We start from the raw sequence: 115,343 nt of genomic DNA, 5'->3' as shown, positions 1-115,343 counted from the left end.
CGGCCCCGGTCTCCCACTGACACGTCCGATCCATTCCGGGGAGTTTCGTCATGAGCCAGGAACCGTCGAAGCAGATCTTCAGCAGTCTCATCCAAGGCACCGTTCGTGGCCGCAGCGAGCAGGGGCACACCAACAGCGGCGGACGGGCCTTCGTCAAGTTCCGCATCGTGCACCGCACCGGCTACTTCAGTAGCGGCAAGTGGGTGGCCACCCAGCCGATGGAGTTCGAGGTGACCTGCTGGGACGAACAGCAGATGCTGCTCGCCCGCTCCCTGCGCCCCGGCACCGAGGTCCTCGTCACGGTCAAGAAGATGACTCCGTACCTCGACCAGGGCGAGGAACCCATCATCAACATCACGCCGGCCAACATCACGCCTCTGCCCGGCAGCAACGCGCCCACCCCAAGCGCACCGCGGCGGCAGCGCAGTGGCGACCTGGTCGTCAGCCCGCACGGCGAGAAGATCGCCGCGGACGCCTGGCCGGACACCGTCACCGACCCGCAGGTCGTGCACCACCGCTGAGCCCATCCACGCCAAGGCCGGCCCGCACATGCGGGCCGGCCTTTCGTCGTTCAGGAGGTCTACCCGCATGACCTCGAAGCTCCCACCCGCCATGCACCGAGGCCTCGCTCGTGGAGCCGGCGCCGGCCGGGCCCCCCGACCGCCGACCGCTGCCACGGGCAAGCTCACTCCGGTCCATGTGCGAGTGGTGACCTGTTGCCGCGGCTGGTACTTCAAACACAGCGCCGAGTGCAGTACGCCCCACAGTGCACGGCCGTGCAGCGACTGCTACGCCGACCCTGGCGGCTCCCACATCTACCCGTGCTGCTCCTGGTTCGATGTCGAACCGGTCGAGAGCCCGGATGAGGCGGCGCTGTGGCCCGATGCTGCCCGCTGGCCGGGGCACGCCATCGTCGAGTAGCCCGCCCTACGTCGTTGACGGGCGGCCTGTTCAGCTTCGCCACTCAGCGAAGCACGTCAGGGTGGGGCGCGATTCTCCCGCGACTACACCCGATACCTCCTGGAGCCAGGCGTCCTACTGACAGGCCCCACGGCATCTGCGCGTCACCACGATCGACCCACCGGATAAGAGTCCGCGCCGCCCACAACACCGCGATGAGGCTGAGGCCCGTGCCGGACCCGGCGCCGCGCGATGCAGCCGCACTTGTGCTCACCGGGTGTGTCAGCTCGGCGAGCCGACCGGCACAGCCGGCCCGGCGAACGCGGTGGCTACACCCGGCCGCCGCGTTCGCCAGTCCTCAGTGATGACCGACCCGGCGACGGTCAGGCAAGCCGGCAAAACATCTTGGAAGCGCAGCACCAACCCTCACTAGCGCCTCCCGTGCTGCGCTTCCAAGATCTTTTGACCTGAGTGCTGGCTTGCCAGCCGCCGCCGTGCCGTTCCCCCCAATGGCCTGTCAGCGCGGCAACCCCGGTGCTAACCGGCAGACGCCGCACCCTCCGCTAACCGGAAGGCAGCGCCATGAACGACAACACCGAGGTCACCACCACCGAGCCGACCACCACCACCGACCGCCGGTCGCTGCGCGCGACCACCCGTCACCTGACCCACCCGGTGGTGCACGTCGCCGGCCTTCTCACCGCCCACGTCGCCGCGCTGGCGGTGCTGGAGAAGACGCCGCTGCTAGCCCTGCTCTCACTGCACTGATCTCCCCGCGGGTCCTGGTGGGGGTGCCGCATCAGCAGCACCCCCACCAGGACCTACGCGCGTGCACGCAGCGCATCAGCAAGCGGCGCCCAGCGCGCAATCTCCGCAGCGCTGCTACGCCGCGTCGCCGACATCACCACCAGACCGCCGTCACGCAGACCCAGCAAGGAAGAGACGATGGACAACGCCATATCCGTGACCGGCCCCTACCCCGCATCACCCACCGTGCGGCACTGCGACGCCGGTGGACACCGGCTCGGCCCCGGCCAGCCATGGTGGCTGATCACCGACCCCAGCCGCGGCTGGCACCACAACACGGGCGCGTCGTGCGCAGCCCATCTCCCCTCCCAAGGCGCCGTGGGCGAAGGTCACCTCTACCGCGTCGGTGACTTGTTCGACGCCGACCGCACCAGTTGGCCGCAAGGCTCACACCTGTGGTTGGACTCCGACGGTGACACCCGGCTGGCCCTTTTCCTGAACAACCCGAGTCGGCGTGAGATATCCGCCGTCGAGTCCGGCACACCACGCTTCGCCTGGAGCGAGAAGGACGTCAACGGGTTCCTGTTGTTCAAGTACGGCGACTCGCCGTGGAACGACGCCCCGTTCAACCCGCACCGGCTCAGCGAGCCATTCACTGCTCAGCAGATACCGCGCGGCACCCACAGCCGCACCTTCACGTTCCTGGTGCACGCCGACACCGGGCGCATCGCCGCGATGCGGATGTTCACCTGGCCTGCCTACTTCCTCAATCACGTCGTCGGCTCCGTGCACCGGCTCGCCGCCCGCGACTACAGCGACATCGCAGCGCACACAGAGTTGCAGGACTTCTACCGCCGCTACCCCGACGGCCCGTCGCTGTACCGCCTCGTCCGCACCCTGCCACCCGGCGCCACGTGCACGGGCGGACAACGCGAGGACCGTCCTCACTGACCTACGACCGGTTGCTGGCTGTCTCACCTCGACACCGGCGAGCAGCAAGGTCGGCTGACGCCCGCGCCTCTTACACCCAGCCGGTAGCAGCCTCGACGCCTGTACGTCGCGCACGCCCGCACCGAGCAACCCCGGACGCCTAGAGCCGCTTGCTGAGGAACCCGAGGTCAGCCCACCCAGGCCAGGGGTGCAAGCCCCGGCAGAACATCTTGGCCCACCCCGTCTCGCTCCGCTCGACGCCAAGATCTTCTGACCCGGGCGGGGCTTGCGCCCCTTGGCCCACGTGCGGGCTCTGACCGGTCCCGTCAGCGCGGCACCCCCGGCGCCGGGATCACCCGGTCCCGCAGGGCGGGCCGCATCAGATACAGCCTGATGGAGGCACCCAGCATGACGGAGAACGTCATCGACCAGACCACGTCCGCCACCCCGGCCAAGCAGACCTCCGCCGGTGACGGCCGGCCGGCCGCCCCGCAGGGCTCGGTCTACCTGTCCGACGTCCTGGCCAGCATCCGCCGACACGCCGGCGACCACGGCTGGTGCTCCACCGCCGAGAACATCACCATGCAGGCCTTGAACGACGGGCTGTCATTCAAGCCGGTCCGTTCCACGTCCGACGACGGATGCAGCGATCCTTCCTGCGACCTCTGGAGCCCCCAGGACGCCGTCCCCGAGCGGTTCACCGCGTCCGAGGGCGTCGACCCGTTCGTCACGAAAGCCCGCCTGAAGAAGGCGATCAAGAAGGCCTGCGAGCTCGGTTACGACTGGGACGAGTACCGCCGCCTGTACCGCGAGCTCATCGACGCCTACGACCTGGACGAGGTCCCGCTGCCGGTCCTGAAGCACACGGTCACCTTCACCGTCACTGACGAGCACCTGAACGGACAGACGGCCCACGAGGACGGCATGGCCTATGCCCTACGCGCCGGGGTCACGGCCGACTTCATCGTCACGACCGAAACCACCGAGCGGGCCACCCCCACGCTGCGGCCGTAGTCATCACCGGTTGCCCGGCCGGTTCATACCCGGCCGGGCAACGCCCCGGTGACCTACCGCCGTCCCGGCGCCGAAACCCGCAGGCCACCACGTCTCGTGCGCTGCGCCCGCGAAGACGTATCTCGCGGTCATCGAGCCGCGCCCCACCCCCGAACGAAGGGATTACCGATGAGCGCCTGGATCGTCAGCCGTGACCACCTCGACCTGCTGCTGACCGCCGCCCTGGCGTGGGAGATCACCCCACCAGGTGAGGCCGACGAGACCGGTCGGATGCTGTGGAAGGAGAACCTCGTCAGCGTCGCCTACCCCTACCCGTACGACCGCGATGGCGACCGGCCCGGGCCGATTGACTTCCGCGACCGGCACGTCGGCACCTACCGCTTCCAGCCCTACCCCGGCCCGGTCGACCCGGAAGTCGTCGCCGCGGCCGGGGCGTCGCTGGCCTACCAATCCTGCGAACACCCCGGCTGGACGTCCAGCACCGCGTACCGGTGGACCACCCATCTCCGCGCGCAGGCCACCGCTCGAGTCGCGGCCTACCTCGACGAGCACGGGCCGGTGAACCCCAAGCGTCAGACCCGCGGCGAGCAAGGGTGGTACGTCCTGGTCGACCTGCACGGCCAGGAGCAAGTGCGGTGCGGCGACGGCTGGAGCGTGCCCGATCGCGGCGTCTTCACTCGCGCCTTTGGGCTGCTCACCCTCGCCGCGGTCAGGCCATGACCGAGACGACGCCGCCCGCCGCTGACGGACACGGTGAGCGCTCCGCCCACATCAACCCGACCGCTGGCGGCGAACCGTCCGCGACCCCGCGCCGGGCACCGAACCCGGCAGACACCCTGCACGTCGTGCAGTTCTCCGGCGGCATCGGCAGCTGGGCCGCCGCCATGCGCGTCGCCGAAGAACACGGCACCGACAATCTCATCCTGCTCGCCGCCGACACCAAAGCCGAAGACCCCGATCTGTGGCGCTTCGTCGCCGACGCCCGCTTCGACGTCAACCCGGTGATCGTCGCTGATGGTCGTACCCCGTGGCAGGTGTTCGCCGATCAGCGCTTCGTCGGAAATTCCCGCATCGCACCCTGCTCAGTGCACCTGAAGCAGAAGCCCTGTCGGCGATGGCTGACCGAGCACGCCGACCCGGACCGCACCGTGCTGTACGTCGGGATCGACTGGAGCGAGCAGCGCCGGGTGCCTGCCATCGTGCGGGGCTGGTCGCCGTGGACCGTTCGCTTCCCGATGTGCGAGCCGCCCTTTCTCAGTAAGGACCAGATGCTCCAGTGGACGACGGCTGTTGGCCTGAGGCCACCGCGGCTGTATCAGCAGGGCTTCGCCCACAACAACTTTTACTGGACTACGACTGAGGCAGGGCAGCAGCCGTTCTCGTAACGCCATTCACGGCTTTCAAGGAAGCGTCAACAAGCCTAGTGCATCGTGATTCTGTTGCCTTTACGTGACGTTGACGTGGTTGTCCGTCCGATCAGGATGCGGTGGGGCGGTGGTCGCGGAGACGGAACTGACCGGGAAGGTCACAGCAGCCGTCGGCGTGGAGATCGCGGGTGAGGGTGCTGAGAGTCGACGGTATGAAGAAGGACGGGTCGAGGCCGTAGATCAGTTTGGTGCCGGTGCCACGTGGTGCGTCGAGATCGTGGGCTGGTCCGGTGGGGCGTAATCCGGCGAGGTTCTGGTGGAGGGCGCGGCCTGCGTGCCAAGTCTCGATGGTGGTGTGGGTGCTCACGGCGGCGGCTGCGGCGTGGACCCAGCGGTAAGGAGTGAGGAGGGAGCCGTAGTAGCCGGTGGTTGAGGCGTCCGGCCAGGTTGTCCAGTTGTCGGTTATTGAGAAGGCAAGGTCGTCGAGGATCTCTGCGGTGACGTCGGGTGGATAGATGGGCGCGGCTTTCGGGCCCGGGTGCAGGGACGCGATAACGACGGCGGTCAGGACACTGGTTGCCAGGTGCGGATCGGCCCCGAAGTACATGCCCGGCCGGAGACGGACCGACTTGTCGAACTCCAGGACCGTGAGATCCGCTGCGGTGTACTCCCTCACGGGCATACGGTGCCTGAACTCGTGGGGAAAGAAAAGTTCGAGCCGGTGTTCGTGGTGATGGTCGATTTACTTCGAGTTGTTCGCGACGAGCTTCTTGATGCTGAGCTGGGTGAGTCGGACCTTGGCTAGGATCTCGTCGGCCGTTGCGGTCCAGGTGAAAGGTCGCGGTTCGATGTTCCAGGAGTTGATGTAGGCGCGGATAGTGCGGATCAGGACCTGGACGGATGCGAAGGTGCCGCGGCGGATGGCTTGGCGGGTGATGATGCCGAACCAGGTCTCGATCTGGTTCAGCCAGCTGGAGCCGGTCGGGGTGAAATGGAAGTGGACGTTCGGGTGGGCTTGCCGCCAGGTCATCACCTCGGGGGTGGTGTGGGTGGACAGGTTGTCCAGCACAACATGGATTTCGCGGCCGGCGTGCGGGGCGACGGCCTTCTTCAGGAACGCCAGGAACGCGGCGCCGTTGCGGTTCGGCACGCAGTCGCCGATCACCTCGCCGGTGCCGACGTTCAGCGCGGCGAACAGGTTGGTGGTGCCGTGCCGGACGTAGTCGTGGGTGCGCTGCTCACTGCGGTCGAACTCGATCGGCAGCAGCGGCTGGGTGCGGTCGAGGGCCTGAATCTGAGTCTTCTCGTCCAGACTGAGCACGACCGCCCCGCCCGGCGGGTCGAGATAGAGCCCAACGATGTCGGCGACCTTGTCGGCGAACGCGGGGTCCTTTGACAGCTTGAAGGTGCCCTGCTTCTGCGGTTTCAGGCCGTGTTCACGCCACAGGTTCGCCACCCAGTGATGCGAGACCGGCATCTTGTGTACGCGGGTCACGTAGTCGGCCATCGTTCGGGTCGACCAGTGTGACAAGCCGGTCTCCGCCGGAGGCGTCGCTCGGGTCAGGGCCAGCACGCGTGATCGCACGTCGGGGCTGACCTGTACCCGGGGACCGCCGGGCTGCTGTGCGAGCAGGCCGACCACGCCGTCAGCGGCATACCGGCCCAGCCACAGATCAACCGTCGGCCGCGACATCCCAGCAAGAACCGCAATGTCCTTCTTCATCCGTCCTTCGGCATGCCACAACACGATCCGCGCCCTCGTACCGACCGCCGCCGATATCTCAGAACTGGTCGTCAGTGCACGAAGTTCGTCACGCTGCCCGGCCGTCAGATCCACCTCGACAGCCAACCACACCGGCATCACGTAAAGACAACAGAATCACGATGCACTAGTAGTTTCTAGCCAAGATCCGCTTGCGTGGGTGGACCCGGCGCCTGCACTTCGTTGACAGCTGCATCCTGGCGATGACCAGCCCGCTCCTGCCCGCCCCGCAGTTCGGTGCCGCGAGGAGCAATCCTGCACTCGCTATTCGGCCGAATACCGCGCGCGAGCAGCAGCGAGTCGGCCGCCTGAGCCAGGTCCGCCGCACCACCGCTCTTGTAGACCCGCCACAGAAAGCGAAGCCCGAGCCAGAACATCACAACGCCGCTCAACGGCGCGGCCACCAATGCGGCGAGGACGGCGATGTCAGTCACGGTCGGCTCCTTTGAAGAGAGGCTGCGACTCGCAGCCGACATCACCAGAGTCAGGGAGGAAAAACTGACCAAAGACGATCTCGTACGGTACCGAGCCAAATCCGTCAGAATTTGATCACTATTCGTACGATTGTGTACGCCTACGTACGGGCGGAACGTTAGGCCATGGCCAAGCTACCCATGCCGGATCTGGAAAAGGGACCGCTACGTGACCTGATCGTTGAGCTGCACCGCCTGCACGCCCGCGCCGGCTGGCCAGGCGTACGCACGATCGCCGAAGGCACGGACTCCAAGTTTGCACCGATGACCGTGCATGCAGTCTTCACCAAGGGGACACTGCCGAGCTCGCCGCAGGTACTCCAGATCGGCCGGTTTCTCATCGGCCGCGATGTCCGCAAGCCTGATCAGAACGAACTGCTGGATCACTTGGATCACCTGTGGACCGCCGCCGAGCGCAGAAGTGACTCGGCTGTGATGCAGCCTCCCAGCACCTACCAGAGCGAGCCGTTCACACTCGGCTCCATCAAGTCGACCCTACTCATCGTCGAGGGCGATGGCGGACACCCAATCGCCCGGCGGGACGTGCGGCTCGTCATCGACAGCAAGACCGTCGAGGTACCGGACGAGGTGGCCGAATGGCGTGAGGCAATCATCCAGGAGCAGGCACGGATCGAAGCATCCGGCCGCGAGCCGATGTGGAACGGCTCGAGCTACGCCGTGGACTACGTCTCGGTGTCCCGCGTGCCCGACGTCGAGGACTCGCGGATCTCTATAGGGCTGCAAAGGTCCGACTATTTCACCTTCCTGGCCGCGCAGCAGCTCGACCGCCCAATGCGGGACGGACAGACGCTCCGCTCCAGGTACCTCGACGGAAAACACTGGTCGTCAGTGCCCCCGTTCATCTCCAGCAGCTTCGGCATCAACGTTGCGGTGAGCACGGCTGACGACCAGATCATCTTTTCGAAGCGATCCAGCCAGGTCGGCACCCAGCCGAACGTCTGGAACTCGTCAGCCAACGAGGGTCTGTCACGGGAACTCGACTCAACGGGCACTCAGCCGCCGGACCTATTCCGGGTCGCCGAACGTGGGCTCGACGAGGAGTTGGGCATCTCTCCCGGAGACTGCGAACTCCAGTTGCTGGGCATAACTCTCGATGTGAAACGGCACCAATGGGGGTGCATCTTCTGGGGCCGATTACAAGAGCACACCGCTGACGACTGGTTCATGCGTACGTCGCGGGGCGTACGAGACCGGTTCGAGCACGACAGCCACGAACTGGTGCCGTTCACTCCCGAGGCTGTGATCCAGAAGCTTTTGGAGATCAACGATGAAGACGCCTGGGCTCCGGTGGTCCCCGCCTTGTACTACCTGACACTGGTCCGCAGGTTCGGCCGCGCCACCGTGGAACGAGTCGCAGCCCAACTGCTTTAGCTAACGGCAGGAGCCGACCGGAGCGCGGAGTGCCCGACTATTCGCCGCCGACTGGATCCGCGGCCAGCGACACTGCGCAAGATGTAACGTGCTGCTCATATTCGCGGTGGCGGGGACGAGCCCTGCCAGGACGTGTCCCCGCCACTGCCTCACGTGCTCATGGCATCAGCACGAACGGTCGTACGAACTCAGCTCGAGTCGGCCAGCTTCTTCGCGGGCCCGGCGGGGAGCCCGAGCAGGGTCGGTCCCGCTGCGGTTGCTGCCGTCATTCGGTCGAGCGCTGCTAGTTTGGCTTTCGCCGCGTCGAGGCTGATCTGTAGCCCTTGGACCTCGCCGAGCCAACGACGCTCCTGGGCTTCGGTGATGCGGTGCTGGAGGTTGTCGATGATCTCCGTTAGGCGCTGCCGCTGCGCGGGCTCGATGCGCAGCATCGGACAGCGAACGCAGGCGTGTTCGTGCTGGCAGGGGGTGCCGTAGGGGCGCCCGCAGGTGCCGAGTTCGAGCTTGCGGAGCTGGAAGTGCTGCTGGAATTCGGTCCATTCCTCGTCGGTGGGTTCGCGGTATTCGGCCTCGGGTCGGGTGGCGCGGCGTTGGTCGACGAACGCGCGGTAGCTGCGGATCAGCTCGTCCTGGAAGACCGCGAGGTACGTCTGGGTGGTGCTCAGGCTGGTGTGTCCGAGGATGCGGGCGGCGATGTGCACCGGCAGTCCGCCGGTCACGGCTTCGGTGGCGAACATACGCCGGAAGTCGTGCGGTGTGTAGCGCAGCGGCTTTCCGGTTCGGTCGACCAGCCCGGCCCGGGTGATGGTGGCGGAGATCAGCTTCTGCACGGTAGTCGTACTGATGACCGCGTCGCGCCACACGTATTTGCGCTGGAACAGGTGCGGCAGGGCCGGTCCGAGCACGCGCTCGTGCTCGTCCCAGCGCGCGACCAGCGGCACTCGGCCGTCGGCGCCGCGGATGCGGGTGATGATGCTGGCCAGCACGCTCGCGAGTTCCGGGGTGACCAACAGCAGCCGCTCCTGGTCGGTCTTCGACGGCACGATCTGCAACAGCGGCACCACCTCGCCGGTGTCCGGCAAGGGGTAGGAGATCAGCGCCAGGTGGGTGATCTCCAGCAGCTCCTCCATGCGCACGCCGGTGTGCCGCAGGGTCTCGATCACCGCCCAGGCCCAGAAGGCGTCGTCCTCGGTGCGGTTCAGGTCGAGTAGCTCGCCGCCGTCCAAGTCCTCGACCACGACGGTCTCCGGCGCCGGTCTGGCCCCTGGCCCGGTGTAGGCCTTGTGGACCGTCCGCCGGTAGGTGCGGCCGGCGTGCTCGAAGGTCTCGCCGATCGGCGTGGCGCCGGCGAAAGCGAGCAGCGCGGTGTGCTCGCGCCGGTGGCGTTCCGCGGTGTCGACCAGGACCGGTAGGTTCGGCAGGCGGTCCCGCACCCGTTGGTGCATCTCGGCGATCACCTTGCGGCGGGTCTTGATAAGGCCGGCGGTGTCGCCCTTGCGGATCGGGCTCGGCACCGCCCAGGGCGCCCACGACGGGTCGTGCAGCGCCCATTCCTGCAGGTCGAGGTAGAACCCTCGGATCCGGATCAGCACGTCGATGTAGTTGCGGCGCTCCCGTGTGGTCCCGTCCGTGCCGGTCCACACGCGCAGACGTTCCTTCCACGCGTCGACGACCTCCGGCGGCAGGTGCAGCGTGTCGATGCCGGGATGGTGGGCCTCGATGTCGGTCCAGAAGTTGCTGACCAGCATGACCGACAACGAGAGGAACGCGCCGTAGTCCATGCTCGGCCGCCGCTCGCCGAGGTAGCGGACCAGCAGATCCCGAATCGGACGGTTGGCAATGCCGTGCCGGTCGACCAGCTCCGCAGTGCTCAGCTGCCCCAGCCGCGTCGTGCGACGCAGCGTCGACCCGACCGGCAGCACCCCGATTGCCACCAGCACATCCCAGGCGCCATGCAGGCCGTACTTGGTCCGGCCGGTCCGCTGCCGATACCAGTCCCGGTAGGCCAGCACGTCCTCGCTGGTGAGCTGATCGAGTGTCTTGCCCGAGTGCAACACAATCTTCGTCAGGCTCACCATCGCCTCGCCCAGGTGCCGGGCACCGATGCCCGCCTCTGCGCCCGCCTTCTCGACACGCTCGAAGACCTCCGGGCTGATCACCGCGCGGATCATGGCGTAAACCGTCTGCGGCCGGTACCGGGCCAAGAACGGGTAGCCGGGCCGCACGACCCGGCAGGCCAGCAAGAAAGACAGGCCGTTGTAGGTCTCGCGGATCCGATGCCCGCGGGTGCGCCCGTCTTCGGGGCAGACCGCATCCAGCCACCCCTCGTCGTTCTCCGCGCCAGAGTTCAACCACCGCTGCTGCCATCCGTCACCGGGGAACGATCCCAGCCACGCCAGGATCCGGCGGGCGCCGGGCCGCGCCATCGAGCGCACGTGGCGGCCGACCTGGTCCCAACATCGCAGGCCGGGGAACAGGGCGAGGATCTCTTCGGCGTCCAGGTGGTCCATGGGGCCGACCGGTAGTGGATTCTGCCCGCTCGAGACAGGTGCCGAGGAAGCGCCGGGCGCCGGGGCGAGCCGGCGCTGTCGTAGTCGTAGACATCGGCGATCACCCGGCCCCGAAGAGCACGGCCAGGTCACCGGCGTCATATCCTGGCGCGGTCGCCGCAGAACGCTTCGCCGGCTGCTGTTCGCGGTCGGCGAGATGGTCTAGGACCCGGTCGATGACTTCCTGGTCGTCCTCGACCAGGTAGACCTCGGTGGACGTGAGGTGCCCGTGGCCGAGGATCACCTGCACGTCGCGCAGCGACAGCCGCTGGTCGCGAACCATCCTGATCGCGCAGGTGTGCCTCATGTCATGGGTCGACCAGTTCGTACCCAGCGCCGCGTTGGCCCGGCGTAGCACCGCCCGCCACGCGTCGTAGCTCAGCGGCTGCCGCTCCAGCTCGCCGGCCCCGCGGCGGCGCTGGCGAAGGGTCTGCCACACCGGATCGTCCGGGCCGAGTTCGCCGAGTTCCGCGAGGTAGAGCCGCAGCCACACGAACGCGTCCGGGCTCGCCGGCAGCCACTGCGACGCCTTTGTGCCCTTGCGTCGCACACAGATCAGCTGGCCGCCCCAGTCGATATCCGCGCCGCGCATCCCAAGCAGCTCGGCCGCCCGTGCGCCGGTGCTAACGTCCAGCGCCAGGATCGCTCGGTCCCGGTTCGAGCGCATTGCGCCGAACAGCTGCACCCACAACGCGTCCGGGATCGCCCGCGGCCGCCGTTTCGGCTTGCGCGGGTTGTACCGCATCCGGCCCTGCGCACGGTATGGCTCCATCGGATTGTGGTGCGCCTGCGGCCGGCCACCGCGAGCCCGCTCGTGCGGGACTGGGTTGACTACCGGCCCGGCGCCCCGCTCGATCCAAAACTCGTAGAAGCCGTGCACGACCGCGTTGCTGTGCACGATCGTCGACGTCTGGTATTCGTCGCCCGGGTACCGCTTGCGCGTGATCGGATTGACCGTCCCCGCGGTCGCCGCCGACGCCTTCCTGAGCGTCGCGCCCGGCTTCGCCGTGTGCCGCAGCCACAGCACGTAGTCCCGGACTTCCGCCGACGTCGCCCGGTCCCATGCCACACCTACGGCGATCAGGAACCGCCACCACCGCTGCAGGACGTACGCGTACGTGCGCACCGTCCCCAACGACTTGCCCTGCGCGACGAGATCACGCAGGTACCGATATACCGGCTCCACCGGGCGACCCGCCTGGTCGACCAGTTGCCACGGCACCACATCGTCGACCTCGCGGACCCGACCCCACCTCGGCGGCCGAAGCTCCGCTATGTCGCGGATCGGCCCGTCGAACACACCCATGCAGCACCTCATCCTCGGGGCTGCTGCACTTCTACAGGAAGGTGATCATGATTCTAGATCAACACTCCGTAGTCCGGTTAAGAGGATGCTTCGGCACCTGTGTGCGTGCCGGCCAGCGCCAGTGGCGGCACCTGCTCGCCGTCGCACCCGAGCGGTACCTGGCCGCCGAAGCCGAGGAGGAGAAGCTGCGCGCGCAACTCGGCGATGTCGCGATCCTCAAAGAACGTCGTGCCGGTGTCAGCCGTCCGCTGCCGCTGCGCGAGCTGCGCCGCCGCGTCCAGCACGTCGACGCCGCCGCCTGACTCGGCGGTGCAGTGCCGCCCACCCCCGGGCGGGCCGGGCCCGGTGCCGAAACCTCAGCGCACCAGGCGTCGCTGCCGCGCCGTCCGCCGCGATGACGCCCACCGGCGACACGCCTGGACGACAAAGCCCGGCGAAGGCGGCGGCCATCACCCGGCCGCCGCGTTCGCCGATCCCGTTGTGATGACCGACCCGGCGGCGGCCCGCAAGCCCGGCAAAACATCTTGGAAGCGCAGCACCGACCACCACCACCGCCCCACCGCGCTGCGCTTCCAAGATCTTTTGACCTCAAACCCTGGGCTTGCCAGCCACCCGCCGCGCCGCTCCCCCCGTGGCCTCGTCAACGCGGCAGCGCCGGCGCAAACCGGCGCGGGTCGCACGGTTCGCGCCCCGGAGGTCACCCATGAGCAGCCACACCGCCACGCCCCGCAACCGCGACGGGCTACGCGTCGCCGTCGTCGGAGGATCTCTCACAGGCCCCACCGCAGCCCTGCTGCTACACCACGCCGGGTTCACCGACGTCACCCTCTACGAAGCCGTCCCGGCCAGCGCCCCGCTCGGCGGCGGCCTCATCGGCCTCGAACACTCCTCGCTCGACATCCTCGACCAGCTCGGCGTGCCCCAGCACGAGTTCGTCCGCTACGACTCCGAAGCCGTCATGGACATCACCGTCTGCCGCCGCCGGCCCGAAGCCGAACACCGCCACCTGTTCGCCGGGCGCAACACCACCTGGACACTGCTGCACCAAGCCCTGACCCGCCGCCTGCCCGCCGGCCTGGCACACACCGGCAAACGAGTTACCGGCCTGACCGGCGAGTACGGACGGCCGCTGCTGCACTTCGCCGACGGCGACAGCGCGCAGGCCGACCTCGTGGTCTTCGCCGACGGCCGCGCCTCGATCGGCCGGCGGCTGCTCGACCCGGACCGCCGACTGCACTACGCCGGCTACGTCGCCCACCGGGGACAAACCAGCACCAGCCAGCCCGGCCTGCGCGACTTCCTGCGCTTCGAGCCCGACCCGCACAACGGGATGCAATTCAACCTCGCGCCCATCCCCGGCGGCTGCGACTGGACCTTCTACCTCAGCGCCACCCCGGCCCAGTACCTCGACTACTTCGGCGCCACCCCGGCCCGCCGCGTCTTCGTCTTGCCCCAGCACATCACCGAAGCGGCCCGCGCCGCTGTCGACGCCAGCGCCCGCCAGTACCTGCCCGACGAGCAGGCCGCCTTGGTCCACGACACCAGCACCCGGATGGCCGCCGCGGTCATGGACATCGACCCGCCCACTCGGATGGTCTGGGCCATCGGCACCGGCCACGCCGTTCTGCTTGGTGACGCCCTCGCTCCCGTCCGGCCGCACACCGCCCGCGGCGCCAACAACGGCATTGAACAAGCCGCCGGTCTGGCCGCCGCTCTGAGCCAGCACCGCAAGTACGGCGCCGATCTCGCGACCGCCCTCGACGGGTGGCAGCACCGCCAGCTTCCCGCCGCTGTCGCCGCCGTGCAACTGGGCCCGAAGCTCGCCCACCGGTACGGACTCGGCGCCTGAACGGCATTCCGGCCCTGGCCAACCCCGGTCAGGGCCGGAGCATTGAGTCTCATCGGCGGACCCAAGGGCTGCACCGGGGCGCGCGGCGCAGCTGCACAGCCTTGCGCTTACCCCGGCCCTTGACGGGCCGGCCAGACCGGAGCGGCCTGCGGCCGCACTGCCAGACCCTTTTCCGGCCGCCGGCTGCGCCGACAGGATAGGTTGCGCGGCAGCCTCCACCAAATCCGCAGCGGGCGGGGAAAACATCATGCACAAACCACATGATCTTTTCCCCGAAACCCCCCGCCACGAATTTGGCTCCAGCCACCGCGCAACCTGGCGAGCAAGCTCGCCCCCACCGGCCGAAAAAGCGCCTCAAAACCGAACCCCGCGCCCCCTAGCTGCGCCGATGCGCTTCTATTCGCACTTGCGCCCAAATTCAATTCGATTCTTTTCCGATTCACTATTGATGCGCGCCATTGCAATTGATAGAGTCTATTTGTTCGGGAGCGGCAACTCCCGACAACACCGAAACATCACAAGCAAAGGACGGCTCATCATGAGTGCGCACGAAATCTACGATCTGGTCGACGGTATCGCGCTGGTGATCGCCGGATGGGACCCCGGGCACGGCTCGTACTACGTCCACATCTATGAAGACGGCGACGCCTGGCCCTGCCCGAGCATCGAACTCGGGGACGACGCCACCCCGATCACGGAGCCGGAATGGGTACTCGACATCCTCGACGGCTACGCCACCGCCCCCGAAGGCTTCGTGGAGACCCTGCGCGCCGATGCCGAGAAGGAAGGTGTCAGCGACATGCAAGCGATGCTCGCTGTCGCGCAGCCGCTCTCGGCTGCCTACCAGCTCAGCGAGACCGAAGTCCCGTTCTAGCGATCGTCACGGCCGGGGGACCCTTGGTCTCCCGGCCGTCCGCGCGTCCAGCGACCGCGTCGACGCGCATCGAGCGCGCCGCCCCGGGCTGCCGCGCCCATCGCTCACGGCCGTACCTGGCAGGGCGCAGGGCATGAGGAAGGCCGACGGCCTCCCGAAGGAGGACACCCCGCGAAGGGTGTACCCGGCAAGGTCCGTCGGCCTAAACACCGACAACATCCGGCACCCGAAGGTGCCATAGGACGGTCGCCAGCCAGCCTAGCGCGACTACTCTCACAGCGGCACCCCGAGGAGCCCAGTGCCGTTGATCAACAACGACCGGATCGGCCGCATCGTCGCCCGGATCGGCTTCACCGCCGCACTACTCGGTTGCGTCGCCGCCGTGCTGTGCGTCGCCGCGCTGATCACGGTCGCGGTCTGACTCTGGCTCGGTACGCGTTAACACCGTCCGCGCGTCGCCTGCTCCGCGGCTGGCCACCGCGCGAGGCGCGCGAGACCGCCGCCCCTCGCTGCCCGTCAGCAGTTGCGCGGCTTGCGCGTCCACGTCTGCTTTCGGCGCGCGTTGCACCGCCCGCCGAACCTCCGCCACCGACGGACCCACCAACTCAGCAGCGCGCTCGACCGACGGACTCAGCCTCGCCAGCACCGCCACCGCCAGATCGAAGCCCGCATGCGCGTCCACAACCGCCGCATTCAACCGGGCCGTGACCGTGTCCCGCTCCCGCTCGGCCGCCGTCACCGCCGCCTGTCGCGCCTCCACCGCTGCCAGCGCCCGTTTCCGCGCCGCCTGCCGCTGCCGTAGCTCACGCTGCTCCGCGTCGTCCTGCTCCCGCAGCCGCGCCACCGCCGCATTCGTCTCTTTGCTAGCCATAGCATCGAACCTACCTATTACGAAGCCTCGCCCTCCACATCCGGCAATCGTTGAATGTTAGTTGAAAATGGTCACCCAAATCGTTCAACATTGCTCACACCATCTCTGACCAGGTCAGTTATTTGGCCACCCTTTAACCCCTTCCCTGAACTAGCACACCCCCTGGCATTCCAATGTCGCAAAGGCGCCTGGCGGGTGCCTACGCTCGGCGGCATGCTCTCGGTAACCCGCATTTCCCCGGGGGCCGGGATCGCCTACCTGACGCAGCAGGTGGCCACCGGCAGACACGACTTCCGGCCCGCCGCGCCCAGCGCAGCAGTGGCCTACCACGCGGATCCGGCCGCGCACGGCGAGGCGCCCGGCTGGTGGGCCGGCCAAAGCCAGGCGCTGTTCGGCGTGCACGCGCAGGTCACCCAGAAGCAGTTGCAAAACCTCATCGGCGAAGGGCGGCACCCGAATACCGGCGAACAGCTCGGCCGCCTGTGGCGCAAATTCGAGGCGCTCGACGACGACGCCCGGCAAGCCGCCGTGGAAAAGGCGTGGAAAGCGCTACCCGAGGATGCCACCTATGAGCAAGTCGCCCAGGTCTGGCTGCGAATATGGACCGCCCCAGAACGTCATCCCGTAGCCGGGTTCGACGTCACGGTCTCACCGGTCAAGAGCGTCAGCTTGCTGTGGGCCTTCGGCGACGAGCGGGTCAAACGCGAGGTGATGGCGTCGCACCACGACGGCGTGCGCGCCGCCCTGGAACACCTGCGAGCGCACGGGGCGTTCACCCGGCTGGGCACCAACGGCATCGTGCAGGTCGACACCGACGGGCTCGCCGCTGCGGTCTTCGACCACCGCATGTCCCGGGAAAAAGACCCGCAGCTGCACTCCCACATCATCGTCAGCTCGAAAGTCCGCGTCGTCCGCGACGGCCGCGAGACGTGGCTCGCTCTCGACAGCAAAGCCTTCTACCAAGCCACCATCGGCGCCCGCATCGCCTACGAACGCGCCGTCGAACACCAACTCGGCCGCCGCCTCGGCGTCCGCTTCGCCGCCCGCGCCGGCTCCCCGATCCGGGAAATCGTTGGGTTCGACCCCCGCGCGATCATGCACTACTCCAAGCGGCGTGCCTCCGTGGAGAACGAGCTCGACGGCCGCCACAGCGACCCGAGCACCGGCCGCGAATGGATTCCCACCGGGCGGTGGCGCCGTTCCGCGCAGGACGCCACGCTGCGCACCCGACGTCCCAAAGACGGCCCTGAATCGACCGATGAAGCCGTTGCTCGGTGGCGGCGCGAAGACCGCCAAGCGGGCTTCGACACGACCGCCGACGTCCGCCGGATCGCCGCAGGCCGCGCGGTCGACCCCGTCGACCAGCAGGCACGGCAGGTCATCCGTCTCGCGCAACGTCACCGTGCCGGCCAGCACCTACGGGTGCAGGACCTGGACGCCGCAGCGCTACGGCTCGGTATCGAGCGCGAGGAGCAGCGGACGCCGGTCATCACGGCCGCGATCCGGCGGCTGCCGCACCTGGCCGTCGAACGCGCTGTTGATGAGCTCAGCGCCGAACGCGCCGTGTTCAGCCTCGACCACCTCGAACTCGCCATCGGTCGCCAACTGCACGTCAACCCGACCGCCGACCGGCGCTCGGACTGGCAGCAAGTGCAGCGCTACGCCGCCCAAGCCATCCGCGCCCGGGCCGGCGGCCTGCGGGTCTTGACCCCGCCCGCGTTGCTCGAATGGGGCGACACCCTGGTCCGCGGCTCCGATCGACAGAGCATCTACAGCCGCCACCGCGACCTGAAACTCTCCACCGAACCCGTCCTGGCCGCTGAGAAGGAACTCCTCGCCTACGCCACCCGATACGGCGCCACCGCCGCATCCCGGACGTTGCTCGATGCGGTCGCTGACCGGCTCGACCTGTCGGATGAGAAAAGCGCCGCGCTGCACTTCGCCGTCGGCGATACCCGCCGCGTCACCGGCATCGTCGGCCCGGCCGGCACCGGCAAAACCTATCTGCAGCGAGCCGTCGGGATTGCAGCCCGGCAGGCCGGCGTGCCAGTGCTCGGCCTGACGGTCGGGCAGAACGCCGCGTTCGTCCTCGCCGACGCGACCCGCGACGGGGATCAGCCCGGCATCCGTACCGAAAACATCGCCATGTGGCTGCACGCCCAATCGATGCCACCCGAAGGCACCACCCCGGCCGACTGGGCCTTCCAACCGGGCCAGTGGGTGATCATCGACGAGGCGTCGCAAGCCTCCACGCTCGACCTGGTCCGCCTCACCCAACTCCTCGAACCCATCGGCGGGAAGCTGATCCTGGTCGGTGACCCCGAGCAGATCTCCGCGATCGGCCCGGGCGGAATGTTCCGCTACCTCGCCTCCCTCGGCACCACCACCCAGCTACGCGAGGTCCGCCGATTCACCGACCCGTGGGAAGGCCCCGCCTCCCTGCGGCTGCGCGAGGGCGACACCACCGTGCTCGCCGAGTACGACCGCCGCGGCCGGATCATCGCCGGACACCGCACCGAACTCATCAACCACGTCCTCGACGGGTGGGCCGCCGACGTCCTGCAAGGCCGCACCAGCCTCATCCTCGTCGAAACCCAGGCCGAAGCCGCCGACATCGCCACCCAAGCTCGGCGCCTGCTCATCCGCGCCGGACTCGTGCAAGCCGGGCCGGCTGTCACCCTCGGCGACGGCACCCACGCCGGCGTCGGGGACCTGATCGTCACCCGCCGCAACAACCGCACTCTGCAAGCGGGCGACGCGTTCGTCGCCAACCGCACCCAATGGCGCATCCTGCAACTTGGTCCAGACGGTGCCCTCCTGGTCGAAAACGCGGCCAGCCACGCCACCACCGCGCTGCCCGCCGAGTACGTCGCCGAACACGTCCAGCTCGCCTACGCCGCCACCGTCGACTCCGCCCAAGGCCGCACCGTCGACGCCGCCCGCGCCATCATCGACGCTGCGACCACCCGCGCCCGGCTCTACGTCATGGCCACCCGCGGCCGACTCCTCAACCAGCTCGCGGTCGTCACCGCCGACGAACCACCCGAAGCCCATCCACCCGCACCGGCCACCGCTGGCATCACCGTGCTCGCCGCAATCCTGCGCGACGACGGCACCGACCGCTCCGCCACCGAAACCGAACAAACCCTGTGGGCCGACGCCGACACGCTGCGGCACTGGGGCCCCATCTACGACGACCTCACCGCCCGCGCCGGCACCGCCCGATACACCGCTGTCATCCGCGGTGTGGCCGGAGCGGCGGTTGCCGACAACGTGGCCGCTGACCCGGCTATGCCCGCCCTCGCCGGCCGCCTGCACGCGCTGGCCGCCGCCGGATACGACCCCGATCAAGTCCTCGCCGCCGTCGCTTCCGAGCGGGAATTGAACAGCGCTCGCGACACCGCTGCGGTGCTCGCCTGGCGCATCGATCAGGCATACCACGACCTGCAACCTGACCCCGCCGTCGCGCTCAGCCCCGCCCAGGCCGGCACCTACACCCAGCGCGTACCTGCCATCGACGGCGACATCGGCGACGCCCTGCGCCAGGTCGCCGCCATCTGCGACACCCGCATCGACGCCCTCGCCCACCAGGCCGCCGCAGAACGACCCGCCTGGACCGCGGCGCTGGGAGCGGTGCCCGCCGATCAGGCCGGGCGCCGGCAATGGACCAGCCGCGCCGCCGTGGTCGCTGCCTACCGCGACCGCTACAGCCTCAGCGGCGACGACCCGATCGGTCCCGAACCATCGCCCCGCGACGTCGGTAAGTGGGGGGGATGGCAGCGCGCGCAGACCGTGCTCGGCGTCGCCACCCTCGCCGGGCAGATCCACTCCGCCACCGACGGCCAGCTCCGCGCGCTCATCACGGCGCAACGCGACGCCGACCAGAACGCCCCCGCCTACGTCGCCGGGCAGCTCCGCGCGGCCCACACCCAGCTCGTCGGCGCCGAGAACCAGCTGCGCGACGCCCGCGTCGACCTGGCCACCGCCCAGACCGCCGCGGCCTCCGCGACCCGGCACGCCGACGCGACCAAGCCCCGGTGGTGGCACGCCGGGCCCCTGCACACCCGGGCCGCGATCCGCCACCAGCACGCCCGAACCGATGCGCTGCGGGCCAGCACCACCGTCGACGAACTACAAGACCGGCTCACCTCCGCGCGCGGACGCATCGACGTCATCCGCGAACGGGTGCACGACCTCGAAGGCCGCCACCAAGGCTGGGCCGACTGGTACGCCGAGGCGCTACCCACCCGCTACGCCGGCCTTGCTGCCGCGGCCGAGGCCGCCCGGCGCGCGCAGAACCTTGCCGAGGACGCCAGCAGCCTCGCGGACGCGGTCCGCGCCACCGCGGCGCGGGTGCGTGCCGTCGATGCCACCCGCCCGCAACCCCACGCCCGGCCTGTGCCCGACCACCTCACCGCACACGCCGAAACCGCACAGCAGCGCGTCCTCGAGGACCCCGACCTCGACACGCCGCCCGACCACTCCGAGCCGGAGGCGGATCATGCCTGACACCCCGACGCTCGACCATGAAAACTGCCCTACCTGGGCTCAGGCCAGCCGGCACGATCAGATGCGGTCATGAGCACGCACCCCGTCGCGTTCGTCGACGAAGCGTTCATCCGGCTGCACCAGCATCCCGGGGCGTACCTGTTCGCCGCCGTGCTCGTCGACGCCGACGACCTGTCCGACGTCATCGACGCCGCCCGCCAAGCCGCCGGCCCACACGAAGAGTTCCACGCCAGCGACCTCTACCGGCGCGGCCACATCCAGCCCATCGAAGACATGCTCGACACCACCGAGGCCCACGCCGGCTGGACCCTGATGATCGCCCAAGCACCTCTCGGCGAACACCAGGAAGCCGCCCGGCAGGCAGCGCTCACCCAGCTGCTGCACCAGCTCAACGACCAGAAGGTCCGCGACGTCGTCCTCGACACCCGCGCCAGCCCACGCGAACAACTCGACACCCAGCTCCAAGGCCGCAAGATCAACCCGAGCGACCTGCCCGACGTCACCACCTACCGGCGCCTCGTCCGCAGCCAGCAGATCAACGCCCGGATGCGGCTGCAACACGTCGACGACCGCAACCAACCCGCCCTGTGGCTTCCCGACGTCACCGCGTGGGCGTTCCAGCGCGCCCTGGTCTTCGACGAACCGCAGTGGTGGAGTCGCGTCGCCAGCGTCGCCACTATCCACGACGCCGCGACCGGCAGAGAACTGTCCCTGACTGACGACAGGACCGCTCCACCCACAGGCGAACGCGGTCCCCAAATCCAAAGCCCAAGTGCTCAGAACTCGTTGTCGTCGACCTCATTCTATACGCTCAACGGCGGCACCACGAACCGCGCACAAGGACCCGGCTACCTCTACAACGCCCTGCTCACCCAGGCGATGGACGCACGTTCCGCGTCTTCGGCAGTCGCGCTCCAGGCCAGCATCGCCGCCCTCTCGGCGAACGTCGATCGACTGACCACCGCGATCTCCGCCACTACCCAGGACTACGCCCTGCCGGATCGTTCTCCCGCGGGCGACGCCGACGTCAGGAGCATCGCTGCGGAGGGCGGGGCCGAAGGGCTCGGCACGCACAGAGAGCCGGCCGAGCCCGAACTCGGCTAACGTCGTCGTCCGCCTCAAACCCAGACCGCAGCGGCCACTCCTTGTGTTGACCGGTGATGTCCGCGGACGTCGGAGGCAGGAGCGACATAGCCGGCATCCCGTCCGGCAAGACGATGTCGATCGTGACGTTGAACGGACGGCGGGTCTGCTGGTTCCCGTGCCTGCTTGCCGAGCTGCCCGAACTGCTTACTGGGGCCTAAGTTCATGTTTCCGGGCGTCTGCGACGGCCTGGACCAGCTGGGCGACGGTCTGGCCGGGATGGCTGGATGTCGCTGTCGCAGGTCGGGCTACCCCGGGGGCACCAGCGCGGCGCGGCTGTTGTCGGTGTTGCCGGTAAGGATGGCGAAGTCGTAGTCCTCCTCGACGTCGGGCGTGATCGCGTAGCCGGTGAAGGAGCCGGTGAGGGCGGGCGGGTTCGTCGTCTTGGTGTGGCGGGTCAGGTAGTTCCAGGCGTTGTCGACCAGGCGGACGCAGGCAATGCCGTGCATTTCGGCGAATTCGAGGGCGCCGCGCTGGAACCCGGCGGCGGACACCACGACGCCTTTGTGCGCGCCGATGGACTGGAGTTTGGTGTGCAGGACTTGCACGTCGGAGCGTTTGACGCGGGTCTTGTGCCGTTTGCACTCGAACAGGATGAGGAAGTCCATGCCCGCCAGCTGGAAGCGGGCGGTGACGTCCATGATGTAGACGCCGTCAGGGGCCTCGATCGACTCAAGGTGCTGGACCTGCCAACCGACGATGTCCAAATTCATCGACTTGGCGATCGCGGCGACCGCTTCCTCGTACGCCTTCGGGGTGATGTCGAAGGCCGGCCAGTGGTCTTCGTCATCGGCGATGGTTTCCCCGGCCGGGGCGTCGTTGCTCATGATGGGGTGCTCGCTCTCGGTCGGAACCTAGTCGGTGGCTGCGGGCATCATGTCGGCGAAGTCGGTGTCGTCATCGCCGTCTCGGGCTTCCCGAGCGGCCTTGCGTAGTTGGCGGAGTTTGCTCTGGTTGCCGTTGAGGCAGGCCAGCAGGGTGTCGTCCTCGGCGTCTAGCACGGTCTCCGGGTCGGTGAGCGAGGCTGCGGCGAGGCGCAGGTAGTCGGGCCGGTCGAGGGCGGCGCCGGCGTGTTGGGCCAGCGGGACGAGTTCGGGCGGGATGCCGAATTCGAGCTGGATGGGCAGGAGCCGGGCGAGGTCGTCGAGATTCGCGTCAGGGTGCAGGCAGCGCGCGATGTCGATGACGACGCCGACGACGCTTTGGGTGCGGTCGGCTGCTGCCCGCGCGACTCCGGCGGCGTCCTTGCGCGGCATGTGCACCATGAGCTGCCGCTCGATCTGGCCGACCGGGACACCGGACATCCACCACATGCAGGCCACCGCGCGTTTGGCGCGCTCGGCGGCCGTCTTGCGTTCGTGGCCGGGCATCGCTTCCATCACCGGCTGGGCCAGTCCATGGCGGCGTAGCTCGCCGAGGTAGGTGCCCTGCTCCCGCTGCCATCCCTTCGCGTTGACTTGGGGGCGGGCGCTGGTGACCTCGTCGGTCAGCTGCGCGGCGGCGATGATGGTGACGCGGTTGAGCGCGGCGGGCGGCACCGCTCGGAGGGCGCGGGCGACCCGGACGGCGGAGGCGACCTTCAGGCCGCTCTGCGAGACGTAGGTCCCGAGCTCGGTCAGCTCGATCCCGGACGTGCCGGAGGAGAGCAGGCCGGCCGCGACCAGCTCGGCGAGCACGGCGGAGACGGTGGCTGCGGGGAACGGGTCTGCCGCGCCGGAGAGCCGTTGCTGGTGGGCGGCGAAGCTGTTGGACAGGAACGCGATGATGTCGGTTTCGCTCAGGCCCGTCGAGCCTTCGCGGCGGGAGGCGACAGCGACCACGCGCAGCAACAGCGTCGCGATGTCCTGTTGCGGATCGAGTAGTTGAGACCGCAGGTCCTCAGGGCTTCCGTGGACGTAGTCGCGCCAGCGGCGTTCGGTGTCGACGCCGCCGCTGACGATCAGCACGGCGCGGCCCCCGTCGGTCAGCCCGAGCCGCCCGGCGCGGCCGGCGATGTTTTTGTACTCGGCGACCGTGTATGGGGCGGTCGAGGTGGGCCCGGTCGGGTGGTCCAACTCGACGATGATCACGGTCTCGGCGGGCAGGTTGACGCCCTGGGCGAGCGTCGTGGTGGAGACCAGGACGCGGATGCCGCTGTCCGGGGCTCGGAATTCGTCCTCGATGGCGATCTTCTCATCGCGGGCGAGGTCGGAGATGTGGAAGGCGACGCCACCGGCCAGGCACTGCCGCAGATCCGTCAGGACCGCGCTCGGGTCCCCGCCAGCCACCGCCTCCAGCGCGGCGTTCGCCGGCGGTAGCCCAAGGGAGCGCGCGAGGTAGTTCGCGCAGCCGCGGGCCGCGCCGCGGGTGCTGCGGAAGATGATGACCTGCTGGCCTTCGCCCACCAGTTTGCGCACCAGCGGAATGATCACGTCCTGGCTGCTGCGCATCCACCCGATCGGTGCGATGAGCTGCTCGGAGGCGTTCTCACCGTCGGCGTCGGCGTACCGGTAGACGCCGTCGGGGCCGAGGACTCCTTCGAGCAGCGGCACGGGCCGTTCGGTACGCGCGATGACATTGGCGTCGAGCCAGCTGTCCAGACCGCCGAGGTCTCCGAGCACGGCGGACAGCGCGACGACCTGCGGCGTGACGCCTTCGGGGCGGCGGGCTTTGAGCACGGTCAGCAGGAATTCGAGGTAGGCGCCTCGGCCGGGGTCGACGATCGTCTGGACCTCGTCGATGACGATGACCGACAGCAGCTTGAGCAGGTGCGGGTTGCCCAGCGCGAGGCCGGCGAACTTCTCGTAGGTCAAGACGGCCAGGTCGAATTGCCCTCGCAGCAGTGCGGGCACGTCGTCTGCGGTCTCTCCGGTGGCGCGGATCGTCTGCAGCCCGATCGGTCCGTACGTGCGGGAGAACCTCGCGTACTGCTCGTTGACCAGTGCGCGGGTGGGCAGCAGGAACACCGACCGGCCGCCCATTTGCGCGGCGCGGATCGCGGCGAGTTCACCGATCATGGTCTTGCCGGAGGACGTGGGGGCTGTCACCAGGACGTTCTCCCCGGCGAGCAGCCGGCCCTGATTGATGGTGTCGACCTGGAGGTCGTTGAGCGCGTCGATGCGCGCCGCCCACGCGTCTAGAACCGGCTGGGGGATCCCGTGATCACGCAGGCTTGCGAGGTCCTGGGTGACCGGGGCGAGGACCGATGACGGGAATTGCGCAGAGTAGAGCGGGCCGGTGTCGATGAAGATCGGCCACGTCAGCTCTCCGTTGACCTGGCCGCGCAGGCTGGGATCCTGCTCCGCGGCGACGGTGCCGGACGCCTTGGCCTTGACCTCTCGGGTCACGAACGCCAGCAGGTCGTAGAGGCGTACGTGCTCGCCGCTGCCTGCTGCGGCTTCGCCGAGCAGGGCCCGCAGCAGGTGGTAGGTGAGTAGGCCGTGGCCCAGGTGCGGGTCCTCCCATGCCTCCTGCTCGCCGGTCGCGGCGGCGAGGATGAGCCGGCCGGTGCCCGCCATCCGCTCCAGCCGTGCGTCGGTGGATTCGGGCACGCCGTGCAGGGCGCCGCGCGGCACGAGAGGAGCGTTGAGGACCTTCGCGCCCGCGCCGCCGGCGAAGCAGCAGTCCAGGATCACGATCAGTTGGCGGGCCGGGATCGCGCTGACCAGGTCGATGAACTCATCGAGCGGAAGCGCGGTCGAGGGCAGGTTGTTCGGGTCGGCGTCGTGGGTGACCAACTCGTGGGTGGTGCTGCCGTGGCCGGAGAACGAGATGACCACGATGTCGTCGGCGGTGCTGCGGGTACGCAGGTTTGTGAGCGCGGTGACGATGGCGGTGCGGGTTGCGTCCCGGTCCAACAGCAGCGTGGTGTCGTCGTCGCCGAGGTTGTCGGAGAAGACGGCGTGCAGGGCCTTGGCGTCGCGGGCCGCTGATGCGAGCCGGCGCACGGTCTTGAAGCGATATTTGTTGATGCCTACGAAGAGACCATGGAACTGCCGGGCCGAAGCCGCAGCCGGTGTGCCCGACATTCACGCCTCACGAGTGAAAGTAGTTCGTATTCAATTCGGGCGAACGCAGCGCCATCCGCCGCTTCACTGCCGCGCCGCCACAGTGTTCTCGAACGGGACGGCGGCCCACGCTACCAGGCGACACGGCCACCGCCATGTGACGGTGCGGGGCAGCGCAATGGGGGTCGGATTTCGTGAAATTGCCTCGGAATCCCGATGGCGGAGGACCGAATAGAGTCGAGAATCCGATGGCGAACCGCGAAGATTCCGGCATGGTCCAGAAGCGACGCGGTGGTCGGCGGCACCACCGAGCGCGGCAGCAGATCCGCTGGTCGGTCATCGATGCCGCCTTGGCCCCGTTCACCGCAGCCTCGGTGCGCGCGGTCCTTGCCGCGGCGATGGATGCCCCCGGCGGCGCACCGTGGGCCGCGCACCTTGCCCCGCTGTGGCTGCGGAGCCTGCGCCGGCCACCTCGTGGTGACGTCGTCGCCGCGGCCGAGCATGTGGATGAACTCGCCGCGGCCGCGGTACATGCCGCATCGGAACGGCCGGTCATCGCGTCACGGTCGCCGAACGATCCTCGCCTCGGCGTCGGTTTCAGCGTCGGTGCTCGCCGGTGGCGCATCCACCCCGGCGATCACGAGCACCCCACGATGACGCTGCGACGTATGGCGGCGGCCGCCCGCGCAGTCGACGAGGACGCCCTTCACATCTTTGGGTTCAGTTTCACCGACGCCATAGAGGTCATCCTCGCCCACGGCCATCGATCGATGATGGCCCTCGCGGCGTCGTGGCCGGAGCCCGAGCAGGAGCCGGGACCCGTGCCGGTGATCAGTGCTGCGCAGATCGAAGTAGCCGCCGAGGTGCAGGCGATGACGCCCGCGGAGCTGACGCAGCTGTGCAGTAACCCGCAACGCGCTGCGGCGGCGCTCGCGTGGTTGACCTGTGGCGCCCACGACGTGGAGATGTCGGCGTTCACACCGGCGCTGGGAGCGGTGTTGTTCGTCCGTAGCGCGAAGACCGCAGTCGGGGTCCCGGCGAGTCTGACACTGGATGCGCTGGTCGCCGCCGGCGAGGCGATCCTGCGCCGCGTCGGCGGTCAAGCTCTGGCACGGCGGCGGATTCAGGCGCTGACGCTGGCTCATGCCACCCGCCTCTACTCGAAGACGGTTGTGGACCGGTTCGCGGAACTCCCGGAGTTGGAGGCGCCCTTCGTAGCCGGTCCACGGACGTTGATCACGGTCACCAGCGCGCTGACCCCGCGCACCCTGAGCGCGGCTCTTGACCAGGCGGCTGACCGGCTCCGCGAGTACGCAGACGGTCGCCGCGACGCGACCCGCGCGGATGCGGTGAAGGTGGTGGTGTTCGGCGGGCCGCTGGCGCTAGCGTTCCAGGCCGTGACCGATGTGGTCCTCGTCCATGTCGACGAGCTGGTGGAGATCCTTGCTGACACCGGCGGAGACTGGATCGCAGTGGAGCATTTTCTCGAGGACCTCGGCCGTCATCACGGCTTCGAGCGGGTCGAGTTCCTCGACCTGCTCGACGTGTGGGCGGCGTGGCGGCGGTACGGCCGGCTCGGTCCTGTCCCGGACGAGCAGGGCGCGGTCCTCCGGGTGGCTCCCGACGATGAAGATTTCACCTGGGACAACGCCGCCGCTTGGGACCCGGTTGACGCGGTGCTGACCGCGGCCAGGATGCCCCCGCACCACGATTGGCCGGTAGGCCGCCTCGTGCCGGGGGTCGGGGCGGACCTGTTCACCAGAGCGGACGCCGACATGGCCATCGTCGGGCTGGATCCGCCGGTCGTCATCCAGCTCGACGCCTCCGAAGGGCAGGCGTTCGGCGTGGACCCGGACACGATGGTCGGGCTGGCCGACGGCATCCGCCACAGCCTGTCCGGTCATCCGGATACCGCTGGTCACACACGCCTGGCCGGCGGTGCCCCGCTGCGGATCGTCTTGCGGCTCATCGGCGACGGCCCCAGCGGCAGCGAGAACGACCCGTGGGTCCGCGTCGCTGTCGCACCCGAGCATGCCGTCGTAGAGGTCGGGTTCGGCGTGGGCGTGCTGGAGCAGTTCCTCGGCGACGGCATGACCGGACACCACACCGTGGGAGCCGCCCTGCACGAGATCATTCGCCAAGTTCGGGCCGAACGAGACGAAAGCCCGGGTCCGTCAGCGGAGGTCTTCCTGCGCGGATGGCAGACGACCGGCCCGATCACCACGTTTATCACCCGCGTCGAAAGCCTGCCGCGGATGGCTCCCGTCGACACACTGCCCCGCACTGAGGCCGTTCGGGCGCGCGCCCTGCACCGGGTTTTTGACCTCATCCACCATCAGAGCATCGCGGGGACCTTCATGGGTGAAGAGGCTCACGCGCTGTGCCAGCAGCAGCTGATTCCTGCCATCGAACAACAGCTGAGCGACCAGCTGACCAGCGCCGAACCTGGCCTGCTGCGCCAGCTGGCTGTCCGGCTCAACGCGGTGCACGCCAGCCACTTCCGGCGCACTCGGCAGGTCGCGGACGCGCTGACCCGCCCATGGGCAGCCAACTGGCATCACCTGGCCCGCGACAACGAGGCCATGATGAACGTCCGCGCAGCGGAGACCCTCTTCGAGTTCGCACTGGCGCAGCCGCCCTGCGGCGAACGTCGCGCCGACGCGATGGCCGCCGCCGAACTCACCGCCTTGACTGAATTCCTACTCACCGTGACCAACCTCGACTACGGCTACGAACTCGAGTTGCACGACTTGCGCATCGACGTGCTGGCAGACGGAACGTTCGCCGTCGAGGCGACAGATCCCGAAGGCGATCGGCAACTACCGGGCGTCGACGTCGAGGCGTACCACCAGGCGCTGCGAGACGAGGAAATCGCCGCTGCTGCCCGCACCCCGGCTCCCGCCCCCTCCGGGATGTCGGACGAGAACGGGCGGTCACCCTTTCGAGACACCGGCCGCATGCCTGTCGACTACCGCCCGACCCGTGATGACCTGCCGTCCTCCCTGCGCACTGTCGACGATCACCTCGCCGCCGGCATGGACGCTGTCCATGCCGTACTCGGTGTCGCCGTGGACTGGCCGGCCGACGAGGACGGCATCGCGGTCATCAGCGTCACGGAGCTCATTGCTGAAGCGATCTCCTGGTCGGGACTCGCCGAGGAGCAGATCCGGGCCGCACTCGGCACTCTCACGCTCAGCCCGGACGTTCTGCCGGCGTTACGCGAACGCAAGTACCTAGAGGTCGAGCGCCGCGAACACCGGATCCCACTGCGGCCACTACCTGTCATCAGCCAGCAGGTATGGATCATGCCTTGGGTCGCCCTCGCAACACAGCGACTGCATGCCGCCTACTTCAGCAGTTCCCGGCTTCCCTACCCCGACGCCTCGATCGCCCCGCAAGCAACGCAAGCGATGGGGATACACCGCAAGGCGTCCAACATCGCCCTGGAGCACAAGGTTCGAGAAATCGTCGAGTCCCTGGGGTTGCCGCATCGCTTCCAGTTCACCCAGAACCAACTAGCTGAGGCGGGCATCGCGAACCCGGTTGGCGAGATCGACCTGCTGATCGCGGATCCGGCCACGCGGCGGCTGTGGGTCTGCGAGGTCAAGGACCCGATCGCCGCTTTCAGCCCGGTGACCCTGCGCGTGCACGTCGGCAAGTTCTTGCGGCCCCGCCAGGGCCATGTCGCGAAGCTACTCAAGAAGGCCGAGCAGCTCAGGCAGTATCCGAGTGCGGCCGCAGCAGCATGCGGAGTGGACGGTGGCGGAGCCTGGCGTGTCGTTCCGCTGATGGTCACCAGACGCGTCGAGCCCGCCGCCTACGCCACCGCGCCGCAAGTCGCCTTCGCTCTGCCGCACCAGCTCGCAACGACGCTCACCGATACCGGCGAACCCGCACCCGGACCGCGAGGTTGAGCAGGCTTGCCGGACCGCGAGGTCCGGCAAGCCTGCTCCGTGTCCGCCGCTGCTGCGCTGACACCTCCGGTCACGCAGGCCCTCTTGTGTTGTACGTGATCATGCGTTGCCGCGGCCGGCAGGAGTCATCAGTGGTAGGCGGTGATGAGGTGTCGCAGGACGTCAATCTCGTGCCTACCGGTGCCGGCCTGGGCATCGAGCAGGGTGGTCAGCTCGGCGATGAGCTGGCCACGCAGCTGCTGGTTCAGCGCCCATCCCGCCGCGGTGGGCGCGAGCAGGGATCGGCGGCGGTCCTCGGCGGGGACGCTGCGGCGCAGCAGTCCGCGTCTGATCAGAGCGGCGGCCGAGCGGGTGACGGAGCCTTTGGAGATGTGGGCCAGGGCAGCGACCACGCCGGTGTCGACAGGGCGGTGCATCACGGTCAGGTGCAGCACGTCGTAACTGGTCCAGGTCAGGTTGGCGTCGTAGAGGACGACGGTCTCGAGGTGGCGGCGGGCGAAGTTCGCAGTGCGGCACAACTGGGCGAGGCGATCCAGCTGTCCCGGCCCGGCCTCTTCGCCTGCATTGCCCGGTGCCGTCGACATCGCCAGTCCGGCGATGCCGACGGCACTCGACGGCTTCTCGCTCATCAGCGGGCCCTGGTGCCCAGCTCGACGGGTCCTGCCGGATAGGGCTGGGCCCGTGTCTTGCCGTGGCGGTGGTGATCGCCGCTGGTCCAGTTTGCCAGCGGGCGTATGGGCCAGAACTCGTGCGTGCTGTCGATGCCGCCTGCCGTGCTGGGCAGGCGTCGCGTGTGTCGGTCGGGCCGGTGGCGTGGCGTCGCGAGGTGCATGGTCGTGGTCCTCTCCCGTGCGGTTGCCTGTCGAAGCGGGTCGCGCAGCTCGATGCCGGTCATGCCCGGCACGACGACACCGGCGGGGTAGCCGGCGCGCTGCGCAGGTGGTGGAGCCAGGCGGTGATGGCCGTGAACGCGAGCGCTGCGGTGCGGTGCAGGTTGATGGAATGGCCCGTGACGGGGACGGTCACCGCAGCAAGTGGTGTGCCGTTCGGGAAGGCAGTGCGTTCGCGCTGGCATATGTCGGCCGGGGTGGTGCAGGGCTGGCCGGTGCCGCAGAACAGGGCGTCGGTGGCGCCCATGACGACCAGGACGGGCACGGTGATGGCGCGGCTGTAGGTCAGTTCGTCGTCGGGGGTGAAGGTCAGTTCGCCGCTGGTGGCCGTTGTCTTGGTCTGCTCGTCCCAGCTTGCGGCGCCGCGTACGGCGGTGTTTGGGTCCAGGAAGTAGCCAGGTCGGCTGCCGGGTCGGGTGGTCAGGTAGCCGTCCGGCGGTGCGGAGCTGGCGAACTTCGTGTCGGCGGCGGCCGGGTACAGGTCGGTGACGAAGCGGTTCATCTCGTCGGGGCGGATGTCGTGCAGCAGGCCGGTGAGCACGAGCGCGTCGACATCCTGGTATGTCGCCGCCTCGGCCATCCAGATAACTGAGCCGAATGAGTGCCCCACGCCGGTGACGCGAGTGAACCGGCCGACGGTGCCGTTACGCAGCGCCCCGATCACCTGGTGGGTGACGGTTGCTTCGGTCGTGGTGGTGACTTCGTCGGCGGGTGGCCGGTCGCTGGCGCCGGTGCCGATGCGGTCGACGAGGTAGACGGCGTCGCCGCTGTCCAACGCCGCGGCGGTGTAGTTCGAGCGCTCGTCGGGGCCGGTCCAGTAGCGGTGGGTGTAGGTGAGGCCGGGCATCAGCAGTTGCACGGTCGTGGTGGTGCGGGCCGGCCGGCACAGCCATCCGGCAAGTCGGTACTGCGGTGCGCCGGGACTGGTGGTCAGCGTGACGGCCAGGTCGTGCCGTACGCATCCCGGCCGCGCCACCGATGGCGGTTGAGCATGCGCGGCAGGCGCGGCGAGCGCCAAGCCAGCCAGAATCAGCGCCACCGCCACCGCGAGCGGCATGAAGAGGCGGGTACGAGGTTCCTGCGATACTCGGGTCGCGGCCCGGGTCGGGTTCGACTGCATGCGCTGCTCCTTCGGTGGGTGTGGAGACGATCGAGTGACGGCGGTGCCTGGGAAGTGTGGATATTCCAACGCCGCGAATGGGTAGGGTTGGGTGGCCGACCTCTCGCCGGACCGAGCTCTCTGCGGGCTCAAGCGAACTTTGTGTAGCCGCGGTGCGATTGCAGCCTCTGTCCGGCCGACTGGCTCCGCGCTCGCCGAGAGCCGCTACACCAACGACCCTGCCGGTAGGGCCCACGTCGGTCTAGCTGTCTCCGGCTGTCTCCAGCTGTCGCCTCCGGCCCGAAAGCTGGCGGCGTTTGGGGTCTGGCCTTCCGCTAGCACTGGCCAGCGTGGCGCCGCATGACACCTCACCGCCCGCAGCCCCGCGCGCTCGAAGGCATGTCAAGGCACTGGGGAGCGGTCGGACCTCGTACCGTTGCCCCGCCGACGGGCGTTGTTCCCGCAACCGCCCGTCGGCTCCCTTCACGAGGCGCGACGATAGTCGTGGGCGCGCTTATCGGCGGCAGATCCGGATATCCGATCATGAAAAATCTAGGTCAACGGTAGATTTCGACTATCCCGCACCGTCGTATTACACGCACAGCGGGCTCAAGCCTTTGTGTGACCCTAACCTAGAGCACTAGGATTGTTCTAGGTGCACGACTGGCGAGTCCGGAGGAGACATGCGACCGATTTTGCTGGCCCGGTGGAACGCCCTCGCCGCCTTTTGTCGAAAGCCGATGGCGGCTGCCATTTCGCAGGAGATCGCTTGGTTCGAGGCTGGCGATGAGCGTGTCATCGCTACGCTGATCCTCGACACGGACGAGGAATTCTCAGGAATCATTCTGGCCCGCGATCTCGTGGAGCGGTTCAGGTTCGTCGGGATCACCGGCTACTTCGCAACGCCGGAGGAAGCTCTCGTCGACCTGAACGGCAAGATTTTAAGCTTGCTCCCCAGCCTCGAGGAGGCGCGGGAACAGGGGGACGAACCTGGCCGCACGGTGGACTTTTTCTCACCGGTCGTGGGTGAGTCGAAGCTGCATCCTAGCTTCCGCACCCTTTCGGCTGGCGATGAATTTTCGGCTGCACGCGAGATCATTACTGTGATGATGCGCTGGCACGAAGATGTGGACGGGAATTTCGTCCAGCAGTTTCAGACGACGGGCTTCGACGCTCGTTTGTGGGAGCTATACCTCTTTGCCGCTTTGGTCGAATCTGGTCTAGAGGTGTCCCACCCGAAACCGGCTCCAGACTTCTTGGCTCGTGGTCTCAATGGCGAGTTCACACTTGAGGCTACAACAATCAATCCAAGTGCAGGTGGCAGTGTAGTTGCACCTAGCCCGGCGGATCTAGAAACGGCTGACGGACGTGAGCGATACAACCTGCACTACCTGCCGATTAGATACGCCGGTCCTCTGACGGCGAAGTTGGCCAAGGAATACTGGAAGCACCCAGCCTCGGCCGGCAAGCCACTTGTCATCGCCATTCAAGATTTTCACGCAGAGATGTCGATGACTTACAGCGGGTCGGCGCTGCCGACCTACCTTTACGGAATCACGTACAGCGCCGAACGTGACGCCGACGGACGGCTGGAGGTTAAGCCCTCAATCGTCACCGACCATAGGTGGGGCAGCAAGGTAGTTCCGTCCGGATTTTTCTCACTGCCCAACGCGGAGAACATCAGCGCCGTGATGTTCAACAGCACTGGGACTATCTCGAAATTTAATCGCATGGGCGTGTGCGCCGGATTCGGTGCGGAGAACGTTGTGCTCATCCGACACGGGCACGCCTGGGATCCCGACCCAGACGCTGACGTCCCATTGCCGTTCATGCAGGTTGTCTCCAAGGAGAACCCAGAGACCTGGATCGAGGGCATGGACGTCTTTCACAACCCGAATGCGCTACATCCGCTCGATCCCGACCTTCTGCCGGGGGCGGCACACCACCGGCTGCTGGACGATGGGCGAATGGAGACCACTTCGACGGCATGGAAGCCCATGGACTCGGCTACGACGATCCTGGCGCTCCCGAATTGACAGTCGGCATTTGCCATTGCCTTACAGAGCGCTGCCGTTCTCTGGCTGGAAACGGTTTGAACGAATTCTTCTTCCAGCGATGATTTGCACTCTCATCGGCTAAATCAGTGCATTCATCTGTTGCTGGTTTGCCGGGGAAGTGGGGATATTCCAACGCTCTGAATGAGTCGGGCCGGCTGGCGCCTCTCGGTGGATCGGACTTCTAGTAGCCGCAAACAAGCTTTCTGTAGTCGCGGTGCGATTGCGGGCGGTTGCCGACGGACAAAGCTCCGCACCCTCCGAGGCAACAAAGGCTGCGTCGGTGCCGTGAACCGGCGCTACTGGGCAGGTCCCGCGTTCCTACGCGTCTGGGACCAAGGGGATGCGAAGCGTCAGTCTGAGCCGCCACAGCAACGACCCTGCCGGCAAGACCCCACGTCGGTGTAGCTGTCCGCAGCTGTCTGGAGGTCGGCAGGTTGAGCGTGAGCGGCGGGCAGGGACGTGATCAGGTAGGCGGTCTGCGAGGCCGCAGGCGTACGGACGCGGCTGGCGATCAAGGTCCTCAAGCGGACATAGTGCTGGGTGTGAAGGCGTTGCCGTGCGCCTTGCTGGACGCGTTGTAACGATCAGGAAGGCGGCAATGGCCGAGTACGACTTCAGGACACTCTCGCCTAGCGATTTCGAGCAGTTGGTCAGAGACCTACTCCTAGCGGAGAATGGATGGACTCTTGAGACCTTCGGGCATGGGCGAGACGGCGGCGTCGACCTCAGAGGCGTCGTCGATGGCAAAAAGTTGGTTGTGCAATGTAAGCACTATGCCGGCTCCACTTTTAGCGATCTGCGTAAGTCAGCGCGCAAAGAAGTTCCTAAGATGAAGAAAGAGAAACCGGATCGGTACCTCTTCGTCACGTCGCAAGCTTTGGGTCGCACCCAGAAGGATACGTTAGCTGAGGACCTTGACGGCCTTCTCCTAAGCACAGCAGACATTCATATTCAACCTGACTTAAATGAGATGATCGGCCGCCATCCTGAAGTTGAACGAGCCAACTTCAAGCTGTGGCTCGCCTCAGCAAGTATCCTGGACATGGTTATGCGAAGTGGCCTCTGGGCACGTAGCGAATCATTGCTTGAGGATGTCAGCGATCGGGTCAAGTACTACGTCAGCAACCCCGGCTACATACGGGCGGATCGAAGGCTTCACGACTCTGGCGTGGTCATTCTTTCTGGGGTGCCGGGTGTCGGAAAAAGTATGCTTGCCGAGATGCTCCTACTCAACCACTGGCATCAGGGATGGCAAGTAGTTGCCGTCTCTTCCGACATAGACGAGGCATGGGAGTCAATCAAGCCGTCGGTGAAGCAGATCTTTCTGTACGACGATTTTCTTGGGCAAACCGATATCAGTGAGCGAAACAAAAACGAAGACTCTCGGCTGATTCGCTTCATGCACAAGGTCTATAAAGACCCTGCCAAGCGTTTGGTTATGACGACTAGGTCGCAGATCCTAAATCAGGCGGCGTTGGTACGCGAGCCAATCGCGAGGGGCGACTTCCGCGTCCGTGAATGCGTCGTCATGTTGTCCGACTATGGTCCAGTAGAGCGTGCAAGAATTCTTTACAATCACCTATATTTCTCAGAGCTTCCAAGGTTTGCTGTACGCGAATATGCCCAGAGTGGTCACTATTGGGAAGTAATCCGCCACCCAAATTTCTCACCTAGGATCATCGAACAAGTCCTCCGCAGGGAAGCACCTGATGCAAAATCGCTTGCTCAGAATTTGGGGAACGCGCTCGACCGGCCAGTCGACCTTTGGCGCACGATGTTTGCCACCGTGCTTTCCGATGTCGCACAAAGAATTGTGATTTCCCTCGTGATCTTCCCTGTTGAAGGCACATCGCCCGAGGAACTGCGTTCCGTTGCACGGCAGGACGCCAGCCCCGTCGCCTACACAAACGCCCTCAAAGCACTTGAGGGAACGTTCATCTCAATAGGCACCAGTCCCTCGGCTCGCCTCTCGAGGACGACAGATAAGTCTTTGGTATCTTTTGCCAACCCGAGTGTGCGCGACTTCGTTCTCGCGTTCTTAGACGAAGAGCCCGACTACGTTGAGGCTTTAATACGGTCCGCGACGAGCATCCGCCAACTTGTAAACTTGTTGCAATACGCTGCATCGGAATCAGGGGATCGCCTCAAGTTTCCAGAGACGGCGGCATCGATTGCGACAAACAGTGGACTTATCCTGGATCACATCCAGGCTCTGATTGCAGGCGCTTCCGAGATTGGCAGTACCTGGCAGGTGGCACGCCTGGTACTAGACCCGCTGTCGGAATTGCTGGCGCCGGCCGCAGCCATCTTTCCCGCCGACAAATTGGATGCTCTTATTGACGAAACGCGTGCGCTGATAAATGACCGTGACCTTACGATGGCAGACGGAGGCGTCTGGGAACGCTTCGTCAGAGCTGAGGTCAAGCGCCGCGATCAACACACGGGATTGCAGGATTTGCTAGTCGGATGGGGCCAAGCTTTAGAGACCGTCGATGACGTCGAAAATTTCGGCAGGTTTCTTGAAGAACTCCCGCTATCGGGTGAAGCCACTTATTCCAGGAAGGACTTCGCCACGCTCGTCGAGGCCGCGCTAGAGAATGACATCGACAACATCTCCGATAATCGCCGAGACGAGGATGACGACCTTTCCTGGCTTAGCCAAATCGAGGAAGCCGCCTCAGACTTTGGCATCCTTGAGCAGATGTCGTACCGGATCGAGTCCGAACGTGATTCAATCGTTGGCCACTACGCCGACAAGGAAAATGAATTCGATGGCTCGATGCCGACCTCAGGGGGAGGCTACTTCGGATCGGCCGCGTCATCGGCGGCCAGCTCACAGGCCGAGATCGAAGGCATGTTTAGCGAGCTGTCGTGATCGACCGGACGATGCACGCCTTGAGACCACTTCGCGACATGTAGAACCCGGGTCGCTCACGTGAGGGGGACGCTGGACACCCGTTCATCGGCAAATCAGTGCATGCGAATTGTTGCTGGTTGCCGGGCGGTATAGGTATTCGAGTGGTGTAATCGGATGGACTCACCGGCTGTGTTCCCCCGCGTAAACAGTCCAGTTGCCGCTCGATTCGTGGACAAGTGGAGACCCGGATAGTCCATCGATCAGGGCCACAACAGTAAGATCTCCTCGCGGGCGAAGTTGCCGCTGGTGACAGCTTCGTTGACCGTTGGCCAACGGCGCGAATCCATCATCAGATGAAACTTTCAATCTTTTCACTCGAGGCTGATGTGGACGTGGTTGGTGTGCCATCCACTCGGGTCATCGCCGCCGAAGGGGTTGTTGTAGGCGTGCCAGCCTTCGGAGCGGGTCCAGATGCGGCGGAACCAGATGACGTACTTGATGCCGAGGCGGTCGGCGTTGGCGACGGCCCATACGGCCATCGCGTCGCCGCAGGCTTTCTGGGCTCCGGACGCTTCGCCGCCGGAGGTCATCATGAAGTCGCAGGCGCGGCCCTGGGGGTGCTCGCCGTGATCGTCGACGCGGTAGCAGCCGGGCTTCGGGAAGCCGGCTGCTTCGGCCTGTTGCACGAGGTGCAACGTCCTCGGCGTCAGGCAGCCGGAGCCGGTGGTCGGATCGGGCCGGATGCTGCACGGCTCTTTCGGCCAGGAGCCGTCGGGGTTGCGTTCAACCGGGTCTGCCATGGCGGCGGTGGTGGTCGAGCAGTCCGCTGCATTGCCAGTGCCGGCTCCGAGTTGTTGGCCGAGTGCGGTGGCGTCGTCTTCCCACTTCGCGTAGGCGTTGGGCAGGGAGGAGCCTTGGACGGCTTGCGCGGCTTCGGTCAGCGGCATGGTCTGCCAGCCGCGGATGGTGGCGAGTTTGTCGTAGAACTTGCCGGCGGCGTAGACAGGATCGGCGATCTGGGCTGGGGTTCCCCAGCCTTGGCTGGGCCGCTGCTGGAACAAGCCGACCGAATCTCGGTCGCCGCCGGCGAGGTTGTGCAGCCCGGACTCCTGCATGGCGGTCGCGAGCGCGATGATCTGGCCGCGTGCCGGGATTCGCCGGTCGGTGCCGACATTGACGATCGTGCGAGCGTTGGCCAGTTGCTCGGCGTCCCACTGACCTACGGTGGGCGGGCTGCCGGCCATTGAGGTCACCGGCGCGGGGACGCACTCGTCGTTGACGCTGGTCAGCAACAGCAAGGGTCCGGCGAGGCAGGAGCCGACGAGCAGGAAGGCGCCCACCACCAGGGCGACGACGCGGTTGCTCATGGCTGCCGCCGAGATGCGCAGGGAACAGCGCCCGATGACCCGGCTGAAGGGCCAGCGGTGCCAGTCATCCGGGTCTGCTGCGTCATGGTGTCGGTGCCGGCCGGGTGGCGTCGATCAGCCCTCGCGCGCCGGTTCCGGTGACGCGCGGAATCGCGGCGTTGCGGCGTGGCCTGCTGACAGGGGCCGCCTGGCTGGTGCTCGTGGCGGACTCGGGCGGCGCGGTGGAGCCGCGTCCCTGCGTCGCGGCGACGACGAGACTGCCGGCGACTGCCGACCGGCAGTTGTTCATGCCGGTACGTCGCTGCGTTCGGGCCAGTTGCCGAGGGCGTCGTTGGCGGTGGCGGCCATGTCACGCAGTCGGCTGTGCAGGCTGGTCAGCGCGGTGCGGCGTTGCGGTGCGGTATCGGCGGTGTGCGCCGCGAGCAGTGCGCTGTTGACGGCGGCGCTCTGCTCGTCGAGTGCGCGAAGGATGTCGAGGTACAGCAGGAAGTCGCTGCCGACCGGGTGGCCGGTGGCCGCATCGTCCGCGAGGTCGCCGGCGTCAGCAAGTGTGGTGTGGCCGGGCATCAGTCCTCCAGGCCGGGGTCGTCGTAGGCGTCGGTGTCGTAGTCGCCGTCGAGGCGGCCGTCGGTCTCGGCGTCGAGGCGTTCGCGTTCCTCGTCGGCGTATTCGGCGGCGCGGTAGTGGTCTTCGGCGTCGTATTCGGCGTCCAGGTCGCTCACGGGTTCGGTCTCCTCTGTCTCGGGTTCTTCCTCTTCGGGTTCGGGGTCGGTGATGCGCTGGTAGAGGTCGTCGACGTCGCGGTACATGGCCCGCAGGAGCGTGTTGAGGCGGTCCCAGGCGGCGTCAGTGGTGACTTCGGCGGGCATGGTCACGACGTCGCCTCCCGCGGGCTACCGGCCGGCGTCGAGGCCGGCCGGCCGGCGAGGTCGGCGTCGGCGATCAGCAGTGCGGCCTCGCGCCACGCGTCGGGCCAGCTGAGGTCGAGGTGCCGCTCGTTGTGGGTGCCGTTGCGGCAGCGGGTGTAGTCGTCCCAGTCGCGCAGCCGCAGCCGGGCGCGGGCAAAGCGTTCGTGCCACAGCAGCGGCCCGTCCGCCGGGGCCGCGTCGTCGTAGGCGGTGTGCCAGGCGGCGGCGAGCCCCGTCAGTTCCTCGATCAGGGGTGGGTGCTGGTACCAGCAGGCCGGGATCTCTTCGACCAGTTGGTACCGGTCGACGGCCCAGCCGACCCAGTCGATCAGCCACGCCCACGCCTGCGCGGCGGCGTCGCGGTCGAGCTCGGCCCAGCGCAGCGGCCACGGAACGCTCGGCGGGGCCTTGCGCGGCCCTGCACTCTGGCCTCGGGTGACGGTGTCGACAAAGGCGAGGTGTTGCTGGTGCAGGGTGTCGACGGCTTCGGCGAGCCGGGCGACGGTGGCGGCGAGCTGGGCGGCCGCGACCATGTCCGGGCTCGGGTCGTCGGGCAGTTGGAAGTCGAAGGCGTCCATCAGGCCGCCTCGGCAAGGCGTTTGCGGAAGGCGTCGCGGCCGGCGGTCAGCTCGCCGGCGTCGGGGCGTTCCCACCACGCGGGCACGGCGAGCTCGACCGGTGGAAGGTTGCCGACCAAGGCGAGGGCGCGGCCTTCGGGCAGGGTGCGCAGGTCGGCCAGATCCAGGAGGTTTTCCCGGCGGGCGCTTTCGTTGACCGTGGCCCGGCCGCCGCCCCAGGAGTGGCTGGAGGTGATGTCGGTGACCTGCCCGGCCAGGGCTTGGGCGTCGCGCATGCCGGTGACGTCGGTGCTGCCGCCGATGAGTAGCCGGGCGCTGGCGGAGTCGGCGATGGCCCGTCCGCCCTTGTCGCCCCATCGTTCGCGTAGCTGGTGCAGGTTTTGGGCGAAGATGCTGACGGCGATGCCGGAGCCGCCGCCCTCGTTCATCAGCGACGGCAGTGACGGCAGGGGTGCGATGTTGGTGATCTCGTCGCCGATGAAGTACAGCGTCGGTTCTATCCGCCCGCCTGGTGCGGTCAGGGCGAGGCGTTTGGCCTGATAGAGGATGTCCTCGCTCAACGCGGCGAGCAGCGGCGCGATCAGCGCTTGGGCGTCGCGGGTGCCGACCAAAAAGATCGTGCCCGACTCGCGCAGCCAGTCGACCGGTTTGAACTGCGTTCCGCGCGGCGGTGAACACGCAGTCAGCACGCGCGGGTCGTTGAACGCGTCCAGAGCGCCGGAGACGACGGTTTGGATGGTGTCGCGGGCCCGGCCGCTGGTTTCGCGGTGCCGGGCGAGCCGGTCGGCCCAGGAGTCGACGCCGTGCGCCCGCAGAATCCGCTCGGGACGGGAGTTGGCCGGGTTCTGCGACCACGCGAGAACGTCGAGCATGGTGGCCTGCTCATCGAGCGCAGCGGCATGCAGCAGACCACGCAAGATGGTGGCGGCCTGGTCGCGGAACCACTTGCCGTTCTCCACCGACTCGTCGCCGATACCGGAGCCCGCCGCGAAACCATTTGCTCGCAGCATCGCGACGATCTGGTCGTCGGCGCCTTCGATCGGTGACCACGCCATGCGGGGCACACCGCGGATCTCGCCTTGCGGCTCGAAGATGTAGGTCGGGCCGATCGCGGCCCGGCGGTCGTAGGTGATCTCCGCGACGTCCAGGCGGGTGGAGGTGGTGAGGACCGCGCCGCGCGCGTCGGCGACCGCGGGGATCACGTAGCGGGTGGTTTTGTTGCCGAAGCGCGGCACCGCGGCGGCGAGCAGGGTGTATTCGTTGGCCAGGTACAGCGGTCGGCCGCTGGTGGCGTCGTTGCCCAGGAAACGGGCGACCTCGAGCGGATCCTGTCGGCGGGCGGTCTTGGTCGCGTGGGTGAGTTCGTCGTCGGTGTCGAGGATCGTCAGGCCGGGACGCACGACGTCGACCCGCTTGCGGACCGCGTCGGCGGTCAGCGTCCGGTGCAGATCGGCGTTGGTGGCGAAGCCGCTGCGGCGCATGCGGGTCTTGGCCACGTGCAGCGCCGGCGCGCCGATCCCGGCCAGGGTGCCGAAGAACGTGAGCGCCCACAGCGGATACAGCAGCCACGCGCCCCCGATGACGGGGCGGGCGGTCGCCGGCCACGCGTCAGCGGGCCTGTCCAGGTGGCCGGTCAGGCGCACCAGGATTCCGGGCGTCTGCCCGATCGTGGTGTCCGACCACTGCTGGTGGGCCAGCAGCGCGGACAGCTGACCGGCCGCCCACAGCGACACCACGCCGATCACGGCGACCACGACGAAGAGCACGAGCAGGATCAGCCGGCCGAGGATGTCGGCGCGGGCCCGGCCTTGCCGGGGCGGGCGGTGCCCGGGTGAGGACAGCGGAGGGCGGGCCATCACGCGGCCGTCCCGTCGGTGGCGGCGGCCAGCCGGGCGTCGTAGTCGACGCCGTCAACCGGGGCGGACGGCTCGTCTGTTTCCATGCGGCTGTCGGTGTGCACTATCGCCGTCTCCAGGCGCGACAGCTGGTGTTTGACGACGAAGGAGCGGGTGCCGATCTTCCACAGTCCGACACCTTGGCGCAGGTAGCGCATCAGGTCGGTCTCGACATCACTCGTGCCGAGGAATTCACGGGCCTGTTCCAGACTGCCGGTGGCTTGGCGGTACGAGACGCGTACGCCGGAGTCCTCGATCAGGCCGCGGGCGATCCGGACCTGTTCGGAGTCGGCCGACCCGGACGCCGCCAGATCACTGAACCGGTGGAAGGCCAGAACGTTGGCGATGCCCAGCGCCCGGGCCAGCTTCAGCTGTTCGCGCATGCGCCGGATCAGCGGCAAATGGCGGGCGATGAGCGCGAACTCGTCGTAGAAGCACACCCGCGGCGGGGCATCCGGTGCCGACAGCTCGGTCTCCAGCCAGGACTGGGCGCAGGTCATCGCCATCGCAGTCATCTGATCCGAGGCCCGGATGGTGCGCAGGTCGAGGATCGCGCCGGGCTGGCCGAAGTCGAGGCGGGCGTTGGATGCGACTGGTCCGTCGAACACCCCACCCAGCGCCCCGGAGATGAGCCGCTCGAGGGCCAGACGCACCCGGCGGGAGTCGGTGACAAACGTGTCGACGGGGTAGGCGAGCTGGTCGAGGCGGTGCTGCCACAGCGCGGGGTCGCCGGTCGCGGCGAGCACTGCGGACAGGGTGGGGGTGGCCAGCCGGCCGGCGCTCGCGTCGTGTTCGCGGGTGACCGCGTCGACGGCGTACTCCAGCAGCGAGCGTTCGGCTTCCTGCAGCGGCCCGCCGAGCTGGATCTCCAGGAGTCCTTCGAGCAGCAGCAGCCGGCGTGAGCGCTGCAACTGCCGCCACTGGGCCTCGGTCTGCTGCGGGTAGCGGCGAATCCCTGCGAGGGGGTTCATGATGACGCCGAGCCCCGGTCCGATCCGTACTGGTGTGATCCCTGCGGCGGCGGCGAGCTGTTCGTATTCGCCCTTGTAGTCGGTGCCGTAGAAGCGGGTCCCGAACGGGATACCGCGGAAGGCGAGGGTTTTGAGCAGAGACGACTTCGCGCTGCCGATCTCACCGGTCACGACCATGTTCGGGGCGGTGATGACTTTCGCCCGGTAAAGCTCGTGCAGGCTGAAGGTGAACGCGCTGCGGGAGTAGACCTCAAGGCCGATCAGCGGCCCGTCGACCGGCAGGCCCGGGTCGGACACGAACGGGTACACGGAGCAGAGCTGGGCGGAGGTGGTGGTCAGCGGCGGTAGTTGCATCTGCCAGAACACCCGCCCGGCGGCGTGGCCGTAGGCGCCGCGCCGGCCGACCGGCACGGGGCCGAGCAGCCGGTCTTCCTGCCGGGTCAGCGCCCGCTGTTCGCGGTGCAGGGCGGCCTGGGCGCGGGCGAGGTCGCCGGCGGCGGCGCGCTGCTGGATGCGGTCTGCGAGGGATCCTTCGCGGCGCAGGACGCGGCGGCTCACGCGGACCACCCCCGGGCGGGCTTCAACCCGCGCGCCAGCGGCAGGGCTCCGGCGGCGAAGGCTTGGTCCTGCTCGCCGGCCAGGACGATGGCTTCACATCCGGCGCGGGAGAGGATCCGTTTGACCGAGCGCACATCCCGGTCGAGGTCCGGGATGGTGGGCGCGGTGACGGTGACCAGCAGGGCGTGGCGGTAGCGCACGTGACCGGCGGCCTGCTCCCGGTCGATCTGCTCGACGGCGCGGGCCTCGTCGTCCTCCCGGGCGGTCCGGACCAGCCGCAGTTTGCGTTTGGTGACTTCGTCACCGGCGCGGGACACCTTCTCCCGGCGGGTGGCCAGCTGCGCCACCGCGGCCGGGACGGGCTGGGCGACCAGGGTGACGGTGCGGCGGCAGGTGGTGCGCATGTAGAGCGGGCTCAGCCACGTCGCCGCGACCAGCTGCCGCGGCATCTGCGCCACCCACAGCGTTCTCGAGAATGCTGAGTCGTGCTGGTAGGTGGTCCAGCCGACGGTGCGGGCGGCGATCGGCCCGGCCAGCCGCGGTTCGACTCCCGCCGCCGTCGGGCCGGCGTCGCCGGTCGGGGCGGTGCTGGCGCGCAGGTCGACGACTTCCTGATCGTCGGGGTCGAATTGGGTACGGATGACGGCGGCGTAGGCGCGTGGCGAGAGCCAGCCGCCGGTGGTGATCCCGGCTTCGAGCACGGCGGCCTCGATACCGGTCAGCCGGTCCAGCACCACCGCGGCGATGGCCGTGTCCGTCCCGCCGGCGTCGGCGATCTCGCCGGAGAGCCGGGCGATGTCGAACACCACCGACAGGTAGATCTCGTGGCGCTGCGCCGCCGGGGCTGCCGCGGCGGTCAGCTGGGCAAGGGACCGGTACGCCGTCGAGGTGGTGTCGACGGCTCGGTTGACCAGATACCGCTGGGCGGCGTTGCCGGTGTCCGGCACCGCCCGGGAGGTCACCGACCACCGGATCAGCCCGGCGTCGGCGTACTCGCTGCCGAGGATGTTGAGCAGCTGCGCCCAGTCGGTCAGCCGCTGCGCCTGGACGTCGCGGTCGGCCAGGATGAGGTTGGTGCCGTAGCAGGTCAGGGCCGCGGTCACCGTCTTCTCGCGGCGGTGGTGCAGCAACCCGATCTGCGTGGTGCCGTCGGCGGCGGTCGCCTCGAGCCACACGTAGGCGGCGGCCGGCCCGGGCAGGTCCATCCACCGGTCGACGCTGTTCGGCGCGTACGGGCCGCCGCGGTAGTCGCTCTGCCCGGCCCGGCGTTGCAGCAGAGCTCCGGCCACGATCGGCGCCCACTCGGTCACCCGGCGGCCTTTGAAACGCAGCAGCCCGAGCGTCACCAGCAGCACGCAGCCCGCCATGGCAGCGATCGCCGCGCCGCGCTGGCCGGCGACCAGCAGGTTGAGGGCCACGACGGCGGCGATGACACCGGCCATGACCAGGGCGACCTGGGACCAGGCGAACCCGAGGACCGCTCCGCGCGTCGAGCGCGGCGGGAACTGAAATTTCATCTCTTCTCTTCCGTCCAGGCCGGGCTAGATCGGCACGATGGGCACTTCGGAAGCAGCGGCGGCAGCACCATCGCCGCCGCCGCTTGCGGCGCCTGAGCGGCCGCCGGACTGCTCGCCATCGCCTGACGAGTGCTGCTGCGGTGCGGCGTCTGGTCCCGCTGCCGGCCCGGATGCGAACGGCTCACCCGTGGACGCGGCGCCCGACGCCGCGGGAGACGTCGCGCCTGCCGCGTCCGGGATCGGGGAGGCGTCATCGGTATCCGTTCCGGCGCCGGTGCTGTTGTCGCCTGATCCGCCACCTGCGCCGGCTGAGGTGCCGGTGAGGTCGGAGGTGACGCCACCGGTCGGGTCGGCGGTCTGCGCCCCGCCCGGGGTGACCGGCAGCGACCCCTGCGAACCGGTGGCATCGCCGGGAGCGGTGAGCTGCCCGGACGCCATGTCGTGCTGCGCGCTTCGCGCACCCGACTGAATGCCGTCGGCTTCCTCGGCGTTCGGGGTCTCAGCGCCTCCGTCTTGGGCTTGTTCCTCGCTGCCCGGGTCCTTGGCGGTTTCGCCGACCTGTCCACCATCGGCGCCGGTCGACGCGGCGTCGCCCACCTGCCGTCCGGTGCCGGCACCGATCCCGGCGGCGCCCTCGGCGTTCTCGACCGGACTGGTGGGCACGCTCGCGGTGTTCTCGTCCATGAGTCCGGCGGCACCGGAGCCCGGACTCCCACCACCACCGGCGTCGGCGGCACCGGCGCGGAACCCGCCGACGAAGTCAGCGCCCAGTTGCAGCGGACCCCCGGCGGTGGACAGGATGCCGTGGGCGTTGACGTCGGACAGGTAGCCGTCCCACAGCGTTGTCAGCCGCAGCAGGATCCACGGCGCCACCACCATCAGCCAGATCAGCAGCACCCCGCGCAGCGCGTTCATCAGGTCGTCCGACCCGTACGCAGCCCGCGAGCCGTAGACCCACAGCTCGGCGATGAAGAACTTCGACGAGCCCAGGGCGTTAACCGTCCAGAACCAGCGGCGTCCCCAATGCCGGGTCTCGTGCATGGCCTGCCCGGACATCGCGACCGCGCCGAACAGGGCGGCGCCGGTGGCCAGCAGACCGCGGAACAGCATGATCACGAACAGCAGGAGCAGGCCGATCGTGGCCAGCACCGCCAGCAGCAGCGCGATGAACATCGTTCCGGCGCCGCCGGTGAGTCTGCTGAAGCTAGTCACCAGCGCTGACGGGTCGTACGGGGTACGCGCGTTCGCGTCGATGACCGCGTTGGTGGCCTGGTCCCACGCCGCGACGATCGTGTACGCCAGGCCGCCAGCGAAGGTCACACCGAGGACCGCCCGCACCAGGCCGCCGAGCGACGCGACCGGGCTGGGCCCGGCAGTCGTGCGCAGCCCGTTGATGATCGTGGACAGGACGAAGAAGACGAAGATCAGCCCGATCATCACGCCGGCGAGGGAGTTGTAGGTGGAGTAGAACGCCGCGTCCGGCGACGAGATCGCGGTGACCTTGAAAACCTGGGTAGCCAGCTTGGACAGCAGGAACACCACGCCCTGCACAGCCGCGTCGACGAGCCCTTGGATGCCGGAGCGGACCCCGGACTCCAGCGCGTCTTGAGCGTTGCGCTGCACCTTGCAGCTGACGTCGGTGAGCGGGCAGTCCGGCTGTTTCGGGTCCGGGTCGTACATCTGGGCGGCCCACGCGGAGACCTGCTGCTGGCAGGCGTTGTACTTCGCCTCGTAGGCCGGCTGCGGGTTGAGGTGGGGGTCGTAACCGGCAGGGAACTGGGCGGCGCAGTTGATCAGCCCTTGGGGGCCGGCACCGGTGCTCGGGCCGTCCATCAACACCGACGCGGTCCCGTCGCGCGGGTCGCCGCGCAGGGTGATGGACGCGGCGGCGCAGGACTGTCTGTCGGCGTCGCTGGTGGCCTTGCTGCATTGCGTGACCCAGTGCGAGCGCCCCTGGCCGGTGGGCGTGTCGACGTGCACGGCCCACGGCATGCACCACGCGACCGCCCCGGGTGCTTTCGCCGCGCAGGCCGCGTCGACGACCGGGCTCGTCGGTGTGGGGCTCGGGGTAGGGGCCGCGTCGGCGCGGACCGCACCGCCGAGCAGGATCGCGATGCAGGCAGCGACCAGAAGCAGCCCGCGGGCGATGCCCGCACGGTGCAAGGGGCGACGGTCTGAACCGCCGCGGACGGTGTCGGTCGGGTGCATGGCCACGGTCACAGCACCAGCAGCCCGGCGATGATGGCGGTCGCCGAGCCCACGATGATCGCGACCAGGCCGTTGCGCCACATCATGCTCTTGCCGCGATCACTCACGATGTGAGCGCCGAAGATCGGGCCAACGCCGAAGGCGATGGCGCCGGCGACCAGGCCGCAGAACGCGGCCACGCCGCCGAGCCACATGACGGCGTTCATGATCGTGTAGAAGATCCCGGACTTCGGGATCGCCGAGCCGTCGGGGTGGACGCGGTCCCAGTCGAACCCGCCCGGACCGTTCGACGGCGACGGCGTCGGCGCTGCCAGGACCTGCTGGGCTGCGGCGGGAAGCCGCACGGCGAGCCAAGCAGTCAGCGTGGAGATCATCAGGCGTGCTCCATTCGGGCGGCGAGGGGTAAGGCGACCCGGGGATCGGTGCACCGCCCGATGACGGCGTCGGCCAGCCGCACCAGCGCGGTCCGCGTCGGCTTCTTCAGGCGCCGCGCGTCGACCGGCTCGGGCCGGGCGAGCTGGGGGTCATAGGGGATCGAGACGACGTCGGGCACGACCGTGGCTGCCTGCTGCAGGACAGCGCGCACCGTGCGGTCAGTGGCCGGAGACACGGCGACGACAGCCAGCACTGCCCGATCGACCACGGCGCTGTTTCCCGCCGCGCGCAGATGGGTGAGCAGCCGCATCGTGTGGTGCAGGCTGTCGGTGGTCGCTCGCGCGACCAGCACCGGCGCGTACGCGGCGGCCAGGGTGCGCCAGACCCCGGTGATCAGGGCGGGCATGACGTCGCAGATCGTCAGCGGATAGAGCCGGCGTACCGCCTCGACGACCGCGGCGGCTTCGTCGTGGCGTGGCGGGCGCCGGCCCTGCCCTTCGGTTTCCCCGACCAGGGCCAGCAGCCCCGAGGGGCTGCGCTGGGTCCACCGCTCGACTTCGTGGCGGCTGGTCAGGGTATGCAGGTCGCGAACCGCGTCCCACACGGTCCCGGCGTTCGACCGGCCGATGCGTTCGCCCAGGCCACCCCAGGGCACAGGGTGCATGTCGACGGCGACGACCGGTCCCGGCACGGCGAGGGCGAGCACGTCGCCGAGCGCGGCGACCAGCGTGGATCGGCCGACTCCACCGTCGGCGGACGACACCGCGATCGTCGCGGCGGGACGCAGCGCGGCGGCTCGTAGCCATACCCGTTCCGCGAGGTCTGCCGGTCCGAACTCGCTGGGCACGGAGCGCGCTCGCACCACCAGCGGCTGGTTGATGGGCTGCTCGTGGCCGTGCTGGTCTGCTGCTATCGGATAGGCCGGCCATTCCGTTCCGCTCTCCAGCGATGCGGAGTGCCCGGCAGCCGCCAACAGCTCAGCGGGCGAGGCTTCCGGCGCGGCGATCGAGAGCACCATCCATCCCCTCGGATTAGGTTGCGGGTGTCGTCACGTTGTTTGCTGACCACGTGCGATTGATGGGGGCAATCGCACGTGGTCAGCGGAAAGGCAGCCGATATCTACCGGCCGGTGACCCGGGCGGCGCGGGGAATTCGCCCGACAACGTTCATCAGCGCATCGGCGAATCACTGCCCGAGGCGACGAGCGACGCCCCCCTCGGACGCATATCCATCGCTCGTCACCCGACCGCACCTGTTTTCTTTGGAATGCGGATCGGTCACGCCATCCACTCTGCTTCAGCTGTTATGGCAACGGCAGTTGTCCGGTGCTGTCCCGCACTGTCCTTCATTAGCCCGCACAATGCCTTCTGCGGGTTACCGGACGCCTCTGCCTGCGGGCCGACGGCGCAGTATCCGCCGGCCGCCGACGTGAGCCGGGGCAAGTGGTGGGGCACGGCGCTGCTGCCGATGGTGTTGGACCGGCTTGCCGGTGGCGGTTAGCCTGGCTTGGTGGCCTTCTTGCGGCGCCGAGAAGCATCTCGTCCGGTCGAAGCACGGCTCCGCCGACGCGTGGCGGACTACGTAGACCGCCATAGTGCGAGTGCCGCGCTGGCGATCGGCGCCCTTGTCGACACCTCGCAGGCACTCGATGACCTGCTGCGCCAGCGCCGTCAAGGCGCCGCGCTGGCGATCGGCGTTCTGGCCGATGTCATCGTCGTGCACCGTCTGCGTGCGACAGAGCTGGCGAGCGCGGAGGACACGCACGCCTATGTCGCCCTCGCCGTGTGGATGCACGCCGCGAATGGCGGTGATGTCGCACCTGAGCTGCGGCGAGAGGTCGATGACGCCATTGCGCGCGGCGCCGAGACCGACGAGCCGACCGCGTTGCTGCGGGCCTTGCAAGGCCACGCCTCAGCCGTTCGAGCACAGTGGCTGAAGACGCCGGAGCCGGCGCTGGCGGACACCGTCGTGGCCGTTTTTGTGCGTTTGCTCGACCACACGGCCGAAGACGATTCTGCCTACGCCATGAGGTTGCTCGACCTTGCGGGTGTCGCAGCATCGCGTAGCCGGTTGATGCCGTCCTCGGCGGTGTCTGACCTCGATGACGCCATCAATCTGGCGGAGCGGGCGTTGCGCCATCCGCGGATTACCCGCCCCGCCATTCGCCGGGCCCACCAATTGCTCGGCCCTTTGTCGGTCACCCGGCTTGAACGCGACGGTGCGCGCGCAGACTACGCCCGAGCGGAGAATTCATTCGGCACCCTCGTTGATCTCGCTTCGGACGACGAGGAACGAGAGCGGTGTCAACGCGATTTGATCGTTCTGCGACAGGAGTACGCATAATTGCCACTGGAAATGGCAGAAATGATTGCCGCCAGCGGGCCTCTGGGCTTCTGCGCCCTCGCGGCGAGCGCCAGGTAACGGCTAAAACCAGTTCCTAGTCTGGGTTGTTGCCGGACGCGGCCAGTGCGTCGACGAGCCGGTCGATGTGCGACGTCTCGACGCCCGGCATGCAGACGACGTGGGACCAGTCGCCGTGAGTCGGCAAGGGCCAGATGGCTGCCAACTCGCCGGGAAGCCGCTTCAGCATGACGGTGAAGGACAGCGGGTTGCGCCAGGCCGGCCAGCCGATGGTGTGCAGCCGTTGGACGGCGTAGGCGGCGAGCTCCCGCGCTCGGTAGGCACGCTCGGCGTGCCCGGCCTTGCCGAGGGAAGTGACGGCGTGCCACAGCATCGCTGCGGCGATGCCGTTGCGGGATCCGCTGATGGTGGTGTCGTGCGTGTTGAGGTACGGCACGGCGGGACCGAGCTCTTCGGGCCGGCGGCGGCTCAGGACGATGCCGCAGACCACGGTGGTTCCGAAGAACTTGTGGCCGGACACGCTGATGCTGTCGGCGCCGTCGGCCAAATCGAACGCGGGCCGGTCGGCAGTGGTTGCGAGCGGGACGCCGGCGAGAGCGGCATCGCTGTGGACGTACCGGTGCCGGATACCGGCGGCGTCCAGGGCGTTGTGGACGTGGGCCACGTCGTCGACGGCCTCGGTCATGGTGGTACCGATGGTGGCCACGACGATCGCCGGCCGGCTGCGGTGCCGTGCGGCTTTGCGGGTCAGGTCGGTGTAGTCGATCTGGCCGGTGGGCGTCGTCGGCACTTCGACGGCGGGCAGGCCGAGCAGGTGGCATGCCTTGGGCACGCTGTAGTTTTTCCGAACTTTCGCTTGACCATGTCGGCGTACGGGCTGCTGGCAGAACCACGTACGCCAAATTTGCAAAGGCCTGGGCGGGTAGCGCTGGAGACGCGGCAGCGCCGGCCATTCCAGCGACGCATGTCCGCCGCTCACGCTCAGTATTCGAGGGATGGGGCTGCCCCCCGGGTTGCGGCGGACATCGCATGTTGTTCGAGGTCAAGTATTGGGCTGAAGATGGACCCAGGAGGTGGCATCGTCGTAGGTGGTTTCGGGGTTGGGGCAGCCGCGGAGGATGCCGACGAGGCGGTTGCTGAGCTGGCGTAGGGCGGCTTGGTGGCTGGTGCCCCGTTGACGCGGGGCCTCGTAGTAGGCGAGAGCGCCAGGTGAGCCGCGCATAGCGCAGAAGGCCGATTGGTGCACGGCGTCGGCGAGGCGGCGGTTCCAGCTCCCGATGCGCTGGATGGTCGGCTTACGCGCATTTCTATCCGATCCGATGAGTCTGTCTGGTTCGGTCCTGGCGGTTCGTCTTTCTGCCTAGAAATCCAAGGCAGAGCCGCGCTTTGCGACTCGCGCCGTCCGCTGAGCAGGGGATTCGGTACTCGGTTTTTAAATACATACTCCCTGCTGTCCATAATTTTTTCGGCCCTCGGCATTTCGCGAGCAGTCGGTATGTTTGACGCGAGGAATTGAATGTCGTACCCTCCCGGCGCTAGTTTGCCGAAATCGTCACCCCAGGAATATCGGCTCGACGGAAAGAATCTAGGGTCGAGGCCCCCTTCGCTGTTTCGTCGGCGGGCTGGTATAGGGTTAGCGGCAGCCGCCAGTCTGGTGGTGGCGGTGTCGACGGTGGCGGGTCCGGCTCGTGCCGATACACCGTCGGAGATTCCGAGTTGGTTGTCGGCTGGCGTGAGCGCCGCGATGACCGCGGCCCAGCAGACCGGCGAACGCGTCAAGATTGACGATGCGACCACGGCAACGGCGGAGTTCTACGCGACGCCCGACGGCAAGGTTGTCGGGAAGATCGCAGCCGACGTCCAGCGGTTCGCCCGTGATGGGGCGTGGGTGCCGATCGATCTGACGCTGCGCAAGCAGGCCGACGGTTCAGTGGCCCCGGCCGCCTATTCGCAGGAAATGCGGTTCTCCGGTGCGCGCGAGGCCGAGACGGGGGACCTCGCCGTGATGGGGTCCGGCGACGACAAGATCACCGTGGGCTGGAAGGGCGCACTGCCCGAACCGAAGCTCGACGGCAGCAAGGCAACGTACACCGATGTGATGCCGGGCGTCGATCTGGTGGTCCAGGCGACCCGGAGCGGGTTTGAGCAGTTCGCCGTCCTCAAATCGGCTGCCGCGGCGAAGTACGCCGACCAGATCGCGCTGCCGCTGTCCGGTCCGGGCGCCTCGGTGGTGAGGGCCGACAAGAAGGGCAACATCCAGATCCATGGCCGGCGCGGCGTACCGCTTGGGACCATCCCGACCCCGATGATGTGGGACTCGAAGTCGCTGAAACACGGCGGACCGCGCCGGCACCGCCCGGTGGGCGTCAGCATCACTCACAACGCGTCGGCGAAGGCCCGTCAAGGACTCGACGCCACTGACCCGGTCAACGTCACCCTCAAGCCGGACAAGAAGTGGCTGACCAGCCCGGACACCGTTTACCCGGTCACGATTGACCCGTATTACGACTGGTCGACCACGGCCAGCAGCACCACGGTGGTCAAGGGCTACGACAAGGGCTGGTCGGAGGCTGACACGCTGTTCGTGGGGACCTACGACGACACGTGGAGCGCCCGCTCGTTTGTGACCTGGTGGGCAACCGGGATCGGCGGGTTCGACGTCTCCGCCGCAACCCTGCACTTGGCCAGCCCTTACTCAGCATCGTGTGAACCGGCTCCGTGGGAAATCTGGACCACCGAACCGATCAACGGCGAAACCTCCTGGGACCACCAGCCGGAATGGCTTTCCAAAGAAGCCACCTCAAACGATTACGCCTGCGATGGTGGCTGGGTCGTCGCAGACGCAACCAGCTTCTTCCAGCGCGCCGCTGAGAAGGGAATCGAGCAGCCCACTATGGGCCTGCGCGCGGCTGACGAGACCGACACCAGCCAGTACAAAGAGTTCTGGTCGTACAATTACGCCGACTCGTCGAAGTCGCCCTACGTTGAGGTGTGGTACACGCTGCCGCCCAACCCGGTCGACCCGGACGCGGCGCTGTGGGCGAACCAGACTGCGCTGAGCGACTTCCGTGACTGGACTGTCGCCGAGGTTGGCACCACAAGCGGCTACATCGATTCGGTCAACAATGCGGACACTAAGTCGGTCACCCTGCTGTGGGCTGGAGCGCCCAACGCGATGCAGGCGAGCATTCTGGCCGAAGCCCAGCGCCGCAACATCACCGCCACCGTCGTGCAGCGCAACTACACCAAGGATCAGCTCAACCAGGCGGCCGACGCGGTAGTCGCCAGCACGACCTCCGGTACCGGTGTCTTCGCCGGCTTCACCGTCAACACGGCGGAACCTCTCTCCCCCGAGTTCGACGGCATCGTGATCACCGGTCAGCACAAGTCGAACCCGGCGGACACCACCGCCGCGGACCAGGCACTGTCCCAACAAGCCACCCAGGCATTGGGCGTTGCGGTGAAGGTCCAGACCGCGCCGATGTTCGAGAACACCAGCGGCACCACCCGGGGCACCGACACATCCCCGTTCAACGCCGGCGCGTTCGTGTATGCGGGCTGCACGCTAGGCTTCGGCCTGCGCATTGGCTCAGCGACCTACGCCACAACCGCTCGCCACTGCGGTCCGAAAGTCCGGATCTATGACAACCCCAATGCCCCGATCTACGGCACGAAGCAGCTCTCGACTGACGGCGCTGCCAGGGTGCTGACCGCTGGCGGATCAACTCTGATGTTCTACGGCGGCTACGACAGTTCGCTGAAGGCCAACGTGATCGGCAGCCTGAACGTCGGCGCTGGCGACTACGTGTGTACCAGCGGCGGCAACTCAGGCAGCCACTGCGGCGGCGGCGCGAACATGAAGGTGCGTAGCAAAAGCGTCAGGCATGACGACGGTGACGGGTACGTGTCCATGCTCGTCGCCGACCGTATTGATGGCGGAGTCGCCTCCGCGGCAGGCGACAGCGGCGGAGCGGTCTACCGGAACAAGACGGCCCAAGACGTGTATGCCGTCGGGATGATCCAAGCCGGCGACGGCAGGGTTCCGTGCGTCCCCGTGCGTCACAGCACCGTCAATTGCTACAAGACGGTCATCTATACCTCGATTAACACTATTATTCGGGGTGTGCCGAATTCGTCGCTCGTCCACAAGTAAGGACAAATCGTAGAAGGGCGAATACCGGAATACGGTTTTCGCCCTTCTCTGCATCCCGTCTGCGCTTATCCTTTCCCGCGTCAGAATTGCCGACGCCCGGTTACCGCTGATGCGTTCAGCGGGGCCCTAAGGTTCGCCGGCGCGGCGCTACGATGGTGATCACGGGGAACAGGGCAGATGGAAGGACGACGTAACATTTGACGAACAAGCCATGACCCCGGCGGACCGTGAAACAGCGAGTCCGCAGAAGCCCCCAGCCCACGGACGCCCGATTCCCGCCAGATGGGCCGCCGTGAACTGCTGAGGTAAGCGGCGACCTCGCTCACTTCCCTCCAGGGCCAGGCCGGGACGCACGCCGGGGTGGCGGCGAGCAATCCAGCAGCCGAGGAGTTCGGCCCTGCGGCGCCGGACTTCGACGCAAGCCTCTGGCCACCAGAACATGCTCAGCGATCCACGGGAGAGTATCAGTGCCGATTAGCGTTGCAGCGGTGCCGGGGATCGGCGCGGTGGAGCCCTCCGGGCTGATCGTCCGGGAGGGCGATCTGGTAGAGGCGAGCGGCCCGGTTGAGGCAGGCTCGAGGATGTGCTCGCCGGCCCCGAACCCCCTTCTCATCAACACCCCCTGCCAATGGGGCATCCAGGTGCCGGGCGTCGAACCGACGCACGGCGCGACGGTGCGCGGGCGGTGGCATCCGGGCTGGCTGTCCGACATCCAGCGGATGGCGTACTCGCCCCCGTCGACCGGCCGGCTCAAGGACCCCGATGTGCTGGACACACCGCCGTGCCCGGCGCCCGCCCATGGTTGGCGCGACGGGGAGGACTGGTTCGACGAGCCGGTCCGCGCCTATCTGCACGCACATGCTGAACAGTTCGCGGAGCCGTTCGCGACACACGTCGGGAACGCCCGAATCCTGGTAGTCGAGGTGGTCAGCGGCGACGTAGACCAGGCCCGCGCGGCGTTGAAGGCGATATACAACCACAACCTCTGCGTGGTCGCCGTACCGGGCGGACACAGCATCGCCGCCGAGAACAGGCTCCAGGCCACCACCGGCAAAGCAATCGAAGCGCTCACGGACGGGACCGACAGGTCGGACATTTACCTCACCACCTCCGAGAACGGCAAGATACGGGTGCTGATGCTCCAGCTGACCGAGCCGCTGTACGACAAGCTGGCCGCGATCGGCTTCGACCGCCTGATCCTCGACCCGTGGATCCGACCAGTCGGCCAGTGATGTCTAACCCAACCCCCGGCCCCGGCCTGTTCATTCTGAACGGGAAACGGGCATACCCCTGGATCGACCGCACCTAGGCACGTAGGTATATCGATGCATTTGAAAGGCGTCCTCGCATCGGCATATCGCGGCGCCGTCGAGGTCACCAACATCACGGTCTGTAGTCAACCGTTGCTGGGCCAGGTCGCCGTGAGCCCGCCTTGCCCTCGCAGATGTCGATACCTGTTGTGTAGTCGGTGGCGTATGCGGCTCTGCACTTGAAGCCGTGCGCCGACAGGCCAGCGAGGATAGCGGTCATCGTGCGCCTTGGAGCAGGATATTCGCCTTCAGCGAGCGGGTTGCGTTGGTTATGTCGTGGAGGAAGGCGTTGATGGACTCGTTGGTGACGCCGGGCATGGTGATGACGTGGCTCCAGCCGTTGTCGGAGGCCAGAATCCATTTGTGTAGGACTGGTTCGGGTGGGGTGCGCAATACGGTGGTGAAGGCGTGGGGGTGCCGGTAGGTGTCCCACCCGAGTTGTTGGAGGCCCTTATGCAGGTGGGTCGCGAGGGCTCGTGCGTGCTCGGCGCGTTGGCGCATGCCGGTGATGCCGTGTTTGGTGATGGCGTGCCAGAGGATCAGGGGTGCGTGTCCGGAGCGTGAACCGCCGACGGTGGTGTCTGGGCTGTCGATGTAGCCGACGGATTGCGCGGCGCGGGTCCGGCTGGAGGCTTTCGTGATCACGACGCTGCTGGGGATGGGTGAGCCGATGAATTTGTGTCCGGACACGGCGATGGAGTCGGCACCGTCGGTGAAGTCGAATCCTGGCCGGTCGTCGGGGTTGAGCAGGCCGAGTGGGATGCCGGCGAGGGCGGCGTCGGCGTGTATGTAGCGTTGGCGCACGGCGAGGTCGTCGAGGATGTCGGTGATGCGGCGGACGTCGTCGATTGCTTCGGCCATGGTGGTGCCGATGGTGGCGACGACGATGGCGGGCCGGTCGCGGCGGAGGCTGATCTGGGTTCGCAGGTCGGCGTAGTCAATTTCGCCGTGGGCGTCGCTGCGGATTCTGACGGCGGGTAGCGACAACGATCGGTGATGTTTCTCGATCGAGTAGTGGGCTGAATCGGAGAAATAGCAGAATGCGCCGGGCAGCAAGGATTTTGCTTGGTGCAGGGCGTAGAAGTTGCTTTCTGAGCCGCAGCTGCTGACGTATCCCCAGCGATCGTCGGCGGGGGCGCGGAACAGGTCGGCGCACCAGTCGACGACCTGGCGTTCTTCGGATTTGGTGTGGCCGCGCCAGGTGCCCGGTATGTAGGGGTCGCCGATGTTGTTGAGCAGGTGTTTGGTGAGGATCTCGCTGAGTTCGGTGTAGTCGAAGTCGGTGGCGGCGGGGAAGCCGATGGTGAATCGGCGAGCGTTGTTGAGGCGCCGGGTGAGCTCGTCGATCGTGCGTGCGGGCTGTGACCGCCCGGCCGTCGAGTTGCGGCTGGTGTGCTCGGGCTGCGTGTTCATGGTTTTCCTCCGGTGATGGTGGGCAGGCCGAGCGGGACCGGGCCCGGGCGCTTCGCGGCGCGGTCGAGGGCGGCGAGTTTCGCTTCGGCGGCATTCAGGCTGGTTTGCAGCCCTTGGACTTCGCCGAGCCAGCCGTTGAGGCGGGCCTCGGCGATGCGTTCGCTGAGGCTGCGGACGATCGCGATCAGACGCGAGCGTTGCCGGGGGTCGACGCGCAGCATCGGGCAGCGGACGCAGGCGTGTTCGTGTTTGCAGGGGGTGCCGTAGGGGCGGGCGCAGGTGCCGAGCTCGAGCTGGCGCAGGGCGAAGTGTTGCTCGAACTCGCGCCATTCGTCTTCGGTGGGTTCGCGGTATTCGCTCGTGGGGCGGGTGGCGCGGCGCTGGTCGAGGAACGCCCGGTAGCTGCGGATCAGGTCGTCCTGGAACACCGCGAGGTAGGCCTGTGTGGTGGTTAGGTTGTGGTGGCCGAGGATCCGGGCGGCGATGTGCACGGGTAGTCCGCCGGTGACGGCTTCGGTGGCGAACATCCTTCGGAAGTCGTGCGGGGTGCAGCGCAGGGGCTGACCTGCCGCGTCGGTGAGCTGAGCCCGGGCGACGATGAGCTTGATGAGGTTCGTCGCGGTGCCGCCGGTGATGACTTCGTTGCGCCATCCGTTTCTGCGCTGGAAGAGGTGCGGCAGCGTGGGTCCGGTGGTCGCCTCGTAGTCGTCATAGCGGCGGGTGAGCGGAACGGTTCCGTCGTTGGCGTCTCGTAGCCGGCTGATGATCGTGGCCAGGACGTGGGCGAGTTCGGGGCTGACCAGTAGAAGACGTTCCTCGTCCGACTTCGACGGCACGATCTGCAGCAGGGGAACGGTTTCGCCGGTGTCGGCGAGCCGGTAGGACACCAGCGCAAGCTGGGTGATTTCCAGCAGTTCCTCGACTCGCACCCCGGTGTGCCGCAGGGTCTGGATGACGGCCCAGGCCCAGAACGCCTCGTCCTCGCGCCGGCTCAGGTTGATCAGTTCGGAGCTGGTCGTGTCGACGGCCAGGATGGAAGGAGTCCGTTCGCGTCCGGTGGACGACTTGCGGATGGCGCGCTGGTAGCGGACTCCTACGTGTTCGAAGAAGCCGTCGACCTCAGTCGCAGCAGCTTTCGCGAGGAGCACGGCCTGCTCCGTGCGGTAGTCCTCGGCCGTGTCGAGGATGGTGTTCAGGTGCGGCAGCATGTCGCGGACCCGCTGGTGCATCCGGGCCACGACCGCGCGGCGTTTCTTGTAGATCCCGACGGTGTCGCCGCGGCGGATCGGGCAGGGCACCGCCCATGGCGTCCAGGACGGGTCCTCGAGCGCCCACTGGGTGATGTCGAGGTAGAACGCCCGGACCTGGAGCAGGTTCTCGATGTAGTCGCTGCGTTGTCCGCCGCCGTGCTCCGGGGCCAGCTGCGAGAGCCGTTGCTTCCACGCCTGCACGACATCAGGAGCCAGATGCAGGCTGTCGATGCCGGGATGGTGCTTCTCCAGCTCGGCCCAGAATCGGCCGGCCAGCGTCGCGGCCAGCACCCGGAACGTGCCGTAATCCAAGCTCGGGCGACGTTCGTCAAGGTAGCGGACGATCACATCGCGGATCGGGCGGCAACGGATCGCATACCGGTCGACGATCTCGGCGGTCGGGCGTTGGCCGCGGCGCAGGCTCTCCAACAGAGTTTGCGGGCCGGAGATGATGCCCGCGCGGTGCAGCATCGCCCAGGCCGCGTGAACTCCGGTCGGCGAGAACGACCTGCCCGAGCTCAGGTGCATGTCCATGGCGCGGAAGCGAAGAACGTCCTCGCCGGTCAGCTCATCGGGATCGCGGCCGGTGTGCAGGACCATCTTCGCGATCGCGTTCATCCCGTCATGAACATGCTGCTGGCCCAGGCCGGCCTCAGCTGACGTCTGCCGAATGCGGGTGAAGACCTGCGGGGCGATCTCCTCGGTGACGGCGCGAAGGAGCGTGTTAGCCCGGTATGCCCTCAGAAACCGGTAGCTGGGCAGCACGACCCGGCGCAGCAGCAGCCCGCCCATCGCCGGAACGATCACGCCCCGCCGACACACCCGGTCGTCGGGGAACGCCTCCTGGACCCGGGCGACCCACGAGCTGTCGTGGATGCCGGCAGCCTCCCACTGGGCCTGCCATCCCCGCCCTTCAAATCCGGACAACCACTGCAGCACTCTGCGAGCTGCGCGCTGCCGCGCCAGATCGTCCTCAGCCCCGGCCCGCCAGGTCACCAGTCGAGTCAGCGAGGAGACGATGTCGTCTGCTCCCGCGGTGTCCCAGGGGCCGAGCCGGCTCGGTGGCACCTCGGTCAGGAGGTCTTCGTGGCGCTCGTGCCGCGGCCGGCGCGGTGAACGAACAGCGGCGGTCAACGGCTCGTCCCGCCCAGCAGCACGGCCACGTCGTGCGCCGCGTACCCGTGTGCGACAGCTCCCGCAGCCGACGGCGGCGGCGTGGCGAGATACTGGCTGACCTTGTCGATCACCTCGTGGTCATCGGCCTGCAGGTAGATCTGCGTCGTCGACAGGTGGGCATGGCCCAAAATCCGTTGGATATCGACCAAGCTCAGCCGCGGATCACGGGCCATCCGCAGCGCACAGGTGTGCCGCAGGTCGTGCATCGTCCAGTTTGCGCCCGACAGGTGGTTCACCCTGCGTAGCACCGCCCGTAGTGCGTCGTAGCTCAACGGCCGCCGGACTCGGCCCGGTCCGCGCCGGCGCAGCGTCACCCAGAGCACGTCACCGGGCCGCAGCGGCCCAACCTGTTCCAGATACAGCCGCAACCACAAGAACGCTTCCGGGCTCCCGGGTAGCCACTGCTCGGCGCCCGTGCCCTTGCGCTGCACCCGGATCAGCTGATCGCCCCAGTCCACATCCGCGAGCCGGATACCGAGCAGCTCCCCGGCCCGCGCCCCCGTGCTCACCGCCAGCGCGGTGATCGCCCGGTCCCGCTCCGACCGCAACGCCGCGAACAGCGCCTCCCACGCCTCGTCCGGCATCGCCCGAACCCTGCGGCGAGGCAACTTCGGGTTGTAGCGCAGCCGTCCCTCCGCCCGGAACGGCTCCATCGGGTTGTGATGCCCGTGCGGCCGCTGCCCCCGCGCCGCATCGCGAGGCATCGGATTCACCAGCGGGCCGGTGCCCTGCTCGATCCAGAACTCGTAAAACGTATGCAGCACCGCATTGCTGTGCCGCACCGTCGTGACCTTGAAGCTGTCGTCCAAACGCTGCTTGCGGGTAACCGGATTCACCGACCCCGGCTCGAACGTCGATCGGTCCTTGCGAGCGCCGGCCCCCTTACGCGCCTGCCGCATCCACAACACGAAGTCGCGGCCCTCCGCCGACGTCGCCCGCTCCCAACCGACCTCGACCACACGCAGAAACCGCCACCAGCGCACCAACGCGTACGCGTAGCTGCGCACGCTTCCCTGACTGCTGCCGCGGGCCACGAAATCCCGCAAGAAAACCTCAATTGGCTCGACCGCCGAACCGTCCGCGTCGACAACCACGAACGGAAGGGGGCCGTCGACCCGGACCACCCGGCCCCAACGGGGCAGGACCAACGAGGCAAGATCACGATCTCGAACCATCATTACCACGCAACTCCTCAATGGACGTCGCATGGTTGATACCGACTGCCGATGGCCGTTCGAACCTGCCGCGCGGTGGTTTTGCCAGGTAGTTCGGTCAACAGGGTGCGCGGCGCTGGAGTAGTAGGCGACGGCGTTCGGGAGTTTGGTGCGGCCGAGCCACATGCCGTACAGGTTGCCTTCGGTGCCGCCGCTATTGAGGTAGCCGCTCCAGCCGGACGGTGCCCGGAACAGCTCGGCGGTGAAGTCGAGCACCTCACGTTCCAGATCGTGCACGTGGCCCGGGTACAACGGGTCGATGCGCGGGTCGCCGAGGTTGTTGAGCAGATGCCCCAGCAGGGGCGCCAACGGCCGGTAGTCGATGTCACGGGCCGCCGGGAACCCGATGTTCGTGGGGCCGGCTGCGGCCACCCGCGCCTCAACAGCGCGCAGGCGCGCGTTCATGGCCCGGTGGGCGCGCGGGGAGCGGATGACGAGACCGGGCGGGCGAGTGTCGGTCGTGCCGTGTGCAGTCATGACTCCGCCGAGGTGCCGTGCCCGACGGGGCACCGCCCGGCCGGACGCTGCTGGACGGGCAGGCTGGTGAGCTGGCGCAGGGCCGCGCTGGTCTTGAACTGCTGCCGGAACCCGTCGGCCACGGCGAGATCCGGCAGCCGGCCGGCCAGGGCGCGCAGCGCGGTGGTGAGTTCGAGGCGGGCCAGAGCGGCGCCGATGCAGTAGTGCGGTCCGGCGCCGAAGGCGAGATGTTGCCCGGCGCGGCCGCGGTGGGGATCGAAGACCTCGGGTTCGGTGTAGACGGCGGGGTCGTGGTTCGCCGCGCCGATCAGGACCAGGCAGCGGCTGCCGGCGGGGATGGTGACACCGTCGAGGGTGACGTCGGTGATGGTCAGGCGCAGCCAGCCGTCGATGGCGGGGCTATGCCGCAGGGTTTCCTCGACGTGCAGGTTGAGATAGTGCTCGTTGCCGGCCAGTAGCGCCCACCGGCCGGGATCGGCCAGGGCGTGGGCGAGGGCGTTGCCGAGGGCGCCGGCGGTGGTGATCCAGCCGGCGCCTACGATGTTGAGGGCCAGGGCCGCGACCTCGGCGACGGTGAGGTTGCTGTCGTCGTTGTTGCGGTAGCGCAGCAGCTCACCGATCAGACCGGCGCCGTAGTGGCCGCGCTCAGCGCGCCGGGAGACGATGTCGGCGCAATACCGCCACAACGCGACGCTCGAGTAGGCGTACGCGATCTGCACTTCGGGGGTGGGGTTTCCCCAGACGAGATCGGCGAAGTCGTCGGTCCAGCCGCGGATCATTTCAGAAGCCGCGGCCGGCAGGCCGAGGACGTCATGGATGACCAGCAGCGGCAGTTGCACCGCGAAGTGCATCAGGTCGGTCGGCTCGCTGGCCTTCATGTCGGTGAGGAGTTCATCGGTGCGGGCCGTGACGAGCGGCCCCCACTGCTGTTCGGCGCGGACCGCGGTGGTGGGCATCAACGCCCGCAGGATGCCGCGGGTGCGCAGGTGCTGCGGGCGATCGGCGGTCACGGCCACCGGCGGGGCGTCGAGACCGGCCAGGATGGCACCGGCGTCGACGGTGAGCGCGGTGATCGGCAGCAGGGTGGCGGCGTTGCTGAAACGGGCGGTGTCGGACAGCACGGTACGGACGTTGTCGTGGCCGGCGATCAGCCACATCTCGAGGTCGTCGTCGTAGCTGATGGGCGTGGCGGTGGCGTTGAGGCGCTGCCAGGTGGTGGCGGGGTCGCGGCTGTAAGGGCCGCTGAACGGGTCGAGTCTCATCGCATGCTCCCGATACAGGATTTTCGCGGGGATTTGGTGGCGGCTCAGGTGAGCGAGATGTGGTGGCGCTGCAACCAGGCGTTGACGTCGAGCAGGTAGCCGACGGTGGCCGTACCGCGTTCGCCTCCCGGACCCGCAGGCCGGGTGACCAGGTCGGTGACGCGGTCTCGGTCCAGCAGCGGGCGCAGCGGTGCCTCGCGGTCGGTGAGGACATCACGCAGCTGATCGAGACGGGTTTGCTGCCACCCGTGCAGCAGGTCGGCGCTAGGGAACTGGCGGGGTCGCAGCCAGATGGTCTCGTCCGGCAATACACCGGCGACGGCGTGCCGCAGCAGCCCGTTCGGGATGCCGAGCAGGTGCCGCAGGCCCGTCGGCGTGTTGAACAGGTAGGCCGCGAGCAGCCAGTCGGCGAAAGGAGTGCGCAGGGTGACTCCGGCGGCGTCGGCGAGCTGGCCGAGCCGGGTCAGCAGGTACGGCACATACCGGGTGAGAGTCAGGTATGCCATCGTGCGTCGGCGTCGTGCCAGTGCGTCGGCGCCGGCCTGGTGCGGCACGCCGAGGGTGGCCTGCTCGTAGCGGTGCCGGCGATAGACCCCGGGCATGAGATGGCGGCGGGCGTCAGCGTTCAGGAGTTCTGCGGGGTCGCCGACGCCGGGCCAGGGGAAGTCGTCGGTGGCCAGGGTGAGCGGCTCGTGCAGCCACCGGTAGCCGCCGAACACCGCGTTCGCGCCGTCGCCGGTGACCACGCTGGTGCTGCCGGCGGCGGCGATCCGCCGAAGCCCCGCGAGCAAGACGGCATCCGTGCCGGCTTCGCAGGGGAAATCGAGGGCCTCGCGCGCGGCGTGCGCGGTGTCGAGGAGCGTGTCCGTGTCGATGGCGAATACGTCGTGCCGTAGGCGTAGCTGCTCGGCGACGCGTTCGGCCTGGTCCACGTCCGCGCCACCGTCTGCGGGCGGATCTTGCGGACCGGTCAGGGCGAGGGTCCAGGCGGCTGGCCGATGGCCGGAGGTTCCGGCGGCGTAGACGGCTGCGGCGCCGGACGCGATGCCCCTGGACAGCAGCACCGCGCCCGCCGGTCGTGTGCGGTGCGCCGCGGTGGTCTCGGCCAGCGCTTGACGCACGACCTGCACGGCGGTGGCGGCGTCGGGGCGGGGGTCGTCGGCTTCGAGATACCAGTACGAACGCCGGCGCAGCCCGTCCGCGCCTGCCTGGATGATTTCGGCGGGCAGGACCTCGGCCACCTCGTCCAGGACGCCGTGGCCGGGCGTGCGTACCGGGCCAAGGGTAAGCAACTCGTTGAGGCCGTCGGCGTCGATGACCGGTTTGACCTGCGGGTGGGCCAGCAGAGCCGTGGCTCGGGTCGCAAATATGATCCCGCCGTCCACCAACGTGAAGAACAGGGTGCGAGCGCCGAGCGGGTCGCGGATGAGCAGCAACTGCCGGGCGAGGTTGTCCCAGATGGCGATGGCGTATGCGCCGTCGATCCGGTCGACCAGGCCGGGTCCCCACGTCCGGTAGGCGTGCAGGAGCACCTCGGCGTCAGCCGACAGCGGCCGGGCCCGGCCGTACAGCTGCTCGTCGAGATGACCGCGGTTGGTCAGCTGCCCGTCGATGACCAGGACCAGGTCCGGATCGGGGCGTTCGGGATGCCGCCAGTCGGCGTAGCCGCTGGCCAGCCCGAGGTGGGCGAACGCGGCGTGGCGGGCCAGCCGGACGACGTCGCGGCGCAACGTGCCGGCGGTGAGCGCGACGGTCATCGCGTTGACGGCGGGTCGCTCGTCGCGCAGGTCCCGTTTGGGATGGATCCACCCGGTGATTGCCATGCTGTTTCCCCCGTGAAGCAGTGATCGGTGCAAAGACAGGGATGAGAGAGGTGGTGGCCCAGCGCGCTGCGAGGTGCACGAGGCGGCACGCTTGAGATCAGGTGCGGAGCAGTCAGCGCCTCGTGGGAGACGCCGTGTTGAGGCGCGTGTCCAGGCAGAGGCGCAGGTCGCCGCGGCTGCGGTCAGAGGCCCGCTGCCCGACAGGCAAGCGTTTAGGTGACGCGGCCGCAATGATCGAGACCTTTCGTGGGGGAACTAAGGGGGCTGAGCGCGACGTCCGGTCGGACGAGTCAGCGCGCTGTGCGTTGGCTTCGACTTCTCCGCGCGTCGGCAGGCCAGGATGAGCAGGCGGCGCAGGAGGACGGCACGGTGCCGAGGCGGAACGCGCGCCATCCGCGATCTGGTGGGCCACGACCGCGGCGGGCTCGCTTCGAGTGCGGGCGTAGGTGCAGCCGTGACCGGGGGTGCGCCCCGTCTGCGCGGGTACACGTCTAGAGTCGGACCAGCATTTGCCACGAGTTCGACCCTCGGCGACATCGTGCGTTCGGGGTAGCTGTCCGGGGCTGTCCGGGGCTGTCCTTCTGGCTGCGAATTCGGTCTCCTTGACACGGTGCCGCGCAGGTGGATAGGTAACTTTGCGATAGCTGTGGGTCCGCTGTGGACGCCGGCCGCCGGGCCTGAGTGAGGGGAGGTAGCCACGGATGGTGCTGACAACGCACCAGCTGCTGCAGCCCGAGATGGGCCTACGGCTACCGTTGGACGTGCGCGCGGCACTGCTGGAAATGGGGACGGCCTGCAACCAGGCGGCCGTTCATCTGCACCAGGCGCTGACATTCACGCTGCAGGTCGAGTGCGCTTTGGAGGCCCAGCGGACAGGCTGTCAGGCGGGGGCGCTGCTCCAGCAGGTCACCGACGATCTCAGGCGTCTCGCTGACCAGAACTTCGAGCAGGCGATCATCGTCCTGGCCAAAGCCGGCACGGTCTATGCCGGGTATGCGTCGCAAGTGGCGGTCGCTGTGGCGGCGGGGGAGCCGCCGCCGCTTCCGGGGTCGCAGCGCATTGCACCGTCGGATCTCATCACCGCGGCCGGGCTGTACTTACCCGATGTACGCTTCTCTGACGACGACCCCGAGTCGCGAGTCGTTGCAGAGCAGAACGAGATGATCAGTGAAGCTCGCCAGCATCTCCTCAATCTGATCACGCACCAAATGCAGGGCGCTCCGTCCGATGCGTACGACGACATCGCCACCGTCGTTGCAGGCAACGACGGTGGCGAGAATCGGCTCGCAGAGTTTCCGGCCGCGTTGCACACGTACGCCAGCGTGCTCGTCTGGGCATTAAGCGTCTTCAGCGGTGTCAAGCACGACGGCTGACGCGATACCCCGATTGATAGCTGTGGCCGGCCGTCACAGCGCACGCCACTCGTGCGCGGGTCGCCCCGGCTAGAAGACGAAGTCGCGATCGACGGGCAGTCCAAGGCTGGTCACGTCGATCTCGAGGGCGGCGGCGATCAGGTGCAGGCTGTACTGATTCGGCCGCTTGCGATCGTTTTCCCACTTGCTGATCATGATCAACAGCGAGTGAAGGGCAGCGACACCGCGATGTTTGGCGCCGACCTCGCGGATGCGATGCGCCAGTTGCAGCTGGGACCACTGTTTGGCCAGGCGAGCCCGACGCAACCGCCGGCCGTAGGTGAGATCGTCCTCCGAGTCGTTGTCGGCCATCCTGGCCGGCGCCATTCCCGCTTCCTCTCCTTTCTCATCAGTTTTGAGAGCGGAACTCATCGACCGTGATTCCGCATGCTCAGCCTGCGTCGTCGCCGGTTTGTCGCCGGTGCTCAGCACATCGTCCCCCATGGTGATGTCGGCTCTTGCAGGTTGGGGCCCGTGCCTACCGGGCACGTCAGTGCCCCATGCCGGCGCCTCCGTCGACGGGGATGATGGCACCGGAGATGTAGGCGGCTCCGTCACTGGCGAGGAAGGACACGGCCGCAGCGATCTCTTCCGGCTGGGCGGCCCGGCCCAGCGGGATCTGCGAACGCATGTGCTCGCGCTGACTTTCGGTCAGCGACGCGGTCATGTCCGTCTCGGTGTAGCCGGGAGCGACCACGTTGGCGGTGATATTGCGGCTGCCGAACTCACGCGTCAGCGACCTGGACACTCCGATAAGGCCCGCCTTAGAGGCTGCGTAGTTGACTTGGCCGGCCTCTCCACGGAGCGCCACTGCCGATGAGATGAAGATCAACCGTCCCCACCGAGCGCGCAGCATCGCGCGACTGGCTCGCTTGGCCACGCGGAACGCTCCCGTCAGGTTGGCGTCGAGAACGTCGGTGAAGTCCTCGTCGTCCATGCGCATCACCAGCTTGTCGCGGGTAACGCCGGCAGCTACGACAACGATTTCCACCGCACCGAGTTCGCGTTCGACATGGGCGAAGGCATCGTCCACCGATGCAGTGTCGCGCACATCACAGTGGACAGAACTGATGTCTGCCGGTGGCGTCGAGTCACGGTAGGTGACGGCAACCCGGTGTCCGTCCTTGACCAACTCGTGAGCTGTCGCGAGGCCGATGCCCCGCGCACCACCGACTACCAGTGCGGTTCGACCCATGGTTCTCCTTCCGCCATGCGTGGCGGCCAAATCCCAGGATCTGCTGGTCACAGTGCTTTTGACCATCGAGGACGCCCCCACGCCGAGATGAAGCCAATATCGTGCACCTTGCGGTGGCGCTTGACCACACACTGTGAGATCCACAGTGACACTGCCGGAATTGGGACTGACGACTTGTCACGCAGTGCGGCGGCCGCTTCCCGTCCGCTGGGCATGCATCGGTCGTCATCTTCCTGAAAGAGGTCTTTACGGATAGATCAACGCTGCTAGGTTCGGTCCTTTCTGTGAAGGACATTCGTACTTTGCATCCATGGCGACCACGCCCGAGGAAGCGCGATGACCTCTGAGCCCCCGACCGATGAGACGACGCCCCGCCAGACTCCGCCCGAACTGAGCGACGACCTCGCGCGCCACGTCCACGCTTGGAGGTTGCGGCTCAACCCCGACGAGATCCCCGGACTGCACGCATCGTTGCCTCGCAACCGCCGCCACCGCCGGGTGAGCAAGGAGACCGTCGCCGCGCTGACCGGCTACAGCGTCGGCTGGTACAGCGCGCTCGAGCGCGGAGTGCTGCAGAACTACTCCGATGACTTCCTCAACCGCGTGGCCTACACCCTGCGCTTGAACGAGGCGGAGAAGAGCATGCTGTTCTTCCTCGCCACCGGGCACGCGCTAACCATCACGGTCCACCAGTCGAGGATGCGATCCACTCCGACGATCCAGCGCATCGTCGACGCGCAGCCCTGGCCCGCCTACGTCAACGACGAGGCGTGGGACCTGGTCGCCTTCAACGAGCACATGAGCCGCTGGTTCCCGTGGGTCGAGGGCCACGAGAACAACATCATGCGCTGGGTCTTCACGTTCCCCGAGGCCCGCACCCAGCTGCACAACTGGGACACCGACTGGGGACCGCAGATGTTCGCCCAGATGCAGTTCGCTCAGGCGCGGCAACCAGAGAACAAGCGGCTCGCCGCCGTGATCGAGGAGATCCTCGACGTCAACGCGGACGCCCGGCGCTTCCAGCAACACCCGATCACCTACCCCCATCCCGACGGCGATCACCGCTACCTGCACCTTCCCCTGCACAAACGGCTGCAGCCGATCGAGCTGATCGCCTTCGCTCCCCTGCGTGCACAGGCGAGCCGGCTGATGATGCTCGTGCCGATCGAGCCCGACGGACCCAAGCGACCCCACTGACTACCTGGGTTCGGCGGCAGCGGTCTTCGCGAGCACATCCAGCAATTCGTGGGGCCCGTCACCCAGCTCGCGATATGCCGCAGCCATAGTGATCACCAGCCGCTCCGGATTGCCCCACCCCGCATACGCTGCGGGTAGCCTCCGCGGGTCGCCGGCCTCCCAGTACGGCAGGCCCGCCCCATAAGCCTTCCGTGCCCAGTCGGCAACCCATTCGAGGTAACCGCGGAACACGGCCACTCCAGCCTGGTCGGTGACAGGTCCGTGTCCCGGGACGACGTGATCCGCGCCGGTCTCCGCGATCCGGTCGCATGCGCTGATCCAGTTCCGGATAGGTCCGGTCCACATGATCGGATGCCCACCGATGAACAGGATGTCTCCGGCGAACACCACGCCGACGTCGGGCATGTGCACGATCACATCACCGTCGGTGTGTGCCGGTCCGACTTCTATGAGCTCGACCCGCCGGTTTCCCAGGGCCAGGTCGAGTTGACCGGTGAAGGTGCGGGTCGGGGGCGTCACCGTGATGCCCTCGAAGTCGAAGGCGCCGAAGTGCCGGCGCATGTAATCGCCCAGTGGTGTGGCCGGCGACCCGGGGCCGCTCAGCGCTGCCAACTCGGCCGGCTGCACCTCGTGCGCCATGCCGAGCCCGCACGCCGACGAGCCGACCACCTCCGCTCGCGGCAGCAGCTCGTTACCCCAGCAGTGATCGCCGTTCGCGTGCGTGGTCACCACCGTGCTGATCTCTACCCCCGGCGCGACCTCGGCGACGGCGGCCAGCAGTTCCCGCGTCAACGGCAGATCGAACTGGGTGTCCACCAGCAACCCATGCGCTCCATCGACGAGCAGGCCGCAGTTGCTCCACCCCCACGTGCCTGGCGGACTGAGATAGGCCCACGTGCCTCGGCCGAGCTGATGCATTCCTCGCCGGTATTCCAGACCCCCCATGCCGGACATCCTGGTGCAAGATCGGCGTGTGACACAACCCGGTGTATCGGCGTCAGTCACTGAATGATGTCGGCTTTCCGACAGAAGCGTCGTGGGTGACAGGTGACAGATCATCCCCGGTTGCAGGCTGACCGGCACCGTGCGCGCACCACATGTCCGCGCGCCCGCGCGCGCGATAGCCGTCAACCGGGAAACCCGGGAACATCTGTCACCTGTCACCTCTCGCCGGCGGCCGGCCGCCTGGTTGATCACGACTCGACCGGCAGTACGGCCTGGAGGTCATCGGCGTCCAGCAGCGCAATGCCGGTGTAAAAGCGCTGCCCCTTGCCGCCCCGGGCGTCGGCGACGCCGAAACGGCTCTGCAGCTCCTGCGTCAGGCGCTTGGCCGACACGGGCCGTTCGCCCAGTTGCTCGCACCACTGCTGATACGCCTCCCGTAGCACGCTGACCGCGGTCCGCACACCCGCAGACCCGGGCTGGCGGTGGCATTGCTCCTCAACGAAGCGGCCAACGGTGTCCTGATCCCGGGCATATGCCTCAGTGGCCGAGGACACCGACACCGGCTCGCGAAGCCCGCCCTGGTGATATGCCGCTGCCCCTGCGATGATCCACGCCAAGATTGCGGGTGCGTCCTGCGCCAGACGCTCGCCGAGCTTCTTGTCCTGCCGCTCCGGTGGTACCACGCGGTTGAACGGCAGTACCCGAATGCGCCTCCAGAACGCCGGCCCGCCCGCCCGGGCCGCCGGCAGGTGATTGCCGAGCAGCCACAGCGTGTGGCTGGGCTCGAACGTGAACCAGTCTCGCCGCATGAACCGCGCCGACAACGAGTCCCGACCGGTCAACTGCTTGACCCGCGCCTCAGCGAAACGCTGACCCTCATCTAGTTCCGCACACACCACCAACCTCGCACCGGACAGCTGCGCCAGCTCCGCCGGATGCTCAGCATGCTTGCGCACCATCAACATCTCCGACGACCCTGCCCGGGCATAGCCGTCATCGCCACGGCCCAGGGCATGCATCGCTGCTTCCAGCAGCGTCGACTTGCCATTCGCTCCAGGTCCCACCGCGAACGGAAGCAGCTGCTCAAGCACACTGCCGATGGCCGACACGCCGATCAGCCGCTGTACGTACCCCGCGAGCTCGTCGTCATCGCCGAAGGTGTCATGCAGGAAGGCGGTGAAGACTTCCGACCGCCGCTCGAAGTCCGCCGCCACCGCCGTCGATCGAGTGTGTAGAAGCCGCGGATCCGCGGCACTCACCTCGCCGGTCCGAAGGTCCACCACACCTGCTGGAGTGTTCAGCTCATAGGGACGGGCGTCCAGCGCGGCCAAGGACACGGTCACCGCGGGGTCCGAACGTGCCAGGCGCACTACGCCGGATACTCCGCCGGCAGACAACGCTTGAGATCGGAAACGACGCCAGCCGCCGGCGCTGGGCAACTGCCGAGCCAGTTCCCTCACGTACTCCCGGTGCCGTTCGGCGTCGTCCCAGACCCAGCGATGCCCCGCCCACAACAGCCAAGCTCCTCGTTGGGGGCAATATCGCAGCTCATGACCGTGGTGGGCGACCAGGGCGCGAGCCAGTCCGTCTTCCGTTGGTCCCCATGCTGCTGGCGGCGACACCGTTTCCCGGACGACGGGGGCGTGGACTGGCGCCGTTTCCCGAGGCTCTCGGACGCCTGAGCCTGTAGCCGAGTCATCCGGTGCCGGTTCCGCATCGAGTCGTCGACCGTATCCGTCGTTACGCAGCGCGCGAGCGGCCGCTCGATGGTCTCCGCCGTGGTGAAGCACCGCAAAGACGTGAAACTTCGTCAGGGGCGTCTCCGTCTCGAACACAGTGCTGCTGCTGAACACGAAGAGGCGATCGCGGTCGTCAGCGCGACCCGTCGTCGCAGAAACTCCAGTGCTCTTTCCCGGGCGGCGCCAATACCGCGTGCGTCCCGCCGTGTGCACGAGCGTCCACCCGGCGGGCACCAATAGGTCGCTCCAGTCCATACGCAGCTCGAAGTCATCGCCCGGCGTAATGCCCTGTCCCGTTGACGGCGGAGCCGGACGATGCGGCGCAGTGAGTGGCGGGGGCGGCATTTCATCAAGCGCTCGAACCGCGTCCAACAACGCCGCCCGTTCGGTCACGCTGATGACCGGAATGCGCGCGGGCGTTGATCCGCTAAGGGCCACCCACGGGCGGCGCGTTTCGTGCACGGTGCCGTTGGACGGGGCGACGATCGTATAGCCGCCTTCGCCCCGGGTTTCGGCAAGCGTCTTGATCTTGTCGGTTGCATCGATCGAGAGCTCGTACTCGGTAGCGGGTCGCCGTGCGAGTTTGAGGTTCCTATCGACCTCGGCGTCGCTGATCCTGTAAAGGATATGGACCCCTCCGGACGGTGTCCTCTCCCAATAACCGTGGGCCGTTACGCGTTTCCAAAGGTCGGCTAGGCCAGCTTGGGTAAGGAGGTCAATCAGCGCCTGCCCTAATCCCTCGTCGACTGCTCGTCCTTCGAGCTCGAGCATCTCAAGCCCCGAGGAAGAACTGCCACACACAATGGCCACTCCCGGAGGGTTACCCGTGAACCATTCTTCGACTTGTCTTCGGTCGGGCGGCGTGTGCATATAACTGCGCCATGGCACGAGAGGCGCTTTGCTTCCATCCGCACGAATGGGAATGACTGCGCAGCCCGCATCGAACCAGGCCATTGCTGCCGAGAGGGTGTCTGGTGTGCTATTCACTTAATCCCCATTGAGCTACTTGCGTGCATCGACGACATAGCGCCGTCGTGCCGCTGGCGGTGAAGGCGGCCCTGGGATACAGTCTCTGGGCGGTCAGGCTGCAATTTTCATTGCGGCCAGGGAGAGGTGACCCCCACAGAAATTCTTGTGGGAGTCAGAGCATTCCCGGCGCCAATAAGACCCGTATAAGCGTCTCTAGCGGCGCTGTCGCGCGCGCTCCCGAAGCACGCGTTGCACCGCACGCTCATGCCCCCGTTCTTGCTCCCGAACCTCCGCCGGCTTGACCGTGTGGCTGTCGAGGAGCTTCTGAACCTGCGCGGGAGTGAACTTGCGCTTCCTTGCGAGGTGTACGTGCTCGACTCGGCCATCACGGCACTGATCGGCGAGCCATCGTGCTGAGACCTTCAGCTTGGCGGCCACCTGCTCCACGGAGAAGTAGAGATCCTGGTCGGCGTCCCGGCGCTGCGGTTGCTGGGCATCCTGCTCTGCCATGCGTTCCTCCTGTCGTGTGGACGCCTGCGGTGCAGCCCGTGGAAGGCCCCGGCCGTAGGGCTGCACCGTTACGAAGGTGTCCCCGGCTGCCAGCCGGAGCCCCGAGGAAGGCTTGTGCTGGCTCTTCCGAGCCTTGCTGATCTGGGCGGCCGGGAACAGCTGCACAGGCCCTAACCGAGGCTGTCCGAGGCTGTCCCGGAGGCTGACTGGCCGCCTTGGCGACGGCCAGCGACAGCCGGCGAGATGCCTACGGGAGAATCGGGGCTCCACAAGAAGAGAATGTGATTTGGATCACCGGCGCCCATGATCTAGACAGCCTCTCCGGAGGCCGAACCGACGGTCAATGGTCGGTCTTTCTAAGGTGTTTCCACAGCTCAGAGGTGGTTTTCAGCCTACAATTGGACGCTTCTGAGACGTGGTACGGATCGCGCTTCAAGATCATCAGGTGTGCACATGTGTGCGCAAAAAAAAACCGCACCGTCTAACTTGGAGAGTCAGACGATGCGTTTTCCCAGTTCAGAAAGGGTGGAGCTGAGGGGACTCGAACCCCTGACCCCCACACTGCCAGTGTGTCGACGAGGTCTCGGGTGGCAGCACGCGGAGGCGCCATGTCCCTAGCGCAAGAATACGCGAGCGAAATGCATGACGCTCCGCCAGCTCCATAGTCACATCAAGCGGGTGTAGGCCTTCTTAGCTTGCTCCCGCACCGCCTCGCAGAACTGCGTGTCGGTGGCGGCGGCATCGCCGGCGTCGACGTACTCCTCGTAGACCAGGCGGCAGCCGTGGATGCCAGTGAGGAGATCTTCCAGCAGATCGAGAGCAGGTCGTTGTGGATCCAATACGGTCAGCCGCACGGGCGTTGGCTCGGCTTCCGGATCGTCGCTGTCGTCCCCAGTGTCATGCTCGACCAGGAGCGCACCGAGATCAGCGACAGAGCCTTCACCGACCTGAACCGCCCCGCGAACCATCTCCACCACCACGCCGTACGCGGTGTCGCTGAAGTCGAACAGCCGCAGCACCTCACTCGGCGTCTCCACCGGCAACGCCTCGATGTCGTCGGCGGCTTGCACCACCTCGTCCGCCGGCATGCCGGACACTTCGGCGACAACGTCCGCAGCAGCTTTGAGCCAGTGCGCGGCCGCCACCGATGCGGCGGTCGGGTCGACGTTCACGAACAGCTGCTCGCCGTTCAGCGGGTCCAGCGCCAGGACACCGTCGGCGGCGGCGACCTGGACGGGGTTCACGTCGGTGCGGCTCAACACCACCGCCTGCTGGGCTCGCCCACTGAGATCACCGCGTTCGGCGGACTCGACCGCTTCGATCTCCGCGGCGACGTCCGCGCTGACCGCCTCGAAAAGCTTCGCGTCGCCGATGGCGCGCACGGCCCGGCCGACGCTATGAGCCCATTCTTCGACCGGGTCGTAGCTCTCGATGATGGCGCCGCCCTCACCCGGCAGATTCGGCTCCTTGATGAAGCCGACCAGCTGCGAGAAGACCTCGCGGCTTTGCTCCCGCCGCCAGCCCTCACCGTTGCCGTCCGGGTCGTCGGTAGCCAGACCGGGATGGGTATAGCAGCGCCACAACGCTTCGGACAACGACGTCAGAGCCGCAGCGAGCCGCAACCGGTCCTCCCTCGCGGCGGCGGGCAAGGCGCCCACCACCGCCGCGCGTTGGCCTCGCCCTGTCGGCCAGATTCGCAGCAGCGTTCCGGTGTCCTCGTCGATGGCGTAGTTGGTCACGATGGTCTCCTTCTCAAGTGGACGCGAATCATGTCGCCTTGCTGATCTCGAACCACGGTGCCGCTTCGATCGTCGCGCAGAACCGCGGGCCGCAGCCGAGTTGGTACCTCGAACGGGGACATCAGCCATCACCGGCGCCCCGGGCGCGTGCCTTCGCCGAACGCTCCGCCAGCTGCAGCATGTACGCCCGCCGCGCGTGCAGCGCCATCGTCGTCCGGACCTCCGGCTCCAGCACACCGAGTGGATCAACCTGCTTCTCGAACCGTGCCAGGAACGATGCCGTCGCCGACGCCGTGCGGCCTTGCCGATCTGCTGTGTTCGCCCATGAGGCGTGCGCGGCGATCCGCGCCCGCCGTGACCGCTGCTTCGCCGTCAACGCCATGATTTGTCTCCCCCGTTCAGACTCGTTCGCCGATTCGCAGCCGCGCGTGGGTCGCTTGGGCTCGCTCGGCTGCCGCTGACGCGCCGTAGCGGCGGGGCATGTCGTCTGATGACCAGCCCAGCACCAGCATCAGATCGCCGGTGTCACCGCCGGCGAGCTTCCATTCGTGCGCGAAGTTGTGCCGCCAGCGATGCGCATGGACGTTGTCCACCCTGGCCAGGACTCCGCGCCGTCGGAGCATGAGCTTGATGCCGTTGCTCGATAGCGGCACTGCACCTCGAGCCGGCAACCACATCGCTGTAGATGAGGCTGCCTTGCGGCGGCTGCGCGATCGAAGGAACTTGGTCAGCGCGTGGCCGGTCTTAGGGCCGAACCGCACACGTCGGTCCTTCATCCCCTTGCCGTGGAATAGCAGCGAATCGCTGTTGAGGTCCACATCATCCAACTGAAGGCCCGCAACTTCCGACAACCGGGCGCCGGTGTTGTAGAACAGCCGGATGATGGCCTCGTCACGCAGCGATAGATAGTCCTTGCCCTTACAGGTGGCGAGGATCTTCGCGGTGTCGTCGTCGCCCAGGATCGGGATCAGCGTCTGGGCGGTCTTCGGCTGCCGGATCCGGTCCAGCGGCGAACGCTCCAGGTCTTCTTCCTCGGTCAGCCACCGGAAGAACTGCTGCAACCCCTTGTGCTTGTTCAACGCCGTCGACGCCGAGCGGGTCCGCACCATCCAAGCCTGGAACTCCTCGATGTGCCCCCGCTCGACCTCGGTCGGATCCTCCGCCGCGTCCTCGGCACCCAGCGGCTCGGCGTTGTCGACGAGGAAGCGGCTCAGCTGCGCACCGGCAAGGAGGTAGCTGTAGCGGGTGGTCTCCGGGTAGTTCCCGGAGCGCAGCATCCGGTCCCAGTCCCGCAGGTAATCGGACCAGGCGGGCGGAAGATCGCGGCAGACCTTCTGCAGATCGAGCACATCCACCTCGCAGACGCTTCGCCGGGCCGACACCGTGCATCCCTTGACTACGTACAAGGGCACGTATCGCACCACGAGCCAGTACGCGCGGCGCTCGTTCGATCATCCGAGCTGCGGCGCAACGGGCGATAGCTGTCTGCGGCTGTCCTCCCCTAACTCCTCCCCCACCACTCCCCTGGCGCCGGTCCGGCTGCGACGGCGACCCTACGCGCCGCCGCAGCCGGCGAATCGCTCAGACCCGCTCGCCGATGCCCATCTGCACCTGGAGCTCCTGCGCCCGCTCCGCCGCAGCACTCGCGCCGTACCGACGGGGCATGTCCTCCGACGCCCAGCCGAGAAGCAGCATGAGGTCGCCGGTGTTCCCGCCGCCCTTGTGCCATTCGTGGGCGAAGTTGTGCCGCCACCGGTGCGCGTGCGTATTCGTCACGCCGGCGGCGGCACCACGGCGCTTGAGCATCAGCTTGATGCCGTTCGGGGATAACGGCTTTGCGCCCTTCTCGGCCATCCAAAGCTGCGGGACGTCGGCGGCGCCTTTGCGCTTCGCCCGGGCCCGCAGATATCGCGCAATCGCTCGCGAGGTCTTGGGGCCGAACCTCACCCGGCGGTCCTTGGCGCCTTTGCCGTGCAGGTGCACCGACTCGGTGTTCATATCCAGATCGGTCAGCAGCAGATTGCCGATCTCCGACAACCGGGCACCAGTGTTGTAATACAGCCGGATCAGCGCCTCGTCCCGCAACGCCATGAACGTCTTGCCCTTGGTGCCATCGAGCAGTTTCTTCGTGTCGTCGTCACCCATGATCGGCACGAGTTTCTGCGGGGTCTGCGGCTGCTTCACCCGCTCCATCGGCGACCGGTCGATCTCCTCTTCCTCGAGGAGGTACTTGAAGAACTGCTGCAAGCTCTTGTGCTTGCTCAGCGCGGTCGACGGCGACCGGGTCTCGATCATCCACGCCTGGAACGACTCGACGTGTGCCTTGGTCACCAGGGTCGGGTCCTGGGCGGCGTCATCGGCGTCCGGATCGGGGGACTCGCCGGCCAGATACTTCGCCAATTGCGCGGCGGCCAGAAGGTAGTTGTAGCGGGTCGTCTCCGGGTGATTCCCGGCCCGCAGAGCGCGGTCCCAGTCGCGCAAGAAGCCGGCCCAGTCGCCGGACTCCAGACCGTCGCACAGTCGGTCGAGCTTCAGTAGGGGCATCTCTCGTCACCTGCCGAGTCAAGGGGTCTACAAGCGGCGTGCTCGATCCCGGTGACGTCGTCAGACACGAAAAAGGGGCTCCCACAAGTCTCTGACCTGCGGAAACCCCTTCGCTGTCGGGCTGACAGGATTTGAACCTGCGACCCCTTGACCCCCAGTCAAGTGCGCTACCAAGCTGCGCTACAGCCCGATGCCACCCGGCAAAAGCACCGCGCGGCAACCAGTACACCTTACCAAGCCCTACCCATGGGCCTTGCCGCGACCCCCCGGGCCGGTCTTCTTGCGGGGCTTGACGGAGATCTCGATCGGCGAGCCTTCGAAGCCGAACTCCTCGCGGAGTTTGCGTTCGACGAAGCGCTGGTAGCCGGCGTCGAGGGGGCCGGTGGTGAAGAGGACGAACCGGGGGGGTGCGATGCCGGCCTGGGTGGCGAACAGGATGCGGGGGGCTCGGCCGCCTCGGACCGGGTGGGGGGTGGCCTGGGTCAGCTCTGTCAGCCACTGGTTCAGGGCGCCGGTGGGGATGCGCTGTTCCCAGGAGGCCAGGGCGCGACGGATGGCGGGGGCCAGTTTGTCGACGGCGCGGCCGGTTTTGGCGGAGATGTTGACGCGGATCGCCCACGGGATGCGTTTGAGTTCGCGGTCGATCTCTTTGTCGAGGTAGAAGCGCCGGTCGGCGTCGACGAGGTCCCATTTGTTGAAGGCGATCACGAGGGCGCGGCCGGCTTCGACGACCTGGGTCAGGACGCGCTGGTCCTGCTCGGAGATCACCTCGCCGGCGTCCAGGAGCACGACTGCGACTTCGGCGGCTTCGACGGCGCCGGCGGTGCGCAGGGACGCGTAATACTCCGTACCCGAAGCCTGGTTGACTCTTTTGCGCAAGCCGGCGGTGTCGACGAATTGCCAGATGTCGCCGTCCATCTCGACGAGGCTGTCGACGGGGTCGACGGTGGTGCCGGCGACCGAGTCGACGACTGCGCGCTCTTCCTTGGACACCCGGTTGAGCAACGACGACTTGCCGACGTTGGGGCGGCCGACGAGGGCCACGCGGCGGGGGCCGCGGGGGCCGTCCTCGAGGATCGGCGGCGGGGCCGGGAGGTTCGACAGGATGTCGTCGAGCAGGTCGCCGGAGCCGCGGCCGTGCAGGGCCGAGATGGTGTGCGGTTCACCCAGGCCGAGGGACCAGAGGGAGACGGCTTCCAACTCGAGGTTCTGGTTGTCCGCTTTGTTGGCGACCAGGATGACCGGCTTGTGGCTGCGCCGCAGCATCCGGACGGCGGCCTCGTCGACGTCGGTGGCGCCGACGGTCACGTCGACGACGAAGACCACCACGTCGGCGGTCTGCACGGCGATCTCGGCCTGGGCCGCGATAGCGGCCGCGCGGTCCTTGGCGTCGGGTTCCCAGCCGCCGGTGTCGACGACCGTGAATCGGCGGCCGTTCCATTGGGCGTCGTAGGGGACGCGGTCGCGGGTCACCCCGGGCACGTCTTCGACGACCGCCTGGCGACGGCCGATGATGCGGTTGACAAGCGTCGATTTGCCCACGTTGGGGCGGCCGACGACGGCAACCACGGGAACCGGGCCGAGCGACGACGGATCGTCGAGTTCGGCGACGGGAAGCTCACTCACCTGGACACCTTGGAATTCAGAAGCGAAAGAAGATGGGCGACGACGTCGTCGATGCCCATGCCGGTCGTGTCGACCTCGACGGCGTCCGATGCGACCCGCAGGGGATCAACCGACCGCGACGAGTCAAGCTTGTCACGCCGGGCGAGGGCGGCCTCGGTCGCGGCGACGTCGGTGGCGTCCTCGGCGCTGCGCCGGGCGGCCCGCGCGGCGGCCGAGGCGGTCAGGTAGACCTTCAGGTCGGCGTCCGGCGCGACGACCGACGCGATGTCGCGGCCCTCGACCACGATGCGGGGGTGACCAGCGATGATGGCCTGCTGAAGGGCGACGAGCTGCTTGCGCACGGCGGGCACGGCGGCGACCGCGGAGACGGCGCCGGTGACTTCGGCGCCGCGGATGGGAGTGTCGACGTTGATCCCGTTGGCCGCGAAGTGCGGCGCGGACGGGTCGGTGCCGATCGACAATTCAGTCTCCAGGGCGATCTTCGTGATCGCGTCCGGGTCGGCGAGGTCGGCGCCGGCCTGCAGGACGGCCCAGGTGACGGCCCGGTACATCGCGCCGGTGTCGAGGTAGACGCCGTCGAGCGCGGCCGCGAGGCGCCGGGAAACGGTGGATTTGCCGGAGCCGGAAGGCCCATCGACGGCCACAACACACTTCTCCGGCCGTACTTCTTCCGCCACCGTTTCCCCCAGGTTTGTCAACCGGTCAAAACCAACCCTCCTATTGTGCCCGTCGCTCCGCGCATCGACGAACTAGGGTATGTTACCGACCAGTAACCCGGAGGAGCCGCCATGCCCACGCTCGACCGCCACGACGCCGTCTTCATCCTCGATCTGGGCGACACCGAGAACCGCTTCCACCCCGACTGGATCGACGAGGTCAACGCCCGGCTCGACGAGGTCGAGAAGGGTGCGAGCGCGCTGGTCACCACCGCGTCCGGAAAGATCTGGTCCAACGGGCTCGACCTGGAATGGCTGATCGAGCACCCGGAACAATTCCCGGCGTACACCGCAAGCGTGCACAATCTGTTCGCGCGCTACCTGAGCCTGCCGATGATCACGGTCGCGGCTCTTCAAGGTCATACCTTCGCGGCGGGCGCCATGCTCTCGCTCTGCCACGACTTCCGCATCATGCGCGCCGACCGAGGCTTCTGGTGCCTGCCCGAGGCCGACATCAACATCCCGTTCTCGGTGGGCATGGGCGCGCTGATCCAGTCGCGGCTGACGCCACAAACGGCACATCAGGCAATGGTGACGGCCCGGCGATTCGGCGGCCTTGACGCGTACGCGAATCAGATCGTCGATGAAGCCGTGCCCGAGCCCGAGGTGCGCGTCCGGGCGATCGCCCTCGCCGAGGCCAACGTCCCCAAAGCCGGCCCGACGATCAAGACCATCAAGACGCGGATGTACGCCGATGTCCTCGCCGCCCTGGCGCAGGAGGCGGCCAATCCGAAAGCCGGACTCGAGCGCCCCTAGACCGCCTCGACCGACTTCAGACAGCCTCGACCGGCGACGGTGGCCCGAGCGGATGAGCTCCCTCGGGCCGCAACCCGTCGATCACCATGGCCAGATAGCGCCGCCACAGATCCGGGGCGGCGCCCGGCACGAAACTGACCACGTGCGCCGGGACACACATCATCAGGATCACGTCGAGACCGGTCACGTCGGCGCGCACCGCGCCGGCCGCCTGCGCCCGCTCGACCAGCGCGATGATCGTCAGGTAGAGCCGCTCCCGGGCCTCGCGGAGCTGGTCGTTGATGTCGCCGGAGTCGCGCAGGAACGAGAAGTCGAGCTGCTGCTGCCGCCCCGCCGCCTCGGCCAGGAAGTCGAACAGCGCCTGGCCCGCGTCGTCGGCCGAGGCGAGCGAGAACGCCAGCGCGGTCAGCGATTCGACCCGGTCCAGCACGATCGCGGCCAGTAGATCGTCTTTCGTCGGGAAGTGCCGGAACACCGTGCCCTTGCCGACCCCGGCGCGCCGGGCGATGTCCGCGATCGACGCGTTCATCCCGGCCGCCGCGAACTCCTCGGCGGCCGCCGCCAGCAGGAGCACTCGGTTGCGGGCGGCGTCGGAGCGCAGAGGACGTGTCACCACGGCACATTAACAAGTTGACCGCCCGGTCCGCTTAGCCATAAGGTGACCACACGGTCCGCTTAGGTGAGGAGCAGCACCCCATGCGAGCAGTGACGGTCCACCAATATGGTCCACCCGAGAGCCTGACGCTCGACGACATTCCCGAGCCGCACGCCGGTCCCGGCCAGATCCAGGTCCGCGTCGCCGCCGCCTCGATCAACCCCCTCGACCTGCGCCTGCCGCGGGGCGACTTCCCACAGCTCCCGGTCACTTTCCCGCACGTGCCGGGCAACGACTTCGCCGGCACGGTCACCGAGGTGGGCGAGGGCGTCACGGCGTTCGAGATCGGCGATCAGATCTTCGGCCACGCCGTCCCCCATGCACTGCGGGCGATGGCGTCGAAAGATCGGCCGTCCCTGACCAGCGGCACTCTTGCCGAATACGCGGTGTTCGAGGCCGACACCCCGTTCCTCACCCACCGTCCCGCCGGGCTGAGCGTCGAGCAGGCCGCCGCCCTGCCCACCGTGGGCGTCACCGCGGTCGCCCTGCTGAAAGCCGCGAAGATCCAGCCGCATGAGACGGTCCTGGTGGTCGGCGCCAGCGGCGGCGTGGGCACCACCGTGCTGCCGCTGCTGGCCGAGGCGGCCAAGGCGGTGATCGCAACCGCGAAGCCGGAGGATGTGGAGCTGCTGCGCGAGCTGGGCGCCACCACGACCGTCGCCTACGGCGAATATCCGGCGAAAGTGGACGTCGCGCTCAATCTGGTGCTGCCCAGCGACGAGCTGACCGACGTCGCCGACGCCCTCGCACCGGGCGGCCGACTCTTGACGATCACGTTTCCCGTGCCGCAGCCCGGCTTCATCGACCGCGACGACGTGTCGTTCGAGCTGGTGCTGGACATCGACGGCACGATCGCCGGCATGAAGGACGTGGTCGACCTCACCGCGACGATCGGCCGGCGCTACCCGTTCGAGCAGGCCGGCCAGGCGATCGCCGACTTCGCGAACCGCCACACGAGGGGAAAGTCAGTCGTCCTCTTCGAGTGAGCCCTCGTCCGAGGAGGAGCTGTCCGAGGATTCGGCCGCCTTGAACAACGCCGCGATCTCCGCGTTGGACAGATGGCGGAAGCCACCCGGGCGCAGGTCACCGAGCCGGATCGGCCCCATCGACGTGCGGACCAGCCGGGAGACCGGGTGACCGACGGCCTCCATCATGCGGCGCACGATGTGCTTGCGCCCCTCGTGCAGCGTCAGCTCCACCTGCGCGGTCTTGCCGAGCGCACCGACCAGCTTGAACGCGTCGACACGCGCCGGCCCGTCCTCCAGGTCGACGCCCGACAGCAGCCGCCGTCCGACGTTGCGGGCGAGTGGCCCGTTGATGACCTCGGCCAGGTAGGTCTTGGAGATGCCGTACCGCGGGTGGGTCAGCTTGTTCGTCAGGTCGCCGTCGTTGGTGAGGAGCAGCAGCCCTTCACTGTCGGCGTCGAGCCGGCCGACGTGGTGCAGCCGCTGCGGGAACTGCGCCAGGAAGTCGGCGAGCTCACTGCGCCCCTTCTCGTCGTCGAGTGACGACACGACCCCACGCGGCTTGTTCAGCGCGATGTAGGCCAGCTTCGTGTCCGTGATCACCCGCTGCCCGTCCACCCGGATCTCGACGCTTGCGGGGTCGACCTTGTCGCCGAGCTTGGCGACCTTTCCGTTGACGGTGACCCGCCGGCGGAAGATCAGGTCTTCGCACGCACGGCGGGAACCCACACCGGCGGCAGCCAGCACTTTCTGGAGGCGTTCGGCGGTGTCAGCCTGGGGCATCGAGTACTTCTTCCACATCGTCGGGCAGGAACGGGGCAAGCGGTGGCAGCTGGTCAACCGAGTTGAGTCCGAGCTTCTCGAGGAAGAGGTCGGTGGTCCGGTACAGATATGCCCCGGTTTCACCCTCGACGCCGCATTCCTCGATCAGACCGCGCGTAGCAAGGGTACGCATGACCCCATCGCAGTTGACGCCCCGGATAGCCGAGATCCGCGACCGCGTCACCGGCTGCTTGTAAGCGACCACCGCCAGAGTCTCGAGCGCCGCCTGCGTCAGCCGCACCGACTGACCGTCGAGCACGAACCGCTCGACGTAGGCCGCATACTCCGGCCGCGTGTACAACCGCCACCCACCGGCCGCCCGCCGCAGATCGAACCCGTGCCCCGCCCCGGTGTAGCGAGCCGAGATGTTCTCCAGCAGCGCCCCCACCCGCTCCGTCGGCTGCTCGAGGATCTGCGCCAGCTGCATCTCCGCCACCGGCTCATCGACCACGAGCAAAATCGCCTCGAGCGCCGCGGCCAATTCCGCCTCATCGGTCAGGTCCGGCAGATCAACGACTTCCGCATTTCCAGCCGTACGCTCGGCAACTCCCCCGACCGCAACGTCCCCGCCCCGCCGACGCCGCCCCTGCTCCGGCACCGCCGCCCCGGCCAACGCCCGTCCCGCCTCTTGACCCGCGCCCGCCGCCGGCTGAGTGGTGAGCTGAGCTCCGCCCACTCCCCCACCGCCGGCCGCCTCTCCGCCGCTCCCCGCCAAGCCACCAACCGACACCGCGTCGCCCTCGTCGCCCGCCGTCGCCGGGCCATGCCCCACCGAGGCCGCGGCGGGGCCGTCGTCGCCGTCCGCCGGGGCCGGGTCACCGCCGCCGCTGTCCGTCGCGGCGGGGTCGTCTTCCTCGGACGAGGCTCCCTCGTCGGCCGCCGTGGTCGGGTCGTCTTCGTCGGCGGCGGCGGCGCTGTCGTCGTCCGCGGCCGGGTCGTCGCTTACCGGAATGTCGACGTCTTCGTCATCACTGACGTCGTCGTCGGCAGCGGCGTCGAACATGCTGCCCGCATCGTCGCCGTCGGGCAGAAGCGGCGCGTCGGCCGGCACCCCGTCGAGGTCGTCGTCCGCGTTCTCGGCGGCATACTCGATCGCTCCGGGCAGATCGATGTCGGGCCCGAGCTCGGCCTCGGCCGGCACCGGGTCGTCGATGTCGGCGTCGACCGGAGCATCGACGCTGACCGGCGGCTCGTCACCCAGCGCGCCTTCCTCGAGGTCGTCATCCGACGCCGGCCCGGAGCCGCCGCCCTCGTTGTATCCGGGCGGGTTCGCCCCCTCGAACGCCTCGTCGAAGTCGTCATCGTCGTCGGAGAGACCGGCTTCCGACAGCTCCTCATCATCGGCGGCCCCGGAATCGCCGCCGGCCTCAACCCCATGCGCCTCAGACCCGTGCACCTCAGACCCGTGCACCTCAGCCCGAGGCGCCTCTGCCCCACGCCCCTCGGCCCGGCGCGCCTCAGCTTCGGGCGCCTCAGCCGGAGCCACGGCCACCTGGTGCGCCTCAGCCTGAGGCGACTCGGGGTCGGGCGACTCGGGGTCGGGCGACTCGGGGTCGGGGTCGCCGCGGCGGGCTTCGGCCTCGGCGGCGGCCTGGTAGGCGCGGTCGGGCGGTCGCTGCTGGCGCTCCCAGGGCGGCACCCAGGCGGCGGCCTGGGCTTCGAGCGACTCAGGACGCTCGTCGTTGCTCACGATTGTTCCTCCACCGCGGTCGAAGCCGCGTCGTTTTGTCGCCCGTCAACATCACGGCGGGACCCGGCCGAGTCAAATCTGCCCGCTGGAATCTCCCCCGAGTCGGACACGATCACACCCGGTGTGCCCATCCGGCGATCCTCTGAACCGCCGCTGTCCCCCGCTTTGGCCGCCCAACCGCCGCTGTCCGACATGTCCGGCTCGGTGGACTCGCGGAGCGGGCTCTCGTCGGTGAGGGCGGGGAATTCCGCGCCCGCCTCGCCGGGCAGCTCACTGTCGGTCGCGCCGATATCCGCGGGGCCGGCGAAGTCGCCCACCGACGGCTCGCGTGTTCCCGGGCCGGGAAGTTCGCCGACGCCGGCCGTCTCATCCGAGAAATACGATTCGTCCCGGTCGGCGGAGGCCACTTCGGTCGGCGGGGCTGTTCCCTCATCACCGATGACGGATCCGGCCGCCTCACCCGACGCCTCGTCGTCATCGACCGTGGCTCCGACCAACGCCTCGCCATCGCCGCCGCCGTCAACGTCGACGTCGAAACCAGCACCGCCGGATAGTTCGTCGTCGTCATCGAAGTCGGCGGTATCGAGAGCGTCGCCCGGCAGCGGCTCGGCGGCGGTGTCGGGTTCGGGCTTCGAACCTTCGTAGTCGTCGATGTCGAGGTCGGCCTCGGCCGCCTCGCCGCCGATCCAGCGGACGGTCATCTCCTCCAGGGAGACCGGCTGTTCGAAGTCGATCAGGCCCTCCCGGTAGAGCTCCAGCAGCGCCAGGAAGCGGGCGACGACTTCGAGGGTGCTCTCGCAGTCGGCGATCAGCAGGGAGAACGTGGCACTGCCGGCGCGACGCAGGCGGTCGCGGAGCAGTTGGGCGTGTTCGCGGACGCTCACCCGCACCTGGTGGATGTGGGCGACGGAGACCTGGGGCGGGCCCGGTTTGGGGAGGAACTGTTTGAGCGCCAGCTTGAACAGTCGGTCGACCCCGATGCCGAGCACCAGGTCGGGCAGGGCCTCGGCGTAGCGGGGCTCCATGGACACGGCGCGGGGGTAGCGCTTGGCGCCCGTACCCTCCAGGTCGGCGATGAAAGCCGCCGCCTCCTTGAAGGCCTTGTATTGCAGGAGCCGGGAGAAAAGCAGGTCGCGCGCTTCGAGCAGGGCCAGGTCTTCCTCGTCCTCGACCTCGGCGGACGGGAGCAGGCGGGCCGCTTTGAGGTCGAGCAGGGTGGCGGCGACCAGGAGGAACTCGCTGGTCTCGTCGAGGTCCCAGTCGTCGCCCATGGCACGGATGTAGGCGATGAAGTCGTCGGTCACCTGGTGGAGGGCGACTTCGGTGACGTCGAGCTTGTGTTTGCCGATCAGTTGGAGCAGCAGGTCGAACGGGCCGGTGAAGTTGTCCAGCCGCACCAGGAACTTGCCCGAGTCGTCCGGAGCGGCCGATTCGTCGGGAACGGCCGAGTCGTTTGGAACAGCCGAGTCGTCTGCAACAGCCGAGTCGTCCGGAACGGCCGCATTGTCCGGGGCGGACTCGACGGGGAGATCGGCGACAGGCTCTTCAGGCACCTGCTGACCGTAGTCCACCGGCTCGACAAGCTGTTCGAGGCTCACATCGGCACCAACGCGCCAAGATCACGTGGGTGACGGAAGACCGACACCGAAGACCGGCGGAGGGCCGGCGGGTCAGCCCCACACGCGGACGAAGACCAGTCCGAGGGCGTTGACGATGCGCAACAGGAAGGGGTAGCCGAAGGGGAACAGGCTGCAGATCAGCAGGATCAGCACGCCGACGTTCTTCTCCTCGAACCACAGCCGCATCCACTGCATGCTCGGCCCGGGGCGGCGCAGCGCGTGGTAAAGGATGCCGAAGCCGTCGAGGGGCGGGATCGGGATGAGGGCGAGCAGGCCGAAGCTGACCAGGCCGGCGGCCAGGGACAGCAGCACGACCTCGGTGAACGGGCCGGACAGGCCGCCGAGGATCTCGCCGGGGCCGATCAGCGACAGGATGTTGTCGGGGTAAAGCACTTTGTAGACCGCGAACAGCAGCTCGCCGAGGATGACGCAGCTCAGCGGACCGGCGGCGAACACGGCGGCGGCCCGGCCACGGCCGCGCCATCTCGGGACCTCGTCGACGGAGATCATTTTGCCCCAGCCCATGCCGCCGAGGGCGGCGCCGACGGCACCGAACGGGTCGATGTCGTCGCGGGGGTTGGGCATGATGCCTTCCTTGCGGTCGGCGAGGCCCAGGCTACGGGCGGTCAACCGGACGGCGACGGCGCGCACGGTCAGGCCGAGGAGGAAGGAGACGACCAGTGCGGCGAACGCCACCGGTGTGCCGAGAGCGAAGAGCAACCGATCAGCCGCGTTCGACCTTGGCAGCGATGACCTCGCGGGCCAGCTGGCGGTAGTTGCGGGCGCCGGAGGAGGCCGGGTCGAGCGAGGTGATCGGGGCGCCGGCCACCGTGGACTCGGGGAACTTGACCGTCTTGGTGATGACGGTCTGGTAGACCTTGTCGCCGAACGCCTCGACCACGCGCTGCAGCACCTGGCGGCAGTGGGTGGTGCGGGAGTCGTACATGGTGGCGAGGATGCCTTCGAGCTCGAGGTCGAAGTTGAGCCGCTCGCGCACCTTGTCGATGGTGTCGAGCAGCAGCGCCACGCCGCGGAGCGAGAAGAACTCGCACTCGAGCGGGATGAGCACGCCGTGCGCGATGGTCAGCGCGTTGATCGCCAGCAGGCCCAGCGAGGGCTGGCAGTCGATCAGGATGAAGTCGTATTCCTTGCGGACCGAGCGCAGCGCGCGGGCGAGCGCCATCTCCCGGGCGACCTCGTTGACCAGCTGGATCTCGGCGGCCGACAGGTCGATGTTGGCGGGCAGCAGGTGCAGGCCGGCCACATCGGTCTTGATGATGACGTCCTCGGTGGCCACGTCGTCCTGCATCAGCAGGTTGTAGACGCTCAGGTCGAGGTTGTGCGGGTTGACGCCGAGGCCGACCGAGCAGGCGCCCTGCGGGTCGAAGTCGACGAGCAGGACCTTGCGGCCGTATTCGGCGAGCGCGGCACCCAGGTTGATGGTGGACGTCGTCTTGCCGACGCCACCTTTCTGGTTGGCGAGCGCGATGATCCGCGCCGGGCCGTGCCGGTCGGTCGGCATGGGCTCGGGGATCGGGCGGCGCATGGTGTAGGCCGTCGGGTCGGCCGGGCCGAGGTCAGCGCCGAGATCGAACGAACTCTGCTGCTCCCGCAGCGCGGAGGTCCAGGCCTCTGCCCGGGAATCGTTGCTCGACATCGCCTTGACCCCCTTCCGGCTCGCGACTCGCACGCCGGAGCCGATGCCCGACTGTACGCCACGCGCGCCGCCCGTTCGGGGTGCCTCTCCGGCGTGTCGCCATCTATGGGTGCGCAGCGTCTAACGAGCGCGCGGGTGTGCGGTCGCGTACACCTCACGGAGTCGGTCCACCGTGACCAGCGTGTACACCTGCGTGGTGGTCACCGAGGCGTGACCGAGGAGCTCCTGCACGACGCGTACGTCGGCACCACCGTCGAGCAGATGGGTGGCATAGGAGTGGCGAAGGGTGTGCGGGCTCACCGCGTGCGGGCCGTCGACCGGCAGCCCCACGGTCCGGGCCGCTCGACGAAGGATGGTCCACGCGCTCTGCCGGGAGAGACCGCCGCCCCGGGCGTTGAGGAAGACCGCGGGCGAGCCTTTGCCGTTCGCGGCGAGCGCCGGTCTACCCCGTACCAGATAGGTGTCCAGCGCGGCTTTCGCGTAGTCACCCACCGGAACCAGTCGGGTGCGCCCGCCCTTGCCGTGCAGGATCGCGGTGGCCTCGTCACCGAGTTCGAGGTCGTCGATGGCCGCGCCGACCGCCTCGGAGATGCGCGCCCCGGTGCCGTAGAGGAATTCGAGCAGGGCCTTGTCGCGCATGCCGAGCGGGGTGTCGGCGGCGACCGCGAGCAGCCGGGTCACCTGGTCGACGTCGAGGGCTTTGGGCAGTCGTCGCGGTGGCGCCGGCGGTTTGATCTCGGCGGCGACGTCGACGGCGAGCAGCCCTTCGCGGGAGGCGAAGCGGTGCAGGCCGCGCACGGCGCTGATGGCACGGGCGGCACTCGCCGACGCCAGGCCCTCCTCGCGCAGGGTGGCGAGGTGGGCGGTGACGTCGGCGGCGCGGACGGCGGCGAGGTCGTCGGTGGGCAGGAACGCGGCGTAACGGTCGAGGTCGCGTCGGTAGGACTCGAGGGTGTGGCGCGACAGGCCCCGCTCGACCGCCAGGTGGTCGAGGTAGGTGTCGATGACTCGCTGAACGCTCAGCGCAGCACCTCGGCCAGGGGCCGGTGCGACATCCCGTGGGCCTCCGCGACCGGGCCGTAGGTGACGTCTCCGTCGTGCGTGTTCAGACCCAGGGCCAGCGCGGGGTCGGCCGCGAGGGCCTGGCGCCAGCCGAGATTCGCCAGTTCGAGGGCGTACGGCAGGGTCACGTTGGTCAGGGCGTAGGTGCTCGTGTGCGGGACCGCGCCGGGCATGTTGGCGACGCAGTAGAACATCGACTCGTGCACCTGGTAGACCGGGTCGGCGTGGGTGGTGGGTCGCGAGTCCTCGAAGCAACCGCCCTGGTCGATGGCGATGTCGACGAGCACACTGCCCGGTTTCATCCGGCCGACCAGCTCGTTGGAGATCAGGTTCGGTGCTTTCGCGCCGGGGACCAGCACGGCGCCGATGACGAGGTCGGCGTCGACGACGGCTTTCTCGATCTCGTACGCGTTGGAGGCGATGGTCTGCAGGTGTCCCCGGTAGTCGGCGTCGGCCGCGCGCAGCTTGGCGATGTTGCGGTCGAGCACGAGGACCTCGGCCTGCATGCCGAGCGCGATGGCGGCCGCGTTCATGCCGGAGACGCCGGCGCCGATGACGACGACCTTGGCGGCGTAGACCCCGGGGACGCCGCCCATCAGCACCCCGCGGCCGCCGCCCGAGCGCATCAGGTGGTGCGCGCCGGCCTGCGGGGCGAGCCGCCCGGCGACCTCGGACATCGGGGCGAGCAGCGGCAGGGAGCGGTCGGGCAGTTCGACCGTCTCGTAGGCGATGCCGGTGACCTTGCGGTCGAGCAGCGCGTCGGTGCACTCCTTGGACGCGGCGAGGTGCAGGTAGGTGAACAGCACCTGACCGGCTCGCATCCGCGGGTATTCCGCGGCGATCGGTTCCTTGACCTTGAGGATCAGGTCACCGGTCTGCCAGACGTCCTCGGCGTTCGGCAGGATCGTCGCACCCGCCGACGCGTAGTCACTGTCCGTGATCGACGATCCGGTGCCGGCACCGGCCTGGATGAAGACGTCGTGACCCGATCGGGTGAATTCGTAGACACCCGCGGGAGTGATGGCCACGCGGAACTCGTTGTTCTTGATCTCGCTCGGGATGCCGACCTTCACCGCCGGACACCGCCCTTCTCGACGCTGAGTGAGGCTCTCGGGCGAACATTACCCCGGCGCGGCCACGGCCAACGACCGTTTCGTCCGCTTTCGACGATCGATCTGTATCGCGGTACTAAATAGACCGTGCGGTAAGTTCCCCAGCATGCCCCCGGCTGATCTCAACACCGCGGTGCCGCACTCGGCCCGCATCTACGACTACCTGCTCGGTGGCAAGGACAACTTCGAGGCCGACCGGCGGGCCGCCGCCGCGATCGTCGAGTCGTCGCCGAGTCTGCCGATCTCCATGCGGGCGAACCGGCAGTACATGGCCCGGGTGGCCCACTACCTGGCGGCCGACCGGGGCATCCGCCAGTTCCTCGACATCGGCACCGGCCTGCCGACCTCCCCCAACCTGCACGAGGTGGTGCAGAAGGTCGACCCCGCCGCCCGGATCGTCTACGTCGACAACGACCCGATCGTGCTCGTGCACGCCCGCGCGCTGCTCACCTCGGCGCCGGAGGGCTCCACCTCGTACATCGACGCCGACCTGCGCGAGGTGCCGGCGATCCTGTCGTCGCCCGAGGTGACGCAGAACATCGACCCGGCGCGGCCGGTGTCGATCAGCCTGATCGCGGTGCTGCAGTTCATCCCCGACGAGGACGAGGCGCACCGCATCATCGACGGCCTGCTCGCCCCGTTCCCGGCCGGCAGCACCCTGGCCATCTCGACGGTGACCGCGCACAACCCGCAGGCCGTGGCGGCCGCCGCCGCCTACCGCGCGCGGGGCATCCCGGCCAAGGAACGCACCGACGCCGAGGTCACCCGCCTGTTCCGCGGCCTGGACCTCATCGACCCCGGCGTGGTGCTGGTCAATCGCTGGCGGCCGGACACCGAGGTCGACGACGAGCACGTGCAGATGTCCGGCGGCGTCGCGGTCAAAAGCTGACGGGTTCTCCACATAGGATGCCGGCATGACCGTGCCACCGGGCATCGATCCGAGCGTGCCCAACGCCGCCCGCATGTACGACTACTACCTCGGCGGCAAGGACAACTACGCCGTCGACCGGGCCGCCGCCGAGCAGGTGCTCGCGGTCGCTCCGGAGATGCGCGAGGCCGCCCGGCTCGGCCGGTCGCTGATCACGCGGGTGGTGCGGCACATGGTGGCCGAGCGCGGCATCAAACAGCTGATCGACATCGGATCGGGCCTGCCCACCGGGGAAAATGTGCACGACATCGCGCACGCGATCGACCCCTCGGTGCGCGTGGTCTACGTCGACAAGGACCCGGTGGTCTGCATCCACGGTCAGGCCCTGCTGGCCGGGGAGAACGTCGCCATGGTGCAGGGTGACGTGCGCGAACCGTACGCGATCCTGGCCGACCCCAGCGTGCGCCGGCTCCTCGACCCGGACGCCCCGGTCGGCATCCTGATGATGTTCCTGCTGCACCTGCTCGCGGACGACGACCAGCCGCACCGGATGGTGGCCGGCTACCGCAGGGCGGCCGCGCCCGGCAGCGTCCTGGCGATCTCGCACGCCGCCAACGACGCCCGGCCCGACCATCTGGGCCGCATCTCGGCGATCTACCAGCGGGCCAACTCGCCCTTCGTCCCGCGCGGCCGCGCGGACATCGCCGCCTTCTTCGGCGACTGGCCGCTGGAGGCGCCGGGCCTGGTCAACCTGTGGCCGTACACCGAGGCACCGGACGGCATCGACGCCGATCTGATCCGTCTCGGTTACGGCGGGGTGGCGGTCAAGCCGTCACTCGACGAGCCAGCGTCCTGACTGGTCCCGCCAGCCTTTCGCGAGCCGGCCGGCGGGAAACGGGCCGACCCGGCGGCGCGGCGGCAGCGTGGAGTCGAGCTCGACCATGTAGGACGACTGATTGTCGTTGTGCTGGACGGCGGCGATCCGGCCGTAGTGCTGAAAGTTCAAAATATAAGGATCTCGATCGTACGGCGGGAGCACCGTGACGAGGTCCCCTACCTTGTATCCCTCAGAGCGTGCGGCCACCTACAAAATGTAGGCCAGTGACGCCGGTCACGTAAGCAGCCTTTCGGGCGTCCTCCACTGTCGTGGCCGCGCAGTGCGTGCCGGCCGTTACGATGCGCGCGTGAAAGCCATCGCCGATGAGCCTGGGCGGGCGCCCACGGCAGCCGAGGAAGACTGGTTCTGGCAGCTGATCGAGGCCGCGTGGGAGCGGCTCGGCGAGGAGCCGGCGGCCCTGCGCCGGGAACTGCTGGCCCGCGATTACGAGGAGGAGGCCTCCTATGCCATCGAGGAGTGGCTGGACCCCTTTCTCGACGCGCTGCGGGACTCCTGCGAGGAGCTGTCGCGCACGCAGCTGACCGATCTGGACCGGGTGCTGGAACGCAAGCTCTACGACCTCGACCGCGAGGACATCCAGGAAGTCACCGACGGATCCGACGACGGATTCCTCTACTGCCGGGGGTTCATCGTGGCGCTCGGCCGGGCGTTCTACGAGGAAGTGCGGGCCGAACCGCGGGTGGCCATGGTCGACGCGGAGTGCGAGAGCATGTGTTACTTCTTCGCCGACCTGCACGCCAAACAGTTCGGCGACTATCCGAGGACCGGCTCGGGCATCAGCCGGGAGACGGCGTCGAATCCGGCCGGCTGGACCACCTGAGACACCCCCGCCACGGTCGCGGCACGGTCCTCTTGGTTTTCACGACAACCTGTCGTAATCTTTGCGACAGGTTGTCATATAACGAGGAGGGACCCCGCATGGACACGCATGCCGAACTCATCGAGCTGATGGGCCGCTACGCCGACATCGCCGACCTCAAGGAGTTCACCGAGCTGCCCGGCCGCACCTTCACCGACCCGCTGACCCTCGACTTCTCCTCGGTCGCCGACATCCCACCGATGACCATGCCGCTCGGCGACTACGTCGAGGTCCTCCGGGCGTCCTTCGCGCCCTACACCGCGACCCATCACGTGATCACCGGCCACGTCGTCACCATCGACGGCGAGCACGCCACGATCCACGCCCACGTCCGCGCCGAGCACTGGGTCCCGGGTGAGCTCGCGGCCGGCGGACCCGACCGCTGGCTGGTGGTCGGCTTCTACGACAACGAGGCGACCCGCACCCCCGACGGCTGGCGCCTGAGCCGGATCAAGCTCACCGCCTCGCACCAGGAGAACCCCCACCTGTCGGGGGTCGCCCTGGCCGCCGCCGCCCAGCCGCGGTAGCCCGGCCATCGCGCCGCTCCGCGGGCCGGCGGTGGTCGTGGGAGGATGATCGGATGCCGCGGATCCGGGGAACCAGCATCGACGAACACCACGAGATGGTGTGGGCCGCCCTCGCCGAGGCGATCCGCGAGCTGCTGCTGGAGCAGGACTTCGACGCGATCAACATGGGCCACATCGCGGCCCGCGCCGGGCTCGCCCGCAACACCCTCTACAACTATGCCGCCGACAAGACCGCGCTGGTCCTGGCCCTGACCCAGCGCGCGGGTGAACCGGCGGTGCAACGCGTGACGGCGATCGCCGCCCGCACCGCGGATCCGGCCGCCGACCGCCTGCGCGAGATCATCGCGACGGTCCTGGAGGCGTTCGAGGACCAGACTCTGCAGCTGATGTTCCGCCCCGGCTCCGGCTCCCCGGCCGGCGCCGCGAAGGCACCGGCCAACGCCTTCCACGCGATCGTCCTCGAGGTCGAGACGGTGGTCCGCGCCGGCCTCGCCACCGGCGAGTTCCACCGGGTCGACGACGTACAACTGACGGTGGAGCTGCTCAGTGGCGTGATGCGGGCGGGCGCCGAACGCATCGGCCGCGACCCGGCCGCCTTCCCGGACACGCTGCGGGCCGCCCAGCGGATGATCCTCGCCGCCCTGACCCCCGATCGGTGATCTTGCTCGGCACCCGGTGAGGTCGGCGCGCGGGAGAGCCGATGATGGCGGGGAGCCGGCCGTTACGGGAAAGCTATGAGTCGGCTGGGATGACTGCTTAGAAGTTGATCGATGTAACGATCGGCGGACGCTCCTTGTCCTAGCTCACGGAGGAACTTCGTGCGAGCACTTCCTGTAGCCGGCGTCGCCGCGCTCGTCGCCGGGCTGATCGCGGTGCCGTTGTCGTCGGCCGGGTCCGCCGCCCCACTGGCCGCGGCCCCGGACATCCCGGTCGCCAACGTCAAGGCGCACCTCACCCAACTGCAGAGCATCGCCACCGCCAACGGCGGCAACCGCGCCCACGGCCGGTCCGGTTACCTGGCCTCGGTCACCTACGTCAAGGGCCTGCTCGACGCGGCCGGCTTCACCACGCAGCAGCAGAGCTTCACCTACAACGGGGCCACCGGCTACAACCTGATCGCCGACTGGCCCGGCGGCGACACCGGCAACACGCTGATGATCGGCGGGCACCTCGACAGCGTCACCGCCGGGCCGGGCATCAACGACAACGGTTCCGGCTCGGCGGCCAACCTCGAGGTCGCGCTCGCCGTGGCGCGCTCCGGCTTCCAGCCCGCGCGGCACCTGCGGTTCGGCTGGTGGGGCGCCGAGGAGCTGGGCCTGCGCGGCTCGACCGCCTACGTCAACTCGCTGAGCTCGGCGCAGAAGGCGGCGATCGGCGGCTACCTGAACTTCGACATGGTCGGCTCCCCCAACCCCGGCTATTTCCTGTACGACGGTGACAACTCGGACAACACCGGGTCGGGGCCGGGGCCCACCGGTTCGGCCCAGATCGAGCAGACCCTCGCCGACTACTTCACCACCATCGGGGTGCCGACCCGGGGCACCGACTTCGACGGGCGCAGCGACTACGGCCCGTTCATCGCGGCGGGCATCCCGGCGGGCGGCATCTTCACCGGCGCCGAGGGCCGCAAGACCGCCGCCCAGGTGCAGCTCTGGGGCGGCACGGCCACGACTTTCGACCCCTGCTACCACGCCGGCTGCGACACGACGTCCAACATCAACGACACCGCCCTCGACCGCAATTCCGACGCCATCGCGTACGCGGTGTGGACGCTCGCCTCGACCGGTGGCAGCACCCCGCCGCCGACCGGGTCGACCGTGTGGTCGGACAACTTCGACACCGCGACCGGCTGGACGGCCGGGACCGCCGACACCGCGACGGCGGGCCGCTTCGAACGCGGGATCGCCGCCGCGACCAGCTCGAACGGCGTGACCACCCAGCTCGCCGCCGGCTCGAACGAGCTGGTGACGGGCGCCTCGGCGGGGTCGAGCGCGGGCGCCAACGACGTCGACGGCGGTCTCACCACGATCCGGTCGCCGTCGATCACCCTGCCGTCCGGCTCCGGCCTGACCCTGAGCTTCGCGTGGTACCTGGCCCACCTGAACAACGCGACGAGCGCCGACTACTTCCGCGTCCGGGTCGTCTCGGGCTCGACCTCCACCGCCGTCTTCACCCAGAACGCCGCCGCCACCGACAAGGCGGCCGCCTGGACGACCTCGACGGTCGACCTGTCCGGCTACGCCGGCCAGACCGTCCGCCTGGAGATCGGCGCCGCCGACACCGGCACCGCGTCGCTGATCGAGGCCGCCGTCGACAACGTCACCATCACCCGCGGCTGAGACAGCGTCGGCGCCCGGCGGACCACCCGCCGGGCGCCCACCGTCCCGGCCCGCGCCGGCCGAACGCGACGGAGCTCACGGGGCCGCTTCGAGGAGCTGGACGCCGAGCCCGCGCAGCCGGCCGAGTTCGGCGTGGTCGGCCGGTACGTCGGTGACGATGCCGGCCACTCGGGACAGCGGCAGCACCTCGAAGGGTGACGCCGCCCCGATCTTCTCGGCGCTGGCCAGCACGTAGGTCTCGGCGGCCCGGCCGGCCAGGGTCCGCTTCATCGCCGCCTCGTCGGGGTCGCCCGTGGTCAGGCCGGCCCGGTGGTGCACGCCGGTCACGCCGAGCAGGAAGACGTCGGCGGTGATCCGGGCGGCGGCCTCGGCCGTGGCGGCACCGCAGGTCACGACGGAGTGCCTGAACAGCCGGCCACCCAGGACGTAGACGTCGACGGTGGGATGCGAGACCAGGGCCGCGGCCACGGTCGGGCTGTGCGTGACGATCGTGGCCGCCAGGTCGGCGGGCAGCGCCGCGGCGACCGCGAGCGCCGTCGTGCCGCCGTCGAGGATCGCGGTGCCGCCGGGCGGGATCAGGGTCGCGGCCAGCGCCGCCACCCGGCCTTTGCTGTCGGCGGCCACCGTCGTCCGGGTCGCGTAGTCGGCCTCGGCGGGGGCGGCGGGCAGCGCACCCCCGTACACCCGTTGACAGAGACCGGCCGCCGCCATCTCCCGCAGGTCGCGCCGGATGTTGTCCTCGGCGACGCCGATCTCGGCGGCTATGTCCTTGGCCACCACCTTGCCCGCCGAACGCAGCCGGGTCAGGAGAAAATCGCGCCGCTCGGCCGCCAGCATCACGTGTTTCTCCTTGTTATTGTCGACTGTTACGCGTTTTGCAGTGTACGGTCCGAGCCATGACCACACCAGGGATCGACGTGCCGGATGCGCGCGGCCGGACCGGCCTCGACCAGGCCGGCCGGGACCTCACCGGCAACCCGGACGTCGTGATCCGCGACGTCGAGCTGCTCGCCACCGCCTGGCACGTGCTGCGCCGCACCACCTACGACTACCGCAACCGCGCCGGCCACTGGACGCGGGAGCAGCGCGAGACCTACGACCGGGGCGACGGCGCGACCATCCTGCTCTACGACCCGCAGCGGCGCACCGTGCTGCTGACCAGGCAGTTCCGCTATCCGGCCTATGTCAACGGCCATCCCGACGGGATGCTCGTCGAGGCTGCCGCCGGTCTGCTGGACGACGATGAACCGGCCGGCGCGATCCGCCGGGAGGCCGCCGAGGAGCTCGGCGTGACCGTCGGTGAGCTGCAGGAGGTCTTCAAGGTCTGGATGAGTCCGGGCTCGGTGACCGAGCGACTGCACTTCTACGCGGCGCCCTACTCCCCCGCCGACCGCAACGGGGCGGGCGGCGGGGTCGCGGCCGAGGGCGAGGACATCGAATCTCTCGAGCTGCCCTTCGACGAGGCGCTGAAGTGGATCGAGGACGGCCGCATCGCCGACGCCAAGACGATCATGCTGTTGCAGTGGGCCGCACTGCACGGCCCACTGCCGACACCGCCTCGCTGAACCGGTCAGACCGGGCGCAGCGTGGCCCAGCCCTCGTCCCGCGCCCGGGCGGCGGCGAACAGCCCGCCCACCGCGGCGGCGTTGGTGATCTCGCCCCGGAAGATCATCGCGACCGCCTCGTCCAGATCGAACCAGGCCAGCTCGATGTCGGCCTCCTCGTCGGTGCGGTGGTGCCGCTCCTCGTCGGGGACCGGGGTCAGCTCGCGGGCGAGGAACAGCCGGATGCTCTCGTCGGTGAAGCCGGGCGAGGTGTGCAGGTCGACGAGCAGGTCCCAGCGGCCGGCCCGCAGGTCGGCCTCCTCGGCCAGCTCCCGGGCCGCCCCGGCGACCAGCTCCTCGCCGGCGACGTCGCGCAGGCCGGCCGGCAGCTCCCACAGCCGGGCGCTCACCGCGTGCCGATATTGGCAGATCAACGCGACCCGGCCGACCTCGTCGAGAGCCACCACCCCGACCGCGCCCTTGGCCTGCACGACGTCGCGGGTGGCGGTGTGGCCGCCCGACATCGTCACCTTGTCGGTGAAGACCGAGAAGATCGGCCCGGCGTAGCGCTTGTCGTGCGCGACGGTCTCGTGCTCGAAGCCGGTCACGCCGGCTCCACCGGCAACTCGTCCGCGGCGGCGTACTCGACAGCGGCCTTGACCAGCCCGTCGAACAGCGGGTGCGGGCGAGTGGGCCGGCTCTTCAGCTCCGGGTGGGCCTGGGTGGCCACGAAGTACGGATGCACCGAGGGATCGAGCTCGATGAACTCGACCAGGCGCCCGTCCGGCGAGGTGCCCGAGAAGATCAGGCCGGCCTGCGCCAGCTTGTCCCGGTAGTCGTTGTTGACCTCGTAACGGTGGCGGTGCCGCTCGGAGATCTCGGTCACGTCGCCGTAGACGCCGGAGACGACCGACCCCTCGGTGAGCACCGCCGGGTAGGCCCCGAGCCGCATGGTGCCGCCCAGGTCACCCTTGCCGGCGACGATGTCCTCCTGGTCGGCCATCGTGGAGATGACCGGGTAGGGCGCGCGCTCGTCGAACTCCAGCGAGTTGGCCCCGGCGAGACCGGCCATGTTGCGGGCCGCGTCGATGGTCATGCACTGCAGACCGAGGCACAGGCCGAGGATCGGGATCTGGTGCTCACGCGCGTACCGCGAAGTGTTGACCTTGCCCTCGATGCCGCGCACACCGAACCCGCCGGGAATGACGATGCCGTCGACGCCCTTGAGGGCGGCGGCCGCACCGGCCGTGGTCTCGCAGTCGTCGCTCGGCACCCAGCGCAGCGCGATCTTGACGTTGTTGCCGAACCCGGCCGCCCGGATGGCCTCGGACACCGAGAGGTACGCGTCGGGCAGGTCCACATATTTGCCGACCAGCGCGATCGTGATGGTGCGCTTCGGGTGGTGCACCCGGTGCAGCAGGTCGTCCCACTGCGTCCAATTGACGTCACGGAACGACAGCCCGAGACGACGCACGACGTACGCGTCGAGGCCCTCGTCGTGCAACACCTTGGGGATGTCGTAGATGCTCGGCGCGTCGGGGCAGGCGATGACCGCCTCGCGGTCGACGTCGCAGTAGAGCGCGAGCTTGTGCTTGAGCTTCTCCGGGATCTCCCGGTCGCTGCGGCAGATCAGCGCGTCCGGCTGGATACCGATGTTGCGCAGGGCCGCCACCGAGTGCTGGGTCGGCTTGGTCTTCAGCTCGCCCGACGGCGCCAGGTAGGGCACCAGCGACACGTGCAGGTAGAAGACGTGATCGCGGCCGACCTCGTGACGCACCTGGCGGATCGCCTCGAGGAACGGCAGCGACTCCATGTCGCCGACCGTGCCGCCGACCTCGGTGATGACGACGTCGGGCACCCGGCCGTCCTCGTCGGCGTCGGCCATCGCGAAGATCCGGCTCTTGATCTCGTTGGTGATGTGCGGGATCACCTGGACGGTGTCGCCCAGGTATTCCCCGCGGCGCTCGCGCGCGATGACCGCCGAGTAGACCTGACCGGTCGTGACGTTCGCCTTGCCGGACAGCGACCGGTCGAGGAACCGCTCGTAGTGACCGACGTCCAGGTCGGTCTCCGCGCCGTCCTCGGTGACGAACACCTCGCCGTGCTGGAACGGGTTCATCGTGCCGGGATCGACGTTGAGATAGGGGTCGAGCTTCTGCATGACGACCCGCAGTCCGCGCGCGGTCAGAAGATTGCCGAGGCTGGAGGCGGTGAGGCCCTTGCCCAGCGAGGAGGCAACGCCCCCGGTGACGAAAATGTGCCGCGTGTCGCGCACTGATGAGGCCAACGCCCGCTCCCGTGGGTTGTCTGTGGTCGGACATGCAGACCGGGGTTTTGGGCCCCATCCACGGGAGTCCACCGTAACACCTGACAATGCGAGCTGACGTTCGGGCTGGTCGCGACGCGTGTCAGCGAGCTGCTAGGTGATCTTCGCCGGATTTGCGTAAGGCCGGGCCGCCCGGGCCGTCGCTCTGCCCCTCGGGCCGGGTGCGGTCGGCGGCGTGCAGCAGGACCCGCAGCGCGGTCAGCACCGCGGCGGGCACCCCGAACGCGGCCGCGGCGCCGGCCACGGTCAGCGCGGACCCGCCGAGGACGCCGGCGATCACGGTGGCCACGGTGGTGCCGGCCATCGCCGCACGGACCGCCGGATGCAGGCCGAAGAGCCGCTGAAGGCCACCCCACGGCGAGAAATGACAGAAGGCCAGCATGAGTACGCCGATCAGGGCCAGCACCGTCAGCGGGCTTTCCAGCAGGGTCTCGCCGTTGGCCGCGGCGGCCCGCGACATGGCCGGTCCACCGCTGCCGTTGCCGAGCTCGGTCAGGAACCGCCCGAGGCTGCCCTGCTCGAGTTCGGGGCGGCGCAGGTCGACCACGGCGAACCCGATCGTGACGGCGAGCCCGGCGACGGCCGCCCACGCGAACCGCTGGAAGGTCAGCCAGCCGCCGGTGCTGATCGCGGCGGCCACGCACACCCCGGCGGTGACCGCGATCGCCCCGACCGCGTCGGCGCCGAGGTAGGGGCTGCCCACCATGACGACGCCGATGCCGCCGAGCAGCACCACGATGACCGGCCGCCACGGCTTGGCGACCCACTGCGCGAGCGACCCGGCGAGCAGCAGCAACCCGGCCACGAAGACACCGAGGCCGACGCCGCCGACGCCGGCGTACTGGGCGCCGGTGGTGGCCGAGTACCCGGCGACCCCGTTGAGCTGCAGCTGGGCGCCGGTGAGCAGGTCGAGGCCGATGACCACGGCACCGATCGCGGAGACCGTGCCCAGCGGCCACAGGGTGCGCCGGTAGCGCGGGACGACGCGGACCAGAATGGTTCCGAGAATGATCAGCGAGCCGGTCACCAGCCCGAAGATCCAGGCCGGATGATCACCGCGCCACCACGGCGAGGCGTCGGCGAGCAGCGCGGCCGGGATGGCCAGGGCGGCGGCGATCAGGGCGAGTTCGAGCGCACCCACCAGCCGGTTGCCCGGCAGGGCCGGCCCCTTCGGGCCGCTGTGCCGGCGGGCCCGCACCATCACCGGCACCAGCGCGGCGTAGAGCAGGAACTGGACGATGGCGACGACGGTGAAGAAGATCACGGCGACCCCCCGCTGAGCGGTGGCCCGCCGGTCGGCGTTGTGGTCGCCCTGCACGGCGCCGGCCACGCTTGCCGGCTTTCCGGGTACGACGTTGGCGGCGCGCCCGGCGAACAGCTTGTCCGGCTGCGACCTGCCGAGCGCGGTCAACACCGTCGGGGCCAGGTCGATCAGCTGCAGGTAGCCGTCCCGGCCGGTGCCGGCGGAGGTGAGCCAGCCGCCGTCCCAGCCCGGCCCCTCGGCGATCGCCACGTGCAGGCGCGAACCCTGGTCGGTGTCGGCGACCCCGGCCACCAGCAGCAGGGACCGCTCCGGGCGGGCGGCGAGGACCCGGGCGAGAACGTTGTCGGCCTTGGCCACGGCGGCGGCGCGGGCCGGCCCGGAACCGCTGATCGTGCCGAGGTCGACGAAGCTGAGGATGCAGTCGGAGAGCAGGACCCGCGGATCGGCGGGCAGCTCGGCCTGATACTGGTCGACCCGGCCGAACGGGCGGGCCGCCGCGATGGCCGCCCCACCGCCGACCGCGACCGTGCACCGCACCGACTCGGCGAGGGCGCCCGGCACCGCGCCGTACGGCAGCTTGTCCTGGTTGTCGCGGACGATGTTGCGCTGGTTGGTGATCGCGGCACCGATCTCGTCCGGCTCGGTCAGCTCCGGCGCCGGCGGCGTGCAGCGGTTGCCGCCGTTGCGGGGATAGGCGGCGTAGTTGCCGGCGCCGAGCGTCACCCACCCGTCCGACGGGCAGGTGGTGCGGCGCGCCGAGCGCACCGACAGCCAGCCGATCGAGCCTTTCGTCGCCTCCCGCCAGAGCGCCGGGGTGGTCCGCGGGTCGAGGTCGTCCCAGCGCAGCCCGGCGGCGCCGGCCACGATCACGTAGTCGACGGTCTGCTGCGGCGGGCCGGCGGCCGGCCGGAACGCCAGCCCGCCGAGGCTCGCCGCGGCGGCCAGCAGCACCAGGACGTACGGCACCCAGGTCGCGACCCGGCGGCCGGCGGGAAGACCGACCGGGCGTACCCGGCGGAGCCGGTCGAACGCGTTCACCCGTTCGCCGTCACTTCCGCGTACGCGGCCCGGACGTCGGCCACCGTGTCGGCCTCGCTGGGCCAGGCCGCGGCCCGGCGCAGCCCCCGCTCGCGGTAGTCGGCGCGCATCTCCGGGCTGGCCAGCATCTCGCGTCCGGCGTGGTCGAGCGCGTCCAGGTCGCCCGGCGGGATCAGCAGGGCCGCGTCGTCGACCAGGCCGGGCAGGCCGCCCACGGCGGTGGCGATCAGCGGTACGCCCGCGGTCAGCGCCTCCTGGGCGAACAGCTGCCGCGCCTCCCAGTCACTGGTCACCACCGCGAGGTCGGCCCCGGCCAGCAGGTCGGGCACGTCCTTGCGGTGCCCGAGCAGGTAGAACGGCGCGTGCCGCTCGGACGACCGCTGGGCCAGCGACATGTAGCTCGGCCCGGAGCCGGCCACCACCACGACCGGGGCCGGGTCGAGGTCACGCCACCCGGCGGCGGCGTCGATGAGCAGGTCGTACCGCTTCTGCGGGTGCAGCCGCCCGACCGTGAGGACCAGCGGGGTGTCCGGCTTGAGGCGGAACTCGGCCCGGACCGCGGCGCGGCTGCGTTTGGCCGGCTTGAGCGCGGGCGCGGCCACCGCGCTGAGCCGGGCGTGCCGGGCCCCGACCGTCCTGGCCCGCTCGACCAGGTCGTCGGAGGCGCCGAGGGTGAGCGTGGCGGTACGCGCGACGATCCGCTCGACCAGCGCCGAGGCCTGCCCCCGCAGTCCCTTGGCGAGGATCGCGTTGTGCCAGGTGACGATCAGCGGGACCCCGGGGCGGGCCAGCCCGGCGACGAACCCGGCCCGCAGCCCGTGCGCGTGCACCACGTCGACGGGCCGGCCGGCGAGGGCGAGTTTGAGCTGCCGCACCGCGGCGGCGTCGGAGGCGCCGGGGTTGGCCGGGATCTCGACCGGGACGAACGTGGCCCCACCCGTGGTGAAGCCGAACAGCTCGTCGGTGGCGGCCGGTCCGCAGACCAGCACCGCACAGCCGGCCGCCCGCAGGCCGCGAGCGAGCGACGCGACGTGCTGCCCGATCCCGCCGGTGCTGGACGCCAGCACCAACGCCACCGAGCCACGCCACCCGTCGTCCTCGATCACGCTTTCCCCTCTCTCGCCACGTCATCCGCGGCCCCGGAAGCCGCACCGTCAGCGGCCCCGGAAGCCGCACCATGCTCGGCGCCGGAAGCCGCATCGTCAGCGGCGCCGGTAGCCGCACCGCGGCGCCCGCGAAGGCGGCGGAGCCGGCCGACCAGCGGCGCCACATCCGACCGCGCGGCCGGGTAGACCACACCGGCGAACACCGCCAGGACCGTCAGCCCGCCGAGCACGCCCTGCACCACGCTGCCGCCCGCGGTGGGGTGAGCGCCCACCAGGTGCCCGATTCCGGCCACCACGGCCCACCCGGCGAGGGCCGCCACGCCGGCGGCAACGATACCGACGACGGTCGCCCGGCTCAGCCCGGCCAGGGCCGCCGCGCCCGCGTGCCGGCGGACCGCGAGCACCAGCAGGATCCCGATCACCGTCATCGCGACCGCGTTGGCCAGGCCCAGCGTGAGCACCTGGCGCCGCTCCCCGACGCCGGCCAGGGCCAGCGCGGTCGCCGCGCCGACGATCCAGCCCGCCGCGGTGCACGCGGCGGCGGAGGCGGTGGCCCCGCGAGCGTAGAGGGCGCGGGACAGCAGTGCAAAAAGGGCATATCCAAAGAGTCCCGGCGCGAAGCCGACGATGCCCGCGGCGGCCGCCTCGGCATTGATCAGATAGGCGGCCGGGCCGGCCAGCGCGACCAGGGCGGCCACGCCCAGGCCCGCGGCGAGGATCACGGTGCGGGCCGCCGACGACAGCGACGCGCGGTAGGCGTCTTCGTCGCCGCGACCGGCCGCCGCCGACAGCGTCGGGTAGACGGCGGTCGCGAGCGGCACCGCGAGGATCGCCCAGGGCAGCAGGAACACCGTCTGCGCGGCGTTGTAGAGGGTCAGGCCGCGGTCGGCGGTCAGGGCGATCACCACGACGACGATCAGCTGCTGCGAGCCGACGGTGACGGCGCCGGCCCAGCCGAGCCGGACCGCCTGCCGCCCCTCGGCACCGGGGAAGCGCACCGCCGGACGCAGCCGCAGGTGCAGCCTGCGCAGCGGGACGAGCAGGCACAGGGCGAGCACGACCACGCCGAGGGTGGTGCCGATCGACAGGGTCAGCTCGCCGGTGCCGGTCAGGCCGCCGAAGTCGGTCTGCGCACCGTCGACCACCGCGTAGCTGAGGTACGCGGTCATCACGGTGACGCTCGACAGCAGCGGCGCGATCACCGGCCAGGCGAATCGGTGGTGGGCCTGCAGGACGCCGGTGAGCACGATCCCGATGCCGTAGAGCGGCAGCTGCGGGGCGAACACGCGCAGCATGCTCGCGGCGGTCGCCTGGTGATCGGCCGGCACGTGCGGCAGCAGCCCGGCGATCGGCCCGGCCAGCAGCGCCACCAGCACCGCGAGCGGCACCATCAGCAGCAGGACCCAGGTGAGCAGGGCCGACGCGACCGCGTCGACCCGCTCCCGGTCACCGGCCGCGACGTGCGAGGCGAGCAGCGGCACGACCAGACTGGCCAGGGCACCGCCGGCGACGAGTTCGAAGACGATGTTCGGGATCGTGTTGGCGGCGTTGTAGATGTCGGCCAGCCGGCCGTTGCCCACGGTGTGCAGGAAGACGAAGGTGCGGCCGAAACCGGCGAGCCGGGCCAGCACCGTCAGACCGGTGATCAGCACCGCCGCGCCGGCGATGCGGGTCGTGGAGCTGGTGGTCACGCGGTCGGCCGGCGGCCCAGTTCGTCGAGGCGGCGCAGCCAGGGCGTGTCCTCGATGACCCGGGTGAAGCTGACCCTCTCGCTGGCCGCGGTCAGCGCCGCGATCCCGGCCAGGGCAACGAGCCGGCCGCCCACCCCGGTGCGGCTGACCAGGGCGACCCCCAGCAGCGCGCCGAGCGCGTTGGCCCCCGAGTCGCCGAGCATGATCTCCTCGCCGAGGTCGTCGGGCAGCAACGCGGCCGCCGCGCCGAGGGTGCCGGCCGCCACTCCCCCGCCCCGGCCCAGGGCCAGCGGCGCGGCCACCGCGGCGCCGGCCTTGATGGCTCGGCCGGGTCGCAGGTCGAACAGGTTGACGACGTTCGCCAGCCCGGCGATCACCCCGGCGCCGAGCAGCACGTCGGTGACCCGCCCGAGCGGGCCGGTGCGGCGGCTGCCGACAAGCGCCGAGGCGGCCAGCCCGGCCGCGCCGACCCCGGCGATCTTGACGAGGCCGCTGGTGACCTGCCCCTCGCGCAGCGCGCCGAGGTGACCGGCGAAGCCCTTCACCGCTTTCTGCGCCGGCTGGTTGCCCACGATGTCGTCGTAGAGCCCGACCGCGCCGGAGACGACACCGGCGGTCACCGCGGCGGCCGAGACGCGGACGCCGGGCGCGCCGAGCGCGGCGCCGACGGAGGCGCCCAGCGCGAGCGCGGGACCGCCGGCCAGCGTGACCGTGCGGCCGTGGAAGTTGGTGCGCCGCAGCGCGGCCGCTTTCGGGTCGCGGCGGATCCAGGCGAGCGCGCCGCGGGCGACGGACGCACCGACGCCGAACGACCGGAGGACTCCTGTGGCCATGGCTGCAGAGTCTAAAGACCGGCGGTCAGCTCTCGCCCTTCGGCACCAGCGACGAGGCGCCGGCGGCCAGACCGTACTGGCCGGTCTTGCCCTGCACCAGCCGCTCGGAGGTGACGATCGCGGTCGCGACCTGGCCCTGCACGGTGCTCGCGTTGTCCACCGTGGAGATCTCCTTGACCAGCTTCGGGTCGCCCCGCACGGCCGAGATCAGGTTGCCGTCGCCGACACTGGCACCCGCCACGACCAGCGGCTTGACCTTGCTGAACTGGTTGGCCATGGTCGCCATCGACTGGCTCTTCTTGGCCGCGTCCTTGTCGGTGTAGGGCTCGCCGCTGACGATCACGGCACCTTCGGCGCCGCCGAGCGCGGTCTTGTCGGCCGCGATATAGCTTCCCTTGGTGTACGCGGTGAGCAGCGCCGTCACGTCGTTGGCGGCCGGCTGGATGCCGGTGGCGTGCTGCAGCAGGGCCGACGCGAGCTGCGCACTGGCGGTCTCGACGGCGTCGCTGTTGAGCGGCAACCCCTCGCCGCTGATCGTCGGCTGCGACGACTGGCCGGCCAGGTCGAGCAGTTCGATGTTCGAGCTGGGGTCGAAGAACTTGTCCTGCACCGTGACCTTGGCGGTGACCGTGGCGCCGGCGATCTTCAGCATCCCGATGACGCCGTCGGCGTAGTCGTTCGTGCCGGGCAGCGCGATCACCACGAGCTTGCGGTTGGCGAGCTTGCCGGCCAGGTAGAACGGCGCGATCTCGGTGGCGAAGTCCTGGTTCTTGTTGATCTCGTCGCGGTACTGGTTGATCTGGTCGCGCTTGTTGCCCAGGTCCTTGTTGAGCGCGGAGATCTGGTTCTTCAGGTTGTCGGCCACCGGCCCGTTGAGGGCGGTGGTGCCGACGACCAGACCCAGCGCCAGGGCGAGGAAGACGGCGGTGAGCGACACCACGTGGTACCGAAAGTTGATCACGACAAGCCTCGGAGCTTCTAGAAGAGGTGTCCCAGCTGGAAAACCAGATTGTCCCACCACTCGGAGACCACGGTCAGGTACGCCTTGCCGACCGTGGAGACAGCGACGGCCGAGGCCATCGCCGCGATCGCCGAGAGCACCAGGAGCAGCAGCGCCGAGCCGGAGATGTTCTGCCGGTAGAGCCGGCTCACGCCCTTGGCGTCGACGAGCTTGCCGCCGACCTTGAGCCGGGTGAGGAAGGTGGAGGCCATGCCGCCGCGGCCCTTGTCGAGGAACTCCACCAGGTTGGCGTGGGTGCCGACGGCGACGATCAGGGTGGCCCCCTTCTCGTCGGCGAGCAGCATCGCGAGGTCTTCGCTGGTGGCGGCGGCCGGGAAGGTGAGCGCGGCGACGTCGAGCTTGTGCACCCGCTCGAGGCCGGGGGCCCGTCCGTCGGGGTAGGCGTGCACGACCACCTCGGCACCGCAGCGCAGCACGTCGTCGGTGACCGAGTCCATGTCCCCGATGATCATGTCGGGCGTGTAGCCGTTCTCGACGAGCGCGTCCGCGCCGCCGTCGACCCCGATCAGCACCGGCTTGTATTCGTGGATGTACGGCCGCAGGACGTCCAGGTCGTCCTTGTAGTCGTAGCCACGCACCACGATCAGCACGTGCCGACCGGCGATCTTGGTCTGCACGTCGGGCACACCGACGCCGTCGAGGAGCAGGTCACGCTCCTGCTTGAGGTAATCCATGGTGTTCGCGGCGAACGCCTCGAGCTGCACCGACAGACCCTCGCGGGCGTCGGCCATCGAGCCCGCCACGGTGTCGGCGTCCTGCCGCACCCCGGAGGCCACCGGTTCACCCGCGAGCAGGACGGTGTCGCCCTCGACGGTGACCAGGTCGCCCTCGTGGAGGCGCTCGAAGACCTCCTCGCCGAGGTCGTCGACGAGCAGGACGCCGTTCTTGATCAGGACCTCGGGGCCGAGATTGGGATAACGGCCGGAGATCGACGGCTTGGCGTTGAGCACCACCGCCACCCCCGCCGCGACCAGGGCGTCGGCCGCGACCCGGTCGATGTCGACGTGATCGATAACGGCGATGTCGCCGGGGCGCAACCGCCCGGTCAGCCGTTTGGTGCGCCGGTCGAGGCGGGCGGTGCCGGTGATCGCCTCAGGGTCGAGGCTCCGGGCACGTCGAAGGGTGGGAAGTCGCATCCTGGTCATCCTGACACGACGAAACACCCGTCTCGTACGCGACATGCGCAGCCTCACCCACAAAAATGGGGCAAAACGCCCCGCCAGTCCCCCGTGCTGACCCGGTGATCAGCCCCGCTTCTCCCGGCCGGCGACGGCCAGCAGCTCCTCGGCGTGCGCGATGCCCAGGTCGGAATCGGGCAGGCCGGCCAGCATGCGGGACAGCTCGCGAGCGCGTTCGGTTTCCTCGACGATACGCACCCCGCTGGTGGTGATGGCACCGCCGGTGTCCTTGGCGACCACCAGGTGCCGATCGGCGAACGCGGCCACCTGCGGCAGGTGGGTGACGACGAGGACCTGGTGCTTGCGGGCCAGCCGGGCCAGCCGCTTGCCGATCTCGACCGCGGCGGTGCCGCCGACCCCGGAGTCGACCTCGTCGAAGACGAGCGTCTCGGGACCACCGGCGCCGGCGAAGACGACCTCGATGGCGAGCATGACCCGGGACAGCTCACCGCCCGACGCGCCCTTCTGCAGCGGCAGCGACGGGGCCCCGGGGTGGGCGAGCAGCCGCAGCTCCACCTCGTCGGCGCCGTCCGGACCGACCGGGAGCTCGGCGCCGTCGTGGGCGACGGTGGGCTCGTCCTTGCCGGGGGTGCGCGCGATGACCGCCACCTCGACCCGGGCGTGCGGCATGGCCAAGCCGGCCAGCTCGACGCTCACCGCCTCGGCGAAGCGGACGGCCGCCTCGGCCCGGGCCGTGGTCAGCCGGGCGGCGAACTCACCCACCTGGGCGGCGAGACGCTGCCGCTCCCGGTCCAGCTCGTCGAGCAGCTCGTCGGAGCTGTCCAGCACGGCCAGCCGATCCCGCGCGTTGGTGGCCCAGGCGATCACACCGTCGATGTCGTCGGCGTATTTGCGGGTCAGGCCGCGCAGGGCGGCCCGCCGCTCGTAGATCTGCTCGAGGCGGGCCGGGTCGGCGTCGAGCGACATCAGATAGGCCGACAGCTCCGACGACACGTCACCGATCAGGGTGGCCGCCTCCTCCAGCCGGGCGGCCAGATCGACCAGGGACTGGTCGACCGCGGCCTGCGCCTCCAGGGTGCGCCGGGCGGTGCCGAGCAGCTGGGTGGCGTCGGGGATGTCCTCGGTGCTCTCGGCGCCGCCGGCGAGGGCCTGAGCGGCGGTGGCGGCGGCGACGCGCAGCCCCTCGGCGTGCTCGAGGCGCTGCACCTCGGCGCGCAGCTCCTCCTCCTCGCCGGGCTGCGGGTCGACCCGGCTGATCTCGTCGAGGCCGAGCTTGAGCAGGTCGGCCTCCTGCGAGCGGGCGCGGGCGTTGCGGCGCCGGTCGGCCAGGTCCTCGACCACGGCGCGCCAGCGCGCGAACGCCTCGCGATAGGTCTCCAGGAGCTTCTCGTGCTCGGGTCCGGCGAACCGGTCGAGGGAGGCCCGCTGCTCGGCCGGGCGCAGCAGACGCAACTGGTCGGACTGGCCGTGCACGGCGAGCACCTGATCGCCCACCTCGGACAGCATCGCGACCGGCATGCTGCGGCCACCGACGTGCGCGCGGGACCGGCCCTCGATGGTGACGGTGCGGCTCAGCAGCACCGAGCCGTCGTCGTCGACCTCGGCGCCGGCCTCGGTGATCCGCTGGGTGATCGCGTCGGCGAGCGGGCCGCCCAGCCGCAGCCGGCCCTCGACCACGGCCCGGCCCGGGTCGGCACGCACCCGGCCGGCGTCGGCCCGGCCGCCGAACAGCAGCCCGAGGCCGGTCACGACCATGGTCTTGCCAGCACCGGTCTCACCGGTGATGACGTTCATGCCCGACGTGAGCTTCAGCGTCGTGTCGTCGATGACGCCGAGCCCGGTGATACGCAACTCCTCCAGCACGACGCAGACAGTATCGGGACCCACCGACAATTGCCCAGCGCGGTCGCCCCGGAACTGAACCGGTCCGCTGGTCCGAGCCCCTACGGAAAACTGCTGATCAACGTCGATTGCCTCGCCAGCCCTCGACCGGCAGGGCGAACTTGGCCACCAGAGTGTCAGTGAACGGTTTCGGAGCGAGACGAACGAGGCGTACCGGAAGCTGCCCGCGCTCCACCGTGACCTTCGCGCCCGGCGGCAGATCCCAGGTCCGGCGGCCGTCGCAGCACAGCACCGCGAACGACGTGTACGGGTCGACGGTCAGCACGAACGACGACGTCGGCGCGGTCACCAGCGGCTTGGAGAACAGGGCGTGCGCGCTGATCGGCACCAGCAGCAGCGCCTCCACCCCGGGCCAGACCACCGGACCGCCGGCCGAGAACGCGTACGCCGTCGAACCGGTCGGGGTCGCACACACGACACCGTCACAGCCGTAGCGGGCCAGCGGCCGGCCGTCCACGTCGACCAGCAGCTCGAGCATCTGCGCCCGCTGCCCCTTCTCGACGCTCACCTCGTTGAGCGCCCACGAGTCGGCGATGAGGCGTCCTTCGTATTCGGCCCGGACGTCGAGCGTGAGCCGCTCGTCCACCTTGTACGTCCCGCCGATGATCTCCTGCACGGCCTGGTCGATGTCGGTGACCTCGGCCTCGGCCAGGAAGCCGACGTGGCCCAGGTTGATGCCGAGCAGCGGCGCCTTCACCGGCCGGGCCAGCTCGGCGGCCCGCAGGAACGTGCCGTCACCGCCCAGCGCCAGCACGATCTCGACACCCTCGGCCGCCGCGAGCCCGCTGACCGGCGTGACCTCCTCGGGCAGGTCGAGGTCGGCGACCTCCTCGGCGACCACCCGCACCTCGAAGCCCGCGGCGGTCAGGTCGCGGACCACGGTCTGCGCGTGCTGCATGCTCTGCCGCCGCCCGGTGTGAGTGACCAGCAAGGCCGAGCGCATCATTCAACCTCCATGGGGGCGGCCGGGGACGGCTCGCCAGAAACTACATCCCCCGATGGCCCGGCGGCGACCACTCGGTCGATCTCCGCACGATCGGCGGGCGGCGCGTCCCGGCGGAACCAGACGAAGAACTCGACGTTCCCGCTCGGACCCGGAAGCGGCGACGCGGTCACCCCGGCAACACCCAGGCCCAGCTCGGCGGCGGCCTGCGCGACATCGGCGACCGCCTCGGCCCGCAACTGCCAGTCGCGCACCACGCCACCGGCGCCCACGCGTTCCTTGCCCACTTCGAACTGCGGTTTCACCATCAGCGCGAGATCGCCGTCGGCGGCCGTGCACTCGGCGAGCGCGGGCAGCACGAGCCGCAGCGAGATGAAGGAGAGATCCGCCACAGTGAGGTCGACGGTCCCCTCGATGAGCGCCGGCGTCAGCGTCCGCACGTTCGTCCGTTCCAGGACCACGACCCGCTCGTCGGTACGGATCGGCCAGGCCAGTTGCCCGTAACCGACGTCCACCGCCACCACCTGGCGGGCGCCGGCCCGCAGCAGCACATCGGTGAACCCGCCGGTGGAGGCGCCCGCGTCCAGGCAGCGCCGCCCCTCGACGGCCAGCCCCCGCGGACCGAACGCGGCCAGCGCCCCGAACAGCTTGTGCCCGCCCCGCGACACGTACTCCGTCGCCGGGTCCGCGCCGGTGACCAGCACCGGGTCGGCCGGGTCGATCATGGCGGCCACCTTGCGGGCGACCGTTCCACGCACCTGCACCCGGCCCGCCTCGACCAGGGCGGCGGCCTGTTCCCGGGACCGGGCCAGCTTGCGACGCACCAGTTCGGCGTCGAGTCGTGCTCGGCGGGCCATCAACCCTCGATGCTCGACAGGGTTTCCTGGAACACCTGGTGCGCGGCCTCGTAGGCGGCGATCTGCTCACCCGGCGCCAACTGGGCCGCGTTGGCCAGCGACCGCAGCACGGCGTCCACCGCCGGATGCCCGGTCTCCTCGACGATCCGGCGCTCGGTGGGTGCGGTGCTCTCCGCGTACACCCGCGGGCTGTCGATCGGAGCCGCCGGCGGGGGTCCCGGCCGGAAACCACCGGGTGGTGGGCCGGGGCGCGGCCCCGGCTGCGGCGAGTGCGGGAAGGTCATGACCTCAGGCCTCCGGGGTTTCCGACGGGAAGGACGGGGCCGGCGGCATCTGCGGCGAGCTGAACGACGGCGGCGCCACCTTCTTCGCCGGCGCCTTGCGGGCGGCCGCCTTCTTCGCCGGTTCCGCCTTTCCGGCCGGGTCGAGCTTCTTGGCCGGATCCACCTTCTTGGCCGGGTCAAGCTTCTTGGCCGGCGCCTTCTTCGGGGCGGCCTTCCGCACCGGCGCGGCGTCGACCGTGGCCTGAGCGGGTGCCGGGTCGACCGGCGACACGACCACCGGCGGCAGCTCGACCGCCTCGGCCGCCTCCTTCACCGCGGCGACCGGCGAGGCACCGAGACCAGGGGCCTTCTTCACGGCCTTCTTGGCCACCGTCTTCTTGGCCGGCGGAACGTTGGTGGCCGGCGTCGCGGGCGTGGTCCCCGCGGACGGCATCGCGTTCGGGGTGGGCGGCGCCGCCTTGGCCACGGCCTTCTTCGCCACCTTGCGGGGCAGCGGCGCCGGACGCTCGATCCGGGTGCCGCCCTCGGTGGGCTCGTCGGCCCGCTCGGTGACGGTGGCCTTGGCCCCCGCCTCGGCCGCCCGCAGCTGCGTCTCCAGGTCACGCACCCGCTTGGTGAGCTCGTCGACCTCCTCGGCCGTGGCCAGACCGACGACGCCGAGCGCGCGGTCCACCTCGTACCGCACGATGTTGGTCAGGGCCTCCCGGTTGGCCATGCCCGCCGACACCAGGTCCTCCACCAGGCCCTGCAGCTGCCCCGCGGTGGCTCCGCCCCGGTTGACCAGGTCGCCCACCACCTTCTGGGCGCGCTTGCGAGGTGCTTCGGTCAGTCCGAGCGCCATTTCCAGGTACGCCCGCCATGCGTCCGGCATGTCCGCTCCTCCGTATCTCCCGTGTGCGACGTCGGGTGCCACGCTACCGGGCGGTTCGCGCACCTTCTGGGGTACGGTGCGGTACGGCGGACGGTGTCGCGAGGAAAGGTTGTCCGATGGCCACCGTGGACGATTGCCGGCAGGCGCTGTTCGACCTGGCCGCGCGGCTCGAACGCAATGCCGGCGCACGCGGCCGGCTCGACCTCGACCGCACCCTGGCGTGCCGGGTCACCGACCTGGAGACGGCCTTCCACGCCCGGCTCGACGGCGGTCTGCTCGTCGACATCGCCGACGGCGACGACCCCAAGGCCAAGATCGCGCTGATCGCCGCGAGCGACGACCTGATCGCCCTGATCGCCGGCCGGCTCGACGTGACCAAGGCGATCGCGTCCCGCCAGGTGTCGATCAAGGCCAACCCGTTCGACCTGCTGAAACTGCGGAAACTGCTCTAGGCCGAGGTGAGCCGGTCGAGGCCGGCCAGCACGTGATCGGCGGCCTGGGTGGCCTCGCCCAGCTGCTCGGTCACCTCGGTCAGCACCCGGGCCTGCTCCTCGACCGCCTGCGCGATCGTCATCTGCCCCTCATGGATCTCGCCCACCGACCGGGCCGTGGTCGCGAACGTCTGCGCCACGTCGTCGGTCTCGGCCACGATCGCGGTGATCACCTGGCTGACCCGCTCCACCGAGGTGGCGGTCTCCCGGGCCAGGTCCTTCACCTCACTGGCGACCACCGCGAAACCCTTGCCGATCTCACCGGCGCGGGCCGCCTCGATGGTGGCGTTGAGCGCGAGCAGGTTGGTCTGGTCGGCCAGCGACGCGATCAGCGCGTTGACGTCGGCGATCTCGGCGACCGACCGTTCCAGCGCACGCACCTTGTCGCCGGCCGAGGCGGCCGCGTCCATCCCGCTCGACGCGGTGCCGGCCGCCTGCCCGGAACGCTCCGCGATGTCACGCACCGAACCGGTCAGCTCGCCCAGCTTGCCGTCGACGGCGGCGACCGCCCGGATCGCGGCGTGCGCCTCGACGCTTATCAGGTGGACGTCCTCGGTGATCTTGCGGGCGGCCTCGGCGGTCTCCTCGGAGCGCCGCCGAAGATCGGCCTCGGCCTGCTCCCGGGCCGCCAGCTCGGACCGCTCGGTGGCCCGGCGCGCCCCCTCGGCATCCGCCGCGAGCTGCTCGTTCTCCCGCTCGGCCACCTCGGCGAAGTGCCAGAAGATCACGATACCGACGACCTCCAGGGTGGCCAGACCGGCATGCAACGCGACCTGCTCGAGCGCCGCCCCGGTCGACATGAGATGCATGCCGAAGACCCGCTCCGGGTTCATCAACCCGAGCACCCCGTGATGCACGAGCACGACCAGCACCGACGCGATCAGCGGCGACCACTGCTGGTAGAGCGCCACGAAGATGAGGATCGCGTACAGGTGGATGTGCGTCGACATGCTGCCGCCGGACAGCTCGATCGCCACGAACGTGCACCCGATCAGCCCGACGCTGGTAAGCGTCGACCGGGCTTTCATGGTCGGCAGCATCCGCTGACCGGCGGCGATCGCGGCGATGGCCAGCGGCAGCAGGACCGCCTCCGCGGTGGACCGCGGCCCGAGGACGCCGAGCAGCAGGAACGCGGGCACATGCAGCCAGAGCAGCCCGGTCACGATCCGGTGGCGAGCCTGCCACGACGCGTCGGACAGGCGTGCACCGCGCGGAAGATTGTCGAGGGCGGACGGCATACCCCGATCATCGGCTTTCACACCGACTCGGGCGGCAACTTCCGTTAAGCCCTAAAGGTCCCACTTTTTCAGCATATCGGTGGCTTCCGGCGAGGCGCCTTCGATCGCTTTGCCGGGTACGCCGTCCCACGCCGCCCCGCACAGCAGCAGCAACGCCGCCACCGGATCCCCCGCTCCCGACAGCCGCGTCCCGGCCAACCGCCAGCCCCCGGCTTCCACCGCTTGGCCGCCGGCCCCTTGACCGGGTGCCGCTTCGCCGCCGGCTTTCGTCGGCAGGCGGGCCTCGTCGGCCGGCCGGAACAAACCGCTCAGGTCGGCCGCCACGTAGGTGGGACGTCGCTCCGGCGGGGCCGCCAACAGGTCGGCCGGACCGCTCACCCCGGTGAGCACGAGCAGGCTGTCCATGCCGGCGCCGACCGCGCCCTGGATGTCGGTGTCCAGCCGGTCACCGACCACGAGTGGACGCTTCGCACCGGACAGCGCCGCCGCCGTGGTGAACAGCCCCGGTTCCGGCTTGCCCACCACCACGTCGGGATCCCGGTCCAGCGCCGTGCGGAGAACCGCCACCAGCGAACCGTTACCAGGCAGCGGACCGCGCGGACTCGGCAGCGTGCGGTCGGTGTTCGTGGCCACCCACACCGCGCCGGCGCGCACCGCGAGCGCCGCCTCGGCGAGGATCTTCCAACCGACCTCGGGCCCGTAGCCCTGAACCACCGCCACCGGCTCGTCCTCGGCGCCGGAGACGGGCGTCAGACCCGCCGCACGTACCTCGGCGACCAGCGCCTCGGCACCGACGACAAGCACCGGCGAACCGGCGGGAAATCGCTTGGCGAGCAGAGCCGCGGCGGCGCCGGCCGAGTTGAGAACCTCGGCCGGCGCCGCCGGAACACCCATGCCGTTGAGCAGGGCAGCGACCTCCGGCGCGCGACGGGATGCGTTATTTGTCGCGTACGCCACCGGAGTGCCCTCAGAACGCAGCCGGTCGACGGCCTCGGGCGCACCCGGGATCGGCCTGTCGATGAGAAAGATGACCCCGTCCAGGTCGAAAATGACCAGGTCGTAGCCGTCGACCAGCTCGCCGCTCACTCCTGCGGACGCTTCCCGGCCTCGGCGACGAACTCGTCACCCTCGACCTTCTCGCCGTCCGCCTTCACCGCATCCGCGCTCTTGACGGCATCCGCGCTCTTCACCACATCCGCGTCCTTCACGGCATCCGCGCTCTTCGTGGCGGGGACTTCGGCCTGCTCGTCCTCGTCGTCGTCGCCCTCCGGGGCGTCGTTCTCGAGGTCGTCCCTGAGCTCGTCGTCCGCGAGGTCATCGTCCTCGTCGAGGTCGTCCTCGTCGTCGTCGGCCGGCAGACCGGCGGCGCGATCGGTCGGCTCGTCATCGAGGTCGTCGTCCTCGTCGCCGGCCTCGGCCCGCGCCGGATCGGTGTTGACGTCGGTGTCGGCCGCCTCGGCCTCTTCCTCGTCCTCGTCGTCACCCTCGATGGTGATGCCGTCGAGTTCGAGGAGACGCTCGGTGGCGTTGGTGAGCTGCTCGTCGTCGACGGCGGCCGCCCGCGAGAACCACTCCCGGGCTTCCTCACGGCGGTCCGCCGCGAGCAGCGCATCGGCGTACGCGTACCGCAGCCGTGCCGCCCAGTCGGCGTCCTCGTCCGCGGTCAGCTCGCGCACCTGCAGCATCGCCACCGCGGCGTCGTGCTGACCGAGGTCGCCACGCGCACCGGCGGCCACGATGAGCAGTTCGATCGCGCCGTCCTTCTCGAGGGTCTCCATGTCGGCACCCCGGTAGAGGTCGATCGCCCGCTCCGGGCGGCCGAGCGCCCGCTCGCTGTCGGCGATCTCGGCCAGGTGCGTCTGACGTCCGGTCATGCGGTGATAGGTACGCAGTTCGGCGATCGCCGTCGTCCAGTCCCCGGCCGCGTAAGCCGCCAGGCCGACAGCCTCGCGCACGACCGCGATCCGCGACGCGATCCGCCGAGCCGCGATCGCGTGCTGCAGCGCCAGCTCGGAGTCCTCGTCGATGACCTGACCAGCTGCCACCAGGTGCCGCGCGACGGTGTCGGCGGCGTCCCGGGCCAGCGAGATCAGCTCGGCGCGTACTTCCTGGTCGAGGTCGGTCGCCACGACCTCCGCGGGAATCTCCGGCGCCTTGAACTGAGGCTGCAGCTCCTCGCCGCCGCCCTGCCCGTCACGCACGTCCTCCCGGTCCCGGTAGTTCCGGTCCTGGTCCCCCCGGAACCCGCCCCGGTCCTGGTAGCCACCCCGGTCGCCGCCACCCTGGTAGCCGCCACGGTCCCCGCCACCCTGGTAACCACCACGGTCGCCACCGCTCTGGTATCCCCCACGGTTGCCGCCACCCTGGTAACCACCACGGTCCCCGCCGCTGCGGAAGCCGCCGCGATCGCCGCCGCCCTGGTAACCGCCACGGTCACCCTGCGGCCGGTCGCCACCACGGAACCCACCGCGGTCACCCTGCGGCCGGTCACCCTGCGGCCGGTCCCCGCGGTATCCACCACGGTCGCCCTGGAAGCTGCTGCGCGGCCCAGTCTGGTCGCGGTCGCCGCGGTAACCACCACGGTCGCCCTGCGGCCGGTCGCCACCACTGCGGAAGCCGCCACGGTCGCCGCCACCCTGGTAACCGCCACGGTCGCCCTGCGGCCGGTCGCCACCGCTGCGGAAGCCGCCACGGTCACCCTGCGGCCGGTCGCCACCCCGGAAGCCGCCGCGGTCACCCTGCGGCCGGTCACCCTGCGGACGGTACCCGCCGCGGTCGCCCTGCGGCCGATCCCCACCACGGAAGCCACCGCGGTCGCCGCCACCCTGGAAGCCAGTACGGTCTCGGTCGCCACCGCGGAACCCACCGCGGTCGCCCTGCGGCCGGTCACCCTGCGGACGGAACCCGCCGCGGTCGCCCTGCGGCCGGTCGCCGCCCCGGAAACCACCGCGGTCGCCGCCACCCTGGTAACCACCACGGTCCCGGTCGCCACCGCGGAACCCACCGCGGTCACCGCCACCCTGGAACCCGGTGCGGTCACGATCTCCACCACGGAACCCGCCGCGGTCA

General features: G+C 68.9%; 93 protein-coding genes, 2 tRNA genes and 2 pseudogenes. 31 read left to right on the top strand and 66 right to left on the bottom strand.

Annotated elements, in window-relative coordinates; translation table 11 throughout:
- The first annotated feature begins 50 nt into the window (after positions 1-50).
- From Afe05nite_RS29915 to Afe05nite_RS29890, 6 genes are all read left to right on the top strand, one after another.
- A complete protein-coding gene (locus Afe05nite_RS29915) occupies positions 51-521 on the top strand; it encodes a hypothetical protein (RefSeq protein ID WP_203820585.1) in 471 nt (156 codons plus the stop codon).
- Positions 522-1,482: 961 nt separating this feature from the next.
- Complete coding sequence (locus tag Afe05nite_RS29910; RefSeq protein WP_203820584.1) at positions 1,483-1,668, top strand: hypothetical protein; 186 nt, start codon at positions 1,483-1,485, stop codon at positions 1,666-1,668.
- 177 nt (positions 1,669-1,845) lie between these two features.
- Entirely contained in the window at positions 1,846-2,598 is a 753-nt protein-coding gene (locus tag Afe05nite_RS29905; protein WP_203820583.1) for a hypothetical protein, read from the top strand.
- A 387-nt stretch (positions 2,599-2,985) separates the two neighbouring features.
- Positions 2,986-3,591 (top strand): hypothetical protein, encoded by a 606-nt coding sequence (locus Afe05nite_RS29900; protein ID WP_203820582.1) that lies wholly within the window; start codon positions 2,986-2,988, stop codon positions 3,589-3,591.
- A 168-nt stretch (positions 3,592-3,759) separates the two neighbouring features.
- On the top strand, positions 3,760-4,311 hold the full coding sequence (locus Afe05nite_RS29895; RefSeq protein WP_203820581.1) for a hypothetical protein: 552 nt from the start codon (positions 3,760-3,762) through the stop codon (positions 4,309-4,311).
- Positions 4,308-4,976: a hypothetical protein gene (locus Afe05nite_RS29890; protein WP_203820580.1), complete on the top strand. Its 669-nt coding sequence runs from the start codon at positions 4,308-4,310 to the stop codon at positions 4,974-4,976. Before Afe05nite_RS29895 ends, Afe05nite_RS29890 begins: the two co-directional genes overlap by 4 nt.
- A 91-nt stretch (positions 4,977-5,067) precedes the next feature.
- On the opposite strand, the gene Afe05nite_RS29885 is transcribed toward Afe05nite_RS29890, so the two are convergent.
- The 3 genes from Afe05nite_RS29885 to Afe05nite_RS29875 form a co-directional block, all read right to left on the bottom strand.
- The gene (locus tag Afe05nite_RS29885) at positions 5,068-5,634 is read right to left on the bottom strand and encodes a hypothetical protein (RefSeq protein ID WP_203820579.1); all 567 of its coding nucleotides are present in this window, start codon (positions 5,632-5,634) and stop codon (positions 5,068-5,070) included.
- A 66-nt stretch (positions 5,635-5,700) separates the two neighbouring features.
- A complete protein-coding gene (locus Afe05nite_RS29880) occupies positions 5,701-6,795 on the bottom strand; it encodes an IS630 family transposase (RefSeq protein ID WP_203820694.1) in 1,095 nt (364 codons plus the stop codon).
- A 62-nt stretch (positions 6,796-6,857) separates the two neighbouring features.
- Complete coding sequence (locus Afe05nite_RS29875; protein WP_203820578.1) at positions 6,858-7,154, bottom strand: hypothetical protein; 297 nt, start codon at positions 7,152-7,154, stop codon at positions 6,858-6,860.
- A gap of 165 nt (positions 7,155-7,319) precedes the next feature.
- Between Afe05nite_RS29875 and Afe05nite_RS29870 the strand changes: the two genes are divergently transcribed.
- Positions 7,320-8,585: a hypothetical protein gene (locus tag Afe05nite_RS29870; RefSeq protein WP_203820577.1), complete on the top strand. Its 1,266-nt coding sequence runs from the start codon at positions 7,320-7,322 to the stop codon at positions 8,583-8,585.
- A 188-nt stretch (positions 8,586-8,773) separates the two neighbouring features.
- Here Afe05nite_RS29870 and Afe05nite_RS29865 read toward each other — a convergent pair whose 3' ends face one another.
- Positions 8,774-11,095: a site-specific integrase gene (locus tag Afe05nite_RS29865; protein ID WP_203820576.1), complete on the bottom strand. Its 2,322-nt coding sequence runs from the start codon at positions 11,093-11,095 to the stop codon at positions 8,774-8,776.
- Positions 11,096-11,195: 100 nt separating this feature from the next.
- Positions 11,196-12,440 carry a tyrosine-type recombinase/integrase gene (locus tag Afe05nite_RS29860; protein ID WP_203820575.1) on the bottom strand — a complete coding sequence of 415 codons (1,245 nt, stop codon included), beginning with the start codon at positions 12,438-12,440 and terminating at the stop codon, positions 11,196-11,198.
- A gap of 47 nt (positions 12,441-12,487) precedes the next feature.
- Between Afe05nite_RS29860 and Afe05nite_RS29855 the strand changes: the two genes are divergently transcribed.
- The 3 genes from Afe05nite_RS29855 (at position 12,488) to Afe05nite_RS29845 (ending at position 15,163) form a co-directional block, all read left to right on the top strand.
- On the top strand, positions 12,488-12,742 hold the full coding sequence (locus Afe05nite_RS29855; RefSeq protein ID WP_203820574.1) for a hypothetical protein: 255 nt from the start codon (positions 12,488-12,490) through the stop codon (positions 12,740-12,742).
- Positions 12,743-13,143: 401 nt separating this feature from the next.
- Positions 13,144-14,289, top strand: coding sequence for an FAD-dependent monooxygenase (locus tag Afe05nite_RS29850; protein ID WP_203820573.1), 1,146 nt, complete (start codon positions 13,144-13,146; stop codon positions 14,287-14,289).
- 538 nt (positions 14,290-14,827) lie between these two features.
- A complete protein-coding gene (locus Afe05nite_RS29845; protein WP_203820572.1) occupies positions 14,828-15,163 on the top strand; it encodes a hypothetical protein in 336 nt (111 codons plus the stop codon).
- 361 nt (positions 15,164-15,524) lie between these two features.
- On the opposite strand, the gene Afe05nite_RS29840 is transcribed toward Afe05nite_RS29845, so the two are convergent.
- Positions 15,525-16,034, bottom strand: a complete 510-nt coding sequence (locus Afe05nite_RS29840; protein ID WP_203820571.1) for a hypothetical protein — start codon at positions 16,032-16,034, stop codon at positions 15,525-15,527.
- 213 nt (positions 16,035-16,247) lie between these two features.
- Here Afe05nite_RS29840 and mobF point away from each other — a divergent pair, with 213 nt between their 5' ends.
- Together mobF and Afe05nite_RS29830 are read left to right on the top strand one after the other, a co-directional pair.
- Entirely contained in the window at positions 16,248-20,543 is a 4,296-nt protein-coding gene (gene mobF, locus Afe05nite_RS29835; RefSeq protein ID WP_203820570.1) for a MobF family relaxase, read from the top strand.
- Positions 20,544-20,612: 69 nt separating this feature from the next.
- Positions 20,613-21,647, top strand: a complete 1,035-nt coding sequence (locus Afe05nite_RS29830; protein ID WP_203820569.1) for a hypothetical protein — start codon at positions 20,613-20,615, stop codon at positions 21,645-21,647.
- Between the two features lie 287 nt (positions 21,648-21,934).
- Here the strand turns inward: Afe05nite_RS29830 and Afe05nite_RS29825 are convergent, their stop codons facing one another.
- Complete coding sequence (locus Afe05nite_RS29825; protein ID WP_203820568.1) at positions 21,935-22,513, bottom strand: restriction endonuclease; 579 nt, start codon at positions 22,511-22,513, stop codon at positions 21,935-21,937.
- A gap of 27 nt (positions 22,514-22,540) precedes the next feature.
- On the bottom strand, positions 22,541-25,693 hold the full coding sequence (locus Afe05nite_RS29820) for a DEAD/DEAH box helicase (RefSeq protein ID WP_203820567.1): 3,153 nt from the start codon (positions 25,691-25,693) through the stop codon (positions 22,541-22,543).
- Positions 25,694-25,920: 227 nt separating this feature from the next.
- Between Afe05nite_RS29820 and Afe05nite_RS29815 the strand changes: the two genes are divergently transcribed.
- Positions 25,921-29,586 (top strand): hypothetical protein, encoded by a 3,666-nt coding sequence (locus tag Afe05nite_RS29815; protein WP_203820566.1) that lies wholly within the window; start codon positions 25,921-25,923, stop codon positions 29,584-29,586.
- A gap of 128 nt (positions 29,587-29,714) precedes the next feature.
- Here Afe05nite_RS29815 and Afe05nite_RS29810 read toward each other — a convergent pair whose 3' ends face one another.
- The 3 genes from Afe05nite_RS29810 to Afe05nite_RS29800 are packed head-to-tail and all read right to left on the bottom strand — an operon-like array spanning position 29,715 to position 31,596.
- On the bottom strand, positions 29,715-30,215 hold the full coding sequence (locus tag Afe05nite_RS29810; RefSeq protein ID WP_203820565.1) for a MarR family winged helix-turn-helix transcriptional regulator: 501 nt from the start codon (positions 30,213-30,215) through the stop codon (positions 29,715-29,717).
- Positions 30,215-30,481 carry a hypothetical protein gene (locus Afe05nite_RS29805; protein WP_203820564.1) on the bottom strand — a complete coding sequence of 89 codons (267 nt, stop codon included), beginning with the start codon at positions 30,479-30,481 and terminating at the stop codon, positions 30,215-30,217. The genes Afe05nite_RS29810 and Afe05nite_RS29805 overlap by 1 nt, the downstream gene beginning before the upstream one ends.
- A complete protein-coding gene (locus tag Afe05nite_RS29800) occupies positions 30,478-31,596 on the bottom strand; it encodes an alpha/beta hydrolase (protein ID WP_203820563.1) in 1,119 nt (372 codons plus the stop codon). Before Afe05nite_RS29800 ends, Afe05nite_RS29805 begins: the two co-directional genes overlap by 4 nt.
- 662 nt (positions 31,597-32,258) lie before the next feature.
- Here Afe05nite_RS29800 and Afe05nite_RS29795 point away from each other — a divergent pair.
- Entirely contained in the window at positions 32,259-33,611 is a 1,353-nt protein-coding gene (locus Afe05nite_RS29795; RefSeq protein ID WP_203820562.1) for a hypothetical protein, read from the top strand.
- Between the two features lie 619 nt (positions 33,612-34,230).
- Entirely contained in the window at positions 34,231-36,507 is a 2,277-nt protein-coding gene (locus Afe05nite_RS29790; RefSeq protein ID WP_203820561.1) for a restriction endonuclease, read from the top strand.
- 353 nt (positions 36,508-36,860) lie between these two features.
- Here Afe05nite_RS29790 and Afe05nite_RS29785 read toward each other — a convergent pair whose 3' ends face one another.
- From Afe05nite_RS29785 to Afe05nite_RS29740, 10 genes are all read right to left on the bottom strand, one after another.
- Positions 36,861-37,856 carry a VldE C-terminal domain-containing protein gene (locus Afe05nite_RS29785; RefSeq protein ID WP_203820560.1) on the bottom strand — a complete coding sequence of 332 codons (996 nt, stop codon included), beginning with the start codon at positions 37,854-37,856 and terminating at the stop codon, positions 36,861-36,863.
- A 285-nt stretch (positions 37,857-38,141) separates the two neighbouring features.
- On the bottom strand, positions 38,142-38,423 hold the full coding sequence (locus tag Afe05nite_RS29780) for a hypothetical protein (RefSeq protein ID WP_203820559.1): 282 nt from the start codon (positions 38,421-38,423) through the stop codon (positions 38,142-38,144).
- The gene (locus tag Afe05nite_RS29775; protein ID WP_203820558.1) at positions 38,423-38,731 is read right to left on the bottom strand and encodes a hypothetical protein; all 309 of its coding nucleotides are present in this window, start codon (positions 38,729-38,731) and stop codon (positions 38,423-38,425) included. The genes Afe05nite_RS29780 and Afe05nite_RS29775 overlap by 1 nt, the downstream gene beginning before the upstream one ends.
- Positions 38,728-39,342 carry a hypothetical protein gene (locus Afe05nite_RS29770; RefSeq protein ID WP_203820557.1) on the bottom strand — a complete coding sequence of 205 codons (615 nt, stop codon included), beginning with the start codon at positions 39,340-39,342 and terminating at the stop codon, positions 38,728-38,730. The genes Afe05nite_RS29775 and Afe05nite_RS29770 overlap by 4 nt, the downstream gene beginning before the upstream one ends.
- Entirely contained in the window at positions 39,342-41,198 is a 1,857-nt protein-coding gene (locus tag Afe05nite_RS29765) for a type IV secretory system conjugative DNA transfer family protein (RefSeq protein WP_203820556.1), read from the bottom strand. Before Afe05nite_RS29765 ends, Afe05nite_RS29770 begins: the two co-directional genes overlap by 1 nt.
- A complete protein-coding gene (locus Afe05nite_RS29760) occupies positions 41,198-42,766 on the bottom strand; it encodes a putative type IV secretion/conjugal transfer ATPase (protein ID WP_239118286.1) in 1,569 nt (522 codons plus the stop codon). The genes Afe05nite_RS29765 and Afe05nite_RS29760 overlap by 1 nt, the downstream gene beginning before the upstream one ends.
- A complete protein-coding gene (locus Afe05nite_RS29755; RefSeq protein WP_203820555.1) occupies positions 42,763-44,283 on the bottom strand; it encodes an SCO6880 family protein in 1,521 nt (506 codons plus the stop codon). The genes Afe05nite_RS29760 and Afe05nite_RS29755 overlap by 4 nt, the downstream gene beginning before the upstream one ends.
- Before the next feature lie 24 nt (positions 44,284-44,307).
- The gene (locus Afe05nite_RS29750) at positions 44,308-46,446 is read right to left on the bottom strand and encodes an ICP22 family protein (protein WP_203820554.1); all 2,139 of its coding nucleotides are present in this window, start codon (positions 46,444-46,446) and stop codon (positions 44,308-44,310) included.
- Positions 46,447-46,499: 53 nt separating this feature from the next.
- Positions 46,500-46,865, bottom strand: coding sequence for a hypothetical protein (locus Afe05nite_RS29745; protein ID WP_203820553.1), 366 nt, complete (start codon positions 46,863-46,865; stop codon positions 46,500-46,502).
- Positions 46,865-47,884, bottom strand: a complete 1,020-nt coding sequence (locus Afe05nite_RS29740) for a CpaE/TadZ family protein (protein ID WP_203820552.1) — start codon at positions 47,882-47,884, stop codon at positions 46,865-46,867. The genes Afe05nite_RS29745 and Afe05nite_RS29740 overlap by 1 nt, the downstream gene beginning before the upstream one ends.
- Before the next feature lie 551 nt (positions 47,885-48,435).
- Between Afe05nite_RS29740 and Afe05nite_RS29735 the strand changes: the two genes are divergently transcribed.
- Positions 48,436-49,209 carry a hypothetical protein gene (locus Afe05nite_RS29735; protein WP_203820551.1) on the top strand — a complete coding sequence of 258 codons (774 nt, stop codon included), beginning with the start codon at positions 48,436-48,438 and terminating at the stop codon, positions 49,207-49,209.
- A gap of 94 nt (positions 49,210-49,303) precedes the next feature.
- On the opposite strand, the gene Afe05nite_RS29730 is transcribed toward Afe05nite_RS29735, so the two are convergent.
- Positions 49,304-50,059, bottom strand: coding sequence for a pyridoxal-dependent decarboxylase (locus Afe05nite_RS29730; protein WP_203820550.1), 756 nt, complete (start codon positions 50,057-50,059; stop codon positions 49,304-49,306).
- Between the two features lie 831 nt (positions 50,060-50,890).
- Here Afe05nite_RS29730 and Afe05nite_RS29725 point away from each other — a divergent pair.
- Positions 50,891-53,380, top strand: a complete 2,490-nt coding sequence (locus Afe05nite_RS29725) for a hypothetical protein (protein ID WP_203820549.1) — start codon at positions 50,891-50,893, stop codon at positions 53,378-53,380.
- Positions 53,381-53,868: 488 nt separating this feature from the next.
- Positions 53,869-54,612: a hypothetical protein gene (locus Afe05nite_RS29720; RefSeq protein WP_203820548.1), complete on the top strand. Its 744-nt coding sequence runs from the start codon at positions 53,869-53,871 to the stop codon at positions 54,610-54,612.
- A gap of 294 nt (positions 54,613-54,906) precedes the next feature.
- Here the strand turns inward: Afe05nite_RS29720 and Afe05nite_RS29715 are convergent, their stop codons facing one another.
- Genes Afe05nite_RS29715 through Afe05nite_RS29695 form a run of 5 tightly spaced genes read right to left on the bottom strand, consistent with a single transcriptional unit; the run spans position 54,907 to position 63,305 of the window.
- Positions 54,907-56,103 carry a histidine decarboxylase gene (locus Afe05nite_RS29715; RefSeq protein WP_203820547.1) on the bottom strand — a complete coding sequence of 399 codons (1,197 nt, stop codon included), beginning with the start codon at positions 56,101-56,103 and terminating at the stop codon, positions 54,907-54,909.
- Complete coding sequence (locus tag Afe05nite_RS29710; RefSeq protein ID WP_203820546.1) at positions 56,100-58,487, bottom strand: site-specific integrase; 2,388 nt, start codon at positions 58,485-58,487, stop codon at positions 56,100-56,102. The genes Afe05nite_RS29715 and Afe05nite_RS29710 overlap by 4 nt, the downstream gene beginning before the upstream one ends.
- Positions 58,484-60,220, bottom strand: a complete 1,737-nt coding sequence (locus tag Afe05nite_RS29705; RefSeq protein ID WP_203820545.1) for a tyrosine-type recombinase/integrase — start codon at positions 60,218-60,220, stop codon at positions 58,484-58,486. The genes Afe05nite_RS29710 and Afe05nite_RS29705 overlap by 4 nt, the downstream gene beginning before the upstream one ends.
- Entirely contained in the window at positions 60,217-61,482 is a 1,266-nt protein-coding gene (locus tag Afe05nite_RS29700) for a cytochrome P450 (protein ID WP_203820544.1), read from the bottom strand. Before Afe05nite_RS29700 ends, Afe05nite_RS29705 begins: the two co-directional genes overlap by 4 nt.
- Before the next feature lie 44 nt (positions 61,483-61,526).
- Entirely contained in the window at positions 61,527-63,305 is a 1,779-nt protein-coding gene (locus tag Afe05nite_RS29695) for an asparagine synthetase B family protein (protein WP_203820543.1), read from the bottom strand.
- A 701-nt stretch (positions 63,306-64,006) separates the two neighbouring features.
- Between Afe05nite_RS29695 and Afe05nite_RS29690 the strand changes: the two genes are divergently transcribed.
- A complete protein-coding gene (locus Afe05nite_RS29690) occupies positions 64,007-64,678 on the top strand; it encodes a hypothetical protein (protein ID WP_203820542.1) in 672 nt (223 codons plus the stop codon).
- A gap of 69 nt (positions 64,679-64,747) precedes the next feature.
- Here the strand turns inward: Afe05nite_RS29690 and Afe05nite_RS29685 are convergent, their stop codons facing one another.
- Together Afe05nite_RS29685 and fabG are read right to left on the bottom strand one after the other, a co-directional pair.
- A complete protein-coding gene (locus Afe05nite_RS29685) occupies positions 64,748-65,161 on the bottom strand; it encodes a helix-turn-helix domain-containing protein (RefSeq protein WP_203820541.1) in 414 nt (137 codons plus the stop codon).
- A 46-nt stretch (positions 65,162-65,207) separates the two neighbouring features.
- On the bottom strand, positions 65,208-65,912 hold the full coding sequence (gene fabG / locus Afe05nite_RS29680; RefSeq protein WP_203820540.1) for a 3-oxoacyl-ACP reductase FabG: 705 nt from the start codon (positions 65,910-65,912) through the stop codon (positions 65,208-65,210).
- 336 nt (positions 65,913-66,248) lie between these two features.
- On the opposite strand from fabG, the gene Afe05nite_RS29675 reads away from it, so the two are divergent.
- Positions 66,249-67,109: a helix-turn-helix transcriptional regulator gene (locus Afe05nite_RS29675; protein ID WP_203820539.1), complete on the top strand. Its 861-nt coding sequence runs from the start codon at positions 66,249-66,251 to the stop codon at positions 67,107-67,109.
- Here the strand turns inward: Afe05nite_RS29675 and Afe05nite_RS29670 are convergent, their stop codons facing one another.
- The 11 genes from Afe05nite_RS29670 to cmk form a co-directional block, all read right to left on the bottom strand.
- Positions 67,110-68,027, bottom strand: coding sequence for an MBL fold metallo-hydrolase (locus Afe05nite_RS29670; protein ID WP_275407523.1), 918 nt, complete (start codon positions 68,025-68,027; stop codon positions 67,110-67,112).
- Between the two features lie 275 nt (positions 68,028-68,302).
- The gene (locus Afe05nite_RS29665) at positions 68,303-70,747 is read right to left on the bottom strand and encodes a phage/plasmid primase, P4 family (protein WP_203820537.1); all 2,445 of its coding nucleotides are present in this window, start codon (positions 70,745-70,747) and stop codon (positions 68,303-68,305) included.
- 228 nt (positions 70,748-70,975) lie between these two features.
- Positions 70,976-71,272 (bottom strand): helix-turn-helix domain-containing protein, encoded by a 297-nt coding sequence (locus Afe05nite_RS29660; RefSeq protein ID WP_203820536.1) that lies wholly within the window; start codon positions 71,270-71,272, stop codon positions 70,976-70,978.
- Positions 71,273-71,798: 526 nt separating this feature from the next.
- A tRNA-Ala gene (locus Afe05nite_RS29655) sits at positions 71,799-71,933 on the bottom strand.
- 4 nt (positions 71,934-71,937) lie between these two features.
- Complete coding sequence (locus Afe05nite_RS29650) at positions 71,938-73,011, bottom strand: hypothetical protein (protein ID WP_203820535.1); 1,074 nt, start codon at positions 73,009-73,011, stop codon at positions 71,938-71,940.
- Positions 73,012-73,132: 121 nt separating this feature from the next.
- Entirely contained in the window at positions 73,133-73,393 is a 261-nt protein-coding gene (locus Afe05nite_RS29645; RefSeq protein ID WP_203820534.1) for a hypothetical protein, read from the bottom strand.
- Positions 73,394-73,409: 16 nt separating this feature from the next.
- Positions 73,410-74,366 (bottom strand): tyrosine-type recombinase/integrase, encoded by a 957-nt coding sequence (locus tag Afe05nite_RS29640; protein ID WP_203820533.1) that lies wholly within the window; start codon positions 74,364-74,366, stop codon positions 73,410-73,412.
- Positions 74,367-74,592: 226 nt separating this feature from the next.
- The gene (locus tag Afe05nite_RS29635) at positions 74,593-75,555 is read right to left on the bottom strand and encodes a tyrosine-type recombinase/integrase (protein ID WP_203820532.1); all 963 of its coding nucleotides are present in this window, start codon (positions 75,553-75,555) and stop codon (positions 74,593-74,595) included.
- Positions 75,556-75,671: 116 nt separating this feature from the next.
- Positions 75,672-75,745 (bottom strand) — tRNA-Pro (locus Afe05nite_RS29630).
- Between the two features lie 50 nt (positions 75,746-75,795).
- Positions 75,796-77,181, bottom strand: coding sequence for a ribosome biogenesis GTPase Der (der, locus tag Afe05nite_RS29625; protein WP_203820531.1), 1,386 nt, complete (start codon positions 77,179-77,181; stop codon positions 75,796-75,798).
- Positions 77,178-77,858 carry a (d)CMP kinase gene (gene cmk / locus Afe05nite_RS29620; RefSeq protein WP_203820530.1) on the bottom strand — a complete coding sequence of 227 codons (681 nt, stop codon included), beginning with the start codon at positions 77,856-77,858 and terminating at the stop codon, positions 77,178-77,180. Before cmk ends, der begins: the two co-directional genes overlap by 4 nt.
- Positions 77,859-77,969: 111 nt before the next feature.
- Between cmk and Afe05nite_RS29615 the strand changes: the two genes are divergently transcribed.
- On the top strand, positions 77,970-78,653 hold the full coding sequence (locus Afe05nite_RS29615) for an enoyl-CoA hydratase-related protein (RefSeq protein WP_203820529.1): 684 nt from the start codon (positions 77,970-77,972) through the stop codon (positions 78,651-78,653).
- Positions 78,654-78,669: 16 nt separating this feature from the next.
- Here the strand turns inward: Afe05nite_RS29615 and Afe05nite_RS29610 are convergent, their stop codons facing one another.
- Entirely contained in the window at positions 78,670-79,266 is a 597-nt protein-coding gene (locus Afe05nite_RS29610) for a TetR/AcrR family transcriptional regulator (protein WP_203820528.1), read from the bottom strand.
- Positions 79,267-79,349: 83 nt separating this feature from the next.
- Here Afe05nite_RS29610 and Afe05nite_RS29605 point away from each other — a divergent pair, with 83 nt between their 5' ends.
- The gene (locus tag Afe05nite_RS29605) at positions 79,350-80,294 is read left to right on the top strand and encodes an NADP-dependent oxidoreductase (protein WP_203820527.1); all 945 of its coding nucleotides are present in this window, start codon (positions 79,350-79,352) and stop codon (positions 80,292-80,294) included.
- Here Afe05nite_RS29605 and Afe05nite_RS29600 read toward each other — a convergent pair.
- The 7 genes and pseudogenes from Afe05nite_RS29600 to ald all read right to left on the bottom strand — a co-directional run bounded on the left by Afe05nite_RS29600 (position 80,274) and on the right by ald (position 88,196).
- Complete coding sequence (locus Afe05nite_RS29600; RefSeq protein ID WP_203820526.1) at positions 80,274-81,074, bottom strand: pseudouridine synthase; 801 nt, start codon at positions 81,072-81,074, stop codon at positions 80,274-80,276. The two genes, Afe05nite_RS29605 and Afe05nite_RS29600, sit on opposite strands and share 21 nt — an antisense overlap.
- A complete protein-coding gene (gene scpB, locus Afe05nite_RS44110; protein WP_438869148.1) occupies positions 81,043-82,098 on the bottom strand; it encodes an SMC-Scp complex subunit ScpB in 1,056 nt (351 codons plus the stop codon). Before scpB ends, Afe05nite_RS29600 begins: the two co-directional genes overlap by 32 nt.
- Before the next feature lie 1,319 nt (positions 82,099-83,417).
- Positions 83,418-84,356, bottom strand: a pseudogene (locus Afe05nite_RS29590) (segregation and condensation protein A); the annotation flags it as partial.
- A 99-nt stretch (positions 84,357-84,455) separates the two neighbouring features.
- The gene (locus Afe05nite_RS29585) at positions 84,456-85,124 is read right to left on the bottom strand and encodes a zinc metalloprotease (protein WP_203820524.1); all 669 of its coding nucleotides are present in this window, start codon (positions 85,122-85,124) and stop codon (positions 84,456-84,458) included.
- A gap of 4 nt (positions 85,125-85,128) precedes the next feature.
- Positions 85,129-86,061 carry a ParA family protein gene (locus tag Afe05nite_RS29580; protein ID WP_203820523.1) on the bottom strand — a complete coding sequence of 311 codons (933 nt, stop codon included), beginning with the start codon at positions 86,059-86,061 and terminating at the stop codon, positions 85,129-85,131.
- 120 nt (positions 86,062-86,181) lie between these two features.
- Complete coding sequence (locus Afe05nite_RS29575; protein ID WP_307835660.1) at positions 86,182-87,084, bottom strand: site-specific tyrosine recombinase XerD; 903 nt, start codon at positions 87,082-87,084, stop codon at positions 86,182-86,184.
- Positions 87,081-88,196, bottom strand: a complete 1,116-nt coding sequence (gene ald, locus Afe05nite_RS29570; RefSeq protein ID WP_203820522.1) for an alanine dehydrogenase — start codon at positions 88,194-88,196, stop codon at positions 87,081-87,083. Before ald ends, Afe05nite_RS29575 begins: the two co-directional genes overlap by 4 nt.
- A gap of 145 nt (positions 88,197-88,341) precedes the next feature.
- On the opposite strand from ald, the gene Afe05nite_RS29565 reads away from it, so the two are divergent.
- Positions 88,342-89,124 carry an SAM-dependent methyltransferase gene (locus Afe05nite_RS29565; protein ID WP_203820521.1) on the top strand — a complete coding sequence of 261 codons (783 nt, stop codon included), beginning with the start codon at positions 88,342-88,344 and terminating at the stop codon, positions 89,122-89,124.
- A gap of 25 nt (positions 89,125-89,149) precedes the next feature.
- Positions 89,150-89,959, top strand: a complete 810-nt coding sequence (locus Afe05nite_RS29560; RefSeq protein WP_203820520.1) for an SAM-dependent methyltransferase — start codon at positions 89,150-89,152, stop codon at positions 89,957-89,959.
- Here Afe05nite_RS29560 and Afe05nite_RS29555 read toward each other — a convergent pair.
- Positions 89,936-90,187, bottom strand: coding sequence for a hypothetical protein (locus Afe05nite_RS29555; protein ID WP_203820519.1), 252 nt, complete (start codon positions 90,185-90,187; stop codon positions 89,936-89,938). The genes Afe05nite_RS29560 and Afe05nite_RS29555 overlap by 24 nt on opposite strands.
- A gap of 100 nt (positions 90,188-90,287) precedes the next feature.
- Here Afe05nite_RS29555 and Afe05nite_RS29550 point away from each other — a divergent pair, with 100 nt between their 5' ends.
- The 4 genes from Afe05nite_RS29550 to Afe05nite_RS29535 all read left to right on the top strand — a co-directional run bounded on the left by Afe05nite_RS29550 (position 90,288) and on the right by Afe05nite_RS29535 (position 93,726).
- Positions 90,288-90,821, top strand: coding sequence for a DUF4240 domain-containing protein (locus Afe05nite_RS29550; RefSeq protein WP_239118284.1), 534 nt, complete (start codon positions 90,288-90,290; stop codon positions 90,819-90,821).
- A gap of 98 nt (positions 90,822-90,919) precedes the next feature.
- Positions 90,920-91,387: a nuclear transport factor 2 family protein gene (locus Afe05nite_RS29545; RefSeq protein ID WP_203820517.1), complete on the top strand. Its 468-nt coding sequence runs from the start codon at positions 90,920-90,922 to the stop codon at positions 91,385-91,387.
- Positions 91,388-91,440: 53 nt separating this feature from the next.
- Positions 91,441-92,046 (top strand): TetR/AcrR family transcriptional regulator, encoded by a 606-nt coding sequence (locus Afe05nite_RS29540; protein WP_203820516.1) that lies wholly within the window; start codon positions 91,441-91,443, stop codon positions 92,044-92,046.
- Positions 92,047-92,205: 159 nt separating this feature from the next.
- The gene (locus Afe05nite_RS29535) at positions 92,206-93,726 is read left to right on the top strand and encodes a M28 family metallopeptidase (RefSeq protein WP_203820515.1); all 1,521 of its coding nucleotides are present in this window, start codon (positions 92,206-92,208) and stop codon (positions 93,724-93,726) included.
- A 75-nt stretch (positions 93,727-93,801) separates the two neighbouring features.
- Here Afe05nite_RS29535 and Afe05nite_RS29530 read toward each other — a convergent pair whose 3' ends face one another.
- The gene (locus Afe05nite_RS29530; protein WP_203820692.1) at positions 93,802-94,563 is read right to left on the bottom strand and encodes a DeoR/GlpR family DNA-binding transcription regulator; all 762 of its coding nucleotides are present in this window, start codon (positions 94,561-94,563) and stop codon (positions 93,802-93,804) included.
- A gap of 59 nt (positions 94,564-94,622) precedes the next feature.
- Between Afe05nite_RS29530 and Afe05nite_RS29525 the strand changes: the two genes are divergently transcribed.
- Positions 94,623-95,291 (top strand): NUDIX domain-containing protein, encoded by a 669-nt coding sequence (locus tag Afe05nite_RS29525; protein ID WP_203820514.1) that lies wholly within the window; start codon positions 94,623-94,625, stop codon positions 95,289-95,291.
- A gap of 5 nt (positions 95,292-95,296) precedes the next feature.
- Here the strand turns inward: Afe05nite_RS29525 and Afe05nite_RS29520 are convergent, their stop codons facing one another.
- The 13 genes from Afe05nite_RS29520 to Afe05nite_RS44100 form a co-directional block, all read right to left on the bottom strand.
- Positions 95,297-95,878 (bottom strand): NUDIX domain-containing protein, encoded by a 582-nt coding sequence (locus Afe05nite_RS29520; RefSeq protein ID WP_239118283.1) that lies wholly within the window; start codon positions 95,876-95,878, stop codon positions 95,297-95,299.
- Positions 95,875-97,557: a CTP synthase gene (pyrG, locus tag Afe05nite_RS29515; protein ID WP_203820513.1), complete on the bottom strand. Its 1,683-nt coding sequence runs from the start codon at positions 97,555-97,557 to the stop codon at positions 95,875-95,877. Before pyrG ends, Afe05nite_RS29520 begins: the two co-directional genes overlap by 4 nt.
- A gap of 121 nt (positions 97,558-97,678) precedes the next feature.
- Positions 97,679-99,898 carry a hypothetical protein gene (locus Afe05nite_RS29510; protein ID WP_438869097.1) on the bottom strand — a complete coding sequence of 740 codons (2,220 nt, stop codon included), beginning with the start codon at positions 99,896-99,898 and terminating at the stop codon, positions 97,679-97,681.
- On the bottom strand, positions 99,895-101,004 hold the full coding sequence (locus Afe05nite_RS29505) for a glycosyltransferase family 4 protein (protein ID WP_203820512.1): 1,110 nt from the start codon (positions 101,002-101,004) through the stop codon (positions 99,895-99,897). The genes Afe05nite_RS29510 and Afe05nite_RS29505 overlap by 4 nt, the downstream gene beginning before the upstream one ends.
- Positions 101,001-102,695 carry a murein biosynthesis integral membrane protein MurJ gene (gene murJ, locus Afe05nite_RS29500; protein ID WP_203820511.1) on the bottom strand — a complete coding sequence of 565 codons (1,695 nt, stop codon included), beginning with the start codon at positions 102,693-102,695 and terminating at the stop codon, positions 101,001-101,003. The genes Afe05nite_RS29505 and murJ overlap by 4 nt, the downstream gene beginning before the upstream one ends.
- Complete coding sequence (locus Afe05nite_RS29495) at positions 102,692-103,528, bottom strand: hypothetical protein (protein WP_203820510.1); 837 nt, start codon at positions 103,526-103,528, stop codon at positions 102,692-102,694. Before Afe05nite_RS29495 ends, murJ begins: the two co-directional genes overlap by 4 nt.
- Positions 103,529-103,553: 25 nt before the next feature.
- The gene (locus Afe05nite_RS29490) at positions 103,554-104,489 is read right to left on the bottom strand and encodes a copper transporter (protein ID WP_203820509.1); all 936 of its coding nucleotides are present in this window, start codon (positions 104,487-104,489) and stop codon (positions 103,554-103,556) included.
- Positions 104,490-104,506: 17 nt separating this feature from the next.
- Positions 104,507-105,685, bottom strand: a complete 1,179-nt coding sequence (steA, locus tag Afe05nite_RS29485; RefSeq protein WP_203820508.1) for a putative cytokinetic ring protein SteA — start codon at positions 105,683-105,685, stop codon at positions 104,507-104,509.
- 108 nt (positions 105,686-105,793) lie between these two features.
- Entirely contained in the window at positions 105,794-107,551 is a 1,758-nt protein-coding gene (gene recN / locus Afe05nite_RS29480; RefSeq protein ID WP_203820507.1) for a DNA repair protein RecN, read from the bottom strand.
- 97 nt (positions 107,552-107,648) lie between these two features.
- Entirely contained in the window at positions 107,649-108,536 is an 888-nt protein-coding gene (locus Afe05nite_RS29475; RefSeq protein WP_203820506.1) for an NAD kinase, read from the bottom strand.
- Positions 108,533-109,390 carry a TlyA family RNA methyltransferase gene (locus Afe05nite_RS29470; RefSeq protein WP_203820505.1) on the bottom strand — a complete coding sequence of 286 codons (858 nt, stop codon included), beginning with the start codon at positions 109,388-109,390 and terminating at the stop codon, positions 108,533-108,535. Before Afe05nite_RS29470 ends, Afe05nite_RS29475 begins: the two co-directional genes overlap by 4 nt.
- On the bottom strand, positions 109,390-109,674 hold the full coding sequence (locus Afe05nite_RS44105; RefSeq protein ID WP_239118282.1) for a hypothetical protein: 285 nt from the start codon (positions 109,672-109,674) through the stop codon (positions 109,390-109,392). Before Afe05nite_RS44105 ends, Afe05nite_RS29470 begins: the two co-directional genes overlap by 1 nt.
- A 4-nt stretch (positions 109,675-109,678) precedes the next feature.
- Positions 109,679-110,545, bottom strand: coding sequence for a phasin family protein (locus Afe05nite_RS44100; protein ID WP_239118281.1), 867 nt, complete (start codon positions 110,543-110,545; stop codon positions 109,679-109,681).
- Positions 110,546-110,661: 116 nt separating this feature from the next.
- On the opposite strand from Afe05nite_RS44100, the gene Afe05nite_RS29455 reads away from it, so the two are divergent.
- On the top strand, positions 110,662-110,997 hold the full coding sequence (locus Afe05nite_RS29455) for an SCP2 sterol-binding domain-containing protein (RefSeq protein WP_203820504.1): 336 nt from the start codon (positions 110,662-110,664) through the stop codon (positions 110,995-110,997).
- Here the strand turns inward: Afe05nite_RS29455 and Afe05nite_RS29450 are convergent.
- The 3 genes from Afe05nite_RS29450 to Afe05nite_RS29440 are packed head-to-tail and all read right to left on the bottom strand — an operon-like array spanning position 110,994 to position 114,319.
- Positions 110,994-112,274 carry a methyl-accepting chemotaxis protein gene (locus Afe05nite_RS29450; protein ID WP_203820503.1) on the bottom strand — a complete coding sequence of 427 codons (1,281 nt, stop codon included), beginning with the start codon at positions 112,272-112,274 and terminating at the stop codon, positions 110,994-110,996. The two genes, Afe05nite_RS29455 and Afe05nite_RS29450, sit on opposite strands and share 4 nt — an antisense overlap.
- 51 nt (positions 112,275-112,325) lie before the next feature.
- On the bottom strand, positions 112,326-113,360 hold the full coding sequence (locus Afe05nite_RS29445; RefSeq protein ID WP_203820502.1) for an HAD-IIA family hydrolase: 1,035 nt from the start codon (positions 113,358-113,360) through the stop codon (positions 112,326-112,328).
- Positions 113,357-114,319: a Replicase polyprotein 1ab gene (locus Afe05nite_RS29440; RefSeq protein ID WP_203820688.1), complete on the bottom strand. Its 963-nt coding sequence runs from the start codon at positions 114,317-114,319 to the stop codon at positions 113,357-113,359. Before Afe05nite_RS29440 ends, Afe05nite_RS29445 begins: the two co-directional genes overlap by 4 nt.
- Positions 114,320-114,322: 3 nt before the next feature.
- Between Afe05nite_RS29440 and Afe05nite_RS29435 the strand changes: the two are divergent.
- A pseudogene (locus tag Afe05nite_RS29435) lies at positions 114,323-115,343 on the top strand (hypothetical protein); the annotation flags it as partial.

Origin of the sequence: Paractinoplanes ferrugineus (genome assembly GCF_016862195.1) — a bacterium.
GTDB classification, from domain to species: domain Bacteria; phylum Actinomycetota; class Actinomycetes; order Mycobacteriales; family Micromonosporaceae; genus Actinoplanes; species Actinoplanes ferrugineus.
This window is presented reverse-complemented; position numbering and strand designations above follow the sequence as displayed.

What these genes read in the sequence shown, in the direction of transcription:
- Afe05nite_RS29915 (WP_203820585.1), top strand. Translation starts at nt 51, where the DNA reads ATGAGCCAGGAACCGTCGAAGCAGATCTTCAGCAGTCTCATCCAAGGC.
- Afe05nite_RS29910 (WP_203820584.1), top strand. Translation starts at nt 1,483, where the DNA reads ATGAACGACAACACCGAGGTCACCACCACCGAGCCGACCACCACCACC.
- Afe05nite_RS29905 (WP_203820583.1), top strand. Translation starts at nt 1,846, where the DNA reads ATGGACAACGCCATATCCGTGACCGGCCCCTACCCCGCATCACCCACC.
- Afe05nite_RS29900 (WP_203820582.1), top strand. Translation starts at nt 2,986, where the DNA reads ATGACGGAGAACGTCATCGACCAGACCACGTCCGCCACCCCGGCCAAG.
- Afe05nite_RS29895 (WP_203820581.1), top strand. Translation starts at nt 3,760, where the DNA reads ATGAGCGCCTGGATCGTCAGCCGTGACCACCTCGACCTGCTGCTGACC.
- Afe05nite_RS29890 (WP_203820580.1), top strand. Translation starts at nt 4,308, where the DNA reads ATGACCGAGACGACGCCGCCCGCCGCTGACGGACACGGTGAGCGCTCC.
- Afe05nite_RS29870 (WP_203820577.1), top strand. Translation starts at nt 7,320, where the DNA reads ATGGCCAAGCTACCCATGCCGGATCTGGAAAAGGGACCGCTACGTGAC.
- Afe05nite_RS29865 (WP_203820576.1), bottom strand. Translation starts at nt 11,095, where the DNA reads ATGGACCACCTGGACGCCGAAGAGATCCTCGCCCTGTTCCCCGGCCTG.
- Afe05nite_RS29860 (WP_203820575.1), bottom strand. Translation starts at nt 12,440, where the DNA reads ATGGGTGTGTTCGACGGGCCGATCCGCGACATAGCGGAGCTTCGGCCG.
- Afe05nite_RS29855 (WP_203820574.1), top strand. Translation starts at nt 12,488, where the DNA reads ATGATTCTAGATCAACACTCCGTAGTCCGGTTAAGAGGATGCTTCGGC.
- Afe05nite_RS29850 (WP_203820573.1), top strand. Translation starts at nt 13,144, where the DNA reads ATGAGCAGCCACACCGCCACGCCCCGCAACCGCGACGGGCTACGCGTC.
- Afe05nite_RS29845 (WP_203820572.1), top strand. Translation starts at nt 14,828, where the DNA reads ATGAGTGCGCACGAAATCTACGATCTGGTCGACGGTATCGCGCTGGTG.
- Afe05nite_RS29840 (WP_203820571.1), bottom strand. Translation starts at nt 16,034, where the DNA reads ATGGCTAGCAAAGAGACGAATGCGGCGGTGGCGCGGCTGCGGGAGCAG.
- mobF (WP_203820570.1), top strand. Translation starts at nt 16,248, where the DNA reads ATGCTCTCGGTAACCCGCATTTCCCCGGGGGCCGGGATCGCCTACCTG.
- Afe05nite_RS29830 (WP_203820569.1), top strand. Translation starts at nt 20,613, where the DNA reads ATGAGCACGCACCCCGTCGCGTTCGTCGACGAAGCGTTCATCCGGCTG.
- Afe05nite_RS29825 (WP_203820568.1), bottom strand. Translation starts at nt 22,513, where the DNA reads ATGAGCAACGACGCCCCGGCCGGGGAAACCATCGCCGATGACGAAGAC.
- Afe05nite_RS29820 (WP_203820567.1), bottom strand. Translation starts at nt 25,693, where the DNA reads ATGTCGGGCACACCGGCTGCGGCTTCGGCCCGGCAGTTCCATGGTCTC.
- Afe05nite_RS29815 (WP_203820566.1), top strand. Translation starts at nt 25,921, where the DNA reads ATGGCGAACCGCGAAGATTCCGGCATGGTCCAGAAGCGACGCGGTGGT.
- Afe05nite_RS29810 (WP_203820565.1), bottom strand. Translation starts at nt 30,215, where the DNA reads ATGAGCGAGAAGCCGTCGAGTGCCGTCGGCATCGCCGGACTGGCGATG.
- Afe05nite_RS29805 (WP_203820564.1), bottom strand. Translation starts at nt 30,481, where the DNA reads ATGACCGGCATCGAGCTGCGCGACCCGCTTCGACAGGCAACCGCACGG.
- Afe05nite_RS29800 (WP_203820563.1), bottom strand. Translation starts at nt 31,596, where the DNA reads ATGCAGTCGAACCCGACCCGGGCCGCGACCCGAGTATCGCAGGAACCT.
- Afe05nite_RS29795 (WP_203820562.1), top strand. Translation starts at nt 32,259, where the DNA reads ATGCGACCGATTTTGCTGGCCCGGTGGAACGCCCTCGCCGCCTTTTGT.
- Afe05nite_RS29790 (WP_203820561.1), top strand. Translation starts at nt 34,231, where the DNA reads ATGGCCGAGTACGACTTCAGGACACTCTCGCCTAGCGATTTCGAGCAG.
- Afe05nite_RS29785 (WP_203820560.1), bottom strand. Translation starts at nt 37,856, where the DNA reads ATGAGCAACCGCGTCGTCGCCCTGGTGGTGGGCGCCTTCCTGCTCGTC.
- Afe05nite_RS29780 (WP_203820559.1), bottom strand. Translation starts at nt 38,423, where the DNA reads ATGCCCGGCCACACCACACTTGCTGACGCCGGCGACCTCGCGGACGAT.
- Afe05nite_RS29770 (WP_203820557.1), bottom strand. Translation starts at nt 39,342, where the DNA reads ATGGACGCCTTCGACTTCCAACTGCCCGACGACCCGAGCCCGGACATG.
- Afe05nite_RS29765 (WP_203820556.1), bottom strand. Translation starts at nt 41,198, where the DNA reads ATGGCCCGCCCTCCGCTGTCCTCACCCGGGCACCGCCCGCCCCGGCAA.
- Afe05nite_RS29755 (WP_203820555.1), bottom strand. Translation starts at nt 44,283, where the DNA reads ATGAAATTTCAGTTCCCGCCGCGCTCGACGCGCGGAGCGGTCCTCGGG.
- Afe05nite_RS29745 (WP_203820553.1), bottom strand. Translation starts at nt 46,865, where the DNA reads ATGATCTCCACGCTGACTGCTTGGCTCGCCGTGCGGCTTCCCGCCGCA.
- Afe05nite_RS29740 (WP_203820552.1), bottom strand. Translation starts at nt 47,884, where the DNA reads ATGGTGCTCTCGATCGCCGCGCCGGAAGCCTCGCCCGCTGAGCTGTTG.
- Afe05nite_RS29715 (WP_203820547.1), bottom strand. Translation starts at nt 56,103, where the DNA reads ATGAACACGCAGCCCGAGCACACCAGCCGCAACTCGACGGCCGGGCGG.
- Afe05nite_RS29705 (WP_203820545.1), bottom strand. Translation starts at nt 60,220, where the DNA reads ATGACTGCACACGGCACGACCGACACTCGCCCGCCCGGTCTCGTCATC.
- Afe05nite_RS29700 (WP_203820544.1), bottom strand. Translation starts at nt 61,482, where the DNA reads ATGAGACTCGACCCGTTCAGCGGCCCTTACAGCCGCGACCCCGCCACC.
- Afe05nite_RS29695 (WP_203820543.1), bottom strand. Translation starts at nt 63,305, where the DNA reads ATGGCAATCACCGGGTGGATCCATCCCAAACGGGACCTGCGCGACGAG.
- Afe05nite_RS29690 (WP_203820542.1), top strand. Translation starts at nt 64,007, where the DNA reads ATGGTGCTGACAACGCACCAGCTGCTGCAGCCCGAGATGGGCCTACGG.
- Afe05nite_RS29685 (WP_203820541.1), bottom strand. Translation starts at nt 65,161, where the DNA reads ATGGGGGACGATGTGCTGAGCACCGGCGACAAACCGGCGACGACGCAG.
- fabG (WP_203820540.1), bottom strand. Translation starts at nt 65,912, where the DNA reads ATGGGTCGAACCGCACTGGTAGTCGGTGGTGCGCGGGGCATCGGCCTC.
- Afe05nite_RS29675 (WP_203820539.1), top strand. Translation starts at nt 66,249, where the DNA reads ATGACCTCTGAGCCCCCGACCGATGAGACGACGCCCCGCCAGACTCCG.
- Afe05nite_RS29670 (WP_275407523.1), bottom strand. Translation starts at nt 68,027, where the DNA reads ATGCATCAGCTCGGCCGAGGCACGTGGGCCTATCTCAGTCCGCCAGGC.
- Afe05nite_RS29665 (WP_203820537.1), bottom strand. Translation starts at nt 70,747, where the DNA reads ATGGCCTGGTTCGATGCGGGCTGCGCAGTCATTCCCATTCGTGCGGAT.
- Afe05nite_RS29660 (WP_203820536.1), bottom strand. Translation starts at nt 71,272, where the DNA reads ATGGCAGAGCAGGATGCCCAGCAACCGCAGCGCCGGGACGCCGACCAG.
- Afe05nite_RS29645 (WP_203820534.1), bottom strand. Translation starts at nt 73,393, where the DNA reads ATGGCGTTGACGGCGAAGCAGCGGTCACGGCGGGCGCGGATCGCCGCG.
- Afe05nite_RS29635 (WP_203820532.1), bottom strand. Translation starts at nt 75,555, where the DNA reads ATGCCCCTACTGAAGCTCGACCGACTGTGCGACGGTCTGGAGTCCGGC.
- Afe05nite_RS29615 (WP_203820529.1), top strand. Translation starts at nt 77,970, where the DNA reads ATGCCCACGCTCGACCGCCACGACGCCGTCTTCATCCTCGATCTGGGC.
- Afe05nite_RS29605 (WP_203820527.1), top strand. Translation starts at nt 79,350, where the DNA reads ATGCGAGCAGTGACGGTCCACCAATATGGTCCACCCGAGAGCCTGACG.
- Afe05nite_RS29600 (WP_203820526.1), bottom strand. Translation starts at nt 81,074, where the DNA reads ATGTGGAAGAAGTACTCGATGCCCCAGGCTGACACCGCCGAACGCCTC.
- scpB (WP_438869148.1), bottom strand. Translation starts at nt 82,098, where the DNA reads ATGTTCGACGCCGCTGCCGACGACGACGTCAGTGATGACGAAGACGTC.
- Afe05nite_RS29580 (WP_203820523.1), bottom strand. Translation starts at nt 86,061, where the DNA reads ATGTCGAGCAACGATTCCCGGGCAGAGGCCTGGACCTCCGCGCTGCGG.
- Afe05nite_RS29565 (WP_203820521.1), top strand. Translation starts at nt 88,342, where the DNA reads ATGCCCCCGGCTGATCTCAACACCGCGGTGCCGCACTCGGCCCGCATC.
- Afe05nite_RS29560 (WP_203820520.1), top strand. Translation starts at nt 89,150, where the DNA reads ATGACCGTGCCACCGGGCATCGATCCGAGCGTGCCCAACGCCGCCCGC.
- Afe05nite_RS29545 (WP_203820517.1), top strand. Translation starts at nt 90,920, where the DNA reads ATGGACACGCATGCCGAACTCATCGAGCTGATGGGCCGCTACGCCGAC.
- Afe05nite_RS29540 (WP_203820516.1), top strand. Translation starts at nt 91,441, where the DNA reads ATGCCGCGGATCCGGGGAACCAGCATCGACGAACACCACGAGATGGTG.
- Afe05nite_RS29530 (WP_203820692.1), bottom strand. Translation starts at nt 94,563, where the DNA reads ATGCTGGCGGCCGAGCGGCGCGATTTTCTCCTGACCCGGCTGCGTTCG.
- Afe05nite_RS29525 (WP_203820514.1), top strand. Translation starts at nt 94,623, where the DNA reads ATGACCACACCAGGGATCGACGTGCCGGATGCGCGCGGCCGGACCGGC.
- Afe05nite_RS29495 (WP_203820510.1), bottom strand. Translation starts at nt 103,528, where the DNA reads ATGGCCACAGGAGTCCTCCGGTCGTTCGGCGTCGGTGCGTCCGTCGCC.
- steA (WP_203820508.1), bottom strand. Translation starts at nt 105,685, where the DNA reads ATGCGACTTCCCACCCTTCGACGTGCCCGGAGCCTCGACCCTGAGGCG.
- Afe05nite_RS29475 (WP_203820506.1), bottom strand. Translation starts at nt 108,536, where the DNA reads ATGATGCGCTCGGCCTTGCTGGTCACTCACACCGGGCGGCGGCAGAGC.
- Afe05nite_RS29470 (WP_203820505.1), bottom strand. Translation starts at nt 109,390, where the DNA reads ATGGCCCGCCGAGCACGACTCGACGCCGAACTGGTGCGTCGCAAGCTG.
- Afe05nite_RS44105 (WP_239118282.1), bottom strand. Translation starts at nt 109,674, where the DNA reads ATGACCTTCCCGCACTCGCCGCAGCCGGGGCCGCGCCCCGGCCCACCA.
- Afe05nite_RS44100 (WP_239118281.1), bottom strand. Translation starts at nt 110,545, where the DNA reads ATGCCGGACGCATGGCGGGCGTACCTGGAAATGGCGCTCGGACTGACC.
- Afe05nite_RS29455 (WP_203820504.1), top strand. Translation starts at nt 110,662, where the DNA reads ATGGCCACCGTGGACGATTGCCGGCAGGCGCTGTTCGACCTGGCCGCG.
- Afe05nite_RS29450 (WP_203820503.1), bottom strand. Translation starts at nt 112,274, where the DNA reads ATGCCGTCCGCCCTCGACAATCTTCCGCGCGGTGCACGCCTGTCCGAC.